This window comes from Micromonospora sp. NPDC023966, assembly GCF_040639095.1.
Lineage (GTDB): Bacteria > Actinomycetota > Actinomycetes > Mycobacteriales > Micromonosporaceae > Micromonospora.
In genome coordinates this window covers 168,824-280,074 of sequence record NZ_JBEZZJ010000004.1, presented here as the reverse complement: position 1 = coordinate 280,074, position 111,251 = coordinate 168,824, and the positions used below count along the sequence as shown (strand labels likewise).

Here is a 111,251-nt window from a genome sequence, read left to right as displayed (position 1 = left end):
TCGGGTGAGCGGGCCTTCGGGGCGCGGGTCAGGGCGCGTGGGAGGCGACCACCACGGCGTCGGGTGGGGTGTCCGGCACGGTCCGCGCGGCGAGCCGGCGGACCGCGGTGTTGAGCACGGCGATCAGCGGCACCGCGACCAGCGCGCCCGCGATGCCGGCCAGCACCACGCCGGCGGCGATCCCGATGATCACGGCGAGCGGGTGGATGGCCACCGCCCGGCCCATGATCAGTGGCTGGAGCACGTGCCCCTCGACCTGCTGCACGCCGATCACCGCGCCCAGGATGATCAGCGCGGTCACCGCGCCGCTGTCGACCAGCGCCACCAGCACGGCCACCACGCCGGACAGCGCCGCGCCGACGATCGGGATGAACGCGCCCAGGAAGACCAGCGCGGCCAGCGGGAACGCGAACGGGATGTCGAAGATGACCAGGAAGATGCCGATGCCCACGGCGTCGATGAAGGCGACCAGCACGGTGGCCCGGACGTAGGCGCCGAGCGTCGCCCAGGAGGCGCGGCCGGCGTCGTCCACCTTCCAGCGGGCCTTCACCGGCAGCAGCCGGACCAGGAACCGCCAGATCTTGGCGCCGTCCCGGAGGAAGAAGAAGGTCGCGAAGAGCACCAGGACGGTGCCGGTGAGCACCTCGGCCAGGGTGGCCGCGGTGTTGAGCGCCCCGCTGGTGAACTTCTCCGTGTTGCCGTTGATCCAGCTCTGCGCCTCGTCGATATAGCGGTTGAGCTGGCCGTCGGAGAGGTGCAGCGGGCCGGTCTTGAGCCAGTCCTGGATCTGCCGGACGCCCTGGGACGACTTCTCACTCAGCTCCGGCACACCCTGGATGAACTCGTTCACCACCAGGGTCAGCGTGCCGACCACCGCGGCCAGGCCGCCGACCAGCACCACGCCGGTCGCCAGCGACCGGGGCAGGCGGGCCCTGAGCAGCCAGCCGACCGCCGGGGCGAGCAGCGCGGAGAGCAGCAGCGCGACCGCCAGCGGGATGATCACGATGCGGACGGTGCCGACGATCTTGAGCAGCGACCAGGTGACGATGCCGACCACGATGAGCCGCCAGCACCAGGCCGCCGCGATCCGCAGCGCGTGCGGCACCTCCACGTCGTCCAGGCTGGTGGTCGAGGAGTGCACGGGGGGCGGGGGCTCCGCGCCCACCACCGTCGCCGCCGGAGGCGCCGCCGGGCTCGGCGAGGAGGGCGAGGCCACGTCCGGCTCCTCCGCCGACCGGTCCGGCTCGGTCCGCCGGGCCCGCGCCGACTCGCGGCCGGACTCGTACGCGCGACGGAGCCGTCCACGCATCCGCTCGAAGCGGCTCAAGCGCACCTCCCGCAAACTTGGTCCGCCCACGGACACAGGGTGGACAGGATACGTCCGTCCGCCCCACCCTAGGGCGACTCCGCCACACATTGCCCCCTGCCGCTCCGCCCAACCACGCCGGGATCGACCGCCGGGCACGCGGTAGCGTCTTCGCGTGAACGCCGACCAGAACCTCGACGCCGGGCTGCCGATCCGGCTGCTGCATGACCGTGTGCTGGTGCGTACCGAGAACGGCGAGGGGGAACGCCGTTCCACCGCCGGCATCGTCATTCCGGCCACCGCGGCGGTCGGCAAGCGGCTGGCCTGGGCCACCGCCGTCGGCGTCGGGCCGCACGTCCGCTCCATCGTCTCCGGCGACCGGGTGCTCTTCGACCCCGACGACCGCTCCGAGGTCGAGTTGCACGGCCGGGCGTACGTCCTGCTGCGCGAGCGGGACGTGCACGCCGTGGCGGCCGAGCGGGTGGATAAGGAGCCGACCGGCTCGACCGGCCTCTATCTCTAGGCGTCCCCGCCTCGCGGGTGCCGTTTGCGCCGCTGCCCGGCGGGAAGCCCCAGGCACGACAGCGCCCTGGGGAGGGATCATGCCGGTAGTCATCAAGAAGATACTTGCCTGGGGATTCCTCGCGTTCCTGGTCTACTACATGGCGTTCCGGCCCGACGGCGCGGCGCAGCTGTTCAAGGGGATCGGGGCAGCCCTCATGGCCATCGCCCAGGGCCTCGGCGACTTCCTCACCGGCCTGATGACCTGAGCCGCCGGCACCCGGGGCGGTCCGGTCAGGCGTGCGGGTGCCAGGGGGCGGCCGGGCGCGGGCCGGGCCAGCCCTGCGGGCCGTAGCCGGCCGGGAAGGCCGGCGGCGGGGCCAGCACCACCGGGATCGGCACCACCGGCTCGTCCGGGGCCTCGACCGCGCGCCGCGACCCGTCCGGGAAGCGCAGGTGGTAGCGCTGCCCGTCCCAGACCCCGACCGGCGCCTGCGGGTCACGGCCCACGAAGAACGCCCGGTACGCCCCGATCGCCTCCAGCAGCTCCCGTTCCTCCCGCGCCGTCCGGTCCCGCTCGGCGGGCTTGCGGTCCAGCCCCCGGCGCATCCCGTCACGCAGCAGCGCCAGCCGGGTGGCCGCGAACTGGTAGCCGCGCATCGCCTTCACCCCACCGTCGCCGGCCACCCGCCGGGCCCAGGTCCGGGCGGCGTGCCGCCGGCCGAGGCTGCCCAGCGCGGCCACCTCGGGCGGGGTGAGCCAGCCGGCCCGGACGTAGTCCGGCAGGGTGCGCTCGGTGAGCCGCCCCTCCCAGGCGCGCAGCCAGATGGCCAGCCCGACCATGCCGAAGAAGATCGGCACCATCACGCCGAGGTAGCCGTAGAGCGCGATCAGCGGCTGCCCGGTGGCGGCGGCGAGCGAGGGCAGCAGGTTCCAGGTGCCGTGCAGCATCATGGCCACCAGCAGGCCGGCGATCGGGGCGAGGAAGCGCACCCGCCGGTCGGCGGTACGCGCCGCGACCCCGAGCCCGACACCGGTCATCGAGGTGAACAGCGGGTGGGCGAACCCGAAGAGCAGGATCCGCACGATGAAGATGGCGATCACCTGGCGCGCGCCGGTGGCCGGGCCGTACTCCTCGACGCCGGTGCGGTAGCCGTATCCGCCCAGGTAGAGGATGTTCTCCACCATGGCGAAGCCGACGGCGGAGAGCCCGCAGTAGACCAGGCCGTCGGTGACCCCGGAGAACTCCCGGCGGCGGAAGATCAGCAGCAGGATCGGGCCGGCGGCCTTGGTCAGCTCCTCGATGAACGGGGCGACCAGCACGGCGGTCAGCGCCGCGGGCAGCCCCAGGTTGTCGAACAGCCGGGCGCCGGTCTCGTTGACCAGCAGCGAGATGGCGGTGGAGACGAACGCGCCCCAGGCGAAGCAGAAGATCAGATACTTCAGCGGCTCGGGCTCGTAGCGGTCGAGCCAGAGGAAGCAGGAGACCAGCACCGGCACCGGCAGGATCGCCGCGATCACGCCGACCAGCAGCGCCTCCGCGCCCAAGCTCTCGCCCAGGGTGAACACCATGAAGACCGCGCCGGCGGCGATCAGCAGCACCACCCCGGCCAGCGCCAGGAACCGCCGCCAGCCGAGCCGGCGCAGCGGCATCCGGGGGGTCGGCGACCCCGGCGGGACGGCGGGCGCGGTCGGCGGCGGCGGCAGGGCTCCGCCGGGCGGGGTGACGGCCATGCCGTCAGCGTAGTCATCCGCGACCCACTGGTCGGGTCGCATCGCGGCCGCTATGCTCCCGGACAGGTCACGAGTGCCAGCGCGAAGCCCCGGCTTGCTGGCCGGCAACCCTCGTCGAGTTCGCGGTGGGGTGCCCCGGGTGATGACCGGGCCCAGCCCGAACCGCGTGCTGGGCAAGCGCGGACCCCGTCCCGGTGGCCACACCCGGGGTCCCCTGGACCCGGGAGGCTCCGGCATGACCGTCACCCTCGCACCCTCGCTGCCCACCCTGCCCATCCCGAGCGCGCCCGACCCGCTCGGCGTGCTCGGCGTACCGGGGGAGATCAACCTGGACCACGCGGCCAGCGCGCCGTGCGCGCGGGCGGCGGCCGACGCGGTGGCCGAGCTCCTGCCCTGGTACGCGAGCGTGCACCGCGGCGCCGGCGCGCTGTCGCGGCGCTGCACGCTGGCCTACGAGCGGGCCCGGCAGACCGTCGCCGACTTCCTGGGCGCCCGCCCCGACGACCACGTGATCTTCACCCGGAACACCACCGACGCGTTGAACCTGCTGGCCCGGGCGCTGCCCGCCGGCACCACGGTGGTCACCTTCGCCGGCGAGCACCACGCCAACCTGCTCCCCTGGCCGCGGGGTTCGGTGCGGCTGCCGGTGCCGGACGGCCCGGGCGGGGCGGTCCGTTCCCTGGACGCCGCGCTCGGCGAGCTGTCCCGCGACGCCCGGCCCGGGCTGCCGGTGCTGGTGGCGGTGACCGGTGCGAGCAACGTGACCGGGGAGCGCTGGCCGGTGGCCGAGCTGGCCCGGGTGGCGCGCCGGCACGGCGCCCGGATCCTGGTCGACGCCGCCCAGCTCGCCCCGCACGCCCCGGTGGACCTGGCCGCGCTGGACGTCGACTACGTGGCCCTCTCCGGCCACAAGCTGTACGCCCCGTTCGGCGCGGGCGTGCTGGTCGGGCGGGCGGACTGGCTGGACGCGGCCCCGCCGTACCTGGCCGGCGGCGGAGCCACCAGCCACGTCGGGGCGGCCACCCACGAGGTGCGCTGGGCCACCGGCCCGGCCCGGCACGAGGGGGGCACCCCGAACCTGCTCGGCGCCGTGGCCCTGGCGGCGGTCTGCGCGGCGCTGGCCGCCGCGGACCGGGACGCGCTGCACGCCCGTGAGCAGGCGCTGCTGGCCCGGCTCCGGACCGGCATCGCCGCCCTGCCGGACGTGGTGGAGCTGCGCACGTTCGGGCCGGACACACCTCGGGTGGGCATCGTCAGCTTCGTGGTCGCCGGCCGCGACTCCGCCGAGGTGGCCGCCCACCTGGCGACCGCGCACCGGATCGGCGTCCGGGACGGCCTGTTCTGCGCCCACCCGCTGGCCCGCCGCCTGCTCACCGAGGCGGCGACCCGCAGCGGCCGCCGCGACCTGCCCGCCACCGCCCTCCGCGCCAGCCTCGGCCTCGGCACCACCCAGGCCGACGTCGACGCCCTCCTGACCGCCCTGGCCACCCTCCCCTGACCCGGCCGTCCACCTCGGCCCTGGGCTCATCCTGGTGATCATGAAGTTAGCGCCCTGGAAGGCGCTTTCCACAGCCGTTAACTTCATGATCACCTGGATCGGGCGGGGGCGGGGTCAGCCCACCGGGGGTGCCGTGGGGGGTTTGGGGGCGGGGCTCTGTTCGGTGGTCTCGCCGGAGCGCTGCTCCCGGTCGCCGAACGCCTGGCGGACCAGGCGGTTCGCCTCCTCCTGCTCGATGCCCGAGGCCACCATGAGGTCGCTCGCCGTGGTCCGCACCTGGGCGATCACCACGCTGCCGGAGAAACCCACCCCCTCGGCGTACGCCCGGCCCGCCTCGCTGACCGCGCGCAGCGACCGCTCCCGGGCCTTCTCCGGCTCCTCCCCGACGGCGAACTCGTGGCGCAGCAGGCGTACCGACTCGGCCAGGTGGGCGACCGAGTCGGGCATCGTATCGGGGATGGGCTCCTCGTCCTCGATGACGGTGACCGAGCGGCGGATCAACGTGCCGCTGTTCCGCATCGCCCGGTCGATCGGGTCCGCCGCCTCGGCGTAGTGGGTCAGCTCGTCGCGCCGGTGCCAGCGGGCCGGCGAGATGGTGATGGTCTCCTTGGCCCCCTCGATCGCCTCGGAGAGCGCCGCCAGCTCCTCCTTGTTCTCCCGGAGCCGGAACAAGGCCCGCTGGGCGGCGCCCCGGTCCCGGTTGCGCAGCGCCTCCGCGCAGCCGTCGAGCTGCCCGGCGAGCAGGTCCAGCGCCGGCCGGGCCGCCCGGTTGATCACGCGGAGCGGGTTGAGCGGCAACAGGATCGCGGTGACCAGCAGCGCGATGCCGCCGCCGATGAAGGCGTCGACGAAGCGGGGTATCTCCAGGTTCTGGGTGGACGGGCTGAGCGTCACGATCAGCACCGCGGTGGCCGCCGCCTGGATGACGATGGCCACGCTCGCCCCGGCGAAGACGGTGAGCAGGATCGCGGCGGTGACCACCAGGCCGAGCTGCCAGGCGCCGGTGCCGAGGAAGTAGATCAGCAGGTCACCGACGAAGACCCCGACCGCCACCCCGATGATCAGCTCGACGGTCCGGCGGAACCGCTGGCCGACCGAGGCGGCCAGGGTGCCGACCGCCGAGATCGGCGCGAACACCGGCTGCGGATTGCCCAGCACCACGTGGGAGACCAGGTAGGCCAGCCCGGCCGCGAGGCCCGCCTGGAGCGCCAGGCCGAGAGCCGTACGCACCCGGTGCAGCCGGTCGTGCAGGGTGGCCTTGCCCCGGTGCCGGAGCTGCTCCATGGCCTCGGAGATCCGCGCCCCGTCGACGTCGACCAGTCCCTCGCGCAGCGCCGTACGCCGGAGGAACGGCGGTCGTCGGTCCCGGGCCACGGCCATGGCCGGGACTACCCGTCCCGCCCTCGGTGAATCCTTCCGACCTGCCGGGGTGGGGCAGACTGCACCGCGTGGACGAGCTGATCGAAAGGTGGCGGGACGCGGCCCGGGCGGCGGGGGCGACCGACCCGGCCGGCGTCGAGCGGGCCGGGGCGCGGCTGCTGGCCGGCTGGCGGGAGCCGCACCGGCACTACCACACGCCGGCCCACCTGCGGGCGGTGCTCGACGTGGTCGACGCGCACGCCGGGTCGGCCTGCCGCCCGGACCTGGTCCGGCTTGCGGCGTGGTGCCACGACGCGGTCTACGACCCCCGGGCCGGCGGCGACGCCAACGAGCGGGCCAGCGCCGAGCTGGCCGGGGACCTGCTCACCGCCGCCGGGCTGCCGGCGGACGCGGTGCGCGCGGTACGCCGCCTGGTGCTGCTCACCGCGGGCCACGCGGTCGGGCCGGACGACCCGGACGGCGCCCTGCTCTGCGACGCCGACCTGGCGATCCTGGCCGCCCCGCCCGTCGACTACGACCGCTACGCGGCCGCCGTGCGCCGCGAGTACGCCCACGTCCCCGACCCGGGGTTCCGCGCCGGCCGCGCCGCGGTCCTGGCGAACCTGCTGGCCCTCCCGGTCCTCTTCCGGCTCCCCGAGCCGCACCGCCGCTGGGAGGCGCGCGCCCGCGCCAACCTCAGCCGAGAACTCGCGACCCTGCGCTGATCCCGGGCTCCCGCGGTGCCGGCCGGGCCGGAGCGCCGGGAGCGGGGACGGTGCGGGGCTTGGGCCGGCGCAGGTCGGCGGCGCGGAGCAGGCGGACGATCTCGCGGGAGGGCACGAGCCGGGCGCCCAGCCAGACGGCCATCGGGACGCGTTCGGCGGGGAGGTCGTAGTGGTCCCGGTCGAAGCCGCGCCGGGGGACGCCCAGCGCCTCGGCGAAGGCGTGCAGCTCGGCGTACGAGACGTCGCTGATCAGGTGCGACCAGAGCCGCCCCCGTGAGGGCACCGTGGGCGGGTCCAGGTAGAGCATGGCGACCAACGGTACGCCCGGTTGGTCAACCCCGCCGGCACGACCTAGCCTTCCGGCATGGCCGCCCACCCCCTCCTCGACGACCTGCGGAGCGCCCTCGGCGACGCCGCCGTGCTGACCGACCCCGACCTGCTGGCGATGCACGAGCGGGACGAGGCCGACCTGTGCGCGGCGGGCACCCCGCTGGTGGTGGTCCGGCCGCGCGACACCGGGCAGGTCGTGGCGGTGGTCCGCGCGGCGGGCCGGCACGGCGTACCCGTGGTGCCGCAGGGGGCGCGGACCGGGCTGGCCGGCGCGGCGAACGCGGTGGACGGCGCGGTGGTGCTGAGCACCGTCGCCATGGACCGGATCGTGGAGGTCGACCCGGTCAGCCGGATCGCCGTGGTGCAGCCCGGCGTGGTCAACGCGACGCTGGCCGGGGCGGTCCGCGAGCACGGCCTCTGGTATCCGCCCGACCCCGGCTCCTGGGAGTCGTCCACCATCGGCGGCAACGTGGCCACCAACGCCGGCGGCATGTGCTGCGTGAAGTACGGCGTGACCACCGAGTACGTGCTGGGGCTGGAGGTGGTGCTCGCCTCCGGCGAGGTGCTGCGCACCGGCCGGCGCACCGCCAAGGGCGTCGCCGGCTACGACCTGACCCGGCTCTTCGTGGGCTCGGAGGGCACCCTCGGCGTGATCACCGAGGTGACCGTGGCGCTGCGCCCGGTGCCCGAGGAGTCGCTGACCCTGGTCGCGGTATTCCCCACCACGGCGGCGGCCGGCACCGCGGTCGCCGGGATCGCCGCGCGCGGGCTCACCCCGAGCCTGCTGGAACTGCTGGACCGGACCCATCTGCGGGCCATCGAGGCGTACCGGCCGATGGGGCTGCGGACCGACGCGCAGGCGCTGCTGCTCGCGGCGGTGGACACCGGCTCCCGGGCGGCCGACGACCTGGCCCGGCTGGCCGAGGTGTGCACGGCGGCCGGGGCCGACGAGGTCTACGCGGCCACCGACGCCGCCGAGGCCGCCGCGCTGCTCCAGGCCCGGCGGCTGGCCCACCCGGCCATGGAGAGGTTCGCCGCGGAGGCCTTCCCCGGCGGCAACGGCGGCCTCGTCATCGACGACGTGGCGGTCCCGCGCGGCGCGCTGGCGGCGCTGCTCGACGGGGTGGCCCGGATCGCTGAGGAGTGCGGGGTGCCGATCGGCGTGGTCGGGCACGCCGGCGACGGCAACATGCACCCGAACATCGTGGTCGACCGGGCCGACCCGGCCAGCCTGGCCCGCGGGCGGCGGGCCTTCGACGAGATCATGCGGCTCGGGCTGGAACTCGGCGGCACCTGCACCGGCGAGCACGGCGTCGGCCTGCTCAAGCGCGACTGGCTGGCCCGGGAGATCGGGCCGGTGGGCGTCCGGGTGCACCAGGCGATCAAGGCCGCGCTGGACCCGGCGGGGCTGTTCAACCCCGGCAAGGTGTGCTGACCCCTCAGCCCTTGTCCTCGGCGGGGCTGGCCTGGGTGATCAGCAGCAGGACCTGGTAGGCCACCGGCGGCTTCGGCTCGCCCGGGCAGTCCTGAATGGTGATGGTCAGGCCCGGCGGGATCAGCAGCGTCGAGGTCAGCGCGTCGATGCAGCCCTGCTTGTAGTGCCGGGCCTCGTCGGTCTCCTTCGCCAGCGCCGGGTCGGCGAGCATCTGCTGCAACCGCTGCGTCTGCTCGGGGGTGAGCGCCCCGGTCGAGTCGACGCCGTCGCCCGCGCAGTCACGGCACTGCCACCGCCCGGCCGGGTCGACCTCCAGCTTGCGGGTCGGGCCGTCCGCGCCGAGTTGCTGCACCAGGGAGACCCGCCGCCCGTCGGGGGTCGGCGAGACGGCGCCGGCTCCGTCCGGTGTGGTGGCACCCTCGGCCCGGCCGAACAGCGAGCAGCCGCTCAGGGCGATCGCCAGCAGGACGCCGACGGACACAGCACGGACGCGCGACCAGGATGGGCGAACCACGCCGGGAAACCTACACTTCCGTAGGTAAGCCCGGTACCCTCCGGAACGACGTTACCCGCCGGTCACCGGGAAGACGGCAGTTCGACGCTGTCGCCGTCGGTGCCCCGGTCCGCCGCGAAGCCGCGCACGTCCGGCGCGCCCAGCCGAGCCGCGTCGGCCGCCACGTCGTCCGCCATCAGCTGCGACTGCCGCTCGGCCTCCACCCGGGCCCGGTAGTGGGCCACCTCGCGGGCGCGGGTCGCCGCGTCCCAGCCCAGCACCGCGCCCATCAACTCCGCGGCGTGCTCCGCCGACTCCAGGCCGCGGTGGCTGGTCTCGATGGAGATCCGGGTACGCCGGGTCAGCACGTCCTCCAGGTGCAGCGCCCCCTCGGCGCGGGCCGCGTACGTCACCTCGGCGGCCAGGTATTCCGGGGCGCCGGCCAGCGGGGAGCCGAGCAGCGGGTCGGCGTCGACCAGGGCGAGCAGGTCGAGGGTGAGCGTGCCGTAGCGCTCCAGCAGGTGCTCGACCACCCCGACCGGCACCCCGTGCCGGCGGGCCAGGTCGGCCCGGTCCCGCCACATGGCCGCGTAGCCGTCGGCGCCGAGCAGCGGCAGGTCGGCGGTGCGCGACGGCCGGGTCCAGCCAAGCCGGTGCACCGCCCGGTCGACCACGTCCGAGGCCATCACCCGGTAGGTCGTGTACTTGCCGCCGGCCACCAGGAGCAGCCCGAGCATCGGCTCGACGACCGCGTGCTCCCGGGAGAGCTTGGAGGTGGAGTCCGCCTCACCGGCCAGCAGCGGGCGCAGCCCGGCGTACACGCCCTCGATGTCGTCGGTCGTGAGCGGGCGGTCCAGCACCATGTTGACCTGCTCCAGCAGGTAGTCGATGTCCTTCGCGGTGGCCGCCGGGTGGGACCGGTCCAGCCGCCAGTCGGTGTCGGTGGTGCCGATGATCCAGTGACCGCCCCACGGGATGACGAAGAGCACGCTGCTGGCGGTACGCAGGATCAGCCCGGTCTCGCCGGTGATCGCCGAGCGGGGCACCACCAGGTGCACGCCCTTGGAGGCCCGGACCCGGAAGCCGGGGCGCAGCCCGACGTCGTTGAGCATCCGGGACATGTCGTCGCTCCACACGCCGGTCGCGGCGATCACGGTGCGGGCGCGTACCTCGAACTCGGCGTCCGGCGAGCCGGCGCGGGCCTCCAGGTCGCGGACCCGGACCCCGGTGACCTCCCGGGCCTGCCGGATCAGGCCGACCGCCCGGGCGCTGGTCACCACCGTCGCGCCGAGGCTGGCCGCGGTGCGGGCGAGGGTGGTCACCAGCCGGGCGTCGTCGACCTGCCCGTCGTAGTAGCGGATCGCGCCGGCCAGCTTGTCCGGGCGCAGGCTCGGGAAGATCCGGCGGGCCCCCTCCCGGCTCAGGTGCCGGTGCAGCGGCATGCCGCGCCCGCCGCCGAACACCCCGGCGAAGGCGTCGTAGGCGGCCACCCCGGCGCCGTAGTAGGAGCGGCGGAAGAACCGGCGGGGCAGGTCGCGCAGCCCGCCCTCGGCGGGGAGCGGGACCAGGATCGGGACCGGGCGCACCAGGTGCGGGGCGAGCCGGGTGGCGAGCAGCCCGCGCTCGGTCAGCGCCTCGTGCACCAGGTGGAACTCCAACTGCTCCAGGTAGCGCAGGCCGCCGTGGATCAGCTTGCTGGACCGGCTCGAGGTGCCGGCGGCGAGGTCGCGCGCCTCCACCAGGGCCACCTTCAGGCCGCGGGACGCGGCGTCGAGCGCGGCGCCCGCTCCGGTCACGCCACCGCCGATGACCAGCACGTCGAACCGCTCGGCGCGGAGTCGGCGCAGGTCGTCGGCGCGGCGCTCGACGGAGAGCTGACCGGCCGCGGATCGGGACACGTTGGGGTCGCGCACCCGTCCACCGTAACCGGCCACGCACTTCGGCGGCAGGTACCCGCCGGGCCGTACGGTGAGGGCCATGCAGGTCGGCCCGCCCACCGCCCCGGTCCCTCCGCCCGCTCCCGCCCACCGCGACACCGGGCCGTGGCCGGTGGTGGCCGCCGCGGTCACCGGTGTCTGGGCCGTGCTGGTCGCGGTGCCGGGCCAGCTCGTCGGCTGGGTGGTCGACCAGCTGGTGCTGGTCGCCGGCCTGGACCGCACGCCGGCGGTCTGGCCGGTGGTCGCCCTGGTGACGGTGCTGCTGGTGGGCGCACCCACGCTGGCGCTCGCCCTGCTCCCCCGCTCCCCCGCGATCCGGGCGACCGGCCGGGCCTGGCTGGTCGGCACGCTCGCGCTCGGCGCGCTGACCCTGCTCCGGGCGCTGCCGCCCGTGCACCACGAGGCGTACCTGGCCGCGCTGGCCGCGACCGCCGCGCTGGGCGCGCTGGCCCTCGACCGGCTCGCCCGCCGCCGATCCGCCTCGCCGGTTGCGTCCGCCCCTCCGGCTCCGGGTGGCGCGCCGGATGCGGGCGGCCCGCGGGCCTCGGGCGGCGCGGCGGCCTCGGGTGGCGCGCGGGGTGGTCGGGGCGAGGTCGGGCCCGACGGCCGGGGGTTCGGGCCGGTGACGCTGCTGGCGATCGCCGCCGGGCTGGCGTCCCTGCTGCCCTGGGCCTGGGTGGGCGCGCTGGGCGGGGCGCTGGAGACCCTGCTCGCCGGGCTCGCCGCCGCCGCGCTCGGGGCGCTCGCCGGGGTGCTCCTCGGCCCCGCGTTCTGGGCGGCGTTCGCGGTCGGCGCGCCACCCCGGCCCGCCCGACTGGTGCTGGTCGGCGGGCTGGTCGCCGGAGTGACCCTGGCGTTGCTGGGCGCCGGGGCCGGTCAGTCCGGGGCACAGCTGCCGGGGCTGCTCCTCCTGCCGCCGCTCGGCTTCGTGCTGGGCGCGCTGGAGGCCGCGGCCCGGCACGACGGCCGGCCGGCCGGGCGTACGCCGGTGCGCTGGCTGATCGGCCTCGCGCTGGTCGGGCCGCTGGCCTTCACCGACCCGGAAGAGGTCACCGTCCTGCTGGCGACCACCCGCGACGTCCCGTTCTGGGTCGCGGTGGCGACCGGCGTCGCGTTCGCCGTCGCGGTCCTGCTCGCCGTCGGGTACGGCGTGCTGCTCGCCCGGCGCCGCGCCCGCCCGCCCCGGCGCGGGCTGGCCGGGCTGACCGCCGCGGCCCTGCTCGCCGCCGTGGTCGTGGTCTACGCGGTCCCCGGCCAGCCCGGCCTCCACGGCGAACGGCTGCTGGTGGTGCTCCGCGAGCAGGCCGACCTGACCGGCATCCCCGCCGGAGCGCCCGGTCGGGCCGGCCGGGACGCGCGGGCGGCCGAGGTCTACCGGCGGCTGGTGGCCACGGCCGAGCGGACCCAGGGGGACCTGCGCCGCGCGCTGACCCGGTTGCGCCTGCACCCGACGCCGTACTACCTGGTCAACGCCATCGAGACGGACGGCGGGCCGGCGGCCCGGGCCTGGCTGGCCGGCCGCCCGGAGGTGGCCCGGGTGCTGGTCAGCCAGCGGCTGCGCCCGCTGCCCGCGGCGGCGCCTCCGACCCGGGGCAGCGTGCCGGCGCCGACCGGCCCGACCTGGAACGTCTCGCTGATCGGCGCGGACCGGGTCTGGTCGGAGCTGGGCGTGACCGGGGCCGGCGTGGTGGTCGGCAGCTCGGACTCCGGGGTGGACGGCCGGCACCCGGCGCTGGCCGCCGGCTTCCGGGGCGGCGACGACTCCTGGTACGACCCCTGGGAGCACCGCCGCACGCCGGCCGACCGGGGCGGCCACGGCACGCACACGGTGGGCAGCGCGGTCGGCCGGAACGGGATCGGGGTGGCCCCCGGCGCGAGCTGGGTCGGCTGCGTCAACCTGGACCGCAACCTGGGCAGCCCGGCGCGCTACCTGGACTGCCTCCAGTTCATGCTGGCCCCGTTCCCGCCCGGCGGGAACCCGCTCACCGACGGACGGCCGCACCGGGCGCCGGACGTGCTGACCAACTCGTGGGGCTGCCCGCCGGTGGAGGGCTGCGACCGGGGCGCGCTGCGTCCGGCGACCGCCGCGCTGGCCGCGGCCGGCATCCTGGTGGTGGCCGCCGCCGGCAACACCGGCCCGTACTGCGGCTCCATCGCCGACCCACCGGCACCGTACCCGGACGTGCTCACGGTGGGGGCGGTCGACCGGGCGCGCCAGCTCACCCGGTTCTCCAGCCGGGGTCCGGCGGCCGGGGGCGCCGGCAAGCCGGACCTGGTCGCGCCCGGCGCCGGGGTGCCGTCGGCCTTCCCGGGCGGCGGCTACGCCACCCTGGACGGCACCTCGATGGCGACCCCGCAGGTGGCCGGGGTGGTGGCGCTGATGTGGTCGGCCAACCCCGCGCTGGTCGGCGACCTGGACCGGACCCGGCGCATCCTCACGGAGACGGCCACCCCGGCCGGGGTGCCGGCCGGCTCGCCCTGCGGCGGCGCCCGGAACCTGGTCGGCGCCGGCCTGGTCGACGCGTACGCGGCGGTCCGCGCCGCCCGGGCCGCGGACCTCGGTTAACAACCCTGTCCATTGGCCGACGGATGGCCTAGGGTCGGCGTCCATGGACGTGGAGATCATCGAGCTGGGTCCGGACCGCCTGCCCGAGGTCGTCGACCTCTGCCGGCGCGCCCTCGACCTGCCGGAGGACGCCGCCGAGGCGCCGGCGATCGTGGCCACCCTCGCCGACCGCGCGGCGGCCGACCGGACCGTGCTGCGGCTCGGCGCGGTCCGCGGCGGCGCGCTGGTCGGGGTACTGGTCGGCTCGCTGTCCGCCGGGGACCCGCGGCTCGGTCACGTCGACCTGCTGGCGGTGGCGCCGGAGGAGCGCCGCCAGGGGATCGGCGGAGGGCTGCTGACCGAGGCGGAGACCCGGCTCGCCGGGCTCGGCGCGGCCGAGCTGCTGCTGGCCGGCAATCCCCCGCACTACGCCTGGCCGGGCATTGACGTGCGCTACACCCCGGCGGTCTGCGCCGCGCTGCGGCTCGGCTACCGCCAGGACCGGACGGGGTGGAACATGACCGCCGACCTGAGCGCGGGCTCGGCGGCCCTGCGCTCCACCGAGGCCGCCGAGGAACGGCTGGCCGCGCGGGGCGTGACGGTACGCCGGGCCGAGCCGGCGGACCTGCCGGCCCTGGCCGGGTTCGCCCGGGCCACCTTCGGCGGCGCCTGGGACGGTGAGCTGGCCGGCTCGGTGGGGCGACCGGACGCCGGCGCGCACCTGGCCGAGCGGGACGGCGAGATCCTCGGCTTCGCCGCGTACGGGTCGTCGCGGCCGAGCTGGTTCGGGCCGATGGGCACCGCCCCGGCCGCCGAGGGATCGGGCATCGGTGGGGTGCTGCTCCGCCGCTGCCTGCGCGACCAGGCGGCGGCCGGAATCGAGTCGGCGCAGATCGGCTGGGCGGGCCCGGTGCCGTTCTACTCGGGGGCGGCCGGCGCGCGGATCGAGCGGGTGTTCTTCCTGTACCGGAAGGCACTGAACGGACAGAAGTAATTAAAGTTACATAGACGGTAATAACGTCATTCGGCCTCCTCGGCATCGACCGCCCCCTACGGTCGGGAATTAGAGGAGGCGGGCATGACCACGGACGACGAACGGACCGACGACCAGCCGGTGAGCTGGCGCCCGGTCGGCGAGCTTCCCGGCCAGCTGCCGTTCGACCGGCTCGACTTCGGCGACGCCGAGCAGCTCGCGGAGATGACCGGGGCCGACGGAGCGTCCACCGACGAACCGCTGCAACTGGTGGACGAGCCGATCCGGAGCACACCGCCGTACGACCGGGCGCACAAGCGACGCAACCAGCGTCGACTGCCGACCTGAGACAGACGGAAAGGGGGCGGACCGCTGACGCGGCCCGCCCCCTTTCGGCGTACTGGTGGAGCTGGACTCAGAAGTCCATCTCCCCGCCACCCGGGCCAGCCGGGGCGGCCGGGGTCTTCTCCGGCTTGTCCGCCACGACGGCCTCGGTGGTGAGGAACAGCGCGGCGATCGAGGCGGCGTTCTGCAGCGCGGAACGCGTCACCTTGGCCGGGTCGATGATGCCCGCGGCCAGCAGGTCCACGTACTCGCCGGTCGCGGCGTTGAGGCCGTGACCCGGGTCGAGGTTGCGGACCCGCTCGACGACGACGCCACCCTCGAGGCCGGCGTTGACGGCGATCTGCCGCAGCGGGGCGTCCAGCGCGATCTTGACGATCTGCGCGCCGGTCGCCTCGTCGCCGGCCAGGTCCAGCTTGTCGAAGGCGGTCTTGCCGGCCTGCACCAGCGCGACGCCACCACCCGGGACGATGCCCTCCTCGACGGCGGCCTTCGCGTTGCGGACGGCGTCCTCGATGCGGTGCTTGCGCTCCTTCAGCTCGACCTCGGTGGCCGCGCCGACCTTGATCACCGCAACACCGCCGGCCAGCTTGGCCAGGCGCTCCTGCAGCTTCTCGCGGTCGTAGTCGGAGTCGCTCTTCTCGATCTCGGCCCGGATCTGGTTGACCCGGCCCTGGATCTGGTCGGCGTCGCCGGCACCGTCGACGATGGTGGTCTCGTCCTTGGTCACCACGACCTTGCGGGCGCGGCCCAGCATGTCGAGGCTGACGGCGTCCAGCTTGAGGCCGACCTCCTCGCTGATGACCTGACCACCGGTGAGGATGGCGATGTCGGCCAGCATGGCCTTGCGGCGGTCACCGAAGCCCGGCGCCTTGACGGCGACCGACTTGAAGGTGCCGCGGACCTTGTTGACCACCAGGGTGGCCAGGGCCTCGCCCTCGATGTCCTCGGAGATGATCAGCAGCGGCTTGCCCGACTGCATGACCTTCTCCAGGATCGGGAGCAGGTCCTTCACCGACGAGATCTTGCTGTTGACGATCAGGAGGTACGGGTCGTCGAAGACGGCCTCCATACGCTCCGGGTCGGTCATGAAGTAGGCGGAGATGTAGCCCTTGTCGAAGCGCATGCCCTCGGTGAGCTCGAGCTCGAGGCCGAAGGTGTTGCTCTCCTCGACGGTGATGACGCCTTCCTTGCCGACCTTGTCCATCGCCTCGGCGATGATCTCACCGACGCTGGGGTCAGCGGCGGAGATGGAGGCGGTGGAGGCGATCTGCTCCTTGGTCTCCACGTCCTTGGCGAGCTTCAGCAGCTCCTCCGAGACGTTGGCCACGGCGGCCTCGATGCCCCGCTTCAGGGCCATCGGGTTGGCGCCGGCGGCCACGTTGCGCAGACCCTCACGAACCAGGGCCTGAGCCAGGACGGTCGCCGTCGTCGTGCCGTCACCGGCCACGTCGTCGGTCTTCTTCGCGACCTCCTTGACCAGCTCGGCGCCGATCTTCTCGTAGGGGTCCTCGAGCTCGATCTCCTTGGCGATGCTCACACCATCGTTGGTGATGGTGGGGGCACCCCACTTCTTCTCGAGCACGACGTTGCGGCCCTTGGGGCCGAGCGTCACCTTCACGGCGTCGGCGAGCTGGTTCATGCCCCGCTCGAGGCCGCGGCGCGCCTCTTCGTCGAACGCGATCATCTTGGCCATACGGCGTTGTCCTCCTGGACACTCACGGGCCACCCGAGGGTTCCCCGGATGGGCCGTCTGGTGTACGCACCTTGGGGACGTCGCCACCTGGCGACGACGACGTCTCCTCGGTCGGGCCGGACAGCCCGCGACGACCGGCCCCGTGCCGCCCCGGCGCCATTTCGGCGCCGGCACGACCGTGGCCCTACCGCCCCGACCATTGGCACTCACCGTACGCGAGTGCCAATGACCTGTTTAGCACTCTCCCTTGCCGAGTGCAAGCACGACGTCCCCGCTCAGCCGAGTTCCGCGGTCAGTCGGGCGGCGTTCACCGGGCCTTCGTGGGCCCGCTGTTCGGCGTACGCGGCGACCAGCCCGACGAGCTGCGCCAGGTAGGCCGGGGTGGCCAGCACGGCGCCCACCACGGCGACAGCCACAGCGCCGGCGGCGGTGCCCGGAGCGGCCAGCGGGTCCATCCCGAAGACGAGCTGGTTGACCACCCCCAGCACGCCGTCCAGCACCGCCGCGGCGATCAGCGCGCACCCGACCAGCGCCACCCGGCCCAGCACCATGCCGAACCGCTGGTGGAACATCCGCCAGGCGCGGCCGACCGGCTCCTGCCGCTCGAACAGGTAGATCGGGCCGAACAGGGCGAACGCGCAGGCCGCGTAGAGGCCGGGCAGCAGGCAGAAGCAGGCGCCGACCGTGATCAACAGCGAGACCACGAGGGTCCAGCCCCAGAGGCCGAGGGCGCGGCGCAGCCCGTAGCGGAGGGCCGCACCGACGCCGACCGGCTCGCCGGCCGCCTGCCGGGCGACCACCCAGGTGCCGGCGGCCCAGCCGGTGCTCTGCAGCGGGCCGAAGATCAGGGCGGCGAGGAGCACCACGCCGTAGAAGGCGAAAATGTGCTCGAAGTAGCCGTCCGGCAGCACCGGGGCGCCGTCCGGGCCGGTGACCGGCTGGTCGGTCGGAGCGAAGGCGAGCGAGAGGACCGCGATCACCGCAGCCGGGACCGTCTGGGTGAGCAGCATGATCGGAAGGAGCTGTCGCCAGCCGCGCCGCAGCGCGCCCCCGCACCGGCTGAACCAGGCGCCGACGCCCGCGTGGGGCGGGGTCACCAGCGGGTCCTGCGGGTCGAGGCCCGGGTGCCAGCCGTACGGCTGCCCCGGCAGCGGGTAGCCCGGGTGGGCCGCGCCGGGCAGCGGAGCGCCACCGGCCGGCCAGGACCAGCCCTGCGGCGGCCCGGCCGGCGCCGCCGGATCCCAGGGCTGCGGCCCGCCGGAGCCGGGCTGGCCAGGGGCGGCGAACCCACCGGTGCCGGGCGGCGGGCCGGGCTGGGCGAACCCGCCGGGGTTGGCCGGCCAGCCGGGCTGGGTGGGCGCGGCCGGGTTGGCCGGCCAGGCGGGCTGGGCCGGCGCGACCGGGTTGGGTTGCGCCGGCACGGCGGGGTAGGCGGATGGCGCGGACGAGCCGGGTTGCTCCGGCACGGCTGGCCGAACCGCCGCGCCGGGTTGTGCCGGCACGGTCGGGTCGGCCTGGGCGGGGGGCCGGCCCGGGTCGGTCGGGGTGGACGGCCCGGGCGCGGTGGAACCCGACGGGGGCAGGTCGGACATGAGCCCTCCTCAGCAGCGACGGCTGGAACGGCTCATGATCTTCCACGGCGCGGGCCGGCACCGCAGCCCCCTCGTCGGGGTGGAGCGGCCGCCGATCGGGCGGCGGCCACGAAAGATCAGGCGATGACGCGGACCCGCTCGGCCTGTGGGCCCTTCTGGCCCTGGGCGATCTCGAACTCGACCCGCTGGCCGTCGTCCAACGCCTTGTAGCCGTCCATCTCGATCGCGGAGAAGTGGACGAAGACGTCCTGCCCGCCGTCGACGGCGATGAAGCCGTAGCCCTTTTCGGAGTTGAACCACTTGACGGTGCCCTGTGCCACGGTGCACTTCCTCACTCTGCGCGGCGTTCCACAACCCCGGAGACCGGCGGACCGGCACCGGTGAGCCACCCATTCAGCGATCGGCGCCGCTGAATTGAGTGACCGAAATCGCACGCTACACGAGGCGTGACGACCGCGCACGACCACAAATCGGGCATATTCCGGTCACTCTCCGAGCCCGGCCGGGCGCGGGTACGGGCCCTTCCGGTATGCATGCCACATGACCAGCGCGCCCACCACGACCACCACCGTCCGCCGGGTCCGCCCGGCGGACGCCGCCCGGATGCGGGCGCTCCGCCTGGAGATGCTGGCCGACTCCCCGCTGGCGTTCCTGGAGACCGTGGCCGAGGCCGCCGCCCGGCCGCACGCCGACTACGCGGCCCGGATCGCCGCCGTCTCGCAGGGCGATCACAACGCTCAGTTCGTCGCCGACCCGGGCGGCCGTCTGGTCGGCCACGCCGGCGGCACGGTCGCCCCGGACGAGCCGGGGCTGACCGTGATCTACGCGGTCTACATCACGCCGCTCTGGCGGGGCAGGGGGCTGCTCGGCGCACTGGTGGACGAGGTGGCCGCCTGGTCCCGGGCGTGCGGCCGGCCGGAGCTCATGCTGGAGGTGGTGGTCGGCAACGACCGGGCCTGCCGGGCGTACGAGAAGCTGGGCTTCGCGGACACCGGCGTGCGCGTACCGCACCCCAGGATCCCCGCCCTCACCGAACTCCAGATGCGCCGCCCAGCCTGACCCCACTCCGCTGACCGGGAACCCGACCCCGGGCAGCACGCCCAAGATCACCCCATCCAAGGCCGAGAGCCGAGAGCCGAGAGCCGAGACCACAACGACCAGGTCGGGTTTCCGGGGCAGGCCGCCTCGCGGAGGGATCAAGCCTGACCGAACGGAGCGAGGTGGTCTGCCCCGGAAACCCCCACAGCACGATCAGACGTGCCGGCGGCTCTGCACGATCCGGAACCGGTTCGCCACGTACGCCCCGTCCGTCAGCGCCGAGTTCGCCGCCGGGTTCGCCCCCGAGCCGTGGAAGTCGGAGAACGCCGCCGACTGGTTGACGAACACCCCGCCGGTCAGGTTGCAGGACAGGTGCACCCCGGCGTCGATCGCCGCCGCCTCGGCCGCGTCCAGCACCGCCTCGTCGGTGGAGTAGACGCCGGCGGTCAGGGCACCCTTCTCCCCGACCGTCGAGCGGAGGATCTCCAGGCTGTGCGCGGTCGAGTCGGTCGCGATGGCGAACGAGATCGGGCCGAACCACTCGCGGGAGTAGGTCGCGGTGTCGGTCGCGTCCAGCTTGACCACGGTGGGCGTCCGCACCGCCGCGTCCGGGAAGGACGGGTGCGCCACGGTCCGCGACTCCAGCACCGGCTCGCCGACCTTGGTGACCTCCTCCAGCCGCTCCAGCACGCCGTCGTTGACGATCGCGCCGGTCAGCTCGACGCCCCGGGCCGGGTCGGCGGTGAGCTTGGCGACCGCTCCGGCGATGCCGGCGGCGACCTCGTCGAAGCTCTTGTGCCCCTGGTCGGTCTCGATGCCGTCGCGGGGGATGAGCAGGTTCTGCGAGGTGGTGCACATCTGGCCGCTGTAGAGGGTCAGCGTGAAGCCCAGGTTGCGGCACATCCCGGCGAAGTCGTCGGTGGAGTCGATCACCACCGTGTTCAGGCCGGCCTTCTCGGTGTAGACGGCGGCCTGCCGGGCGTTCGCCTCCAGCCAGTCGCCGTACTCGGTGGAGCCGGTGAAGTCGACGATCCGGACGGCCGGGTGCAGGGCCAGGGTCGAGGCGAGCTTCTCGCCGTCGGCCTCGGGGGCGAGCTGCACCAGGTTGGGGTCGAAGCCGGCCTCGGCGAGCACCTGGCGGGCGTACTTCACCGTGATGGCGAGCGGCAGCACGGCGCGCGGGTGCGGCTTGACGACCACCGGATTGCCGGTGGCCAGCGAGGCGAAGAGCCCGGGGTACGAGTTCCAGGTCGGGAAGGTGTTGCAGCCGATCACCAGCGCCACGCCGCGCGGCACCACGTGGAACGTCTTGCTCATCCGCAGCGGGTCGCCCTTGCCGGCGGCCTTCTCCCAGCCGGCCGTGCCCGGGTGCCGGGTCATCTCGGCGTACGCGTAGGCGACCGCCTCCAGCGCCCGGTCCAGCGCGTGCGCGCCGCCGGCCTGGAAGGCCATCACGAAGGCCTGGCCGCTGGTGAACTGCACCGCGTTGGCCAGCTCGAACACGTTCTTGTGCAGCCGGTCGAGGATCTCCAGGCAGACCCCGACCCGGGCCTGCGGGCCGGCGTCACGCCAGGCCGGCAGGGCGGCGGTCGCGGCGGCCACGAGCTGGTCGGCGGTGGCGTGCGGGTAGCGCACGTCGAGCGCCACGCCGAACGGGCTGGTCTCGGTGGCGACCGTGCCGCCGTCGCCGGCCTGGTCGAGCGGGAACTCGCCGCCCAGGTACGCCTCGAAGGCGGCCTTGCCGTCGGCGGCGGCGGTCTCGCCGTAGACCCGGGGGCTGGGCGACTCGGGATAGGCGGACCAGTACCCGCGCTGCGTGATCGCGGTCAGCGCCCGGTTGAGGGTCTCGGCGTGCCTGTCGTACAGGGGGTGCGGGGTCTCCGTCATGCCCGCCATCATGCAACAGGTAGCCACCAGATCAGTAGGGGCGTGTCACAAGTCAGATCGTCAGCTGCCAGTCGGTGGAGCCGGCCGCCGGCCGGTAGCCGAGCTGCTCGTTGATCGCGATCATGTGGGTGTTCGCCGCCGCGTTGTAGGTGTCGATCACGCGCAGCTCCGGCTCGTGCGCCAGGGCGTGCTCCAGATTCTCGATCTTGGTGAGCAGCCCGAGCCGGTGGCCGCGGTGTGCCGGGTCGACGATGGTGATCTGCTGCCAGGCGTGCCAGGTGGTGTTGGCGGCCAGGCTGACCATGCTCCACGCGACCAGCCGGCCGGACGCCTCGTGCACCGCCCCGACGCTGTACCGGCGGACCCCGCGCGCGTCGAGCGCCCGCTCCGTGCCGCGGATCCGCTCGGCGTCGACCTTCTCCTGCTCCCATTCGAGGTCCCCGAGGGGCGCGTCCACCAGCAGCCGCCCCTCCAGGTAGGCGATGTCGGCGACGTACTCCTCCGGCGTGTTGTTCGACCAGCGGACCGTGCGGTAGCCGGCGGCGGCCGTGCGGGCCCCGGCGAGCAGGCCGGCCAGCCGCGGCCGGTCGAGCGCGGTGACGTCCAGCCGGCGGCGCACGTCGGTGAGCGCCGGCTTCGCACCGACGGCGGCGGCGAAGGCGGCACCGGGCAGCTCACGGCCCTCCTCCCCCGGCAACGGGCTGACCGTCGAACCGACCAGCCGCTTGCCCCCGTGCTCCCGCAGCACCCGCAGGCCCTGCTCGTGCAGGGCGCGCCCCACCCCGCGTCGCCGGTACGCGGGGTCCACCACCAGTTCGACGCTGGCGTTCTCGGTGTTGTCGAGCGTGTGCAGGTAGAGGCGGAGCCAACCGACGGGCACCCCGTCGAGGCGCGCCACGCACCAGCGGGTGTCGACGCCCGGCATCGGGTGCCGCAGCGGCGCCTCGAACCGCCGCCGGCACAGCGGTGGGAGGTCCGGCTCGTCCACGACCTGGGCCGCGACCGCGGTCCGATAGACGGCGTCGAGGGTCGCCTGGTCGGCGGGGTCGAGGGGGGAGACGGAGATGCCCATGCCCGTGAGCCTGGCCCAGCCGACAGCGAAGGGGCCAGCGGTTTTCCGCCGGCCCCTTCGGACGTTGGTCGGGAGGGACGTCCGCACAACGCCTTCGGCGTTGGGTCGCAAGAACTTGAAAAGTCTCCGGCGGATGCCCTCCCGCACGGAGCATCTTGCGCCGTCCAATTCCTGCCGTCAAGTCCTTGTCGGCGCGTTTTCCACACTCACAGCGAAAAGCCAGTTACCCAACGGATCACCCCAATCCCCCGCCCGGGCGATCCGCCCTCCCCCGCACGGATGAGCCGAGGCGGGGTCAGGAGAGGAGGCCGGCGTCGCGGGCGGCGCGGAGGCTGGGCCGGATGCGGTGGGTGGGCCCGACCTCGGGGGCGACCGCGTCGAGGGTCTTGAGACCCTCGCCGGTGTTGAAGACGACGGTCTCCGCCGCCGGGTCGAGCCGGCCGGACTCGACCAGCTTGCGCAGCACGGCCACGGTGACGCCGCCGGCCGTCTCGGCGAAGACGCCGGTGGTCCGGGCGAGCAGCCGGATGCCGGCGCGGATCTCGTCGTCGTCGGCGTACTCCATCCAGCCACCGGTGCGGCGGACCGCCTCCAGCGCGTAGAGGCCGGCGGCCGGGTCGCCGATGTTCAGCGACTTGGCGATGCCGGTCGGCTTGACCGGCACGATGGTGTCGGTGTCGGCGTGCAGCGCGGTGGCGATCGGGTTGCAGCCGGCCGACTGCGCGCCGAACACCTTCCAGCCGCCGGCCGGCGCCTCGACCAGCCCGATCTCGACCAGCTCGGCGAACGCCTTGTCGATCTTGGTGAGCAGCTCACCGCTGGCCATCGGGATGACCACCTGGGCCGGGATCCGCCAGCCGAGCTGCTCGGCGACCTCGTAGCCGAGGGTCTTCGAGCCCTCCGCGTAGTAGGGCCGCACGTTCACGTTGACGAACGCGGTGTCCTCGAACTCGTCGGTCTCCACCAGCTCGCCGCAGAGCCGGTTCACGTCGTCGTACGAGCCGTCGATGGCGACCAGGTCGCCGCCGTAGACGGCGGTGGTCACCACCTTGCCCTGCTCCAGGTCGCTGGGGATGAAGACCACCGAGGGCACCCCGGCCCGGGCCGCGTGGGCGGCCACCGAGTTGGCCAGGTTGCCGGTCGAGGCGCAGGCGTAGCGGGAGAAGCCGAGCGCCCGGGCCGCGGTCAGCGCCACCGAGACCACCCGGTCCTTGAACGAGTGGGTGGGGTTGCCGCTGTCGTCCTTGACCCAGAGCGGGGCGGTGATGCCCAGTTCGGCGGCGAGGTGCGGGGCGGCGACCAGCCGGGTCAGCCCCGGGTCGAGCGTGACCCGGGTGGCCGGGTCCTGGCCGGCGGGGAGGAGGGCGGCGTACCGCCAGAGGTTCTTCGGGCCGGCCTCGATCTGCTCGCGGGTGACGGCGGCCAGGGCGGCGGTGTCGTAGTCGACCTCCAGCGGGCCGAAGCACTCGTAGCAGGCGTGCTGGGCGGCCAGCGGGTAGCGCGCGGAACAGGCGCGACAGACCAGGGCGCGGGCCGGGCTGAGGCTGGTGTCGATGCCGGAGGCGGCGGGAAGCGTCGACGTCATGTCGAGGGTTTCCTCTCATCTTTCCCCGCATCGCCGGGTGCGGCGGGGACGGAATTGGCACCTGCCCGCGGTCGCTCGTCGTCGAGCACGCGGGTGGTTGCCGGGGCGTCATCGGGCCGTATCCCTCAGCCCCTCTGGATGAGGTATTCAGTTGTACCGCCGAGTCTATGCGGGCGCCGGGGCGGTGCCGAGCCGGGTTCCCACGGTGTGAGCCACCGGCCCGGCATCCGGGTCAGCGCGCGACGACCGCGACCGGCTCGATCACCGCGGGGTGGTCGGTCACCGCGACCGCCGCCGGGGCCGCGGGCGCCTTCCGGGTACGGGTCGCCAGGTTCGCCGCCACCAGGGCGGCGATGGTCAGCGCCGCGCCAGCCACTTCCACCGCGCCGGGCCGGTAGCCGCGCAGGATCTGCACCGCGAACGTGGTCACCGGAACGAGGTTCATGAACAGCGCCGCGTCGGCCACGCCGAGCCGGCGGATCCCGGTGTTCCAGGCCAGCACCGCGAGGACCGCGGCGACCACCACGGCGTACGCCAGTTGCGGGACGACCGCGACGAGGTCGGCGGCGGCCGGCGCGTGCTGGAGGCCGGTGAGGTCGGCGACGGCGCTGGCGGCGAGCATGGCGAGCAGGCCGGCGACGGAGGTCAGCGTGGTGTAGCGCAGCGGCGACCACTCGGGGAAGCGGCTCGCGCCATGGGTGTAGACGGCCCAGCCGAGCACCGCGCCGATCATGAGCAGCCCTCCGACGCCGAACTGGTCCAGCCCGTCGAGCCGGCCGCGGGTGATCACCAGCCCGACGCCGAGCAGGGCGACCAGGGAGAGGCCGAGCAGCGCCGGCCGGGGGCGTACCCCGTCCCGCACCCAGCGGACGAGCTGCGTGACCAGCGGGGTGCTGGACGCGAAGAGGGCGATCTGCTGCGGGGTGGCGTGGCCGAGGGCGAGGTTGGTCAGCACGTTGAAGCCGGCGAACCCGAGCACCCCGAGCAGCACCACCTCGGTCGCGCGCCGCCGCGCCCGCAGGGCGCCCCACCCCTCACGAGCCAGCAGCAGGACGAGCAGCACGGCGGTGGCGAGCAGGTAGCGGGCGGTGGTCAGGTTGAGCGCGTCCACCCGGGTGAGCGCGCTGGCCAGCACGGGGAACATGACGCCCCAGCTCACCACGGCGAAGAGTGGGAAGGCGGCGTGACGGGAACGCATCGCAGCTCCAATGTTCGAGTACCATCGAACCAACGACGCCGACTCTAGGAGGTTGTTCGACGAATGTCGAACATGGGTTACGCTGGTCACATGGAGCTGCACGAACCCGAACTGCGCGACGTGCCGATCACCGCCGTGCTGGCCGCGCTGGCCGACGACGTCCGGCTGCAGATCGTGCGCGCCCTCGCCCAGGGCGGCGAGTACGCCTGCGGCACCTTCGAGTTCGGCGTCTCCAAGGCGACCCGCAGCCACCACCTCAAGGTGCTGCGAGAGGCCGGCCTGACCCGGACCCGGGTCGCCGGCACCAGCCGCTACGTGCGGCTGCGCCGCGAGGAGCTGGAACGCCTCTACCCCGGGCTGCTCGACGCGGTCCTCGCCGCGCCCGCCCACGCCTGACCCCGGTGTTCGAACAGCGCACGGCGGCCACCGGCGGGAATGATCGCCGGATGCGGACGGCGGCGGCACGGATCGGGCCCCTGGCGGGCGCGGTGCTGCTCGCCGCCTGCGCCCCCACGCCGACGCCCGACCGCGCATCGAGCGAATCGGCCCGGCCGGCGGGGGCCGCCGGCACCGCACCGCCCGCGCCGGCCTGCTCGCCCGAGGGGATCCGCATCACCGAGCTCGGGGTGGACGCCGCCATGGGCCTGCGGGCGATGGGCCTGGAGCTGGACGGGCCGATCGACCTCGGCAACACCGGCCGGCTCGGGGTGGGCGCCTGGAAGCGGGACGACCGCCCGTCCTCGACGCAGCCACCCGCACCGAGCGGCCCACCCTCCTCGTCACCCACCCCCGACAGCCGCCTCTGAGGTCGCCCCCACCTTGGCAGGAAGCGACCCGGGGGGTGGCCTCCCACAAGGTGGCTGGACGGGTGGGGTCAGGCCGGGACCGAGGGGCGCGCGGCGGGGCCGGCCTCGGTGGCCATTCCGCGGCGGCGGGAGAGCAGCGCGTCCAGCGCCCAGTTGCCCGGGCCGAGCACTGCGACGAGCAGGAACGACCAGGAGAAGAGCGCGGCAAGCTCGCCGCCGTTCTGCAGCGGCAGCGGGTGTTCCGGCTGGTGCACCACGAAGTACGCGTACGCCATCGAGCCGGAGGCGAGCAGCGCGGCGGGCCGGGTGAGCAGGCCGACGAGCACCAGTGCGCCGCAGACGAGCTGGATCAGCGCGGCCCACCAGCCTGGCCACTCGGCGAACGGGACCGCCTTGCCGGTCATGGTGTTGCCACCGAGGACGCCGAAGAGCGACGCCGCTCCGTGGCAGAGGAAGAGCACCCCGGTGACCATGCGGAACAGGGCGAGTACGGGGCCGTTCAGCTGTTCCGGAACCATCGTTGACCTCCAGGGACGGATGTGGACGTGGTCCCAGGATGGCCGACGATTTAATCGAAGTTCATAAATTCCTTATTGCCGGGATGAGAACGTGGGAACGCTCCCATGATACGGGCGCCCGTCCATCCGTGGGGGTCGCTCGACTCAGCTCGTGACGTCCTTGCGGGTGAACCGCCAGAAGGCCAGGCCCCAGAACAGCGTGGCGTAGGCGATCGCCGAGATGGCCCCGCGTACCACGTCGTCGGTCTGCACCGGCGTGGAGAGCAGGCCCAGCCAGGCGCTGCTGAAGTGGGTGGGCAGGAACGCGCGCAGCCCGCCCAGCGCGGTGATCTGGTCGAGGATGCTGGACAGGATCCAGAGCAGCACCGCCCCGCCGACCGCGCCGAGTGCGGCGTCCGTGGTCACCGAGAGCAGAAACGCCAACCCGGCCACCACCAGCAGCACGATCGCCAGGTAGCCGAGCACGCCGAGCAGGCGGACCAGCCCGTCGGCCGGGGCCAGCTCGGCGGAGACCTGGCTGCGCAGCGGGGACCAGCCGTACCGCAGGGTGCCGGCGAGCAGCGCGGTCCCGGCGAGCAGCACCAGCGCCAGCGCCGAGTACGCGAGCGCGATCAGCAGCTTCACCGTGAGCAGCCGGGCCCGGGGCACCGGGATCGCCAGCAGGTAACGCAGGCTGCCCCAGCTCGCCTCGCTGGCCACCGTGTCCCCGCAGAACAGGGCCACCACGACGACCAGCAGGAAGGACGACGACACGAAGATCGAGAAGAGGGTGAAGTTCAGCCCGCCCGAGGTGGCCAGGTCGACCATGCTGCTGAACTCGTTCCGGCCGTTCCGGTCGTCGTCGCCGGAGTCGAACTGGAACGCGATCAGGATGATCAGCGGGAGCAGCACCATGAAACCCAGCGCCAGTTGAGTACGCCGCCGCGACGCCTGCCGCCGGAACTCCGCCAGGAACGGCAGGGTGGCCGACGGCCGGTAACCGGTTGCCGCCCCGACCGGTCCCACAGAAGACGACTGAGCCATCACCGGTCCCCGCTTCCCCGAGAGTTCTCGCCGACCAGGGCGAGGAACGCGTCCTCCAGGCGCCGCCGGGGCACCACCCGGTCCACCCCGATGCCGGCCCGGACCAGCTCGGCCACCACCTCGCTGCGGGCGGTGCCGTTGGTGTCCACCACCAGGCCGCCGTCGCCGTCGGGCAGCACCCGTACGCCGGCCAGCCGGTCGAGCACGGTCCGGGCCGCGTCCGGGTCGCTCACCTCGAACAGCACGCTCGGCGACTCGCCGACGATCTCCTCGACCGGGCCGGACGCCACGATCCGCCCCTTGTTCACCACCACGGCGTGGGTGCAGGTCTGCTCCACCTCGGCCAGCAGGTGGCTGGAGACCAGCACCGCCCGGCCGTCGGTGGCGTAGCGCTGGAGCACCCGGCGCATCTCGGCGATCTGCGGCGGGTCCAGCCCGTCCGTCGGCTCGTCGAGCACCAGCAGTTGCGGCAGGCCCAGCATGGCCTGCGCGATGGCCAGCCGCTGGCGCATGCCGTGGCTGTAGTTCTTCGTCCGCCGGTGCACCGAGTCGCCCAGCCCGGCGATCTCCAGCGCCTCGTCGAAGTGCGCGTCCGCCCACGGCCGGCCGGTCGCCCGCCAGTAGGCCCGCAGATTCTCCAGGCCGGACAGGTGCGGCAGGAAGCCCGGCCCCTCGACCAGCGCGCCGATCCGGGAGAGCACCGGCGAGCCGGGCACCAGCCGGTGGCCGAAGACGTAGATCTCGCCGGCGGTGGGCTGGGTCAGCCCCATGAGCACCCGCAGCGTGGTGGTCTTGCCGGCGCCGTTCGGCCCGAGCAGGCCGACCACCTGGCCGGGGTGCACCTCGAAGTCCACGTCGGAGACGGCGACGAAGCCGTCCGCGTACTCCTTGCGCAGGTTGCGGACGGCGAGCGGGACGCCCGCGTACGCCGGGTGGACCGAGCTGTCCTGGCGGCGGTGCCGGCGGCGGGCGACCAGGACGACCACGACGAGCCCGAGCGCGATCGCGGCGAGCAGGCCGGCCAGCACCCAGCGCCAGATCGTGGCGGTGGTGGGGATGGGCGTGGCCTCGACCGTGGGCAGCACCAGCGGGCCGTCGCCGAGCGCCACCGTGTGCACGGTCGGCTCGGCCGGGGTGGCGTACGCCTGGTCGGAGGTGGCCACCACGATCCGCAGCCGGTGCCCGGCCTCGACCCGGCGGACGATCGCCGGCAGGGTGACCGAGACCGGGCGGGCCGCCTCGACGGTGCGCGGCAGGCCGGTCAGCCGGACCGGCGCGACCAGGCCGTCCGGCAGCGTGGCCGCGCCCTGCGGGTCGACGTCGTAGAGCTTGACGAAGAGCACCGCCTCGCCGGTCGCGGAGGCGACCCGGATCCGCACGGTCGGCGCGCCGACCACGTCGACCGGGTCGGCCAGCGGCGCGGACTCGAACCGGGCGTGCTGGCCGGGGATGTCACCGGCCACCCCGTCCAGCAGCGAGCCGAGCGCACCGGCGAACGGCACCGACGAGATCGCCGCCGGGTTGCCGTTGGGCGGGTTGGCGACCGGCTGGGCCGGCCCGGCCAGCGCCACCTCGCGGCGGCCCTGCCCGGTCACGCCCGGGTAGTCGGCGGTGCGGTAGCCGGTGGCCACCAGCCCCCGGTCGAGCGCGTCGAACCCGGCGATCCGGGAGAAGGTGAAGCTGTCGCCGGGTACCTCTCCCTCGCCCTTGACGTAGTGGTCGAGCCACTGCGCGGTCAGGAACTTCACCCGGTCGGAGTCGGAGGTCGGGCCGGTGCCGCCGTCGTGGCCGCCGGTGAACCAGGCGACCCGCACCGGGGTGCCGGCGGCGGCGATGCCTCGGGCGTTGGTGTCCGCCTCGGTGAGCGGGAAGAGGGTGTCCGCCTCGCCCTGGACCAGCAGGGTGGGTGCCTTGATCCGGTCGAGCACCCCGGCCGGCGACGAGCGGCGCAGCAACTCGACCGCCTGGGCGTCGGCCCGCCCGGTGGTGGCGATCCGGAGGTACGCGGCGCAGACGTCGGCGGCGAACCGGCCGCAGGACGGGTCGGCGGCGCCGGCCGGGGCGTGACCGGGGCCGGTACCCGGACCGGCCCCGGGCTGCGGGCTGGGCGCGCCGGCCGACGCCGGGGCGCCCTCCGGCTGGGTCGCAGTGGCACCGGAGAGCCCGGCCGGGCCGGAGCCGGCGTTGCCGCCGCCGCCGAAGAAGATGCCGGCCCAGCCCTTCTTGAACACGCCCTCGCTGGGGGCCTTGCCGGTGCTCTCCGGCAGGAAGGCCCGGGACAGGTCGTTCCAGGTGATCATCGGGACGATCGCGTCGACCCGGCGGTCCTGCGCGGCCAGCAGCAGGGCCAGGCCGCCGCCGTACGAGCCGCCGACCACGCCGACCCGGGGGTCGCCGGCCCCGTCGAGGCGGATGTCCGGCCGGGCCGCGAGCCGGTCGAGCAGGCGCTGGGCGTCCCGCACCTCGTGGTCCGGGCTGTCCAGGTGGATCTCGCCGCCGCTGCGGCCGAACCCGCGGGCGGTCCAGGTGAGCACCGCGTACCCCCGGGCGACCAGGTCCTCCGCGTCGGAGCGGACCGACTCCTTGGTGCCGCCGAAGCCGTGCGCCAGCAGCACCGCCGGGACCCGGTGCCGGGCCGAGGCGTCGCCGGGTAGGAAGAGCGTGGTGTCCAGGTCGATCGGCTGGTCGCCGGCCGGTCCGGAACGGACGGTCACCAGGGCCGACTCGGTCCGGAAGTCGGGGCGCTGCGGGCGGACCGCCCAGACCAGGGCGGCGGCCACCAGGACGACCACCACCGCCGCGGCGACGACCCGGCGAGGGCGGCTGGCCAGGGCGCGCCGGATCCGCGCGACGGGCAGCGGTGATCTCATGCGGGACACGGTACGGGCCGCCGGCTGAGCGTTCCCTGAGATCCGCCGTACGTCCGTCCGGTTGCACCGTTCGTTGCCCGGGTCCGGTCGACCGCGCAAGGTCCAGAGCGGCGCAGCGAGATGAATTCGGATCCCGTGAATTCACATCTACGCTTGCAAATCGCCGCCGATGCCACCTTCTCTCCGGCCATATCGGACGCTCCGTAGATACCAGGTCACCCGGACGTGACGCGACTGGAAATGACGCGAAGCTGACTCGGCGAGCACGCTCCCACCCCCGCCCGCCTCGATTACTTTCCGGTCCGGTGCATGGGACTGCGTACGGCGACCTCCCGGCTCCGGACCGTCCCCCGCCGTCGCCGGAGGAGACAGACCATGACCGTCCCCGCGCCGCGGGTCCGTCGACGGCCCGCCGTGCCGGGCCGTGCCCTGCCCCTGCTGCTGGTGATGGCGCTGCTCGCTCCGCTGGGGCTGCTCTTCGCCCAGACCGACCGGCACGCCGGCGACGACCGGGACCTGGCGGCCCGGGAACGCCTCGGCGTCCGCTACCTGCGCGCGCTCGGGCCGGTCACCGACGCGCTGATCGACGCGCAGACCGCGGCGGTGGCCGGCCGGCCGGTCTCCCGGGCGACGCTCACCGCCGCCGTCGAGCAGGCGGCGCAGGTGGACAGCGCGGTCGGCGACCAGCTCCGCACCCGGGAACGCTGGGCCGGGGTGCGGGCCAGGCTGGAGGCGCTGCCGGAGCGCGGGCTCGCCGACCCGGAGGCGGCCTTCCAGGCGTACGGCGAGGTCAGCGACCTGCTGCTGGCCCTGCATCGGAAAGTCCGGGAGGCCTCCGGGCTGGTCCGCGATCCGCGGTCCGACTCGTTCTTCGTCCAGGACGCCATCGGCGCGGACCTGCCCGCGGCCCTGGTCGCCGCGGGCCGCCTCGCCGACCTGGCCACCCTCGCCCCGAAGCGGCCCGCCGCGACCCGCCCGAGGACCGTCGCCGAGCTGGCCGAGTTCCGGGTCGCCGCGCTCGGTCCGGCCACCGACCTGGTGGACGACCTGCGGACGGCCGTGGACAGTTCGGAGAGCACCGACCTCGGCCCCACCGTGCTCACCCCGCTGGACACCTACCAGCGCTCGGTCGAGGCGCTCGCCGCGTTCTCGGCACCGGCCGGGGCGGCCGGGCCCGACCCGGTCCAGCTCGGCGCGGCGCGGCGCGGCACGCAGTCGGCCGCGGCCAAGCTCCGGCAGGTCATCCTCGACCAGCTCGACGTGCTGCTGGCGGAGCGGCTGGACCGGCTCGACCGGGACCGCTGGCTGGACCGGGGCGCCATCGCGGTGGCCGTCGTGCTCCTCACCGTGCTGGCCCGGGTGCTGCTCGCCGCGCCGCGGCGGGCCCGGCGCGGCGCCGCCGGGACCGACGGCGAGCCCGCCGAGGCCGGCCCGCCGCCGGTGGCCCACCATCCGGGCCCGCCGGCGTCCAGCGGGGCGGGCGAACTCCAGCCGGTCGCCGCCGGACGGGTCGGCGAACCCGAGCGGTGGAGGCCGTTCGATGCTGCTCGGTAGGCTCCGGATCCGGGGCCGGCTCGCCCTGCTGGTGATCATCCCGCTGCTCAGCATGGTCGGGCTGGCCGTGCCGGTGGTCCTCGACCGGGTGTCGGCCGCCCAGCGGGCCGCCGACACCGCCGACACCGTCCGGGTGGCCAGCCGGATCGGCAGCCTGGTGCAGGATCTACAGCAGGAACGGCTGCTCTCGGTGGGATCGCTGCTCGGCCGGGTGACCCGTAGCGAGCTGATCCAGAAGTCCGCCACGGTCGACGACCGGGTCGCCGACCTGCGGGCCGAGTCGCTGCCGGCGCCGGTCCGGGCGGCCCTCGACGGCGTACGCGCGCTGGCCGACCTGCGTATCGCCGTGCTCGCCGGGAAGGCCACGCCGGACGAGATCATGACCGCGTTCCGCGCCGTCGACATGGCGCTGATCGAGGCGCTGCGGCTGCCGTTCCGGGTGGACGTCGGCACCTCGGCGGGGCGGCAGGTGCTGGCGCTGGACGCGCTGCTCCGCGCCGACGAGGGGCTGGGCGCCTGCGCCACGCTGATCGTGCTGGTCAAGGCGACGAGCGACCCGAAGGTGGCGGGCTCCTACATCGCCTGCATGGCCGCCCTCCAGGTGGACAACCAGCGCTTCCGAGCGCTGATCACGCCGGAGCAGTACCGGCTGGCCATGCTGGACGACGCGGCGGTGGCCGCCCGCACGAGCCCCACCTTCCTGGTCGACAGCGTGCAGGACCCGGTGGCGGCGATCGCGGCGGTGCCGCTGGACGCGCTCTTCCCCTCGGTCCGCTCGATGATCACCCTCGGCCAGTTCGTGGAGAAGAAGATCGTCGCGGACGTCATCGCCGAGACCCGGAGCGAGCAGGGCGACGCCCTCGCCGCCGCCTGGGTGGTGGGGTCGGCGGCCGCCCTGATCCTGCTGAGCGTGGTGCTGCTCAGCATGGCGGTGGCCCGGACCGTGGCCCGGCCGCTGACCCGGCTCACCCGCTCCGCCGACCGGGTCGCCCGGGTCGCCGAGGCCGAGCTGACCCGGGTGGTCGACGACGAGGCCGAGGCCGTCCCGCCGGTGCGCCTCGACCCGGTGGACGTCGGGGCCCGGGACGAGATCGGCGACCTGGCCCGGGCGTTCGAGCGGGTGCAGCGCACCGCCGCCCGGCTGGTCGAGCGGCAGGTGGCCGGCCGGCGCAACGTGGCGCAGATGTTCGGCCACGTCGGCCGGCGTACGCAGAACCTGGTCGGCCGGCAGATCGCACTGATCGACCGGCTGGAACGGCAGGAGACCGACCCGGGGCGGCTGGAGCACCTGTACCGCCTGGACCACATCTCCAGCCGGCTGCGCCGCAACGCCGGCAGCCTGGTGGTGCTCTCCGGCGCCACCGGCTCGGACGGATACGTCGCGCCGGTCCCGCTGGCCGACCTGGTCCGGCTCGCGCTCGGCGAGATCGAGGACTACACCCGGGTGGATGTGCGGGTCCCGCCCGGGGTCTCGGCGGCGCCCGCGACGGCCGGCGACCTGGTGCTCGCGCTGGCCGAACTGATGGAGAACGCGACCGCCTTCTCCCCGCCGCACACCCGGGTGGTGGTGGCCGGCGAGCAGACCGACGGCGGCGCCCGGCTCACCGTGGTGGACCGCGGCATCGGCATGACCGAGGAGCGCCTCGCCGCGGAGAACGCCCGGCTCACCCGCCGGGAGCGGCTCGACCTGGCCCCGACCGAGGTGCTCGGGCTCTTCGTGGTGGGCCGGCTGGCCCGCCGGCACGGCTGGACGGTCCGGCTGGCCCCGACCGCCGGAGGCGGGGTGACCGCCCACCTGCAGATCCCGGCCGCCCTGCTGGTGGTCCGCCGTCCGGAGCGCGCCGGCGCAACCGTGGCGCGGGCGGCCGTGCCGTCCCGCGAGCGGCGGGCGCTGCCCGAGCCCGCCCGGACCCCGGTCGACGACGAGCCGACCGGCTTCGACGCGGCGCTGCTGAGCCGGGCCACCCGCAGCATCGAGTCCGGGGCGTCCTGGAACGCCTTCGGCATCCCGAGCGCCGACTCCGGTCCCGGAACGCCCGCCGACCCCGCCGGCGGGCCGCCGCCCGCCTGGCCGCCCACCACCCCGGCACCGGCCACCCCCCGTCCCGCCAGCCCCGCCCCGCCGACACCGGTCGTCGGCCCGGCACCGGCCGCTCCCCCGGCCGCCGGGCCGACGACCGGCCTCCCACCGACCGTCCCGGTCCTCGCGCCGCCGCCGGCCGGGCTACCACCGCTGATCCGGCAGCGGGTGCCCGGCGCGAGCCTGCCGCCCGCGGGACCGGTGGCCGGGCCGGTGGCCGGCGCGCCCGCCGACCCGGCCGTGGTCCGGCTCCTGGTCGAGGCGTTCCAGGACGGCGTACGCCGGGCCGAGGACGACGCCGCCCCGGCCGTGCCCACGCCCGGCCGGCCCCCGCTCAGCCGGCGGGTGCCCGGGGCGAACCTGGCCGTCTCCCCGGTGCGGACGGCCCCGCCGCCCAGCCCCCACCCAGGGGACCCGGCCGAGGTCCGCGACCTCATCACCGAGTTCGAGGCGGGCGTCGCCCGTGCTCTGCGCGAAGTCAGTCCAGACCGCCGCTACGAAGAGGACCCATCACGGTGACCAGCCCGTTCCTGCACGACGACGCCGACCGGACCACCACCGCCGGCGGCCTCAGCCCCGAGGCGCGCACCTTCAACTGGCTGCTCGACTCGTTCACCTCCAGCACCGCCGGGGTGCTGGAGGCGATCGCGGTCTCCTCGGACGGGCTGCTGATGGCCATGTCCGCCATCAAGGACCGGTCCAACGCGGAGCGACTCGCCGCCGTCGTGTCCGGCATGACCAGCCTCGCCGGGGGCGCCGCGAGCTGGTACGCGCTCGGTGGGTTGAACCGGGTGATCGTCGACATGGCCGAGGGCTACCTGCTGATCAGCGCGATCAGCAGCGGCTCGGTGCTCGGCGTGGTCGCCGACCGCTCGGCCAACCTGGGCACCGTGGCGTACGAGATGACGCTCTTCGCCGGCCGGGCCGGCGGCGCGCTGACCCCGCGATTGATCGCCGAACTGAAGAACGCCGTCCAGCAATGACCCCGGAGGCCGCCGGCGAGGACCCGGCGCCGGAACCCGGCACCCGGATCCGCCCGTTCCTGCGCGCGCCCTCCCCCGGGCCGGACGCGGGCGACGGGGACCCGGCCGGCCCGCGTCCCTTCGTGCTGACCGCCGGCCGGGTGGACGGCGATCCGGCGATCGGCCTGGAGACCCAGGTGACCGTCCGGCCGGAGAGCGGCTCGTGGGCGGTGATCGCCCGGCTGGCCCCGGAGCTGGCGACGATCGTGGCGCTCTGCGGCGAACCGATCTCGGTCGCGGAGATCTCCGCCCGGACGCGGATGCACTTCGGCGTGACCCGGGTGCTGGTCGGCGACCTCCGCGCCGCCGGACACCTCGACGTGCACCTCGGCGCCGCCGACGACGCCCTCGACCCCGACCTCATCCTGCGAGTGATTGATGGACTTCGTGCGATCTCCTGAATGGCCGGCCGCCGCCGCGGGCGGGCCGGCCGCGAACAGCGCCGCCATCCGGTACGCCGCCCCGGCCGCCCCGTGCCCGCCGGCCGGGCGGGCGGCCGCGCCGGCCGCGCCACCGGTCCCGCCGCCGCCGTACCGGCCGCCCGAGGCGGCCGCCCCGACGGTCGTCCGGGTGCCCACGCCCGGTGCCCCGATCCCCGTGAAGATCCTCGTCGCCGGCGGCTTCGGGGTGGGCAAGACCACCACGGTGGGCGCGATCTCCGAGATCGCCCCGCTGACCACCGAGGCGGAGATGACCAGCGCCGGGATCGGCGTCGACGACCCGGGCCCGGTCTCCGAGAAGACCTGCACCACGGTGGCCATGGACTTCGGCTGCGTCACCATCGACCGCAGCCTCAAGCTCTACCTCTTCGGCACACCCGGCCAGGCCCGCTTCGGATTCATGTGGGACGACCTGGCCCGGGGCGCGCTCGGCGCGCTGGTGGTGGTGGACAGCGGCCGGCTCGACGACTGCTACCCGGCGATCGACTTCTTCGAGCGGGCCGGGCTGCCGTTCGCGGTGGGGGTGAACGCCTTCGACGGCCGGCTGGCCCTCGACCTGCCCTCGATCCGCTGGGCGCTGGCGATCGGCGAGCACGTGCCGCTGGTGCAGTTCGACGCCCGGGACCGGCTCTCCGTCCGGGACGCGCTGCTGGTCGTCCTCGACCGGGCGCTGGACCGGGCGACCCGGGAGAATGGGGCCTGAACCGTCCCGTCGGTTCGACCCGTGGTCACGGAAGGGGTGGACGTGATGAGAGGTGATCTGGACGAGACCCTGGCCCGGCTCGCGCGGCGCGAGGAGGCGCTGCGCCGCCGGGCGCCACTCCCCGGCGAGCAGGCCGAGGAGACCGGGCCGGGCGACGTGCCGGCGCCGCCGGGCGAGCCGGTGGACGGGCGGGCGGGGCACGGCGCGTACCGGCTGCGTGGCGGCGACCCGCCCGAGCCGCGCGACCCGGTCGAGGAGGTGGCCGAGGCGGTCCGCCGGGTGGTGGCCGAGCACCCCGGACTGGCCGTCACCCTGCGGGTGGAGCTGGGCGGGCGGGCGTACCCGTTGCGGGTCTCCTGGTCCGGCCCCGAGGTGACGGTCGGCGCGGCGCCCGCGCCGGCGCCGCCGCCGGCCTGGCCGATGTCGGTGAAGACGGTGCCGGCCCCCGGGCAGGACGGGGTGGCCACCGACCCGGCGGCCCGGCTGGCCGAGATGATCCGGCGCGATCCCTCCCTGCTGGAGGACACCGGCCCGCTCTGACGCGGCCGGCCGGGCCGGGGGCACGACGTGGTGCCGACGGCTACTGTCGGGCGGGTGGCGGAACCCGACCTGACCCTGACCGCGAGCCTGCGGCCGGCGGCGCTGGACGCCCGGCGCGGCGTCGTCCGCCTGCACCCCGAGGTGCTGACCGCGCTGGCGCTGCGCCCCGGCGACCCGGTGCGGCTGGCCGGCCGCCGGGTGACCGCCGGCATCGCCGCCCCGGCCGAGCCGACCGCGAGCAGCGCGCTGCTCTACGCCGACGACTTGCTGCTGGGCAACCTGGGCCTGCGCGACGGCGGGCAGGTCACGGTGAGCCCGCTGCCGGCCGCCCCGGCCCGCCGGGTCACCCTGGCCGGCCCGGTCGGCGTCGTCGCCGCGGTGTCTCCGGAGATGCTCCGGCTCGCGCTGCTCGGCAAGGTGGTCACCGCGGGGGACGACGTCTCGCTGCTGCCCCAGGACGTGCTCCCCGACGCCGCGCTCCGCGGCCTGGTCGAGGCCGCCCGGCGCAGCCTCGCCAGCACCGTCGGGTACGCCTGGACCAGCACCCTGCTCACCGTGGTGGCGGCCGAGCCGGCGACCGGCGCGCTGGTCACCATGGACACCGTGGTCGGCTGGGAGCACGGCGCGGCCACCCGCGGCTCGGGCCCGGCCGGCGAGGCGACCCCGGCCGCACCGGCCGGGGTCGCCTCGCCGGCCGACGGCCTGCTCGGCCCCGAGGACGCCCCGGACGTGGACGAGCTGCCCGGGCTGCGGGCCCAGGCCGAGGAGCTGACCGAACTTCTCGACCTGGGGTTCCACCACGCGGAGGTGCTGGGCCGGCTCGGCACCACGGTCTCGCTCGGCGTGCTCATCGGCGGCCCGGCCGGCTCCGGCAAGTCGGCGCTGGTCCGCGCGGTCGCCGCCCGGGTCCGCGCCCGGGTCCGCCCGCTCTGGGCGCCGGAGCTGGCCGCGCTGAGCAACGACGCGGCGGCCCGCCGGCTGCGCGAGGCCGCCTCGGCGGTCCTCGCCAACGGCCCGGCCGTGCTGCTGGTCACCGACGTGGAGGCGATCGCCCCGGCCGACGAGCCCGGCCCGCTGGCCACCGTGTTCCGGCAGGTGGTCGGCGAGACGGTCCGGGCCGGCGCGGCGGTGGTCTGCACCACCGGGCGCCCCGAGGCGGTGGACCCGGCGCTGCGCGCCCCGGACCTGCTCTCGCTGCGGATCACCGTGCCGCTGCCCGACCCGGCGCTGCGCCGGGAACAGCTGACCGTGCTCACCCGGCAGGTGCCGCTGGCCGACGACGTCCGGCTGGACGAGGTGGCCGCCCGTACGCCGGGGTTCGTGGCCGCCGACCTGGCCGCGCTGGTCCGGGAGGCCGGGGTGCGGGCGGCGCTGCGGCAGAAGGCGGCGGAGACGCCGACCGTGGCGATGGCCGACTTCACCGCCGCCCTGGAGGTGGTCCGGCCCACCACGATGGCCGCGTCCACCCTGGAACTGGCGTCGGTGACCCTGGACGACGTCGGCGGCCTGCACGAGGTCAAGCAGACGTTGACCGAGTCGGTGCTCTGGCCGCTGACCTACCCGGACACCTTCGCCCGGCTGGGCGTGACGCCGCCGCGCGGGGTGTTGCTCTACGGGCCGCCCGGCTGCGGCAAGACCTACCTGGTCACCGCCCTGGCCGGCTCGGGCCGGGCCAACGTGCTGTCGGTGAAGGGCGCGGAGCTGCTCTCCAAGTGGGTCGGGGAGAGCGAACGCGCGGTCCGCGAGCTGTTCCGCCGGGCCCGCGAGGCGGCACCCACCCTGGTCTTCCTCGACGAGGTGGACGCCCTCGCGCCGGTCCGCGGCCAGGCCACCGACGGCGGTACCACCGACCGGGTGGTCGCCGCGCTGCTCACCGAGCTGGACGGGGTGGAGGCGCTGCGCAACGTGGTGGTGGTCGGCGCGACCAACCGGCCGGAGCTGGTCGACCCGGCACTGCTCCGCCCCGGCCGGCTGGAACGCCTGGTGTACGTGCCGCCGCCGGACGGGCCGGCCCGCGGGGAGATCCTCCGGGCGGCCGCCCGGAACGTCCCGCTCGCGCCCGACGTGGACCTCACCGCGCTCGGCGCGGAGCTGGACGGGTTCTCCGCGGCCGACTGCGCCGCCCTGATCCGCGAGGCGGCCCTCGCCGCGATGCGTGAGTCGCTGGCGGCCAGCACGGTCACCGCGGCGCACGTCGAGGCGGCCCGCACCCGCGTCCGCCCGTCCCTCGACCCGGTCCAGCTCGCCCGGCTCGCGGCGTACGCGGCCACCCGTTGAGCCGGGGCCGACTCAGTCGGTGGGCAGCAGCGGGCCGAGCGGGCCGAGATCGAGGTTGAGGTCCTCTGGGGCCAGGCCGAAGTACTCACGGAGCTGGGTCATCTGCTCCTCCAGCGCCATCAGCGTGGCGCCGATCCGCTCGACCTGCTCGTCGGTCAGGTCGCCCAGGTCGACCCGGCGCAGCGCCTGTCGTTCCATCAGTTGCCGGAGCAGCTCGATCACGGTCAGCACCAGGCTTGCCAGCCCCCGCTCGACCGAGTCCTGGTCCACGGCGAGCCGGCGGTCCAGCGGCCGGACCCGGGGCGCCGTCCACCCCGGCTCGCCCAGCGCCGCGGCCAGCTCGGCCGCCTCGTCCCGCCCGGTCACGGGGCGGCCTCCGGCTCGGGCGGAGCGAGCGCGCCGACCGAGGCGATCAGCGCACGCAGGGAGATGCGGACCAGGTCGATGTCCGCGATGGCCAGGGTGATGTCCCCGCTGATCACCACGCCGGTGGCGAGCACCCGGTCGAGCAGGTCGACCAGGGCCACCGGTCGGTAGGTCAGCGGGTCGTCGGCGCTGCTGGGCGCAAGCGTGGTCACGCCCATGCCGGCTCCGCCTCCGGTTCCGCCACGAAGGAGTACGGCGGCCACGGGCCGGTCAGTTCCAGCCGCAGCTCGGGGTGGCCCTCCGCCAGCTCGCGGGCCAGCGCGGCGAAGCCGTCCCACCGGTCCGTGTCGACCAGGTAGGCCCCGTTGAGCACCATGGCGGTGGGCGCGCCGGACAGCCGCCGGTCCTGCGGGGCGTGCCGGCGGGCGGCGACCGCGTGCCCGGCCAGGGCGGCGTGCACGGCGGCGGCCCCGTCGGCGGCGACCCGCTGCCCCTCCTCCCGGGCGGTGAGCTGGGCCTTGCGCCGCCGCAGGTACGCCACGCCGGCCCCGACCTCACCGGCGGGCTCCTCGACCCGTGGGGCCGCGCCGGGCACCACGTACCCCTTGACGCCCCACTCCGCGCGGCCGGCGAGCCGGGCCAGCGTGCCGGCCAGCTCGTCGCGCCGCTCGACCAGCACCCGGGCCACCCGGTCGTCGTCGCGGTGGACGGTGGCGAGCCGGGCCGGCACCACCGCGCCGGACCGGGACAGCGCGTCCACCACGGCGTGGTGGGAGCGGGCCGCCCGCTCCAGCCAGGCCAGGTCCTCCAGGTTGCGGCGCAGCGCGGCCTCGCCGTACTCGCTGAGCGGCGCGTCGCTGACCACGGCGACCAGGCCGGCGGCGGCCACGGCCCGGACCGGCGTGCCGGCGATGCCGGGGAGCCCGGCCGGCGTGGCCGTCCCGGTCACCACCCCGTGCAGCCAGACCGCGGTTCCGGTTTCCGGGATGGGGTCAGAGGTCGTGGTCATGCCAGCCCTTCCTCGCGTCCCGCTCGGCCCGGGCGGCTCGGGCGGCCACCCGCGGCCGGCGGGACGCCTCGACCTCCTCAGGGTCGCGGGGACCGGGCTCGACCGGCGGGCGGGCCCGGGAGCTGAGCCACGGGTCGTGCTCCCACCAGTCGATGCCGATCTGCCGGGCGGTGTCCACCGAGGCGATGACCAGCCGCAGCTTCAACGTCAGCAGCTCGATGTCGAGCAGGCTGACCCGGATGTCACCGGCGATCACGATGCCCCGGTCCAGCACCCGCTCCAGGATGTCGCCGAGGTTCGCCGGCTCGTGGCCGGCCGGCAGCACCTGACCGGAGTTCTGCACGACCGACGGCGCCCGCCCAATGGTCATCTCAGTCTCCCTTGCCGCGCTGGTAGCGGCGCGTCCGCCGGTAGCCGAGCAGGCTGCCGGTCATGTCCAGCTCGACCTCGTAGAGGCCGAGCAGGTCGGTCGACGCCGGAATGCGGTGGTCCTCGACCACCTCCACGCCGACCAGCCAGCCGTCGTCGGTGGGCTGGATCGAGGTGGTCCCGAGCGGATCCCGGCCGGTCAGGGCGACGATCTGGCGCAGCCCCTCCCGGGCCGCCTCGGCCGCGCTGATGGCCTCCTCGTCGCTCTCGTCGATGTACCGCTCCTCGGCCCGACCGCCCCGGTCGCGCCACCGCTCCCGGTCGCCGTCGCCCCGGATCCGTGCTGTCATCGTCGTCCCCCTCGTCCGCGACGCGGCTCGTCCCGGCGGTCGGTGGTCCCCCGCCGGGCGGACGCCGGCCGCCGGGGCGCGCCGTTGCGCCGCGCCGGGGCACGTCCGGCGTCGGCGGCCGGCGTGGTGAGCCGGTCCAGCACCTGCTGCTGCCCGCGGTCCCGCTCCTCCGGCGTGATGTCGCCGGCCGCCGCCGCCTCGTCCAGCTCCTCCAGCTCGCGCCGGATGTTGACCGGGTTGTGCTGCTGGGACTCGGCCTCCCGCGCGACCACCTTGACCAGCGCGGTGAGCCCGCGAACCGGCGCGTACGGCAGGGTCAGCAGCGTCCACAGGATGTCCACCGCTCACTCCACCAGCTGGTGCGCGCTGACGAAGTCGTACGGGGCCAGCGGGCCGATGAGCCGCATCCGGATCAGGTCCCGCCGCCGCTCGGCGAAGTCCTCCACCGCCCGGACGAAGTCGTCCTCGTCGTCGCCCGCGATCAGGAAGGAGACGCGCAGCGCGTCCAGCTCGTGGCTGGGCGGGAGCGCCTCGTTCGCCACCGCGTACCCGCCGACCGCGTCGATCAGGTCGCGGTTCTCCGCCTCCCGGCGCAGCTCGACCGCCTGGCTGATCATCTCGCCGAGCCGGATCCGCTGCTCGCGGCTCTCCACCTCCGGCCGGCCGCGCACCTCGTCGGCGAGAGCCGCGGCGGAGGCGTTCTCCGCCAGGAAGCCGGCGATGAACTCCTGCTCCTCGAAGCGCCCGTGCACGGTGTACTGGAGCCGGTCCTCGAACTCGTCGAGGGCGGCGGCGAACCGGTCGTGGTGCGCGGCGAGCAGGTCCTCGACCGCGTCCTCGCCGGTCACCACCGTGCCGAACCGCACCGGCAGCACCGGCGCGACCACCGCGGTCCCGTCCAGCAGCCGCTCGTACGCGGTCAGGTCGGCCGGCCGGCCCAGCGGCTCCTCCAGCCCGACCTGGCTGACCAGCGCGGCCAGCTCGCCGTGCCGGACGGCGGTCACCTCGCCGGGCGGGGAGCCGACCCCCTCCGCCTCGGGGGTCGGCTCCACGTCGGACGGCACGATGCCGTAGATGAACAGTCCGTTCTCCTGGGCCATGTCAGCGCTCCTCGTCCCGCCGCCGGCGCGGCCGCTCCCGCTCCCGCTCCCGCTCCCGCTCCGGCTCGGAGCCGCGGTCCCGGAGCGAATCCGCCACCGCGCCGCTGATCTCCTGAGCCGCCTTGCCGAGCCCGGAGACCGCCTTGCCCTTGGTGGCCGCGCCGGCCGCGTCACCCACGAGGTCCGGCAGGCCCTTCTGGTCCTTCGGCACGATGCTCAGCCGGTCGACCGCCTCGGCGAACCGCAGGTACGTCTCGACGCTGGCGATCACCACCCGGGCGTTGATCTCCAGAAGCTGGATGCCGACCACGGCGACGGACACCTGGGCGTCGATCACCACGCCCTTGTCCAGCACGGTCTCCACGACGTCGGCGAGGGTGCCCCCGCCGCCGCCGCTGGTGCGCTCCAGTGCGCTGCCCGGTTGACCTGTCGTGGTGGCGACGGTCATTCCTCACGCTCCTCCCGCCGGCGGCGCACCACCGGCCGTCGTGGTGTCTCGGGAGCCCGGCGGACCGGGCGCGGGCGCTCGGGGCGCGCCTCCCGCTCCTCGCGGGGCTGGGGGCGGCGGGCCCGCTCGGGCTCGCGGCGGCGCGGGCGCGCCTCCTCCTCGGGCTCCTCGGCGTACTCGTCGTCGTCGAAGTCGTCGCCCTCGTCGTAGTCCGCGTACTCCTCCTCGTCGGGGGTGGGACGGCGGCGCGGCGGCGGCGGCCGGCGGCGACCGCGTCCGGCGGGCCGGCGCTCCTCCTCCGGCTCCTCCTCGGGTTCCTCCTCCGGCTCCTCCTCGGGCTCCTCGGGGCGGCCCCGCCGCTGTGCGCGGGACTCCTCCTCGTGGGCCTCCTGCTCCTCGCGGAGCGCGGCCTCGTGGTCCTTGACCACCTGGGAGTCCTCGATCTCGCCGCGCCAGCCCTCGACCGAGTCGGGATCGAGCACGGTCTGGGTCATCACGTGCCGGACGAAGTGCTTCAGCTCCAGCCGGACGCGGCGGCCCTGGGCGCGCCACAGGTTGCCGGTGTGCTCGAAGAGGCCCTGCGGGTGGTACTCCAGCACGACCAGGATCTTCGTCAGCTCGGGGCCGACCTCGTGGAAGCTGACCGTGCCGTCGACGGAGCCCTTCTCGCCCTTGGACCGCCAGTGGATGAGCCGGTCCGGGATCTGCCGGACGATGGTCGACTCCCAGGTCCGGTGCGACCAGAAGACCTGCGCCTTCCAGGTCATCTTCTCGTCCGAGTCGCAGTCCGCCTGCTCGACCTTCTTCATGAAGCTCGGGAAGTCGCCGAACTGGGTCCACTGGTTGTACGCGACCCGGACCGGCACGCCGACCTCGATCGTCTCGACGATGTTGGTGACCTTGAGCTTCTTGCCGCCGCCCTTGCCACCCTTGCCACCGCCGAACGCCGACATCAACTTCTCCTTACCGCCGGCCAGGCCGGCTTGGAACATGGCCTTGACCGGGGAGTGGCCCTCGGCGAGCTTCTGCGCGCCGGTGGCGGCGGCGACCAGGCCGGGTCCGCCGCCCTGCTTGGCGTACTCGCTGAGCCGCCCGGTGGCGCCGGTGATCCGCTCGGTGACCACGTGCATCGCCCGCTCACCGATGGCCGAGGCGAGGTTGCGCAGCTCGCCGCCGAGCTGGTCCCGGGCCTTGTCCGTGAGGTTGCTGGTCGGCATGGTCACCGCCCCCGCTGCCGTCGCGCGGCGACCGGGCGGTCGCCCCGGTCCTGCTCGTCCCGCGCCGCGGGCTGCTCGTCGAGCTCCTGCTCCTCGTCGGGGGCGGAGCGCTCGTCGCCGGCGGGCTCCTCGTCCGGGCGGTCACCGCCGGACTGGTCACCGCCGGACCGGCCGCCGCCGGACTTCCGGCGCAGCGCGTCGGCGCTGCCGCGCAGCTTGCCGCTGAGCGCGTCGATGCCGCTGCCCGCGGCGGCGGACGCCGCGGCCTTGCCTGCGGTGGCCAGCGGGGCGCCCAGCTTGCCGAGGTTGCCGAGGTGGGGGTGCACGTTCATCAGGTTCGCGCCGAGTTGCTTCAGGCCGCCCGGTCGCTGGCTGGCCCGCCCGGCCGCCACCGCCGCAGCCAGGGTGAGGGCGGTACGCATCTTCTTCCGGCGCCCGAGGAGGTAGCCGAAGCCCACCGCCAGCGCCACCCGTGCTCCGCTCTTCATCAGTTCTCCTTCGCTCCCCGGTGGAAGCGGACACCTCTTGCGTGGAGCAGGCCCGGGAATGCAGCTACCGGGGATCAGCGGGAATAGGGCCTGCGACCGGCGTCCCGTATCAGCGGACCCGGCGGGCAGTACCCGTCCCCCCACCCGCAAAACATTCCGATGTAATTGCGGAGACGCCTGTCACCAGCGAATTGGATAGGCGGTTCGTCGGGGGCAGAGAGCACGCAAAACGGTCAGAAGAGCCCAGCCGGGCAGGGCAATCCCAAAAAAAAGCCCGGAGGCAAGCAAAGAACTCAATGCGTCGGCAGGGCGGAATCCAGACACATTTCCGCGCGCAGCTTTCCATTCTTCTCGCGCAATTCCGCGCCGCATTTACGAAGAACCGAGACAGCGCCGTGGTTGTCCGGTGTCGTCTCAGCCACGACCATGTGCATGCCGGCCGCCGCGGCGGCGTGGAGCAGCTCGCGCAGGGCCGCCGCGCCGAGCCCCTGGCCCCGCGCCGAGCGGCCGAGCCACATCCCGGTCTCCACCGTCCCCGGCTCGTCGCAGCGGGTCATCCGGACCATGCCGACCACCTCGCCGCCGGCCACGATCGCGTACATCCGGGTGCGGGTCGGGCCGTCCAGCCCGCCGAAGCTCGCCCGGTGGAACTCACGGAAGGCCTCCCGGCGGGCCAGCGACCAACCGGCCGGGGCCTCCACCGGGGGCATGACGTCCTCCGGCTCCGCCTCGGCAGCCGCTACGGAGAGCAACGGCTCCAGGTTCCGCTCGTCCACCGGCTCCAGTCGTACCGCACCCGTCACGAGCCGCAGTCTGCCGGTCGTACCGGCCCAAGTCCACCCCTTTGGGCTCGGACTGCCGGTCCGGCGGAGGGGGTCGACCGGTCGTACCCCCGGGGAGTTCCGCCTCACGCTCCGTTGTCAGCCGACCGGTCCGTTCTGGCGGTGAGGGTGCTCACTCCGCCGGACCGAACTCGCAGAGCACCACCGAGGCGTCATCCGTGCGCTTGCGCCGACGCAACCGGTCCGGGTGGTCCCGCTCGGCCGCCCGGACCCGGTCGATCAGCCCCGCCGGGCCCTCGGCCGCCGTCACGTCGAGCAGGCCGGTCCAGTCGAGGAGGCCGAACTGGTCGACCGCGCAGGAGGCGCCGTCGCTGAGCAGCGCGGCCCGCCGCAGCGCCCCCGCACCGCGCAGCGGCAGCGTCCCGGTCACCGCGTGATACGCCGCGTCCGGGTCGGTGGCGGCCGCCCAGTAGCCGTGGGTCCGGTTCATCCGGGTCCGCTGCACCGTCACCGCCCGGCTGAACCGGGTCGCCGGGTCGACGTCACCGTCCGGCAGCGCGGCGGCGGTCCGGCGCAGGTCCGCGAGCGCCGTGTCCAGCCGGTCGTCGGAGACCACGTCGACCCGGTCCCCCGTGTCGAGCACCAGCGGGCTGTCGCAGAGCACCAGGTAGTCGACCTGATCGCCGCCCTCGCGCAGGAGGCAGACCGTGGAGGACGGGGTGCCCGGGTGGTCCAGGTCGCACTCGCCACCGTGGTCCGCCCGCACCGCCAGGATCGCCGCCGCCAGGCTGCTCATCAGCGTCGCCGCCGGGCGGGCCGCGACGGCCAGGCCGATCCGGGCGGCCAGGTGCCGGACGTACCAGGCCGGCCCGTGCACGCAGCCGGTGTCGAAGCCCTCCGGCACGGTCGCCCCGTCGAGGACGCCGACCAGCGGGCCGAACCGGAAGACCACGTCCTCGTTCTCCAGCCGCCCGGGGGCCGGATCGGAGGCGGAACGGACCCGCATCATCGGCGCCGTCCCCACCGGCCGGGCCGGCCGGCTGCCGATCGGGTACCGGCGATCTGGTGCCCCCATCCGTCTGCTCCCCTCCGTCGCCGTCCGCCGCCTACCCGGAGCGCCGGAGCCCATGCCGGGGCGGGCGGACTCGCGGGAGGCGCGGCCGGTCAGCGGCGCCGGTTCCGGGCCCGGGACGAGCGCAGCCGGCGCAGCCGGCCGACCAGCACCGGCTCGGCGGCGAGCGCGGCGGGCTGGTCGAGCAGCGCGTTGAGCAGTTGGTAGTAGCGGGTCGCGGAAAGCCCGAAGGTGTCCCGGATGGCCTGTTCCTTGGCGCCCGCGTGCTTCCACCACTGCTGCTCGAAGGTGAGGATCCGCCGCTCCCGCTCGGTCAGCCCGTCGGTCTCCTCGGCGGGTTCCGCCGGCGGAGCGGCCACCGCCGCGTCGTCGTCCGGGGGCGCGGCCTCGACCGCGGGGGCGGAGCGGGGCGGCGGGACCGTGACGCCGGCCTCCCGGCGAGCGACCTCGGCGGTCCCGGACGACTCGGGCCGGTCGATGGCGGCCCGCTCCGTGGCGTCGGCGGGCATGGCGCTCCTCCGGAGGACGGGGACCGGCGTGACGGCGCCGGCCGGGGGGACCCCAGCCTAACCAGGGTCCGCCCGGCCCGCATCGGACGCGAGGTGCGCGCCGGTCAGGCGATGTCCCGCCGACGCATCGACCAGAACGCGCCGATCAGCACCGCGGCGGCGCCCACCCCGAGCACCAGCGCGGACTGCTGCCAGGTGACCACCAGCTTGGCCGGTTCGCACGCGCCCTTGGCGAACTGGCAGGTGTCGTAGTCGAAGAGCTCCACCTGCTTCATGAACCACGACTGGGCGTAGGTGGAGAGGACGTACCGGTCGCCGAACGGGACGGAGAGCACGTTCACCGCGATCCGGATGCCGATCTCGCTGATCGCGAAGACCGCCACGGCCGCGCCGAGCGCCATCGCCGTGTGCCGCCCGAGCGAGGCGAGCGCGAAGGCCACCGCGCCGACGAGCAGGATGAGCCCGACCGCCCGCAACCCGTCCAGGCCGATGGAACGCCACACCCCGGCGGTCACCTCGGCGGTGGTCCCCCGGTAGCGGCCGATGAGCCAGAAGGCGAGGGTCCAGAAGGCGCCGAGCAGCACGCTCACCCCGAGCACGGTGGTGAGCAGCGCGGCCAGCTTGGTGCCCAGCACGGCGAGCCGTTTGGGCCGCCAGAGCAGCAGGTTCATCATCCCGCCGGTGCTCCACTCGGCGCCCACGTAGGAGGCGCCGACGATGAACGCGAAGAGCGCCACCGCCCCGGCGAAGACCGCGATGAACATGGGGAACTCGGCCCGGAAGTCGAACTGGTAGGGCAGGTTCCACTTCGGGTCGAACATGTCCGGCTGCGGCTGCCAGTCCCGGCCGCAGTTCGGGCCGTACCGGTCCTCGGTGTTCTGGTCGCCGCGAGCCTTGGCGGCTTCGCAGTCCGCGACGCTCCTCTTCCAGTCCTCCAGCGCCCGATGGTATTGGGCGTCGGACTCGACCTGCGCGGCCGCGACCGTCTCCTTGGAGAGCTGGTGGCTGGAGAAGCTGAACGCGGTGGCCACCGTGGCCAGCCCGAGCAGCAGCAGGACCAGCAGCAGCCGGGTGACCCGGCGCTTGGTGAGGCGGCGCAGTTCGGTGACGTACAGGCTCATGCGCCCCAACCTCCTCCGGTGGCGCCGCTGCCCGGCTCACCGACCTTCATGGACTGGTCGACCTGCCGGTGCTGGCCGGGAACCGGCGCGGTGGCGGTCAGTTCGAGGAAGACGCTCTCCAGGTCGACCGCGACCGGGGTCAGCTCGCTGACGTAGAGGCCCTGCTCGGCGAGGACCCGGCTGACCGCCGCCGGCTTGTCGACGCCCGAGAGCATCAGGTGGTCGGGCTCGGTGGCGACCCGGACCCCGGCCCGGGTCAGCGCCTCGGCGGCCTGCGGCAGGTCGGTGACCGCCTCCAGCCGGACCCGCACGGCGCCCTGCGAGTGCGCGGCGAGCACCTCGTCGACCGGGCCGTACGCGACCCGCCGGCCCAGCGAGATGATGGTGACCGAGTCGCAGATGAGCTGGATCTCGCCGAGGATGTGGCTGGAGAGCACGACGGTCATTCCGGCGGCGGCCAGGTCCCGCGTCAGGGTGCGCATCTCCCGGATGCCGCCCGGGTCGAGACCGTTGGCCGGCTCGTCCAGGATCAGCAGCTTCGGGTTCTTCAGCAGCGCGGAGGCGACCGCGAGCCGTTGCTTCATGCCGAGCGAGTAGGTCTTCACCCGCTCCCCGGCTCGGTCGCGCAGCCCGACCAGCTCCAGCACCTCGTCGACCCGCTGCCGCGGCAGCTCACCGGTCTGGGCCAGCAGCCCGAGGGTGTCCCGGGCGGAGAAGTGCGGGAAGAACTGCGGGCTCTCCACGATGGCCCCGACCTGCCCGGCGACCGCGGGAAGCGCCTGCGGCAGCTCCTGGCCGAGGATGGCCATCCGGCCGCCGTTGGGCCGGATGAGCCCGAGCAGCGTCCGCAGCGTGGTGGTCTTGCCCGAGCCGTTCGGGCCGAGGAAGCCGTGCACCTGGCCGGCCTCGACCCGCATGTCGAAGCCGTCGAGCGCGTGGCGGACCCCGCGTTTCCGGCTCCGGTACGTCTTGCGGAGACCCTCGATCTCCAGGACAGCCGACAAGCTGACCTCCCCCGATAAGTAGGTGACAGCTCGACACCATACGCGGTATGCAGCCGGAGACAATACCCGGTATGCATCGGGGTTTTCCCGGATTCGGAGTCAGGCGCGCCGGCGAGCCGGGTCAGGCGCAGACGACGTGCACGCCGGCGTCGCGGAACGCCTGCACCACGGCGGGGGACGCCCCGGAATCGGTCACCAGCGTCTCCACCCGGTCCACCGGGCAGATCCGGGCGAAGGCGTGTCCGCCCAGCTTGGACGAGTCGGCGATGACCACCACCCGCTTGGCCCGGGCCACCATGAGGCTGTTCATGGCCGCCTCGCCCTCGTGGTGGGCGGCGGCGCCGAGCTGCGGGTCGATGGCGTCCACGCCGAGCAGCGCCACGTCCAGCGTCACCTCGCGCAGCAGCGCCCCGCCCAGCGGGCCGACCAGCTCGAACGACTTGGGCCGGACCACGCCGCCGGCCACCACCACCTTCATCCGCGAGCGCACCAGCAGCTCGTTGGCGATGTTCAGGGCGTTGGTGACCACGGTGAGCTGGGCGCCCTCGGCGCTGGTGTTCAGATCGGGGCGGACGGCGAGCGCCCGGGCCACCTCGGTGCTGGTGGTGCCGCCGTTCAGGCCGACCACGGTGCCCGGGGAGACCAGCGCGGCGGCGGCAGCGCCGATCCGCTGCTTCTCGGCCGAGTGCTTGGCCGTCTTGTAGCGCAGCGGCAGGTCGTAGGAGACGCCGTTGGCGACCGCGCCGCCCCGGGTCCGCGTGATCATCTGCTGCTGGGCGAGCTGGTCGAAGTCACGCCGGATGGTGGCCTGGGAGACGTCCAGGCGCTCGGCCGCATCCTCGACGCTGACCCGGCCGCTGTCCGTCAGCATCTCGAGGAGCGCGTTCCATCGGGCGTAGCGGTCCACCGCGGGGCCTCCACTGACTCTGCACGAACGGTGATTGATTGCGTGCACAGTAGTGCGCGAAACTACCGAGGCGCAAAACCCTGTCCTGCGCGATCTGGGAGCCGGTTGCCACGGCCGCCCCGAATCGCGCAGAATGGCGCGCGAAAGGCGGCCATATCGCGCCGTATTGCGCAAGGTCTCCCCTGGCGAGGAGTTGTCATGGCGTACGTGCACGCGGAGATCGCGAGCCAGCCCGACTGCTGGCGGGAGGCGGCGCGGCTCGCCCCGACCGTCGCCGACCGCCTGCCGAGCCCCGGCGAGCGGGTCGCCGTCGTCGGCTGCGGCACGTCGTGGTTCATGGCCGCCGCGTACGCCGGGCTGCGCGAGCGCGCCGGCCAGGGCGAGACCGACGCCTTCCAGGCCAGCGAGTTCCCCACCGGCCGCCGCTACGACCGGCTCATCGCGATCACCCGCTCCGGCACCACCACCGAGGTGCTGGACCTGCTCACCGCACTGCGCGGGCAGATCCCCACGACGGTCCTGGTCGGCGACCCGGCCTCGCCGGCCGTCGAGCTGGCCGACGCGGCGGTGAACCTGCCCTTCGCCGACGAGCGCTCGGTGGTGCAGACCCGCTTCGCCACCACCGCGCTCGCGCTGCTCCGCGCCCACCTCGGCGAGGACCTGGGCCGGCTGGCCGCCGACGCCGAGGTGGCCGTCCGGGCCCCGCTGCCGATCGACCCCGCCACCATCGAGCAGGTCACCTTCCTCGGCCGCGGCTGGACCGTCGGGCTGGCCCAGGAGGCCGCGCTGAAGTGCCGCGAGGCGGCCACCTTCTGGGCCGAGGCGTACCCGGCCATGGACTACCGGCACGGCCCCATCTCGATCGCCGCCCCGGGGCGGCTGGTCTGGGCGTTCGGCGGGATCCCGGAGGGGCTGCCGGAGGACGTGGCCGCCACCGGCGCCGCCTTCGTGCACAGCCGCACGCACGGCTGCCACACCGTCCTGACCAGCTGGGCCGCCGGCCGCAACCCGGTCGACCCGATGGCCGACCTGATCCTCGCCCAGCGCTTCGCCGTTGCGCTGGCCACCAGCCGGGGTCTCGACCCCGACGCGCCCCGGCACCTGACCCGGTCCGTGGTGCTGGCGTGATCGCGAGGAGTGAGCCGGGGTTGCGAGCACCGCAGTCGCGAACACAGGGGGCACCGTGACCCCAGGCGACGAGGTCGTCGTCGCGCTGGACGTGGGCGGCACCGGGATGAAGTGCGCCCTGGTCCGGCCGGACGGCGCCACCGTGCACGCCGAACGGCACGCCACCGATGCGGCGCGCGGCCCGGAGGCGGTGGTCGACACGATCCTCGACGTGGCCGAGGGGCTGGCCGGCAAGGCCCGCGCCGACGGACTCACCCCGGTGGCCTGCGGCATCGCCGTGCCCGGGGTGGTCGACGAGGCCCGCGGGATCGCCGTCTGGTCGGCGAACGTGGGCTTCCGGGACGTACCCCTGCGGGAGCTGGCCGGGACGCGGCTCGGCCTGCCGACGGCGCTCGGCCACGACGTGCGGGCGGGCGGCCTGGCCGAGGCGCGGCTCGGCGCCGGGCGGGACGCCGGCCACGTGCTCTTCGTCGCGATCGGCACCGGCATCGCCGCCGCCCATGTGGTCGACGGGTCGGCCGCCGTCGGCGCGCACGGCGCCGCCGGGGAGATCGGCCACATCCTGGTACGCCCCGACGGCCCGCGCTGCGGCTGCGGCCGCCCCGGCTGCCTGGAGGCGGTCGCCTCGGCCTCGGCGATCGGCCGCCGCTACGCCGAGCTGTCCGGCGCCCCGGCCACCGCCGCCGAGGTGGCCGACCGGGCGGCGGCCGGTGAGCCGCTGGCCCGCCGGGTCTGGCGGGAGGCGGTCGAGGCGCTCGCCGACGGCCTGGCCACCGGGCAGGCGCTCTTCGACGTGGCGACCATCGTGATCGGCGGCGGGCTGGCCCAGGCCGGGCCCCGGCTGTTCGACCCGCTGCGCGCCGCGCTGCGCGAGCGCCTGACCTTCCACCGGGAGCCGCGCCTGGTCGCGGCCGCCCTCGGCGACGAGGCCGGCTGCCTCGGCGCCGCCCTGCTGGCCCTGGACACCCTGGCAAAGGAGAGCCGATGACCCTGCGCGTGACCGGCAAGGTGGTGACCCCGGCCGGCGTGATCCGGCAGGGTTGCGTGGAGATCACGAAGGACCGGATCAGTGCGGTCGCCGAGTACCCGACGGTGCGCGACGGGCACTGGATCGTGCCGGGCTTCGTGGACATGCACACCCACGGCGGGGGCGGGCACACCTTCACCACCGGTGACGCGGAGTCGGCCCGGCAGGCGGCCGACTTCCACCTCGGGCACGGCACCACCACCCTGCTGGCCAGCCTGGTCAGCTCCCCGCTCGCGCTGATGCGCGAGGCCACCGCCGCCTTCCGGCCGCTGGTCGAGTCCGGGGTGCTGGCCGGCATCCACTTCGAGGGGCCCTACCTCTCGGCGGACCGCTGCGGCGCGCAGAACCCGGAGTTCCTCCGCGACCCGTCGATGGAAGAACTGACCGAGCTGATCGAGCTGGGCGGCGGCGCGGTCCGGATGGTCACCCTGGCGCCCGAGCGGGACGGCGCGCTGGAGGCGATCAAGCTGCTCGTCGGGCAGCGCGTGGTGGCGGCGGTCGGGCACACGGACGCCACCTGGGAGCAGACCCGGGCCGCCGTGGCGGCCGGCGCGAGCGTCGGCACCCACCTGTTCAACGGCATGCGCCCGGTGCACCACCGCGAGCCGGGGCCGGTGGTCGCCCTGCTGGACGCCCCGAACGTGGTCTGCGAGCTGGTCGCCGACGGGGTGCACCTGCACGACGGCATGCTCGGCTTCGCCACCTCGGTGGCCGGCCCGGAGCGGGCCGCCCTGATCACCGACGCGATGGCCGCCGCGGGCATGCCCGACGGGGAGTACGAGCTGGGCGGCCAGGCCGTCACGGTGGCCGACGGGGTGGCCCGGCTCAGCCGGGACGGCGCGATCGCCGGCAGCACGCTCACCATGGACGCCGCGCTGCGGCACGCCGTCGCCGCGGGGATCGCCCTCCCGGACGCCTGCCGGATGGTCGCCACCACCCCGGCCCGGGCCATCGGCCTCGGCGACCGGGTGGGCGCGTTGCAGACCGGCCTGCGGGCCGACCTGGTGGTCCTGGACGACGACCTCAACGTGGTCCGGGTGATGCGCGCCGGCGCCTGGGTGGAGTGACGCTCACCGGGTCGCGGCGCGGCCCGGGCTCAACCGGCGGTGGGCACCTCGACGCCGAGCACCGCCTGCTCGTCCGGGCGGTGCACCAGCACGTCGGCCAGGTACGACTGCACCGCCTGACGCATCCCGACGTCCCGGCCGGCCCGCTCGGAGAGCAGCCACTTGTGCTCGATGATCTGGGCGAACAGCTCCTGCGGCTCCAGCTTGCGGCGCAGGTGCGCCGGCACCGCCCGGACCACCGGCTCGAACACCTCGGTCAGCCAGCGGTGCGCCGCCTGCTGCTCGTCGGTCAGGTCGCTCTCCACCCGGTACGCGTCCAGGTCGTTGAGGAGCTTGCGGGCCTGGTTCTCCTCGGCGTCCAGGCCGGTGAGCCGGAGCAGCCGCCGGGTGTGGTAGCCGGCGTCGACCACCTTGGGCCGCACCAGGTACCGCCCGTTGTCGACGGTCGACATGGCCACCTCGGCGACGTCGAAGCCCAGCTCGTTGAGGCGGCGGATGCGGCCCTCGATGTCGTGCCGGGCCGCCCGCTCGATCTGCTGCTCGTAGGTGATCTCGTGCCAGAGCCGCTCGTAGCGCTGCACGACCTGCTCGCAGACCACCTCGGGGTCGATCGACTCGTGGAGCAGGCCCGCGGCCTGGAGGTCCAGCGCCTCGCCGAAGATGTTGACCCGGGCGATCTCCAGGTCCTCACCCCGCTGGCCGTTGGAGAGGGTGGGGTGCAGCGCGCCGGTCTCGGCGTCGACCAGGTAGGCGGCGAAGGCGCCGGCGTCCCGCCGGAACAGGGTGTTGGACAGCGAGCAGTCGCCCCAGAAGAAGCCGGTCAGGTGCATCCGGACCAGCAGCACCGCCAGCGCGTCGAGCAGCCGGTTCATGGTCTCCGGGCGCAGCGTCCGGGAGAACAGCGCCCGGTAGGGCAGCGAGAACTGGAGGTGCCGGGTGATCAGCACCGGGTCGAGCGGCTCGCCCTCGTCGGTCTGCCGGTCGGCCACGATCGCGATCGCCTCGACCGACGGGAAGTCGATCCGCTCCAGCGCCCGGAGCAGGTCGTACTCCCGCTCGGCGACCCGCTCGCCGGTCTCCTTGACCGCGTAGACGTAGCCACCGAGCCGGACGAAGCGCACGATGTGCCGCGAGATGCCCTGGGGCAGCGCGACCAGGTGTTCGGCAGGCCACTCCTCCAGCGGGGTCGACCAGGGAAGGTCGAGCAGCGCCGGGTCGACGAGGGCCGAGGTGATCCGCACGGGGACCAGTGTGACCGCTCACCCCCGCGGAGCGCTTCCCTTCGTGGTTGGGCCCACAGCCGCCGCCGCCCGCGCCGGTCCGGCGCCGCGGGCGGCCGGTAGCGTGGTCGCGTGCGGGAGACCACAGGGGTACGCCGGATGCCGCGGCTCCGGCCCGTCCGGCCGGCCGGCTGGTGGTTCGACGGGCTGCTGCTCGCCGCGCTGGTCGGGCTGACCGTGGCGCTGGCCAGCGGCCACCTCCTCGGCCTGGACCGGGCCGTCGCCGACTGGGCGGACTCGCACCGGCCGGCCGCCGCGTACTGGGTGGCCCGATTGCTCAACTTCCTGGGGCAGGGCACCCCGCTGACCCTGCTGGCCGCCGGGGTGGGCCTGGTGGTGGGGCTGCGGCTCCGCTCGGTGCGCCCCATCCTGCCGCCGGTCGTCGCCTTCCTGCTCACCAACCTGACCATCGGCCCGCTGAAGCTCTCGACCGACCGGGCGGCGCCGAGCGCCAGCATCAAGCCGCCCTACCTGCCGGAGGCGGACACGGTCCGGATCTTCCACACTGACGGCGTGTACGGAATGTCGTACCCGTCGGGGCACGTGGCCAACGCGATCGTCTGGTACGGCGTGCTCGCCCTGCTGCTGCCGGCGCTGCTGCGCATTGTCGGCCGGACCGTCCCGGCCCGGCTGGTCACCGTGGTCCGGGTCCTGCCGCCGCTGATCGTGCTGAGCACCACCACGTACCTGGGCTGGCACTGGCTGACCGACTCGGTCGCCGGGCTGCTGCTCGGCCTGCTGCTGGACCGGCTGCTGCACCGGGTGCCCTGGGACGACCTGCCGTTGCCCCGCCCGCTGGGCAATCGGGACCGGCCGTTCACCTCCGTCGCCTAGCCTGCGCTGGTGGCACAACTCGCGCGCCGGCTGGGCGTACCCGACGCGGTCGTCATCGGGCTGGGGTCGATGCTCGGCGCGGGCGTCTTCGTGGTCTTCGCCCCCGCCACGGCGGCGGCCGGCGGCGCCGGCCTGCTGGTCGCGCTGGCCCTCGCCGGCTTCATCGCCTTCTGCAACGCGACGAGCTCGGCCCGGCTCGCGGCCCGCTACCCGGAGTCCGGCGGCACCTACGTCTACGGCCGGGAACGGCTGCACCCGTTCGCCGGATTCGTGGCCGGCTGGGGCTTTGTGATCGGCAAGACGGCGAGCTGCGCCGCCATGGCGCTGACCGTCGGGGCCTACCTCTGGCCGGGGCGGGCGCGGCTCGTCGCGGTCCTCGCGGTGGTGGCGGTGACCGCCGTGAACCTGCGCGGGGTCGGGAAGACCGCCGCCGCCACCCGGGTGCTGGTCGTCGTGGTGCTCACCGTGCTCGCCGCGGTGGCGGTGACCGGCGTGCCGCACGTCGCGCCCGACCGGCTGGCCGGCTTCGCCGACACCGGGATCCGGGGCGTGCTGACCGCCGCCGGCCTGCTCTTCTTCGCCTTCGCCGGTTACGCCCGGATCGCCACCCTCGGCGAGGAGGTGCGCGACCCGGAACGCACCATCCCGCGGGCGGTTCCGCTGGCGCTCGGCGTGGTGCTGGCGATCTACCTCGGGCTGGCCGTGGTCGCGGTCGGGGTGCTGGGCGAGCAGCGGTTGGCCGCCTCGACCGCGCCGCTGGCCACGGTGGTGACCGCGGCCGGGCTGCCCGGCCTGGCCTGGCTGGTCCGGGCCGGGGCGACCGTGGCGGTGACCGGGGTGCTGCTCTCCCTGCTGGCCGGGGTCGGCCGGACCACGCTGGCGATGGCCCGCCGCCGGGACCTGCCGGGCGCGCTGGCCGCCGTGCACCCGCGCTACCGGGTGCCGCACCGCGCCGAGCTGGCCGTGGCCGCCGTGGTGATCGTCGTGGTGTCCCTGGCCGACGTCCGCGGCGCGATCGGCTTCTCCAGCTGCACGGTGCTGGTCTACTACGCGATCGCCAACGCCTCGGCGCTCACCCTGGGCCGGGACCCGGCCCGGAAGCTGCCGGTGCAGCTGCTCGCCGCGCTGGGGCTGGTCGGCTGCCTGCTGCTCGCGGTCAACCTGCCGCCGGCCAGCGTGCTCAGCGGCTTCGGCGTGCTCGCCCTCGGCGCCGGCTGGTACGCGCTCCGCCACACCGCCCGCGCTGCCTGACCCGGGTCACTCGGTCGCCCGTGGGTGGCCGGCACCGGCATAGGTCAGCCACACCGTGCGCCGGTCGTCGTCTATGAGGTACCAGATCCGGCCGCCGCCGGCCACCTCGTACTGCCAGCGTTCGAGGGCCTGGCCCTTCCACTGGACGGTGGCCAGCGAACCCTTGAGCCGGTGATGCCGTTCGGGGTTGGCCTTCGACCGTGGGTCCGCCCGCAGCGCGTCGTACGCCCGGCGCAGGTTCGTCGGCACCTGCCGGGCGAGCTGCTCCCAGCCGTCGGCGGCCGCCGACTCGGCGAAGCGCAGCTCGTACTCGCCGGCGACGGCGGGCGGTGCCGCCCGGTCGCCCCGCTTGGGGCTCACCGCTGGGCGTCCGGCGCGGGCACCGGGCCGAAGTCTCCGCTGGGCTCCCGGCCGACCAGCTCCAGCAGAGTGGGATCGGCGTGGATCTCGGCGGTGTGCCGCCACTGGGTGAGCAGGACCGCGACGGGCGACAGGTTCTCCAGCGAGGCCGCGCCCTGAGCGACCGTGGTCAGCTCGCCGAGCAACTGGTCGACGTCCTCGTCGGGCAGGAAGGCCACCCAGGGCAGCGCCTCGCCGAGCACCCGACGGACGGCTGCCAACGGCTCGGTGCGCACCATGCCGGCCAGTAGCCGGGCGGTGAAATCGACGACGACGGCGTCCCGTTCCAACTGGTCGGCGCGGGTCAGCGCGAGGTCACCGGCGTCCCGGCGGCGCAGCCGCAGGGCGCGTACGTTCTCCAGCCGGTCGGCCGTGGCGGCCGGATGGTGGAGGAATTCGCTGAATGGAAGCTCTTCATAGACCGCGCCCACAACCTCCACACTACCGTGGAAGTCGGCTCACCGGGTCATTCGTCCGCCTGGCGAGGAACCGGCGCGCCGGCCGGGGCGGGCGGCGGCGCCGGCGTGGTCTCCCGGAGCAGGGCGGTCAGCCCGGCCCGCCGGGCCACCACGGTCAGCCGGTCCCCGGCGTGGATCACCATCCGCGGGTCGGTCGACCAGTCCGTCTTCTGCCCGGCCCGGGTGTACGCCAGCAGGCGCACCTCGCCGGGGCGGGCCACCGCGGCGAGCGGCCGGCCGTCGAGCGGGGAGCCGGCCACCACCGGCACCTCGGTGACCAGCAGCGCGTGCCGGTCGACCGGGATGGTGGCGATCACCGCGCGGTCCAGCATGGCGGCCGCGAACGCCGGAGCGGCCAGGTACGACACGCTGCGGGAGATGCCGATGCCGAACGCCTGCTGGATCCGCTCGGCGAAATCGCCGTCGAAGAGGCGCAGCACCACCCGCAGGTCGGCGTCGAGCGAGCGGGCGTTGAGCGCGGCGCGGAGGTTCGCCCCGTCGTCGGTGGAGACCACCACCAGCGCCTGGCTGGTGTCGACGGAGGCGGCCCGCAGGGTCTCCTCCTGGCCGGCGTCCCCCACGATCAGCGGCACGCCGAGCCGGTGCGCCAGCGGCGCGCCGCGCGCCTCCGGGTTCTTGTCGATGGCCACCACCTCGACCCCGAAGTCGTGAAGCTGCGCCATCACCCGGGTGCCGATGTTGCCCAGCCCGACCACCACCACGTGCCCGGACCGGTCGGGCTGGATCCGGCCGGCGTGCAGGGCGAGCCGGGCGTTGACGATGCCGTCGACCACGGCGGCCGTGATCAGTGGGATCAGCGCCAGCCCGGCCAGGTTGAGCACCACCTGCATGACCTGGGCGGCGGCCGGCTTGCCGAGATCCGGATCCTGCCCGCTCAGCGTGGTGACGAGGGTGAGGTAGAGCGCGTCGGACCAGTTGACGCCCGCGGCCCGGGCGTTGAGCCAGCCGAGCACGGCGATCACCGCCAGCAGCACCAGCACGGCCACGCCGATCTTGCGGGTGGCGAAGCTGCGGACGGCGCGGAGCAGCACCGCCACCGGCTGCCGACGACGGCGGGCCCGGACCAGCCGGCGGGCGGCCAGCTCGGTGCCGGGCGGCCGTCCGGTCGCCTCGGCCAGCACCACGTCGGCGGAGGCCTCGTCGGCCGGCAGCACCCGGACCAGCTCCGGGTCTTCCGTGACGGCCAGCCCGCTGACCACGTCCTGCGGGCGTACGTCGGCGCGGCGGGCCACGTAGAGGGTGCGCCCGGCGTGCCGGAAGTGGGTGGGGGCCAGCTCGCCGAGGGCGGCGGCGACGAAGGCCGGGGCGGAGATCGAGGCGTCGGAGAGCACCGCCGAGTCGGGGAAGAGCTGCCGCACGCCGTTGGCCAGGCTGGTGTTGAACATCCGGACCACCAGGCGCAGCCGGGGCTCGACCTCCTGGGCGCAGAGGGCCGCGTGCATGTTGCCCACGTCGTCCTGGTGCAGCAGGGCCAGCCCGTCGGCCCCGGCCAGCCCGGCCCGGCGGAAGGTGGCCTCGTCGAGCCGGTCCGCCCGGACGACCTGGACGCCCGGGATGTCCCGCCCGTCCGGCCCCTCGGAGCGGCGGCGTTCGGGCACCACCAGGGTCACCCGGACCCGCTCGGTGGGCCGGTCGGTGGCGAGCAGCGCCCGCACCACCCAGTAGGCCAGCGGGTCCGAGCCGCAGACCACGTAGTGCGGGCGGACGTCGCCGTTCATCTTCAGCCGCCACCCGGTCGCGCGGCGCGCGCGGTCGCGGAGGGGCTCGGCCATGCCCGGATCGTAGTCAGTCGCTCGCAGCGCGCGCAGCCCCACGATCATGAACGCATGGTGCCCGCCAGTACGGGTAGAGCACCGGCATGCAGACGTTCCTGCCGTATCCGGACTTCCTGGCCAGCGCCCGGACGCTGGACCAGAAGCGGCTGGGCAAGCAGCGGGTGGAGACCATCCAGGTGCTGCGCGGGCTGACCCGGCCGGACTACGGCTGGCGCAACCACCCGGCGGTGAAGATGTGGGCCGGATACGAGGAGGCGCTGACCCGGTACGGCCTGGACATGTGCGCGGTGTGGTGCGAGCCGGGCCGGGCGGACACCTGCGCGGCGACCATGGCCACCGACCTCGCGACCGCCTGCGGCATCGCCGTCATCCGCACCCAGCCGGAGCTGGCCGAGGCCGGCGAGCTGCCGCCCTGGCTGGGGCGGGAGGACCTGCACCGCAGCCACCGATCGTCGCTGCTGCGGAAGGACCCGGCGCACTACGGCCCGCAGTTCGGCGACGTCCCCCTCGATCTGGAGTACGTCTGGCCGGCCTCGGACCGGCCGCGGCGCTGCCTGCTGCCGTCGGAGGCGTGAACCGGCAGACTGGGGGCTCCCATCGGGCGGAGGCGCAGGTGGCACTGTCGCAAGTGGTCGGCCGGCTCATCGGCGTACGCGAGCATCTGGTGGACCCCGGCGGCGGTGGCGCCCCGCGCGTGCCGCGCCCGGTGCGGGCGGTGGTGGTCGGCGGCGGCATCGCCGGCATGTCGGCGGCGGTGGTACTGGCCGAACGCGGCGTCGAGGTGACCGTGCTGGAGGCGGCGCCGCACCTGGGCGGCCGGCTCGGCGCCTGGCCGGAGGAGCTGCCGGACGGCGCCCAGCACAACGAGCACGGCTTCCACGCCTTCTTCCGGCAGTACTGGAACTGGCGGAGCATCCTCCGCCGGGCCGACCCGGGCCTGGGTTTCCTCAGGCCGGTCCCCGGCTATCCGATCCTCTCCGCGCAGTGGCCGACCGAGGAGTTCGGCCGGCTGCCGCCCGCGCCGCCGGCCAACCTGCTCGCCCTGCTGCTGCGCAGCCCGAGCCTGCGCCTGGCCGACCTGCGGGCGATGGACCGCGACGCGGCGCTGCCGCTGCTCAGCTACGACCCGGTGCGCACCTATGCCGAGTTCGACACCCGGACCGCCGACGAGCTGCTCACCTCGCTGCGGCTGCCGGACCGGGCCCGGGCCATGCTCTTCGAGGTCTTCTCGCACTCGTTCTTCAACCACGAGGCCGAGATGTCGGCCGCCGAGATGATCGCCCAGTTCCACTTCTACCTGCTCGGCAACCCGGAGGGGCTGGCCTTCGACTGCCCGGACCGGGACTACGCCACGGCGATCTGGACGCCGCTCACCCGGCACGTCGAGCGGCACGGCGCCCGGGTACGCACCGGCACGGCCGCCGCCCGGCTGGACCGGACGCCGGACGGCTGGCGGGTGACCACCGTCGACGGCGACGCCCACGAGGCCGGGCACGTGGTGCTCGCCGTCGACCCGCCCGCGCTCGCCGCACTGGTCGCCGCCTCACCGGGCCTGGTCGCGGCGGCGCCGGAGCTGGTGGCGCGGATGCCCGCGTTCGGGCGGCCCGGTCCGCCGTGCGCGGTGGCGCGCTACTGGATGGACGGCGACGTGCGCGCGGACCGGGCGGTATTCAGCGGGGTGTCCCGGCAGCCCACCCTGGACTCGGTGACCCTCTACCACCGGCTGGAGGACGAGCCGCGCCGCTGGGCGGAGCGGACCGGCGGCTCGGTGGTCGAGTTGCACGCGTACGCCTGCGAGCCGGACGTACCGGCCGACGAGCTGGCCGAGCGGATGCGGGTGGAGCTGACCGCGCTCTGGCCGGAGGCCGCCGGCCTGCGGGTACGCGCGCTGCGCGCCCGGGTGGCGGCGCAGGCTCCGGCGTTCACCCCGGGCAGTCACGCCGGGCGTCCGGGGGTGCGCACCGACGCGGCCGGCCTCTATCTGGCCGGCGACGGGATCCGCACCGAGTTCCCCAGCGCCTTGATGGAACGGTCGGCGGCGACCGGGATCGTGGCCGCCAACCACATCCTGCGGGCGGAGGGGGCGGCCGCCGAGCCGGTCCGTTCGGTCCGCCCGCGCGGCCTGCTGGCCGGCCGGCGCTGATCCAAAACCGGTCATAAGCCATCAAAAGCTGCACTAGGCTCGACTGACTCCGTCGGCACGGGAGGTCGGGAGGGTGAGCACGGCGCTGCGGGTGGACGACGACCGGGACGACGCCTACGGGCTGCTCCGGGACGAGCGGGCGTGCGTCGTCACCGCCCTGCGGCTCGGCTGGTCGATGGCGGACACCTACCACCACGCGCAGACCGCCGACCTGGTCGACGGCGCGGACCGGCCCACGGCCGCCCCGCCGAAGCTCTCCAACGTCACCGAGATGCCGGGACGGCTCCGGCTCCGGATGAACCTGGACGGGGTGGAGGTGGCGCTCGCCCAGATCGCCGCGCTCACCGCGCCGGGCCGGCCGCTGCCGTCCACGGCCGCCGCCCGGGCCGCCATCGGCGCGGACCGGGAGCCGCTGCTGCTCGCCCTCGACGAGCTGAACGTGGACGTGCTGCGCTGGACGATGGCCACCAACCACCGGGTGGGGCTGGCGTACCGGCTCGGCCGGTCACTCGCCGACACCGTCCGGCACGGCGACGCCGACCAGCTGGTCGGGCGGTTCGGCGGCCGGCAGGTCCAGCTCAGCCGGTGGCTGGACGAGCTGGCCAGCGTGCTGCCCCCGTATTCGGCCGCGGTGGTACGCCACTCGCTGACCGCCTGGGCGGCGGCGGTCACCCGGGCGGCGGTCGGCGATCCGGGCGAGGCCGGGCTGGCGGAGCTGGCCCGCGAGCTGCGCAACCAGGGCGAGCTGTGGCGGGGCGTGCTGACCGGCGGCCTGCACCCGCGCGACCTGCTGGACGAGGAGAACTGGGCCGTGGTGGCCCGGAATCTGATCATCCGGGACCGGAAGCTGGTGGTGCAGGCGGCCCGGGGGATCTTCTGGCCGGTGCTCGTACCCCTGCTGGTGGTGCTGCTGGCGGTGGTCGGGGTGAGCGCCGCGGCGGCGGCCGGCTCCCCCACCACTCGTGCGGCGGTCGCCCTGGTCGGCCTGGGCGCCGGGCTGACCGCGATCTGGCGGTCCGTCTCCACGCCGGCCCTGTCGGTGGCCGCCGAGGTGAACCGGCCGCTGCTGGAGAGCGAGCTGGTGGTGCAGATGGCCGCCCGGATCGGCCGGCCCCTCGCCGTGGCGCGGGCGGCCGGGCGGGCCGGGCGGCAGCGGCCCCCGTCCGACGGTGGATCGAAATACGTTGCCCGCCTTTCGGGCGTGGATCTACCGTGAGCGCGCAAGGTCAACCGCCGCTCGGGGAGCCGTCGATGTCGCTGTGCCACGCCACCACGAGGCCGTCGTGGCTGCTCAGCGACGGTTGCCGAGCGGAAGGTCGGCATGCCGGAAAGCCCGACTGACGCGCCCGCGCGTCCGCGTCGTCGCCGCCCGGTCCCGTGGACCGGGCGGCTTTTTGCTGCCGTACCACCGATCGTGAAGGGAGAGCCCGGTGGACGCCGTCCTCGTCATCAACGCCGACCTCGGCCCGCTGCACCGGGTCACCGTCCAGCACGCGATCCGGATGCTCTGCCGGCGGGTCGCCGAGATCCACGAGGCCGAGCCGGACCAGGTGATCGGGGTCTTCCCGATGCCGCGGGTGGTCCGCCTCGTCCGGTACGTGGTGACCCGCTGGCGGTTCAGCGCCGGCCCGGCCTGGTCGCGGGGCGGGGTGCTGCGCCGCGACGGCCGGCGGTGCGCCTACTGCGACGGCCCGGCCGGCACGATCGACCACATCCTGCCCCGCTCGCGCGGCGGCCGGAACACCTGGGGGAACACCACCGCCGCCTGCTACGGGTGCAACCAGCGCAAGGGCGACCGGACCCCGGCCGAGGCGGGCATGCCGCTGCGGCGGGAGCCGGTGACGCCGAGCTGGGCCTCCCTGGGGCGGTGACGAACGGCCGGCGGGCACAGGGGGTCGCGTCGGAGGTACGCCTCCGGCGCGGCGCCCGCCGGTCCCACGGGTGACGGGGTGACGATCAGCCGGCGGCCGGCGGGGTCCAGCCGAAGCGCGGTGGCCGGCGCTCGGCGACCGCCGCGATCCCCTCGCGGGCCTCGCCGCTCTCCCGCACCTGCCCGTGCCACCAGGCGATCCGGTCGGAGTCGGCGCGCTCGTCGACGATCTCCTTGGCCGCCGCCACGGTGAGCCGGGAGCGCTCGGCGATGGTGGCGGTCATCGCCGCCACCCGGGCCGCGAGCGCGTCGGCCGGCAGCACCTCGTCGACCAGCCCGATCCGCAGCGCCCGCTCGGCGTCGACCAGTTCGCCGGTGAACAGCAGATGCTTGGCCGCGGACGGCCCGACCAGCCGGGCCAGCCGCCGCGTGGCCGGCGCGGGATAGACCAGCCCCAGCCGCGCCGGGGGTACGCCGAACCGGGCGTCCGCCGCGGCGAGGCGCAGGTCGCAGGCGACGGCGAGCTGGCAGCCGCCGCCCACGCAGGCGCCCTCGATCGCGGCCACGGTGGGCCGGCCGAAGGCGGCCAGCCGCTCCTCGGCGGCCACCGCGATGCTGCCGTCCCCGGCCTCCAGCAGCTCGTCCAGGTCGCCCAGGTCGGCGCCGGCGCAGAAGGTGCCGCCCGCCCCGGTGAGCACCAGCACGCGCACCGCCGGGTCCGCCTCCAGGCCGTCGAGCAGCACCGGGAGCTGCCGCCACATGGCCGGCGTCATCGCGTTGCGGCGCGCCGGGTTGTGGATCACCACGGTCGCCACCGGCCCGGTCACCGTGACGGTCAGCTCCGCGTCCGACATGTCTCCCCCTCGCGCCGCCGGTCCTCCGGCGACCGTAACGGCGGGGCCCGGTGACCACCCGCGTGGGGTGGCCGCCGGGCCCCGCGGTCGGGCGGTCAGGTCAGGTCAGGAGACGTTGACCGCGGTGTCGTCGATCACGAAGGAGGTCTGCAGCGAGGAGTCCTCCGTGCCGGTGAACTTCAGGGTGACGGTCTGGCCGGCGTACGAGGCCAGCGAGAACGACTTCTGGCTGTACCCGGTGGCCTTGTTGAGGTTCGACCAGGTCGCCAGGGTCGCCAGCACGCCGCCGGACGAGTTGAGCACCTGCACGGTCAGCTTGTCGTACTGGACGCTCGTGGTGGTCTCCGACGAGTCGATGTGCAGCCAGAAGGTGAAGTTGTAGGAGGTGCAGCCGCTCGGCAGGCTCACCGACTGGGAGAGCGTGTCGGTGTGGGTGCTGCCGTAGCCGTCCAGCCAGGCGTTCCAGGTGCCGCTACGCGCCGGCTCGCCGCTGGAGCCGTACTGGCCGATGACGCCCGAGGTGGACGCCCAGACCGTGTTGCCGGACTCGAAGCCGGGGTTGCCGAGCTTCTGGCCGGCGCCGGTGCAGCCGCCACCGGTGCCGTTCACGGTCAGCGTGTAGGTCGCCGAGTGGCTCACCGAGCCGGCGCCGGTGACGGTCACCGCGTAGGTGCCGGAGGGGGTGCTCGCCGTGGTGGCGATGGTGAGCGTGGACGAGCCGCCCGAGGTCACCGAGGACGGGCTGAACGACGCGGTGGCGCCGGTCGGCAGGCCGGACGCGGAGAACGTCACGGTCTGCGCGGTACCGCTGGTGGTGGCGGTGGCGACGGTGGTGGAGACCGAACCGCCCGCGGTCACCGAGCCGGAGGTCGGGGAGAGCGAGACGGAGAAGTCGTTGCCGGTGGAGCCGCAGGGCGCGTCGTTGCCGGCCACGTTCACCGCGGTCCACGCCGCCTGGACGGTCCTGTACTCGGTGGAGCAGTTGCCGTACAGGTCGGTCGCCGCCTTGAGCGTGTAGGCCCGGGCGGTGTTCGACGGGGTGGTGTTGTTGACGTACGAGGTGTTCGAGGTGAAGTACACGTCGAGCGCCCGGTACCAGATCTTCTCCGCCTTGGCGCGGCCGATGCCGGTCACCGTCGGCGCCGAGCCGCAGACCGGCGACGTGCCGTACGCGGTGGAGCCGGTGCCCTCGGCGAGGTTGAAGTAGAAGTGGTTGGCCACGCCGGAGGAGTAGTGCACGTCCTTGTTCTTCGTGCTGGTCGACCAGCAGGAGTCGGACGAGCCGTCCAGCGACGGGTTGTACATGTAGCGCAGCGGCGTACCGTTGCCGTTGATGTTGATCTTCTCGCCGACCTGATAGTCGCCCGGGTCGCTCGGCGCGGCGGCGTAGAACTCCACCATGTTGCCGAAGATGTCGCTGGTGGCCTCGTTGAGGCCGCCGGCCTCGCCGGAGTAGACCAGGCCGGAGAGGGCCTCGGTGACGCCGTGGCTCATCTCGTGCCCCGCGACGTCGAGCGAGACCAGCGGGCGGGAGTTGCCCGAGCCGTCGCCGTAGGTCATCTGGGAGCCGTCCCAGAAGGCGTTGACGTAGTTGCTGCCGTAGTGCACCCGGCTCGGCACGCCCGTGCCGTTGCCGAAGATGCCGTTGCGGCCGTGGATGTTCTTGAAGTAGTCGAAGGTCTTCGCGGCGCCGAAGTGGGCGTCGACGCCGGCGGACTGCCGGTTCGAGTTGGTGCCGTTGCCCCAGTTGTTGTCGGGGTCGGTGAAGGTGGTGCAGGTGCCGCCGGTGGTGTTGTTCATGTCGCAGGTACGGCCGTTGCCGTGCGACGGGTCCACCATCTGGTAGGTGCTGCCGGAGAGCGTCGTGTCGATGCTGACCGTGCCGGTGTAGATGCCCTGGCCGCTGCCGACCACCATCTCGATCTCGTCGTAGGAGCCGATCACCGCGCCGGTCGTCGCGTCCGTGATCACGTGCAGCCTGGACGGCGTCTGCTTGTCCGCCCGCCAGCCGCTGGCGACGGTCTCCCAGGCCAGCCGGCCCTTGCCGGAGCTGGCGTCGACGAAGAGCTCCGGGGCGCCCACCGAGGTGAGCGAGCCGGAGAAGGCCTTGCGCGCGCTGGCCTTCGCCGCGGCCGAGCCGACCTTGGCGGTGGTGGTCAGCGTGAGCGGCGCGGCCAGCCCGACCGAGGTCCCGGCCAGCGTGCCGTTCGGGGCGGTGTGGACGACGAAGTCACCGCCGTAGACGCGCAGGCCGTGGTAGGTCCGGGTGTAGCGGGTGTGCGCGGCCCCGGAGGAGTCCACCTTCGTGCGGACGGCCTGGTACGCCTCACCGCCGGCGCCCTGGACGGCACCGGGGTTGACGCGGAGCAGGCTGTCCGCCCGGGTTGCGGCGGCGGACTCGGGGGACGGGGCGCTCGGGGTTGCCGCGTGCGCCGTGGTGGTGACGCAGGTCAGCACGCCGCTGGTGAGCAGTGCTGCGCTGACGGCGGCGAGGGATCTTTTCACGGGCCCTCCTGAAGGGGGGAAGTTGTGACGGGGGTAGTCACTGATGTAGATATAGCGATACATCGAAGAACGTGAAAGGGTGTGAGCGCTTTCCTGCCGGAGACACTGACCGTTCGGATGAGGTGGCGGAGCGTGTCGGAACCGGCTGGCCCCGCCGTGCGTCCGATCGGCATGAGAGCCACCCCCGTCGCGGCGACCCTCCTCGCCGCGCTCCTCACCCCGCTCGCCGGCTGCGCCCAGAACGGTGGCGCACCCGCGTCGGAGGGCCCGGCCACCGCGGCGCCGGGCGTGCCGGTGGTGCTGACGAAGTCCGGCGGCATCGTCGGGCTCCAGGACACCGTCACGGTGCAGCCCGACGGCCGCTGGACCCGGGTCGACCGGGGCGGCGCCTCCCGCACCGGCCAGCTCAGCGGCGCCGACCTCGACCGGCTGCGGCACCTCGCCACCGACCCGCGGCTGGCCGCCGAGGCGACCGCCACCGTCCCGGCGACCATGTGCGCGGACGCGTTCAGCTACCAGCTCACCGTCGGCCCGACCACCACGGGCTACGTGGACTGCCCGCCGCAGGCCACCCCGCCGCCCGCCACCGCCGCCGTGGTCGACCTGCTCACCCGCGCCACCGACTGACCCGGGCCCTCACCACCGGCTCCGGGCCCGGGCGATCATGAGGTTGGCGGTGCGGTATGTCCGCTTCGACGCCGCCAACCTCATGATCGACGGCGGGGGTCCCCGGGAGGGGGTCAGAAGTGGTAGGCCGGGGGGAGGCCGGTGGCGCGGAGGTCCGGGGGGAGGTGGGCCACGTCGTTCTGAGCGATCAGGGTGGGCGGGGCGGCGGGGGTGTAGCGGAGGACGGTCAGGCCGCAGTTCTGGTGGTTCAGGCCGATCCAGCGGCGCTCCGGGGCCTCCAGCGCGTGCCGGACCAGCCAGGCGACCAGGAAGTTGTGGGTGATGATCAGCTCGCGTACGTCACCCTCGGCGGGTGCGGTCGCGAAACGGGCCACGGCCTCCGCCGTCCGGCGCGGCCCGTCGGCCCGCTCGCGCTCGGTGAACCCGGCCAGGAAGTTCGCGTACGCCTCAGGCAGGCCGGCCGGGTCGGTGTCGTGCGGCAGGTGGTCCCCGACGCGGTCGTCCTCGTACACCGGGATGCCCGGCAGCGCGGCCGCGACCAGCTTGGCGGTCTCGGCGGCCCGCCGCGCCGGTCCGTGGTGGACGGCCGCGAACGGGGTCCCGCGCAACCGCTCGCCCAGCAGGGTCGCCTGCCGGCGCCCGCGCTCGGAGAGGCCGGTGTCGGCGCCGTCCTCCGGCCGGTCCTGCTCGCCGTGCCGGACCAGGTAGAGCAGTCGGCTGGGCACTCGGGTCACCTCCAGGGTCGGGAGAGGTGAGACTAGCGGGCCTCTCCCGGCCCCGGGGCGCGCCGATCAGGCGCGCGGGTGCATCTGGCCGATCCGGATCCGGTTGCCGAACGGGTCGCGGATCCCGAAGTCGATCCCGTACGGCCGCTCGGTCGGCTCGTCGGTGACGTCCACGCCCTTGGCCACCAGGTCCTCGTACGCCTTGCGCGCGTCGTCGGTGGTGAGGCAGAGCCAGCCACTCATGGCGCCCTTGGTCAGCAGTTCCCGGACCCGCTCGGCGGTGGCCGGGTCGAGGGCCGGCGGCCCGGGCTTCTCCAGCAGGATCTCGTGCTCCGGGTCGCCCGGCACGTTGACCGTGAGCCAGCGCATGAAGCCGAGGTCCTGGTCGGTGTTCACCTCGAGGCCGAGCTTGCCGACATAGAAGTCGAGCGCCTCGTCCTGATCGAGCACGTAGATCTGGGAGCGGGAAATCGAGGTCATCGTCATGCCTGAACGCTAGAGCAGCCCGCTGACCTGCTGCTTATCCAAAAGTGACGGGTTGGTCGACCGCCGCCGCCGCAGGCGACGCAACAGGTTCCGACCTGGGTCGTTTGTCCGCACGGGACAGCACGCAACGTGATCAACTGTTAACTTGCTGGCCACCCAGCTGCTCCACCGGCGACTCAGAGGGATCGCAGATGCACGTGATGCTTGCCTGGTTCGCCACGGCTCCGCTGCCGGCGCCCCTGCGGGCCTCCCGCCTGGACCGGTTCGAGCGGGCCGCAGCGGAGGTGGTGCCGGAGACCTGGCGACGCCAGGAGTTCGGCGGTGACGACTGGGGCGTCCTGGTTCTGCACCCGGCCGACCCGGGTGCCTACCGGTGGTCGACGGTCGCCAACGAGGGCGCGGTGACCGCCGTCTCGCTGGGGATTCCGGTCGGGCTCGACGCGGCCGCCGGCCCGGCCGCGCTGGCCCGGCGGCTGCTCGCGGGGGAGGACATCCACCGCGAGGTGGTACCGCCGTTCGGTCTGCTGGCGCTGGACCGGGACCGCTTCGCCCTGCAACAGGACTGGCTCGGCATGGCGCGGGTGTTCACCGGCGCCGCCGACGGGGTGACCGCCTGGTGCACCCGCCCCGGCCTGCTCGCCGCGTTCCTGCACGGCCAGGTCCGGCCGGACGTGGCCGGCTGGACCTCGTACACCCTCTGCGGTCACTTCGGCGGCGACCTCTCGCCGATCGACGGCACCCGGCTGCTGCGCCCGGGCGAGCGGGTCACCGGCCGCCGCCGGGCCGACGGCGGCTGGCACCTCGACACCGAGCTGCGCTACGCCACCGACGACGTGGTGTGCGGCGGGTACGCCGACCAGGGACGGCCGCTGGACGAGCGGCTGGACCGGGCGGCCGACGCCCTGACCCGCGCCGCGGCCAGCCTGCATCCGCTGCACGACGCCGAGGTCACCCTCGGCCTCTCCGGTGGCAAGGACTCGCGGCTCATCGCCGCGACGCTGATCGCCGCCGGCCACACGCCCCGGCTGGTCACCAACGACGACACCCGGGCGGAGGGCGAGGTGGCCCGCCGGCTGGTGCAACTCCTCGAGGAGAAGCGGGGAATGCGCCCGGACCACCGGACCGTGCCCGCCGGCGCCCCGGCCAGCGTGCTCGCCACCGGCCTGCGCGAGCGGGCCCGACGCCTCGCCCACCTGCACGATTACCAGTTCCCCTCGACCTACCTGGCCCGCCCGGTGCGCGCCCGGCTGCATGAGGCGACCCGCGCGGCGAGCCTCACCGGCGCGGCCGGCGAACTCGCGGTCGGCTACTGGTACCCGGCGGCCGACGCCGATCCCGCCCCCACCCCCGAGCAGGCGGGCCTGACCAAGCTGCTGGCCGGCGTGCCGCACGCCGCCGCGGCGCCCGAGGCGCTGGCCGCCGAACGGGACCGCGTCACCGCCGTGCTGGCCCACGCCCGCGGCCTCGGCCTGCGCGGGGAGCACCTGGTCGACTACCTCTACCTGGTCGAGCGGATGCGCCGATGGTGCACCTCCGCGTACCTCACCGGGATGGTCACCCCGTTTCTGGCGCCGGGCTTCGTCGCCACCACGTTCGCCCTCAGCGTGGCCCAGAAGCGCGGCCGGCTGCTGCACACCGCGTTGATCGCCCGGCTGGTGCCCGAATGGGCGGAGGTGCCGTTCGTCAGCGCCGCCACCGGTCCGTCCACCGCCACCAGGGTCTGGGAGGGTGACGGTGTGGCCGCCGTCGCCGACCTGCTGGACACCGCGCACGGGCCACTCACCGGACTGATGCGCCGCCCGGTCGTGGAGCAGACACTGCGCAAGGCGGTCCGGGGCGGCCGGCCCGACCCCCGGGTCCTCCAGCAGTTCACCGCGCTGGCGGTGGCCTCGGAGCGGCTCGAACCCGGCACCACCCGCCCGTCGACCGGCGGCACCTACGCCCGCGTCACCGCGCCGCCGCGCCCCCGTACGCCGGAGAAGGGCCGGCTGGACGCGCTGCGCTGGATCCGGCGGACCCGGCTCGGCGACCGGCTCTGGGTCACCGTGCGTCGTCGCGTGCGCGGCCGCTGACCGCCGCGCTCGGCCGCATCCACGCCATGGTGAAGCAGCTCGGCACGGCCGCCACCGTCGCCTTGCGCTGGCGGTAGGCCGACGGTGACTCACCGACGATGTCGCGGAACGTCCGGCTGAACGTGCCGAGGCTGCCGAAACCGACCAGGTGGCAGACCTCGGTGACCGGGTGGTCGGTCTGCACCAGCAGGTACATGGCCCGCTCGACGCGCCGCCGTTGCAGGTAGCGGTGCGGGGTCTCGCCGAACGTGGCCCGGAAGGTGCGGATGAAGTGCGCCGGCGAGACGTGCGCGATCCGGGCCAGCGCCGGCACGTCGAGCGGCTCCGCGTACGCCCGGTCCATGGCGTCCCGGGCGCGCAGCATCGCCCGGTTCGACTCCTCGACGGCCCGGCTCACCCCACCACCAGGTCGAGTTCGCGGAGCTGGTCGGGGTCGGCCACCACCTCGATGGCGATGATCCGGTCGGTGACCGTGAAGCTGAGCGCGAGGCGGGTCCGGCCGTCCACGACGACCACCGCGCCGGGCATCCCGTCCACGAACGCGGGGACGGCGCCCTGGGCCCGGCCGTTGAAGAAGCCGGCCACCACCGAGGAGCCGCGCGACTCCGCGGTACCGCCCAGCCGCACCGCGGCGGCGTCGCTGCGGACCACCACGTACGGGTCGAGGAGGGTGACCAGGTCGTCGAAGCGGCCTTCCCGGGACGCGGCGAGGAACGCCTCGACCACCCGGCGCTGGCGAGCGGGGTCGGTGACCGGATCGGCCGACCGGGTCTGCACCCGGCGCCGTGCCCGGCTGGCGATCTGCCGTACCGCCGGGGTGGTGCGGTCCACCACCGGCGCGATCTCCTCGAAGGAGACGGCGAACATGTCGTGCAGCACGAACACCAGCCGCTCGGTGGGGCCGAGGGTGGTCAGCACCACCTCGAGCGCCTGGCCGACCGACTCGGCGAGCAGCGCCTCCTGCTCCGGGTCCCGCCCGCCGACCGGCTCCCCCGCCGGCCCGTCCCCCGCCTCGTCGGTGGCCTCCTCGTGCCGGGCGCTGGCGGAGCGCAGCCGGTCCAGGCACACCCGGCCGACCGTGGTGGTCAGCCACCCGTGCAGGTTGTCGATGGCGTCGACGTCGGCGCGGCTCAGCCGGAGCCAGGTGTCCTGCACGGCGTCGTCGGCCTCGGCGGCGGAGCCGAGCATCCGGCGGGCCACCGCGCGCAGGCGGGGGCGCTGCTCCTCGAAGCTGCGGACCAACAGGTCGGTGTCGCTCACGGCCTCGCCACCCCCACGGCCTCCGGTGACCGCCGTCACATGTGTCACGCCGCCGGTCCCGTTCTCGACAACCCGGTGACGGACGACGGCAGCGGCCGCGCGGCGAACGCCGGCCAGCCTAACAGGACAGGACGGACGGAAAATGGCTCTCGAGGCTCGCATCCAGAACCCGGCGGCTCTCCTCCCCGACACCGTGAAGGCGGTCAACCTGCTCTACAAGTCGGCGCACTCGGCCGGCGTGCCGGCCAGCACCCTGGAACTGGTCCACCTGCGGGCCAGCCAGATCAACGGGTGCAGCGCCTGCGTCGACTCCGGCGCGCGCGACGCCCGGAAGAACGGCGAGACCGAGGAGCGGCTCTTCGCGGTGGCCGCCTGGCGGGAGACCCCGTACTTCACCGACGCGGAACGGGCCGCGCTCGACCTGGCCGAGCACGCGACCCGGCTCGCCGACCGGAGCGACGCGGTGCCGGACGAGGTGTGGGACGAGGCGGCCAGGCACTTCGGGGAGAAGGAACTGGCGGCTCTGGTGCTGTGGATCGCCACCACCAACTTCTTCAACCGGATGAACGCCACCACCCGGCAGCCGGCCCCGCAGAACTGGGGCTGACCGAGGATCGGCCCGGGGCGGGGGTGCACGCACCTCCGCCCCGGCTGTCACCCGTTGCCGCCCGATCAGGCGAGCTGCGGCGCGCCAGCCTCGTGGCCCGCTTCGAGCGAGATGTGCGCGGACAGCGCACGGAGGAAGTCGGGCGCGTCGAAGATCTCGCCGGCTGAGGCGACGCCGCTCACCCTCGTCCGACCGTCGAGAATGCGCTGGACCGCTTCGACCGCCAGCGGTGCGCTGATGGCGTAGATGTCCTGGCCGGTGGCGACGACGCGGCGCCGCGTGTCGCCGGAGCGCACGATGACGTCGACGGTGAACGTCTGCCCGGACCGGCCACGCTCGTCGACCGCGGTCGGTGCGGCCGCGTCCGGCGCCGTCAGGTCCCGGGCCGCGTCGGTGGTCATGTACGTGCGCACCTCGGGGATGGGCAGGTGGCTGGGGACGGTGACGACGTCGGCCATCGTGAACTCGCCGAGGACGGGCCGGCGGCCCATCGGAGCGGGGAAGTCCCATTCCAAGGTCGGCAGCTCGTTCTGGTCGACGTAGTACTCCAGCCGGCCACCGGTGTAGCGGACCCGCCGGCCGTCGCGCCGTTCCCGGGAGACGGTGCCGGAGGCGACGGTCCCGCCCGTGGGGTGCCAACTACTCAGCCCGTACGCGACGTGCGCCTCGTCGGCCGCCGTCCAGTCGCCCATGGCCGTCGTGACCAGCAGGTCGCCGAGCCCGCCGAAGAAGGCCATCGCCGGGACCACCGCGACGCCCGCGGTCCGAGCGCGCTCGGTGAAGTGCGTGAACGTGTCGAGGTTGGCCTCGATCTCGGCCGCCACGTCCACGTACGGGATCCTGGTGCGCAGGGCCGCCTCGATCAGCGGGGCCGCGGTCGAGGCGAAGGGGCCGGCGCAGTTGACGAGGGCCGCCGCGCCCTTCAACGCCCGGTCCAGCGACGCTGGATCGTCGACCGACGCCACCCGGCGTTCGAGCCCCGGATGTGACGCCGCCAGCGCCTGGAGCCTGCCCGCGTCCCGACCGAGGAGCAGCGGGACGAACCCGCGCTCGCGCAACTCCGTCACCACGAACCGCCCGGTGTGTCCGTACGCACCGAACACCGCCACTGTCTGACCCGAACCCATCTGCGGTTCCTCCTGGCCTCGAAAAGATCGACTGAGTAGATCCTCTCCGCAGCGGCCCGGCCCGGACAGTGTCTGGAACGCCATGCCCCATACAATTTCGGACATGGCCACTGTCGCACTCGCCGCCATCGACGGCATGCTGCACTTCGAGCTCGCCATGGCGTGCGAGGTCTTCGTCCGCGACCCCTCCGGCCTGGCCGACCCGTGGTACGACCTCGTGGTCTGCGGCCCGGGCCCGGTCCGGATCGGCAGATTCCAGCTGAAACCCGACGCCGGGTTGGACCGACTCGCCCGCGCCGACACCGTGATCATCCCGTCCATGGAAGACATCGACGCGGACGTGCCACCCGACCTGCTCGACGCCGTCCGCGCGGCCCACGAAGCGGGCGCCCGGATGGTCTCGCTGTGCACCGGCGCGTTCGTGCTGGCCGCCGCCGGGGTGCTCGACGGGCTGCACGCGACCACCCACTGGGCCCACACCGAGGCGCTGGCCGCCCGCTATCCCCGGGTGAAGGTCGACCCGGACGTGCTCTACGTCGACAACGGCAACGTGCTCGCCTCAGCCGGCAAAGCCGCCGCGATCGACCTGTGCCTGCACCTGATCCGCCGCGACCATGGCTCGACGGTCGCCAACGCCGTCGCCCGCCGGCTGGTCGTGCCGCCGCATCGCGCCGGCGGCCAGGCCCAGTTCGTCACCACCCCGGTGCCCGCCCGCGACGACCATCCCCTCGCCGACCTGTTCCCCTGGGCGATGGAACGGCTGGACCGTCCGCTGACGGTCGAGGACCTGGCCCGCCAGGCGAACATGAGCTCGCGCAACCTGGCCCGCCACTTCAAGTCGGTAACCGGCGCCACCCCGCTGCAGTGGCTGTCGACGCAGCGGATCCGCCGGGCCCAGGAGCTGCTGGAGAACACCGACAACGGCATCGACGCCATCGCGCAGGCGGCCGGCATGGGCACCGCCACGACGCTGCGCCGGCACTTCAACCGCACCGTCGGGGTGCCTCCGGACGCCTACCGCCGCACCTTCCGCAGCGCGGGGCCGTCATCCGAATCGTGAGCACCACCCGGTCGTCGGAACGCCTGGTGGAGTTGGAACCCCCGGCCGGGATCGAACCGGCGACATCTCGCTTACAAGAACTGCGCGCCTCGTCCGCGTGAGTCCGTGGTCGTCGGCGGCCTCGGCCAACTGTCCGTGAGCGGCCTGCCCTGGCCGCCTTCGTCTCGGTCCGTTGCTGTCGCCGCTGCTGTCAGCAGCTACTCACGTCGGTCAGCGATCTGGTGTCCCAAGCATGAGGGTGAGGTCTTCTTCGGCCGCCAGCACAGCGCCGTCGAACTCCACCTGTGCGGCGGCCACTGCGGCTGCCCGGTCATTGCCTGGCCAAAAATGGGTGAGCATCAATCGGCGGGCGCCCGCCCGACGAGCCCAGAGACCGGCCCCGGTGGAGGTCAGTAGATTGCGTGTGGGGCGGCTGGTCTCGCCGTCGCGGTCGGTCGCCTCGACGATGAACAGGTCGGCGTCACGACCCAGTTCGGCCAGCGCGGGGGCCGGGCCGGTGATGTCGTGCAAGGAGCCGCTGCTGACCGCTCCTTCGGGCACGGATCGGGCACCGTCCCCTACCCTCCTGGTGTGCGTAAGCTTGCTGATCAATGCAGACGACTGGTGTTGTCGTCCGGGACTCTGCTGTCCCGTACCAACGGTTGACGGCTGTTGTCGCGCGTCTCGCTGGCTTCCTGCTGACTGACGACCGTCAGCCCCGCGGCCCTCACCTCGGGCCGGCGAGCGGTGCTGGGCTCAGCCCGACGGGCACCCTCGTCCAGCCCCGCTCGCCTCGCCCGGTACGATCGCGAGCTTGTTCTCACTGCGGGGAGCCCATGAGATCCGCGTGCGGCCGGCCCGGCAGTTCCCATGCGGAGAGTAGGTTTCGTCAATGGCATGCCGTATCGGTGAGCTCGTGCTCAAGTGCCGCGACCCCGAGGCGCTGGCGCGGTTCTGGTGCGAGGTCCTGGACTTCGTAGAGCTCGATCGCGAAGAGGAGGTCTACATCGAGATAGGCCCGCGCGAAGGGTTCGGCGGCCCGCAGCCGACGATCTTCCTCATCCGCAACGACGAGCCGAAGAACGGGCATGCCCGGCTGCACATCGACGTCAACCCCACCGACCGCGATCAGGACGCCGAGCTCGAACGCCTCCTGGCCGCCGGGGCCAAGCTCGTCGACATCGGTCAGCCCGCGGATGCGTCCTGGCACGTCCTCGCCGATCCAGAAGGCAACGAGTTCTGCCTGCTCAAGCGCCGCCTCGACCCACTCTGACGACCCTCGCCCAAACGATCGACGCAGCCGCCACCCCGCAGCCGCCGACAAGATCTGGCGACCCCCATCAATAGCTGGGGGGCCGGGTGGACGCTCGACCCGCCCCGTGTCGCATGCGTGTTGGCGAGGCATTGACCCAGCCAGCGGAACCTCGCCATCCCGTCGCCGTCGACCCGCCCTTGTGGGAGCGGGCCGCCGCCGGGGCCGCCACGTCAAGACGGCCTTGACGCACGGACGGACGTGGCGGCCCCGGCTGTGGTCTGCGCGGCCCGCCCCGGGTCTTCGGCGGTGGGATGGCGCTACCGCAACCACCCACGGACCGCGACCCGCCGACGGAGCCCCGGACATCCCGCAGCCGGAGCGCCCCCGCCGGAGGCGCTCTGGCCGCAACCCCGCGACCACCGTCAGCTCGCCGACGCGGCCGGCATGCCCTCCCCTACGCCGCGCGGGCACGTGGCCGCGCGGCCCGGCCGGCTGCCAGCCCGACCCTCACCCGTCAACGGCCTGTCGTTCCGCGGCGGACCCCGGGCTCTCCGCTTTCCGCGCCAGCCGCCGGGCATCAGGCGTGACGGCCGCAGAGCGACAGCGGCAGCGGCCGGCGCGCGCCCAGGCGGCGGCGCGTGCGGCCCACTAAGAGATCGTTTCACTTTGAGTCTGGCTACGACCGGTACTCGTCGGATTTGTCGGAGTAACCGACCGAAATCGGGGAACCCGGGTCCGGCCACGGCCCGAGGAGCTGCTAGCCCAGCGCCGGGCTCGGCGCACCGTAGACGCCATCGAGTGAGGGAGCGCCGTGAGCGGCAACATCGGTACCCCCAAGAGAAACACGCCTGCCCGTAACGTCTTGTACAGCGCGCTCATCGGCCTCACCGCCCTGGCGATTCTGCTACAAGGCCTGTGGGCCGGGATCTTCCTCCAGCACGACGGGCAGCGCGAGAACGCCAGCGAGTGGATCGAGGTACACGCCGCTGGTGGTGAGGTATCGATCGTCATCGCCGCCGCGGCGACTGTCATCGCCTTCCTCAAGCTGCGTAACCGCAGAGACCTGTGGATCGGCAGCGGAGTACTCACCGTGCTGCTGATTCTCCAGGCCTACCTGGGCGGCCTCATCCGCGACGACCGCAAGGACGCGCTCACCATCGTGCACATCCCGTTGGCCACGGCCCTCATGGCGCTCGCCGTCTGGCTGCCCCTGCGGGCCCGTAGCCGCGGTTGAAGCGGCGTTCTCCCTCCCGACGTGCGCCCGCGGCCGGCGCCGAGCGTCCGAAGAAGTGCCGCCAGTACCCGGTTCTTTCGACTTCGGTGTTGGCCCCCGCCCCCGACGACAGGTCGAACGGGGCCGGGCTGGATACCGGGCGGCGGGAGCGCCGGCCCCCGGCACGTCCAGCAGCAGGGCGTCTCGCACGGCGGTGCGGCCAAGATGACCGAGTCGTTCTCGCGGCGGACGCTGCTTAGCCCCGGCAAAGCGCGCGAAGTCGCGCAAGCGTGCCGGGCCGCGGAGGTCGGCGTTGCGGTTTTCGTAAACCCGCTCACGGAACACCAACGGGCTGTCCTCGGCGACATATTCGGGTGCCTCGTGATCAGCGGCGAGGACTCCTCACCCCCGGTCGGTGAGCGCCCGCACATGCTGACCGCGCGCCTCTGAGCGTCCGGCCGAGTGGTAACTAGTAACTCTGTGTCGCAGCGGCAGCCCATCCTGCGGGAACCCGTCACGCGTCAAGTGAAGCCGATGTGTCACGCACCAAGTGGAGCCCGACACGCCGGCAGCCGGCCTGTCGGGTCTCAGGACCTGGGTGACGGATCGGTATCAGGACGTGAGTGACACTCCGCCACCTGTAGCACTGGCCCGACGCCTAAACAAGGTCGACGAGCTGATCAGAGCCGGCGGCGGCAGCTGGAAGGAACAAATCGGCCTCTACCGTCGCCGGCCACAGGCGTGCCGTTCGACCCCAGGCCGCAACAGCACATCCACATCCACCAGCGCTGCCGGGTGGTACGACTGTCTCAGAGGCTGACAGGAGCGGCAGAAACGGGGCGAACCGATGACGGGTGGCGCAACCCGGCTGCTGCGGGAACGGGAGGAGCATGGGGCGACGTTCCTGGACCTGTTCCTCGACCTGGTGTTCGTCTTCGCGCTCTTCCGGCTCTCGCGAGGGCTGCTGGAGCATCTGAACTGGAGCGGCGCCTTCCAGACGCTGCTGCTGCTGCTCGCTGTGTGGCGGGTGTGGTCCGGGACGTCGCAGGTAAGCGACAGGTTCGACCCCCGACGGCCGGCGATACAGCTGCTGATCATCGGGTGCATGTTCGGCAGCATGGTGCTGGCGGCCGCGGTACCTGAGGCATTCGGCGCACATGGCCTGCTCTTCGCCGGCGCGTACGTCGCCGTCCAGATAGGCCGCTCCCTCGTTCTCATGATCATTACGCGGGGCGACGAGCGGCAGCCTACCGAGATGCGGCTGCTGTTCTGGTACGGCGTGTCGGCCGTGCCCTGGCTCACAGGTGCCGTCGTGCAGGGTTGGCCGCGCGGGGTGCTGTGGTCGCTGGCGCTGGCCGTCGACTGGACGGTGCCCAGACTCGGCTGGCCCACGCCGAGGATGGGCCGCGCGAGCGCGGCGGAGTTTGCGATCTCGGGCGAGTTCCTGGCGGAGCGGCAGCGGCAGTTCTTCATCATCGCGCTCGGCGAGCTGATCCTGGTCACGGGGCTGGCGTTCACCAGCGACGGCTTCGAGGCGAACCGCAGCGCGGCGGCCGCGGTGGCGTTCGCGACCACGGCGCTGCTATGGCGAATCTACATCTACCGTGCCGGGGAGGTGCTGGGCACCGCCGTCGCCGCCGCCCCTGATCCGCTTCGCGCTGCCGTGGCGGCGATATCCGCCCACCCGGTCATGGTCGCCGGCATCGTCGCGATCGCCGTCGGCGACGAGCTCGTCATCGACCACCCGTTCGGGCACCCCCCACCGGCGTGGGCCGCCGTCATCCTCGGCGGACCCGCACTGTTCCTCGCCGGACGGGCCATCTTCGAATACACGGTGTTCGGCCGGGTGTCCCGAGACCGCGTGGCCGGGATCCTCGTGCTCGCCGCCATCTCCCCGGCAACGATCTTCCTGCCGCCGCTGCTGGTCGCCGCCGCCGCTGCCATCGTCCTGGCCGGGATCGCCGTAACCGACGCAGCCCGCGCCCGGGGACGCCCACCCGAGCCGCCCTCACCACCCGGCTAGCCAGAAAGTGTCACCCACGTCCCGAGACTGACCTGTCACGCAGGTCCTGAGACGCGACACGCCGGCAGCCGGCCCGGTGATTCGGCGGCCGGAACCTACCGCAGGGCTTCCGCGAGCGCCTCGGCGTTCTTCTTGTCCACCCGGGGGAAGGTGAGAGCGACGCCGTCGCCCGCAGTACCGAACGCGAGGCGCAGCAGGCTCACGACGCCCATCTTGGCCTCGACCAGCGAAACGTGTTCACGGGGCACCTCACCGAGGACCTTCTTTCCGGGGCCCCCGAGGAACGTCTGCGGCAGGAAGATCAGTCGACGGTTGGTGAGCACGACGAACTGCTTACGGGTCGACGCCAGCGCCGCCCCCAACAACGCTCCGCCACCCTCAAGCCTGATCGCCTGACTGACGACCGTCCCGAGTCGCCCGGCCGAGAACTTCCCGACCATGGCCCGCGTCGCCACGACCGGCTGCTCACCGGACTGCAGGATCGGCGTCACCTGCTCGAACGCACGGGTCTGAAGCTTCTGCTGCACTGCGTCTCCGTTCCTTGTCGCGAATCGTGCCGAGGCTAATGACCCGGAGGCCGATCTAGATCCGACGATCGGACGACATCAGGCGGGAGAAGTGGACATTGAGCCTTTGCGGGTAAGGCTACGGTCACGTTGTGTGCCAGGCACGCCGTAGGCGCTACCGGTGCGCCGTGGCCGAGCCTGGATGAGGCGTGGCGGCGGGTACTGGAGATTCAGACCAAGCTGCATCGATGGGCAGGCGAGGGTGGTTCTCGCCGGTTTGATGATCTGTTCAACCTTGTCACCGATCCCGCGTTCCTGATGGTGGCGTGGGATCGGGTGCGGAGCAACACCGGCTCGCGCAGCGCGGGGGTGGACGGCTTGACCGCCCACCACCTCCAGGCGCTTGTCGGTGCGGAACCCTTCATGGGCATGATCCGTGAGGCGGTGCGGTCAGGTGAGTTTCGGCCGCTTCCGGTGCGGGACGGTTGATCCCGAAGCCGGGCAGCCTCAAGAAGCGCCGGTTGGGGATCCCGACCGTCGCGGACCGGGTAGTGCAAGCGTCGTTGAAGCTGGTGCTGGAGCCGATCTTCGAGGCGGACTTCCACCCGTGCTCGTTCGGTTTCCGGCCCCGCCGACGCGCTCAGGACGCTATCGCCGACATCCATCTTCTGACATCCAAGTCATATGAATGGATCTTGGAAGCGGACATCGAGGCGTGCTTCGACTCGATCGACCACGCCGCGCTGATGGCGCGGGTGCGCCGACGCGTTGGAGACAAGCGCGTGCTGAGCCTGGTGAAAGCGTTCCTCAAAGCCGGAATCCTCACGGAGACCGGCTCCGGCGAGGAGACGCACACCGGGACGCCGCAAGGGGGCATCCTGTCTCCGCTGCGAGGCCGCCGTCTGCCCGGTGTCCGCCTGCACGACTTGCGGCACACGGTTGTGTCGCTGCTGATGGAGTTGGGCGTCCCGCCGCACGTCGTCCAGGCCATCGCCCGGCACGCGGACGTGAAGATCACGCTCAAGGTCTACGCTCACGCGAACCTTGACGCGATGCGTCAGGCGCTCGGCAAGCTCGACGGGCGGCTGTCATGAACCGCGTTGCTGTCAGCGTTGCTTTCATCCCGGCCGTCTCACGACGGCTACCGCCGCGAAACGCCTGGTGGAAATGGAGCCCCCGGCCGGGATCGAACCGGCGACATCTCGCTTACAAGGCGAGTGCTCTGGCCAGCTGAGCTACAGGGGCGTGTGGTCCGGGGTCAGCATAGCGACTGAGGCCCGAAAATCCCGTTCAGCAGGGCTCCCGAGCACGGAAAACGTCAATTTCCTGACCTCGACACCAACGGATCCATGCCGGAACGCGGTTGAGGCGGCGGAGATTGATGCCTCACCGTGCCCGCCTGACCGTTATGCGTATGCCTTCCGTCCCACCGTCCGCCCCTCGTCTTGGCAGGCTCGCGAAACCCGTTTACGGTGCAGTGACACGGACGACACTCCGGTTGGCCTCGGCTGCCCGGTCGACCGCCCGTCTGGCCGGCACCTCGGGTGCCGGTCGCTCCTTCCACTCGGATCGTCCGGCACGTTCCTGCCGGTGAAAGGAAGCGCTCCACCATGGCTACGGTCACGTACGCGAAGGCGTCCCGGATCTACCCGGGCACCGAACGCCCCGCGGTCAACCAGCTCGACCTCCAGATCGGCGACGGGGAGTTCCTCGTCCTGGTCGGCCCGTCGGGTTGCGGCAAGTCCACCAGTCTCCGGATGCTCGCCGGTCTGGAGGACGTCGACGACGGCGCGATCTACATCGACGACCGGGACGTCACGCACCTCCCGCCGAAGGCCCGCGACATCGCGATGGTCTTCCAGAACTACGCCCTCTACCCGCACATGACGGTGTACGAGAACATGGCGTTCGCCCTCAAGCTGCGCAAGACCTCGAAGTCGGAGATCGACCGGCGGGTCAAGGAGGCGGCCGGGCTGCTCCAGCTCGAGGAGTTCCTCAGCCGCAAGCCGAAGGCGCTCTCCGGCGGTCAGCGCCAGCGCGTCGCCATGGGCCGCGCGATCGTCCGCGAGCCGCAGGTCTTCCTCATGGACGAGCCGCTGTCGAACCTCGACGCCAAGCTGCGGGTGCAGACCCGTACGCAGATCGCGTCGCTCCAGGCCAAGCTCGGCGTCACCACGGTCTACGTCACCCACGACCAGGTCGAGGCCATGACCATGGGTCACCGGGTCGCGGTCATGCTCGACGGTGTCCTCCAGCAGGTGGACACCCCGCGGGCGCTCTACGACACCCCGTCCAACGTCTTCGTCGCGGGCTTCATGGGCTCCCCCGCCATGAACATCAAGACCGTGCCGCTGACCGAGCACGGCGCCGCGTTCGCCGAGCTGAACGTGCCGCTGACCCGCGAGCAGGTCGAGGCGGCCCGCGCCGAGGGTGGCGACGGCAAGGTGACCGTCGGCTTCCGTCCGGAGGACTGCGACCTGGTCAGCCCGACCGAGGGCGGCATGCCGGTCGTGGTCGAGCTGGTCGAGGACCTGGGCTCCGACGCCAACGTCTACGGCCACGCCGCGCTCGAGGGCCACAACGAGCGGTTCGTGGTCCGGACCGACCGGCGCACGATGCCGAACATGGGCGACACCGTGTTCGTCAAGCCGCGCACCGGCCGCAGCCACGTCTTCCACGCCGCCACCGGCAACCGGATCTGACGTACGCGAAAGAAAGGGGCGGCCCGCCAAGGCGGACCGCCCCCTTTTCGTGCCTGCGTTACGCCTCGGCGGAGCGGCGGCGGGCGACCTCGGCGAGGGTGACCGCCGCGGCGACGCTGGCGTTCAGCGACTCGACGTCGGAGACCATCGGGATGCTGACGGTCAGGTCGCAGGTCTCGCCGACCAGGCGGGACAGGCCCCGCCCCTCCGAGCCGACCACCACGACCAGCGGGCCGACCGCGGCCTCCAGGTCGTAGAGGTCGGTCTGCCCGTCGGCGTCCAGGCCGATCACGATGAAGCCGGCGTCCTTGCACGCCTTCAGCGACCGGGTCAGGTTGGTGACCTGGGCGACCGGCACCCGCGCGGCCGCGCCGGCGCTGGTCCGCCAGGCGGTCGCGGTGATCCCGGCGGCCCGCCGCTCGGGTACGAAGACGCCCTGCGCGCCGAACGCGGCGGCCGACCGGATGACCGCGCCGAGGTTGCGCGGGTCGGTGACCCCGTCGAGCGCGACGAGCAGCGGGGCGGCCTGCTCCAGCGACGCGGCCATCAGGTCCTCGAACGGCTCGTAGGCGAACGGCGGCACCTGGAGGCCGACGCCCTGGTGCAGCACGCCGCCGGTCATCCGGTCCAGCTCGGCCCGGCTGATCTCGAGGATCGCGATGCCCCGGTCGGCGGCGGTGCGGATGATCTCGTTGACCCGGTCGTCGATGTCGATGCCCTGGGCGGTGTAGAGGGCGGTCGCCGGCACCTGGGTGCGCAGCGACTCCAGCACCGGGTTGCGCCCGACCAGCAGCTCCGGGCTGTCCTTGGCCGGGTTCGCCTTGCGGCCGGGCGCGACCCGGGGCCCGGACCGGCCCGCGGGCTTGCCGCCGCGGCCCTTCGCCGCGGGGACGCCCCGGCCCCCGCCGCGGCCCCAGGTGGTGTCCTTGCTGCCCGGCTGGCCGATCTTGGGGGCGCGCCCCTCCTCAGCCGCCGCGCGGCGCTCCTTGTCCTGCTTCCAGGCGGTGCGCTGGGGCAGCTTCTCGGTGCCCGAGTACGCCTTGTGCCACGGCCGCTCGTCGGCCGGAAGGGTGCGGCCCCGGCCGGTGAGGGAGTCCTTGTTCTTACCGCCCGAGCCCTTCGGGGCGCCCGCCTTCGGCGTCAGTCGCCGGCCACGGCGCTGCGAGTTGCCGGCCATCAGTCCTGCTCTCCAATAGTCCAACGGGGGCCCTGGGGGGTGTCCTCGACGACCACGCCGGCCTGCTTGAGCTGGTCGCGTACGGCGTCCGCGGCGGCCCAGTCCTTGCGGCTGCGGGCCTGTGCGCGCTGCTCCAGGGCCAGCGCGATCAGGGAGTCCACCACGCCGCGCAGGTCGTCCGCACGGCCACCGCCGGTCCAGACCGGGTCCAGGGGGTCGACCCCGAGGATATCCAGCATCGCCCGGGTGGCGGCGAGCGTCGTGCGGACGGTCACATCGTCGCCCGCGGTCAGCGCGGTGTTGCCGTCCCGCACCACCTCGTGCAGCACGGCCAGGGCGGCCGAGGTGTTGAGATCGTCGTCCATCGCCGCGACGAAGCCGGCCGGCAACTCGCCGAGCTGCCCGGCGCCGACCCGCTCGGCGGCCCGCTGCACGAAGCCCTCGATCCGCCGGTAGGCGACCGCCGCCTCGCGCAGCGCGTCCTCCGAGTAGTCGATGCGGGACCGGTAGTGGGCGGCGACGTAGTAGTAGCGCAGCTCCACCGGGCGCACCCCGAGGGACGCCACGTAGTCGAGGTCGAGGGTGTTCCCCAGCGACTTGCCCATCTTGGTGCCGCCGATGCCGAGCAGGCCGTGGTGCACCCAGTAGCGGGCGAACGGCAGGTCGGCGGCCTGCGACTGGGCGATCTCGTTCTCGTGGTGCGGGAAGGTCAGGTCGAGCCCGCCGCCGTGGATGTCGAACTCCGGCCCCAGGTAGCGCCAGCACATCGCCGAGCACTCGATGTGCCAGCCGGGGCGGCCCCGGCCCCACGGTGACGGCCAGTAGGCGTCGGCCGGCTCCTCCGGCTTGGCGCCCTTCCAGAGCGCGAAGTCGCGCGGGTCGCGCTTGCCCCGCTCCGGGGCGTCCCCGGCGGACTGCATGTCCTCCGGCGACTGGCCCGACAGCGACCCGTACGCCGGCCAGGAGGTCACGTCGAAATAGACGTCGCCGGAGCCGTCGGTGGCCGGGTACGCGTGGCCGGTCTCGATCAGCCGGGTGATCAGCTCGTGCATCTCCGGGATGTGCCCGGTGGCCCGCGGCTCGTAGGTCGGCGGCAGCACGTTGAGCGCCCGGTAGGAGTCGGCCAGGATCTGCTCGTTGGCGTACGCGATCGACCAGAACGGCAGCCCGCGCTCCGTCGCCTTGACCAGGATCTTGTCGTCGATGTCGGTCAGGTTACGGATGAAGGTGACCTCGAAACCGGAGGCGACGAGCCAGCGGCGCAGCACGTCGTAGTTGACACCGGAACGAAGGTGGCCGATGTGCGGCGGGGCCTGGAGGGTGAGACCACACAGGTAGACCCCCACCTTGCCGGCTTCCCGCGGGACGAAGTCCCGCACCGAACGGGTGGCGGTGTCATACAGGCGTAGCGTCACCGTACAAGGGTAGCCGTCCGCGCATTTCGAGGTACCCCGGAGCCGGGTCGTACGCTGCGTGCTGTGGACACGGCGGCACGGGCGGGAGAGACGGCGCAGACCCTGGACCGGGGGCTGCGTCTGCTGCACCTGGTCGCCGACGCGCCGGGCGGGTTGACCGTCACCGAGGCGGCGAACCGGCTGGGCATCGGCCGGGCGGCGGTCTACCGGCTGGTCGGCGCGCTGACCGACCACGGCATGCTGCGCCGCGACGGCGCCGGCCGGCTCCGGCTCGGCGCCGGCGTGCTGCACCTGGCCCGGCGGGCCCAGCCACTGCTCGCCGAGGGGGCGCTGCCCGCGCTGCGCCGGCTCGCCGAGCAGGCCGGGGCGACCGCCCACCTGACCGTGGTCGAGGGCGGCGAGGGGGTCGCCCTCGCGGTGGTCGAGCCGAGCTGGACCTCGTTCCACGTGGCGTACCGGACCGGATCGCGGCACCCGCTGGAGCGGGGCGCCGCCGGACGGGCCATCCTGGCCGGCCGCGCCGGCGCCGCCGGCCCGGTGAGCACCAGCGGCGAGCTGCAGTCCGGGGCGTACGGGGTGGCCGCGCCGGTGCTCGGGGTGCCGGGGCTGGAGGCGAGCGTCGGAGTGGTCTCGCTGACCCCGCTCGACGTCACCGAGGTCGGCACCCAGGTGACCGCCGCGGCCCAGTCGATCGCCGCGGCCCTGTCCTGACGGAGTCCTGAATTCCGCCGCCGGCGGCGAGGTGGGCGGCCCGGTGGCCGGCGGGCCGGGAGCCGTGCGCCGCTAGCACACCGGTCGGGCGCGGTGGTGGTTGTCCACAGGGCCCTGCGTCGTGGCCCGCCGCGGTTGTCCACAGGGGTGTCAGGCGGCGGTCCGTCGCCGCCAGGCTGGTCGGCATGCCACCTCATCCCTATCGACCCTCCGAGTTGGCCTGGCAGGTCTTCCGCGGCTCGGACGTGGTCCGGCGCGGGCTGCTGACCCGGCACCAGCTCCGGGGCGCCTCCTGGGTCCGGCTCCGGCAGGACGTCTACGCCGACGCCCGCCTCGACCGCGACCACGCGCTCGCCTGCCGCGCCGCGCTGCTCCGCCTGCCGCCGGGCACCCTGCTCGCCGGGCCTTCGGCGGCGTATCTGCACGGGGTCGAGCACGCCGCCGGCTTCCGGGACGACGTGCACGTCCTGCTACCGGCGACGATCCGGGCCGATGCCCAGCCCGGCGTCCGAGTGCACCAGGCCCCGTCGTCGCCCGAACGAGTCGGTCTCCTCGTCCCCGCCGCCACAGCCAGCTCGGCGAGCACCAGCCTGGGCCGGGACGCCCCTGCCACCTCGGCCAACACGATCCCCGGCCCGAACAGCCCCGCCACCGGCTCAGCCAGCACCCTCCCCGGCCGGAACGGCCCCGCCCACCCGGCCAACACCATGCCCGGCTGGAACAGCCCCGCCGACGACTCGGCGAACCTCACCCCCCGCCGAGACGGTCCCGCGATCGGCCGGTGGAGCATCACGTGCGGCCGAGACGGCAAGGCCGTCGGGGCAGGCAAGGCAGTCCCCGCGACGGCGGTCGGTGGTCCTGGGCCGGTGGGTGGCGAACCGAGCCTGCCGAGCGGACCCGGCCGGCTGCCCCGCACGGCACCGGCTGCCTGCGCCTGGGAGACGGCGGTCTGGTCCGACCCGGTCCGGGCCGTCGGGATCATCGACGCCTTGCTGCGGATGGGCGTGGTCAGCCGGTCGGATCTGGCCGACGTGGCGGATCGGAGCACCGGACGACCGGGTGGCCGGCGGGCGCGCTGGGTGTTCGGCCTGGCGGACCCCGGGGCGCAGTCCCCGCCCGAGTCGCACCTGCGGGTCCGGCTGGTGCTGGCCGGACTGCCCCGTCCGGTCGCGCAGCACCCGGTGCGCGGGCCGTCGGGCCTCGTCCTGCACCCCGACCTGGCCTGGCCGCAGTTCCGCGTCGCCGTCGAGTACGACGGCCAGTGGCACGTCGACCCGGATCAGCTGCACCGGGACCGCCACCGGCTCAACCAGCTCGTCGCGGCCGGCTGGTTGGTGCTGCACGTCACCAGTCGCCGCCTTCACCGGGAATTCCCCGCACTGGTCCGCGAGGTCCGCGCCGCGCTGGTGGCCAAGGGCTGGCGACCGTGAGGCGTCAGGTCAGGCGAGGGCCAGGACGGAACGCCGAGGTGGCGGTATCCGCCACCCCGACGCCGCCACCTCGGGAAGGAGTCCGACACCCGAGCAGGCCCGGACTCAGGCCCGCGCGGATCAAAAGGACGGACGGCCGCCGAGAAATGCGGTACGCCGGAACCCGAGGCGGTCGCGTCCGGAGCGTCGAGATACGGCCACCTCCCGGGGACGCCCCGGTCGGAGGTCGGTCGGGATCAGGCCCGGGCGGGTTGCAGGCGGCCGAGCACGTCCGGCAGTTCGGCCAGGGTGGACACCTCGGCGTCCGGGGTGAGCCCCGACGGGCGGGGCAGCCGGCCACGGTTCAGCCAGACCGCCCGCAGCCCGGCGCGCTGGGGCGCGGCGACGTCGTGCTCCGGCGAGTCTCCCACGTAGACGACGTGCTCGGCGGAGAGCCCGGTGGCCGCGACCACGGCCGCGTAGAACTCGGGCGCGGGCTTCTTCGGCAGGCCGTTCTCGTACGCGTAGAGCTCGAAGGCGAACTCTCCGGCGAGTCCGCAGCGCTCGGCCCGACTGTTGCCGTTGGTGGCGAAGCCCAGCAGGTGGCGGTGGCGCAGCGCGGCCAGCGCGGGCAGCGCGTCCGGGAACGGCCGGGTCAGCGCGAACCGGCGGGCGAAGAAGAGCGCGGCGAACTCGTCCAGGTGGGCGTCCAGCCGGGCGCGGGCCAGCGACCGGGCCAGCGCCGCCCGCCGGATCTCCTGCACCGGCGCGGCGCTGAGCGCCCCGAAGACCGCACCCCAGTCCGCCTCCAGGTCGGCGAGCGACACCTCGGCCGCCGCCGGAGAGCGCCGGCGCATCTCCTCGAGCACGGCCGCCAGCGCGCCGGTGACCGCGGGGCGCAGGTCGAGCAGGGTCTCGTCGGCGTCGAAGACGACGGCGCTGCGGGGTCCGGTCATCGGTCGGCGGCCAGGGCCGGCTCGGCCGGGGCCGGCGGAGCGGCTTCCGGCGCCGAGCGCAACTCGTCCACCCGGACCAGGGCGACACCGGCCACGATGAGCGCGCCGCCGAGCAGTTGCACGGCGCTCGGCAGCTCGCCCAGCACCAGCCAGGCGATCAGCACCGCGAACATCACCTCGGTCAGCCCGACGAAGGAGGAGAGCCGCGCGCCGAGCAGCCGGGCCCCGGCGACGCCGGTCAGGTAGGCGACCACCGCGGCGATCAGCGACAGGCCGGCGATCGGCACCAGCCAGCTCATCTCGTGCCCGGCGAAGCTGACGTCGGCGGTGCCGGCACGCAGTGGAAGCGCCCCGAGCAGACCGAGCACGAGTAGCACCAGCGCGCCGACGGCCATGCCGACGCTGGCCAGGACCACCGACGGCAGCGCGGGGTCGACCCGGCCGGCGATGACGAAGTAACCGGCCAGCCCGACCCCGGCGCCGAGCCCCCAGAGGACGCCGACCGGGTCGAGGCGACCGGCGCCGGTCAGGTCCAGCACGAACACCAGCCCGCACAGGGCGGTCAGCGAACCGGCCACGGTGAGCAACCGGGGCCGCTGGCCGTGGACCAGCCACATCCAGCCGACCACCAGCACGATGCCCAGGTACTCCAGCAGCAGCGCGACGCCGACCGGCAGGTAGCGGACCGCGTTGAAGAAGCACGCCTGGGCCAGGGCCACCCCGAGCAGCCCGAACACCACCAGCGTGCCGCCGTTACGGCGCAGCACCGGCCACCGGCCGCGCAGCGCCAGCAGGGCGGGCACGGCCAGCACCAGCGCGGCGATGCCGACCCGGGCGAGGACCACGGCCTCGGCGGACCAGTCGCCGGTGATCAGCGGTCGGGCGAAGGTGCCCGAGGTGGCGAAGGTGAGCGCGGAGAGCAGGGCCAGGCCGAGGCCGACGCCGGGCCGTTCACGCATCGACAGCTCCTCAGGTCGACCGGTCAGGAGTCAAGCAGAGTTATGCTGATGACACTAGGCCGGCGTCCCGACAGGAGTCAAGTTGCTATTTGCTCATGACACCGAGTGTGGCCTGGTCGCGGCCGCGGCGCTGGTCAACACGGCCGGCCCGGATCGGGAAGGGCTGCCCGATGTGGCCGCCCTCGACGAGTTCTTCGCCGCGTACGGGTGGACCGGGCGGCACGAGCACACCGAGGCGGAGCTGCGCGAGGTCCGCGCCCTGCGCCCCCGGCTCCGCCGGATCTGGTACGCCGACACCGACGAGGTGGTGGCCGTGGTCAACGGGCTGCTCCAGGAGTCGCACGCGCTACCCCAGCTCGTCCGGCACGACGACGAGCCGTACCACCTGCACGCCGTGCCGCGGGACGCGCCGCTGGCCACCCGGATGGCGGTCGAGGCCGCCATGGCGCTGGCCGACCTGGTCCGCATGGACGAGCTGAGCCGGCTGCGCCTCTGCGACCACCCCGACTGCGAGAACGTGCTGGTGGACCTCTCCAAGAACCGGTCCCGCCGGTTCTGCGACGCCGGCTGCGGCAACCGGGCCGCGGTCAGCGCCTACCGGGCCCGCAAGGCGGCGTCCCACTCCTGACGAACCCCGGGCCGGCCGGTCACGGGTGGGTCATCCGGAGCAGGTCCAGCGCCTCGTCGAGCTGGGTCTCGCTGAGCTTGCCCGAGTCGACGTGGCCACGGGAGATCACCACCTCGCGGATCGAGACCTGCTTGGCCAGCGCCTCCTTGGCAATCGAGGCAGCCTCGTCGTATCCGAGGTGGCGGTTGAGCGGGGTGACGATCGACGGGGAGCCCTCGGCGTACGCCAGGCAGACCTCGGCGTCCGCGACCAGGCCGACCACCAGGCGGTCGGCGAAGAGCCGGCTCGCCGCGGCGATCAGCCGGATCGATTCCAGCAGGTTGCGGCCCATCACCGGGAGCATCACGTTCAGCTCGAAGTCGCCCTGCGAGCCGGCGAACGCCACGGTGGCGTCGTTGCCGATCACCTGCGCGCACACCTGCCGCATCGCCTCGGCGACCACCGGGTTCACCTTGCCCGGCATGATCGACGAGCCGGGCTGGAGGTCGGGGATGCGCAGTTCCCGCAGGCCGGCGCGGGGGCCGGAGCCCATCCAGCGGATGTCGTTGGCCATTTTGTAGAGGCCGACCGCGACGGTGCGGAGCTGGCCGGAGGTCTCCACCAGCGCGTCCCGGGCACCCTGCGCCTCGAAGTGGTTGCGTGCCTCGGTCAGCGGCAGGCCGGTCGAGGCGCGCAGCTTCTCGATCACCTTGCCGGCGAAGCCGAACGGGGTGTTGATGCCGGTGCCCACGGCGGTGCCGCCGAGCGGCAGCTCGGCGAGCCGGGGCAGCGCCCCCTCCAGCCGCTCGACGCCGTAGCGGACCTGGGCGGCGTAGCCGCCGAACTCCTGGCCGAGGGTGACCGGCGTGGCGTCCATGAGGTGGGTACGCCCGGCCTTGACCACGGTCTCGAACTCGGCCGCCTTCTCCTCCAACGCGCCGGCCAGGTGCTTCAGCGCGGGCAGCAGGTCCTCCACCACGGCCTGGGTGGCGGCCAGGTGGATCGAGGACGGGAAGACGTCGTTGCTGGACTGGGAAGCGTTGACGTCGTCGTTCGGGTGCACGTTGCGGCCCAGCTCCCGGCCGGCCAGCGTGGCGATCACCTCGTTGGTGTTCATGTTGGACGACGTGCCGGAACCGGTCTGGAAGACGTCGACCGGGAACTGGTCGTCGTATCCGCCGTCGGCGACGTGGGCGGCCGCGGTGGCGATGGCCTCGGCCACGTCCGCGCCGATCACCCCCAGCTCGCCGTTGACCTGGGCCGCCGCTCCCTTGATCTGCGCCAGTGCCTTGATCTGCGCCGGTTCGATGCCACGCCCGGAGATCGGGAAGTTCTGCACCGCACGCTGGGTCTGCGCCCGCCACAGCGCCTCGGCGGGGACCTCGACCTCACCCATCGAGTCGCGTTCGATCCGGTAACCGGTCGCCTCTGGAGTCGTCACGCGTACCATCCTGCCGCGCTGGTCGCCGGTCCGCACATGATCGCTCAGTCCAGCTCGGCGAGCAGCGCCGCCACCTCGTCCCGCTCCGGGGCGTCGAGCTGCCGGAGGAGGTCGAGGGCCCGGGTCGCGTGCGTGCGGGCGGCCGCCGGGTCGGTCGGGCGCAGGCAGCGGGCGATGCCGGCCAGCGCGCCGGCCTCCTCGTGCCGGGCCCGCAGCCGGACCGCGTCCTGGAGCACCCGGCGGTAGAGGTCGAGCGCGCTCCGCACGTCGCCCTGGTCGAGCAGGGCCCGCGCCAGCAGGTTGCGGGAGAGGCAGCCGAGGACCCGGTCCCCGGAGGCGGTCACCGCGATCAACGCCTCGCGGTGCAGGGCCGCGGCGGCCTCCGGCCGCCCCAGCTTCCGCTCGATCACGCCCAGCTCGTTGAGCACCTCGCCCTCGCCGAAGCGGTTGCCCTCGCGGCGCTTGAGCCGGAGCGCCAGCCGCAGGAACCGCAGGGCGCCGGGAAGATCGCCGAGCCGGGCCCGGGCGGTGCCGAGGTGGCCGACCGCGTTGCGCACGCTGTTCAGGTCACCCGCCTCCCGGCCGAGGGCGAGCTGGCGGCGGGACACCGCCTGCGCCTCGGCGTACCGGCCCCAGGCCAGCAGCACCACGGTCTGGTTGTTCAGCAGCGCCGACACGGCGGCCGGTTGCCCGGTGGACCGGGCCAGTCCGAGCGCCGCGTCCAGGTGCCCCATGGCCGGCGCCAGCTGCCAGTTCGCCCCGTACGCGATGGCGAGGTTACGCCGGACGGTGGCCTCGCCCTCGCGGTCGCCCAGCCGCCGGCGGATCTGGAGGGCGCCCTCCATCAGCTCGATCGCCTCGGGGAAGCGGCCGAGCCGGAACAGCCCGGAGGCCAGGTAGTTGCGGGTGGTGGCGACAGCGGCGTCGTCGTCGCACCGCTCCGCGGCGCGCAGGGCGACGGTGTGCGTGTCGATCAGCTCGTCCAGGTGGCCCCGGCTGAAGAGGTGATACCAGCTCACCCGGGCGAGCTGCCAGCAGAGCCGGAGCAGGCCCTCGTCGGCCGCCAGCCGGACCAGTGCCGGCAGCGTGGACCGGTTGCGGTCGAACCACGCCGGACCCTCGGCCGCGCAGGCAGCCACCAGGTCCGGCCTCGGTGGCTCGGGCAGCACCAGGGCGGCAAGGCTGGCCGCCGGCTCCATCCGCCGGGAGATCGCGTACGCCGCGTGCAGGTGATGATCGAGCAGTCGCCGCACCGCCTCGGCCCGCTCCCCGGGCTGTCCCACCCCAATGAGCTGCCGGGCGAAGTCCCGCACCAGGTCGTGGAAGCGGAACCGGCCGGGCTCGGGCTCCTCCAGCAGATGGGCGTCGACCAAGCCGTCCAACAGGTCCTGCGCGTCGGCCGGCGGCAGGTCGGTGACGGCGGCCGCCACCTGATGGTCGAAGGACGCCCCGGGATGCACCCCGAGGAGCCGGAACAGCCGCTGCGCGGCCGGGTCGAGCTGCGCGTACGACAGGTCGAAGGCCTGCCCCACCGAGCGTTCCCCGACGGACAGCTCGATCAGCGCGTTCCGCCCGGCGGCCAGCCGGTCCGCCAGGTCCCGGACCCGCCACCGGGGCCGGTGCACCAGCCGCGCCCCGGCCAGCCGGATGGCGAGCGGCAGGTGTCCGCAGCGGCGGGCCACCTCGGCGGCCGCCTCCGGCTCGGCGCCGACCCGGTCCGCACCGACCACCCGGGCGAGCAGCTCGACCGCCTCGTCCGGGTCGAGCACGGCCAGCGAGGACGGCCGGCCGCCGTCGAGGCCGGTGAGCCGGCGTCGGCTGGTGATCAGCGTGACGCAGTCCGGGCCGTTGGGCAGCAACGGCGCCACCTGGACCGCGGTGGCCGCGTTGTCGAGCACCACGACCGCCCGCCGCCCGGACAGCTCGCTGCGCCACAGGGCCGCCCGCTCGTCGACGTCGGCGGGGATCCGCGCGGCGGGTACCCCGAGCTGACGCAGCAGCGCGGCCAGGGCCGCCGCCGGGGTGACCGGTTCACGCTCGCTGTGCCCGTGCAGATCGATGAAGAGGTGGGCGTCCGGGTAGCGCGCGGCGAGAACGGCCGCCAGGTGCACGGCCAGGGCGGTCTTCCCGGTGCCGGCCATCCCGTCGATCAGGTGGATCCGGGCGTCACGCTCCTCGATCTCCTTGACCAGCCGGGCCAGCGTGTCCTGCCGGCCGGTGAAATCGCTGATCGCCCGGGGCAGTGCCCGGACCGGGCTCGGGGCCGGTTGCTGCGGCCCGGTCAGGGCCAGGTCGCCGGCGAGCACGCGCTGGTGCAGCTCCTGCAACGCCGTGCCCGGTTCGATACCCAGTTCCTCGGCGAAGATCCGTCGTCCCTCGCGGTAGACGGTGAGCGCGTCCGCCTGGCGGCCGACCGCGGAGAGGGCCAACATCAGCTGGCCGCGCAGCCGCTCCCGCAGCGGGTTCCGCTCCACGGCCTCGCTGAGCTCGTCGATCAGGTCGGCCGCCCGGCGCAGCCGCAGCTCGACCTCGACGCACTCCTCCAGCACGGTGAGTCGCTGCTCGTCGAGCACCTGCGCCCGCCGGCGTACGCTCCGGCTCGCAATGCCGCTCAGCGCCGGTCCGCGCCAGAGCGCCAGCGCGGCCCGGTAGTGGCGGCTCGCCTCGGCCGGCTGCCCCGCGTCGACCGCCGCCCGGCCGGCCTCGACGGTCTGGGCGAAGACCTCGGCGTCCAGGTCGGCCAGAGCAACCCGGATGCCGTATCCGACCGGGTCGGTGACGATCGTCTCCGGCGGCAGGCCGAGCGCGACGAAGCGCTGCCGCAGCCGCGACACGCAGATCTGCAGCTGGGTCCGGGTGGTGGCCGGCGGACGCTCCTCCCAGATCGCGTCGACGAGTTCCTCGACGGGCACCACCCGGCCGGCCCGCAGCAACAGCATGGCCAGCAACGTCCGATCGCGACCCGCCGTGATGGTGGCCTCGCCACCGCCGACCCGCAGCGGCCCCAGGATCCCGAACCGCATCCGCGCCCCCGCACGCTCCTCGTGGAACTTCCGGCAGCGTAACCCGCCGGTCACCGCGCGCGGCGGGCGGGTGATAGCGAGGTGATAGCGGATCGACAGCAGCACGCCGGAGACTCGTGCCGGGTTGCCGGGCACGGCATCCGACGGGGGCGGTGCGCCCGCCCGGGCCCGCGCCCGGGCGGGCGCACCGATGTCGAACAGGGCTGACGGACGGCACGACGAAGGGGCGCCGGGTGCGATCCCACCCGGCGCCCCTTTCCGCGTACGTCGGAGGTCAGCGCCGCCCGACGGTGAGCACCGGCTTGGTGACCTCGGCGAAGAAGTCGTTGCCCTTGTCGTCGACCACGATGAAGGCCGGGAAGTCCTCCACCTCGATCTTCCAGACCGCCTCCATGCCCAGCTCGGGGTATTCGAGCACCTCGACGTGCTTGATGCAGTCCTGGGCGAGGCGGGCGGCCGGGCCGCCGATCGAGCCGAGGTAGAAGCCCCCGTACGCCTGGCAGGAGCGGGTGACCTGGGCGGAGCGGTTGCCCTTGGCCAGCATCACCATCGAGCCACCGGCCGCCTGGAACTTCTCCACATAGGCGTCCATCCGCCCGGCGGTGGTGGGGCCGAACGAGCCGGAGGCGTAGCCCTCGGGGGTCTTGGCCGGGCCGGCGTAGTAGACGGCGTGGTCCCGCAGGTACTGCGGCATCGGCTCACCGGCGTCCAGCCGCTCGGCGATCTTGGCATGCGCGATGTCCCGGGCCACCACCAGCGGGCCGGTCAGCGACAGCCGCGTCTTCACCGGATATTTCGCCAACTCGGCGCGGATCTCGTCCATCGGTCGGTTGAGGTCGACCCGGACCACCTCGGAGGTGTCCAGGTGGGCGTCGGTGACGTCGGGCAGGTAGCGCGCCGGGTCGGTCTCCAGGCGCTCCAGCCAGACGCCCGACGGAGTGATCTTGGCAACCGCCTGGCGGTCGGCCGAGCAGGAGACCGCGATGGCCACCGGGCAGGAGGCGCCGTGCCGGGGCAGCCGGACCACCCGGACGTCGTGGCAGAAGTAGCGCCCGCCGAACTGTGCGCCGATGCCGAAGTTGCGGGTCAGCTCCAGCACCTCGGCCTCCAGTTCGAGGTCGCGGAAGCCGTGCGCGCTCATCGAACCCTGGGTCGGGAGGGCGTCCAGGTACTTGGCGGAGGCGTACTTGGCGGTCTTCAGCGCGTACTCGGCGGAGGTGCCGCCGATGACGATGGCCAGGTGGTAGGGCGGGCAGGCCGCGGTGCCGATGAGCCGCAGCTTCTCCTCCAGGAACTGCATCATCCGCGTCGGGTTCAGCAGCGCCTTGGTCTCCTGGTAGAGGTAGGACTTGTTGGCCGAGCCACCGCCCTTGGCCATGAAGAGGAACTTGTACGCGTCGGGGTGCCCGTCCGGGTCCTCGGCGTAGAGCTCGACCTGGGCGGGCAGGTTGCTGCCGGTGTTCCGCTCCTCCCACATGGTCAACGGGGCGAGCTGGGAGTAGCGCAGGTTGAGCCGGGTGTAGGCCTGGTAGACGCCGCGCGAGATCGCCTCGGCGTCGGTGCCGTCGGTGAGCACGTGCCGGCCGCGCTTGCCCATCACGATCGCGGTGCCGGTGTCCTGGCACATCGGCAGCACCCCGCCGGCGGCGATGTTGGCGTTGCGCAGCAGGTCCCGCGCCACGAACCGGTCGTTCGGCGAGGCCGCCGGGTCGTCGATGATCGACCGCAGCTGGGCCAGGTGGGCCGGGCGCAGGAAGTGGGCGATGTCGTGCATCGCCTCGGCGGTCAGCGCGGTCAGCGCGGAGGGCTCCACGGTGAGGAACCGACGGCCACCCGGGCCGTTGACGACGTCGACGCCCTCGTCGGTGACCAGGCGGTATTCCGTCTGGTCCGGTCCGGTCGGCAGCAGGGGGGCGTACGAGAAGGCGGCGGCACTGCTCATGAGCGGAAAGCCTAGGGCAGAGCCGTCGATCGGTGGCACCCGCCGGGTGCGTCCTGGGACGCCGCTCTCACCCGGCCTCACTTGCCGTCGGCGCAGAGTTCGTTCTTCGGGCCGCAACTGCCCTGGTCCGTCGGGGGTCGCCAGGTGTCGCCCGGGTCCGGCACGGGCACCGTCCCCTCGTCCGGCTGGGGCACCCCGGCCGCGCCGGCGCCCCAGCGGACGTACCCGATCTCCCGGCCCTCTCCGATGATCATGCCGTTCGGGCCGACCGCCAGGGCGTTCGCCGAGGTCCGCAGCAGGACCAGTTCCCGCCCGCTCAGCGGCTCGACCGCGATCAGCCGGGACGGCTTCTCCTCGGCGATCAGCGCCGCGTACGGGGTGAGCGCCGCGCCGCTCTTCCCACCGGCCGGCCGCGTCCACCGGGTGCGGTCGGCCGACAGCTCCCGGCCGAGCAGCGAGCGCTTGTCGGCGCTGCGCACCAGCGCGTAGCGGTCGTCGACGGCGAGGAGCTTCTCGCCCTCCGCGCCGACCTGCAGCAGCCGGCCGTCGTATCCGTCGATCACCGCCTCGCGCCCGTCCGGGGCGACCCCGATCAGCACGTTGCGGGCGCCCTGCGGGTCCTCCCGCTGCACGCAGCCGGCGTAGTCGGCGGTCCGCAGGTTCACCCCGTTGCGCCGCCACACCTGCTGGCCGGTGGCCGGGTCGACGGCGGTGAGGACGAAGTAGCAGGTCCCGTCCTTGGAGGTGGCGGCGATCCGGAGCAGCCGCCCGCCGACCACCGCGAGCCGCTCCTCGCGACCGGGCTCGACGTTCTGGAGCACCCGGCCGGTGGCGGTGTCCACCACGTGCACCCGGCCGTCGACCGGGAAGCCGAGCAGCGGCGGGACCGACTCCGGCCCGGCCACCCCGCCGTCGATCCGCGGCGCGCCGAGCCGCCGGGTGCCCAGCAGGTCCGGGTTGTCGGCGAGCACCCCGCTGTGCACGCCGGGCAGGAACGCGCTCCACCGCGGCGTGGTGCCGCGGGGCTCCCAGGCGCGCAGGGTGCAGTCGGTGGGCTCCACGCAGTAGGCGTCGAGCAGCAGGTTGCGGTAGGTCCAGACGGCCACCGCCCGCTCGTCGCGGCGGCGCACCACGCCGGTGGCGGGGTCGAGCACCTCGTACCCCTTGTCCAGGAGCTTGCCCACGGCGACGACCGGGTCCCGGTCGCTGCCGGCCACCGCCGCCCAGTCGGCCTTGCGCTCCCAGAGCTGCGCGCCGTTGGCCAGGCTGCGCGCCTCGACCCGGGTGCGCTGCTCGACGATCACCGTGTCGCCGGCGATCGTGACGCTCCTCGGAGTGCCGCCGACCCGCTGCTGCCAGACCACGTCCGGCTCGGAGATCGGCTTGCTCCGGTCGACCCAGTCCCACAGGCCCGGGAACGGGTTCCACACCCCGGTGGCGGCGAGCACGATCACGGTGATGAGCCCCAGCAGCAACCAGCCGCGTACGCCAAGGCCCTTCACACCGCACACGGTAGCGACGATCACCGCTGGGCCCGCCCCCCGAGCGGCCGTGTCGCGCCGCTTTCTCGGCCGACCGAGGTGTTATGAGCCGCGGGCGGCGGAGCGGACCAGGGGCAGGGTGCGGTAGGGGATCTGCTCGGCCAGCGCGATGATCGTGGAGGCGCGACGGATCCCCTCCGAGGCGACGATCTGGTCGATGACCCGCTGGAGGTCGGTGTTCGACCGGGCCACGATGCGGCAGAGCAGGTCGCTGGAGCCGGTGATGGTGTGCGCCTCCAGCACCTCGGGGATGGCGGCCAGGTGCGCGGTCACCGGGTCGTGGCCGTGCCGCTGGCTGATCTCCAGGGTCACGAAGCTGGTCACCCCGAAGCCGATCGCGGCCGGCGAGATGTCCGGCCCGAACCCGGCGATCACCCCCCGCTCGACCAGCTTGTCGAGCCGGGCCTGGACGGTGCCCCGGGCCACGCCGAGGCGCCGCGAGCACTCCAGCACCCCGATCCGGGGCTCCTCGGCGAGCAGATCGATCAAGCGGGCATCGAGCGCATCGAGCTGTACATCCTGACCAGTGTTCATGGGGTTTCACATTACCGAATGCACAAGCTGACCAGCATTTTCGACAACTGTTGCCCAACTGGCGGCGACGCAGCGATCCTCGCCACAACAGCAGATCAACGGCGGCCCACGAGGCCGGCCGGTGCGCAAGGGAGGCCACCATGACCCAGGCGATCGACCGACCCCAGTCGACCGAGGAGGTCGACGTCGACGCCCTCGTCGGCGCCGTCGACCACGACATCACCCGCGACCCGTTCCCGGTCAAGGGCCTCGACCACGTGCACTTCCTGGTGGGCAACGCCAAGCAGGCCGCGCACTACTACTCCACCGCCTTCGGCATGACCTGTGTGGCGTACCGGGGGCCGGAGCAGGGCTACCGGGACCACGCCCAGTACGTGCTGACCAGCGGCTCCGCCCGGTTCGTGCTGACCGGCGCGGTCCGCCCGGACGCCGAGGGCGCCGAGCACGTGGCCCGGCACAGCGACGGCGTCTCCGACATCGCGCTGGAGGTGCCGGACGTGGACGCCGCGTACGCGCACGCCACCGCCCAGGGCGCGACCGGCCTGGTGGAGCCGCACGACGTCAGCGACGAGCACGGCACCGTCCGGATGGCGGCCATCGCCGCGTACGGCGACACCCGGCACACCCTGGTCGACCGGTCCCGCTACACCGGCCCGTTCCTGCCCGGCTTCGTGGCCCGCGCCCCGATCGTGGACCGGCAGCCGATGATCGACGCCGGCCTCCAGCCGAAGCGCTTCTTCCAGGCCGTCGACCACGTGGTCGGCAACGTGGAGCTGGGCCGGATGGACGAGTGGGTCGAGTTCTACAAGCGGGTCATGGGCTTCAGCAACATGGCCGAGTTCATCGGCGACGACATCGCCACCGACTACTCGGCGCTGATGAGCAAGGTGGTCGCGAACGGCACCCGCAAGGTGAAGTTCCCGCTCAACGAGCCGGCCGTCGCCCGGAAGAAGTCGCAGATCGACGAGTACCTGGAGTTCTACCAGGGCCCGGGCGCCCAGCACATCGCCGTGGCCACCAACGACATCCTGGCCAGCGTCGACGCCATGCGGGCGGCCGGCGTCGAGTTCCTGGACACCCCGGACTCCTACTACCAGGACCCGGAGCTGCGCGCCCGGATCGGCCAGGTGCGGGTGCCCATCGAGGAGCTGAAGTCCCGCAAGATCCTGGTCGACCGGGACGAGGACGGCTACCTCCTCCAGATCTTCACCAAGCCGGTGCAGGACCGCCCGACCGTCTTCTTCGAGCTGATCGAGCGGCACGGCTCGCTGGGCTTCGGCAAGGGCAACTTCAAGGCCCTGTTCGAGGCCATCGAGCGGGAGCAGGAGAAGCGCGGCAACCTGTAACACTGTCCGCGTGACCCAGCCTCCCCCCATGTCGACGCCGCCGCCCGCCGGGCCCCCGCCCGCGGGCGGCGGCTTCGCACCGCCGTCCGGGCCGTACCTGCCGCCGCAGCAGCACACCCCGCCCACGTACGCCGGGCTGCCGAGCTACCCCTCGCCACCCCCGGGGTACGCCCCGCACGCCGGCTTCACGCCACCCACGCCGGCCCCCAACGGGCAGCCGCTGGCCGGCTTCGGCGAGCGGCTGGTGGCCTGGCTGATCGACACCGCGGTGGCGACCGCGGTGGCGATGGTGCTCTTCGCGCCGGTCTTCTTCTGGATGGTCGTCAAGATGGTCGACGACATGCCGCCGCCCGGGCCGGACGGGACGGTGGCCGGTCCCGACTTCGCCACGGCCATGACCGACTTCTTCCTGCCGGTGCTCCTCGCCGAGTTCGGCGTCCTCGCGCTCCTACTGGTCTTCTACTGGCTCTACCACGTCGAGTACGCCCGCCGGACCGGGCAGACGCTCGGCAAGAAGGCGATGAAGCTGCGCATCGTGCCGCTCGACCCGAACACCCCGCTCACCCGGGGCATGCTCGGCAAGCGGTACCTGGTGGAATTCGTCGCCGGCTCGCTGGTGCCCTTCGCCAACTACGTCGACGGCTTCTGGCAGCTCTGGGACAAGCCCTGGCAGCAGTGCCTGCACGACAAGTTCGCCGGCACCGTCGTCGTTAAGGTTGCACCGTGAGCGTGAGGAGTGAGCCGGGTCTGCGAGCCCCGCAATCGCGAACTGAGCTGGCACCGTGAGTGTTCAGCCCGGCTGGTACGTCGACCCCGCCGATCCCGAGACCCGCCGGTACTGGGACGGCGAGGGGTGGATCGGTGCGCCGATCCCGGTCGACGCCACCCCGCCCGACGGGCCACCGCCGCCCGAGCCGGCCCCCGCCGCCGCACCGGCCGCCGCCCCCGCCGCGCCGCACCCCGGCCGGCCGGCTCCCGGAACGCATCCGGGTGCCGCGGCTCCCGGGCCCCACCCGGGCCCGCCGGCCGGTGGGCCGGGACAGCCGTGGCCGGGCCAGCAGTGGCCGGGCCAGCAGTGGCCGGGCCAGCCAGGACAGCCGGGACCGTGGGCGGGACAGCCGGGGCGGCCGGGCCAGCCGGGGCCGCCGCCGGGCTGGCCGTACCCGGGCTGGCCGGGGCGGCCGCCAGCGCCGCGCCCGCACGGGCTGCCGCTCGCCTCGTACGGCGCCCGGCTGGTCGCCCGCCTGATCGACTTCGGCGTGGTGTTCCTGCTCAACGCCGCGGTCAACGGCTGGTTCGTCTGGCGTCTCCTCGGTGAGTGGGCCGCCCCGTGGCAGGAGTTCCTGCGGCGGGTCGACGTGGGTGACACCACCAACGAGCCGCTGCCGCCTCCCGGCGAGCAGTTCGCCGGCCTCCTGGTCGCCATCCTGCTGATCGCCACCGCGCTCTGGTTCGCCTACGAGGTGCCCTCGATGGCGGCCCGCGGGCAGACCTTCGGCAAGCGGCTGATGGGCGTTCGCGCGGTGCCTGTCGAGACGGACCAGCCGCTCGGCTTCGGCCGGGCCACCCGGCGCTGGAGCACCCTCGGCCTGCCCACCCTGCTCTGGTACTGCTTCGGCTTCGGCCTGCTGCTCCAGTTCGTCGACGCGGTCTCCCCGCTCTTCGACCAGCCGCTGCGCCAGGCCCTCCACGACAAGCGGGCGCAGACCGTGGTGGTCCAGCTCCCCCGCACCCGGCCCGACACCCGCACCGCCCCGCGCGACCGCGCCAACCCCCCGGGAGACACCCCATGACCGACACCGGACGTCACCAGCCTCCGCTGCGGCTCACCCGCGCCGACCTGGACGCGCTGCCCAACTACGTGCCCGGGCGCAGCCCGGCCGACCTGGCCCGCGAGCTGGGCCTGCCCGAGGCGATCAAGCTGGCCAGCAACGAGGTGCCGTACGGCCCGCTGCCCGGGGTCGTGGAGGCGGTCACCGCGGCGGTGGCCGGCTCGCACCGCTACCCGGACATGGGCGTGGTGGCGCTGCGCCAAGCCCTCGCCGAGCGGTACGGCGTGGACGCCGACCGGATCGCCACCGGCTGCGGTTCGGTGGCGCTGGCCGAGCACCTGGTCCGGGCCACCTGCCTCCCCGGCGACGAGCTGCTCTACTCGTGGCGGTCCTTCGAGGCGTACCCGATCATCGCGGCGACCAGCGGCGCGACCAGCGTGCGGGTGCCGAACGACGCCGGCCACGGCCACGACCTGGCCTCGATGGCGGCCGCGGTGACCGACCGGACCCGGATGATCCTGGTCTGCAACCCGAACAACCCGACCGGCACGGCCGTCCGCAGGGCGGAGCTGGACCGCTTCCTCGACGCGGTGCCGGACGACGTGCTCGTGGTGATCGACGAGGCGTACCGGGAGTTCGTCACCGACCCCGAGGTGCCGGACGGCCTGAGCTACCTGGACCGGCCGAACGTGGCGGTGCTGCGCACCCTGTCCAAGGCGTGGGGCCTGGCCGGCCTGCGGATCGGCTGGCTGGTCGCCGAGCCGACCGTGGCCGCCGCGGTGCGCAAGGTGGTCACCCCCTTCTCCACGAGCATGGCCGCCCAGGCCGGCGCGCTGGCCGCGCTGGCCCAGGCCGACGAGGTCGAGCGGCGCTGCGCGCTGGTCGTCGCCGAGCGGGACCGGGTCACCGAGGCGCTGCGCAAGTTCGTCCCGGACGTGCCGGAGAGCCAGGCCAACTTCGTCTGGCTGCCGCTGGGCGAGCGGGCCGTCGGGTTCGGCAAGGCGTGCGAGGCGCGTGGTGTGATCGTCCGGCCGTTCCCGGGCGACGGGGTGCGGGTCACCATCGGCACGCCGGCCGAGAACGACGCCTTCCTGGCCGCCGCCGAGGCCGCGCTGGCCTGACGGCGCAGGTCCGGGGCCGGTCCGTCAACCCCCTACGGACCGGCCCCGGACACTTCGGGCCGCTCGGCAGACCATCGGACGCCGGAGCCTCGCGACGAATCATACCATTTGTCCGTTTCTTCCGGTCAGGTTGCGGCGAGCAGCACCGGCTCGGCCATCAGGAAGTACCCCTGGTCGTCGTCGTCCGGGCGGGCCCGCTCCCGGGCCCGCTCCACGGCCACGTAACCGTCCGCCGCGTGTGCCCGGCCGGGCACCCAGCCGATCCCGTCCCGGCCGATGTCCATGGCGAACCGGGACCGCTCCGCCCCGGTCACCGGGTCGAGGGTGACCAGGTCCCGCCGCTCGGTCAGCAGGTGCACCCGGCCCGGCTCGACCGCGAGGATCCGGACCGGCCCCAGGTCGCCCCGGCGCCACAGCTCCTCGCCGGTGCGGGCGGACCGCCCGGTGACCACGCCGCCCGTGGTCCCCACCGCGCGCTCGCCGTCCAGCTCGGTGTCCGGGCCGTCCAGGGCGGGGGCGGCCAGCGGCTCACCCCCCGCGACCAGCCAGCCCCGGCCGGTCTCGTCGTCGCGCCCCCCCGTGCGCAGCCCCCGGCAGGCCGAGTGCCCGTCCCGGCAACCGACCGGGGTCACCACGAGCCGCTCCGGAGCATCCGGGGGCCGCCAGCGGCTGCGCACCGCACCGGTCGCGGCGTCCCGGAACTCGACCGTGGCCGGCCCGGCGCAGGCGTCCAACCCGAGCACCTCCCCGGCGGCCGTGGTGCCCACGTCCGTGCGGCAGCCCCACGCCGCCTCGGCCCGCCAGAGCCGGCGGCCGTCCGCCAGGGCGTACCCGCCGACCGCGCCGGGGCCCGCGGCGACCAGCACGGCACGGCCGTCGGCGGCCCGGGCGACGTGCAGGCCCGCCGGGTTCCAGACCGTGGCGGCGTAGGTGCGGCGCGGCTCGGGCAGCGCGCCCGGCTCTGGCCCGTCGGCCCGCCAGGCGACCCGCCCGGTACGCGCGTCCAGCGCCACCAGCTTCCCGTCGGACCAGCGACTCACCACCGTGGTGCCCTCGGCCAGCACCCCGACCAACTTCGCCGGCCAGCGGCGGTACGACCAGAACGGGGTGACCCGGTGCTTCCGGGAGACGGGCTGGTCGGCGTACACCTGGCGGGCGCCCGCGTAGACGCGGAGCCGGCCGTCCACGACCAGCGGCGCCACCGGCAGCCGGCCGATCACCCCGATCGGCGGGGTGGGCACGGCCGGGTAGGCGCCCCGGGCGACCGTCTCCACCTCGGCGGGGGCGAGGACCCGGAGGACCACGGCGGCCGCCGCCGCGACGGCCAGCACCGCCACCAGCGTCACCGCGATCCGCCGCCCCGAGGGCTTCCCCATGCCGCACCTCCGCCCGGCACCCTACCCAGCGGCGGCTCCCGGACGCCGCGCGGCGTCAGCGGCGCGGAACGGTTGCCGCCGGCCCCGGTCGGGTGCGGGACCGGTCGGCTCAGGCGGCCTCGGCGGACCGGGCGGGACCGACGGCCAGCGCCAGGTCGGCCAGGTCACGCCGGAGAGCGCCCTCCACCGCCCGGGCGGCCAGCCCTCCGAGGATCAGGGCCAGCACCCGGCCGTACGCGCGGGTCGGCACCGCCTCGTGCTCGACGGTGACCTCGGTGCAGCCGCGCCGCCGACGCTCGACGGTGCGCAGCGTCCAGGTGATCCGGTAGTCCGCGCCCGCGCCCCGCGAGCTGAGCACCAGCCGGGCCGGGGCGACCGCCTCGACCACCAGGAACTCCTCCGGCTCGGCGCCGCCGTCCGGCCGGACCCGGGTCTCCCGCCAGGCGGTGCCGGGCCCGAGGTCGCCGGAGCTGAGGTCGCCGGTGCTGAGGATGTCGACCGCGCCGACCGCGGAGAGCCAGTCGGCCCGCGCCGGGAGGTCGGTGAGGAGCCGCCAGACGTCGACGTCCTGCGCTTCGATGAATGCGGAAACCGTCACCGTCGACATGGCACCTCCCGTGTCGTCCACGGTACGGGCCGTCACCGGGTAACGGGAGCCTTGCGTGACATTTCCACCACCGGTGCCCCGATCGGGGCACCGGGCCACGGCGAGGGTCAGCGACGGAAGACGTCCCCCCGGATCGCGGCGACGAACGCTGTCCAGCCCGGTGGGCTGACCGCGAGCGCCGGACCCTGGGGGTCCTTCGAGTCGCGTACGCCCACCACGCCGTGCGCGGCGACCGCGTTGGTCGCCACTTCGACGCAGAGGCCCTGATCGTTGGAACGGCTGCTGGTGCGCCAGATGGCGCCGGTCAGCTCGGTCATCGTCTCGGTCCTTCCGGTTCCACTCGGGGTGCGCCCCGGCCCGCACCGCCGGGGCGTACGCAATCCGCGACGATCAACGGCGAAGGAAACGTCCCCGGTCGCACAGCGGGTGCGACCGGGGACGGAGAGTGAACAGGGGGCGGTTCAGCGGGCCGGCAGGATGCTCCCGGTGACCTCGCCGAGGGCGATGGTGGTGCCGTCCGGGCCGGGCGCGGTGGCGGTGATCGTCACCGTGTCGCCGTCCTCCAGGAAGGTCCGCGCGGCGCCGTCGGCGAACTTGACCGGCTCGGTCCCGCCCCAGGTCAGCTCCAGGAACGAGCCGACCTGCCCGCGCTCCGGCCCGGAGACGGTGCCGGAGGCGTAGAGGTCGCCGGTCCGCAGCGACGCGCCGTTCACGGTGAGGTGGGCGAGCTGCTGGGCCGGGGTCCAGTACATGGTGGCGAAGGGCGGCTCGGCGACCCGCTCGCCGTTCCACTCGACCGACAGGGTCAGGTCCAGCCCGAGGTGCGGGGTGTCGCGCAGGTAGTCCTGCACCGGCGGGTCCTGGTCGGGGGCCGGTACGAAGGCGGCGGCCAGCGCGTCCAGCGGGGTGACCCAGGCCGAGACCGAGGTGGCGAAGGACTTGCCCAGGAACGGCCCGAGCGGCTGGTACTCCCAGGCCTGGATGTCCCGGGCGGACCAGTCGTTCACCAGCACCACGCCGAAGACGTGGTCGGCGAAGTCCGCGACCGCGACCCGGTCGCCGAGCCGGCTCGGCACCCCGACCACGAAGCCGACCTCGGCCTCGATGTCCAGCCGGACGGAGGCGCCGGTGGTCGGGCCCTGCGCGCTGGCCCGCTGCCCGGTCGGGCGGACCACCGGGGTGCCCGAGACCACCACCGTGCCCGCCCGGCCGTGGTAGCCGATCGGCACGTGCTTCCAGTTCGGCAGCAGCGCCGGCTGCCCGGGCCGGAAGATCTGCCCGACGTTCGACGCGTGGTGCTCGGACGAGTAGAAGTCGACGTAGTCGGCCACCTCGAACGGCAGCAGCAGCTCCGCCTCGCGCAGCGGCACCAGCAGCGGCTCCACGGCCGGCCGGTGCGCGGGGTCGGTGAGCAGCTCAGTGACCCGCTGCCGGACCGCGGTCCACCGCGGACGGCCGAGCGCCATGAAGTCGTTGAGGGTGGGCCGGCCGAGCGCGCCGGCGGCCGGCACCAGCCCGGCGGCCTCCGCGCCGGCCAGGTCCAGCACGAAGTCGCCGATGCGTACGCCGATCCGCCGCTCGCGGTCGCCCCGCCGGAACACCCCGTACGGCAGGTTGCTCACCCCGTACGGCGATCCCGCCGCACCCGTCACCCAGCTCATGCCGCCACTCCGCTTCGCTCCGTGCCGCCATGAGGCACCAGCGCACTGAACCTGCTGATTCGCTCGCTGCGCTCGCTCATTCCTCGAAGCCCCCGTTCACCAGCCCCAGCCGGATCAGATCGGTCAGTGGTTCGGAGATGCTGCACGAGCCGTAGCCGACCCAGAGCGGACGCTCGGCCTCCCGCTGGGACCGGGTGAGCTCGACCACCCGGAGCGGGTCGGTGGCGGCGAGCAGGTCGGCCACGCCGTCCACCTCGGCGCCCCCGGTGGCGGCCAGGGTGGCCGCCAGCACGTTGACGAAGCCGTGGTGGCTGAAGCCGGTCTCCGGGTCCCGGTGCCGGACCGCGTGGTGCAGCCCGGCGGTCAGCTTGAACGGCAGTTCCCGGTCCCGGCAGGCGCAGATCACCGCGGCCAGTTCGACCGGGGTCGGGAAGAGTTCGGCGGCCAGCCCGCCGGTGCGGAACTTGGCGGCCACCGGCAGCCCGCCGGCCCGCGCCTCGGCGAGCGCGTCCAGCGCGCCCATCAGGCCGAAGGTCAGCGGGATCTCCGCGTAGACGGTGGTGCCGCCGAGGCGCTCGGCGAGCTTGACCAGGTCGGTGAGGCCCGGCTGCGGGTCCTCGCCCCGCTTGGCGACGGGGGCCTCGACCTGGCAGGCGGTGACCCCGTCCGGTGGCAGGAAGGACATGGCGAAGGGCAGGCCCTCGACGCCGGTGTCGCCGATCAGGCCGATCACGAAGCCCTCAGCCGGGTCGACCAGGCCGCTGAGCTCGCCGGCCGCAATCGACGAGGCGGGCAGCAGCAGCGGGCCGACCAGGTCGGCGTACCAGCCGGCCCGGTGCTGGCGATGCGCGGCCACCGCGTCCGGCAGCGCGGCGCTGCCGGGCGGGAAGACCGCCGCGTCGTCCACCAGGCCGGCGAAGAGGCGGGGCACCTGCGTTGACACGAGACAAGAATCTACGGGACGCTACGAGTAACGGACAACCGCGTCCGATTATCGGACGTCACCGGCCGGAGAACGGGACATATCGGGAGGCGAGATGCCGTACTACCGCAGCGTCGGCGAGGTGCCCCGCAAGCGCCACACCCAGTTCCGCCAGCCCGACGGCACCCTCTACGCCGAGGAGCTGGTCGGTCAGGAGGGCTTCTCCTCCGACTCCTCGCTGCTCTACCACCGGCACGCGCCCACCGCGATCGTGGCCGCCGAGGAGTTCACCCCGCCCGCCTTCGCCCGGGTGCCCAACCTCCCGCTCAAGCCGCGGCACCTGCGCACCCACAAGCTCGACGGGGCCGGCGCCGACCCGGTGCTCGGCCGGCAGTACCTGCTCGCCAACGACGACGTGCGGATCGCGTACGTGCTGGCCGACCGGCCGTCGCCGCTGTTCCGCGACGCCACCGGCGACCACTGCCTCTACGTCGAGGCCGGGACCCTGCGGGTGGAGTCGCCGTTCGGCGTGCTGGAGGCGGTGGCCGGCGACTACGTCATCATCCCCACCTCGACCATCCACCGCCTCGTGCCCACCGGCGACGAGCCCACCCGACTGCTCGCCATCGAGGCCGCCGGCCACATCGGCCCGCCCAAGCGCTACCTCTCGGTACGCGGGCAGTTCCTGGAGCACTCGCCCTACTGTGAGCGGGACGTCCGCGGGCCGGACTCACCGCTGCTGGTCGACGAGACCGACGCCGAGGTGCTGGTTCGGCACCGGCGCGGTTGGACCAGGTACGTCTACGCCCACCACCCGTTCGACGTGGTCGGCTGGGACGGGCACATGTACCCGTGGGCGTTCTCCATCCACGACTTCGAGCCGATCACCGGCCGGATCCACCAGCCGCCGCCGGTGCACCAGACCTTCCAGGGCCCGAACTTCGTCATCTGCTCGTTCGTGCCGCGCAAGGTGGACTACCACCCGGACGCCATCCCGGTGCCCTACAACCACCACAACGTCGACTCCGACGAGATGCTCTTCTACACCGGCGGCAACTACGAGGCCCGGCGCGGCTCCGGCATCGAGCAGGGCTCGATCTCGCTGCACCCGTCCGGCTTCACCCACGGCCCGCAGCCGGGCGCCGCCGAGCGGTCGATCGGGGCGGACTTCTTCGACGAGCTGGCGGTCATGGTCGACACCTTCCGCCCGCTGGACCTCTGCGACGCCGGGACCGCCTGCGAGGACGACGCGTACGCCTGGACCTGGGCGCGCCGGGCCTAGCGCACTGCGCGCCGGCCGGTGCGGGCGAGCACGACGAACTCGGCCAGCAACGTCACGGTGATCCCGGCGACCAGCGGCCACGGGCCGCCGACCAGCGCGTAGAGCACCAGCAGCGCCGGGGCGGCGGCCACCGCGTACACCGCCAGGGCGAGGTTGCGGTCGGCGCGGAGCAGCCCGGGCAGGACCGTGTCCAGCAGGCCGGGCAGCCGGGTCGCGTGCCGCCAGACCAGCAGCGCCCCGCCGAGCGCGGCCAGCAGCGCGAGGACCCGGGACGGGCCCGGCGCGACCGGGGCCAGGAAGGCGACCAGCACGGTGGCGACCAGCGACCAGCCGGCGCCGTGGAGCACCAGCCGGCGCAGCCCGTCGGCGACGGTCGGGCCGGTGTCGACGCCCGCCGGGTCCAGGGCCGCCGCCTCGGCCAGGTGCTCCAGCGCCTCGGCGTAGCGGCGCTGCTCCAGCCGGATCACACCCATGTCCTGCCGTGCCGCGGCCAGCTCCGGGTCCAGCCGCAACGCCTCCCGGTAGGCCCGCTCGGCCAGGTCGTACAGCTCCAGCCGGGCGGCCACCAGGCCGAGCACCAGGTGCGCCTGCGCCGCGTCCGGGGCCAGCTCCACACCCCGCCAGGCGGCGTTGAGCGCCGGCTGCCCGTTGCGCGCGCCGGCCAGGATCGCGGCGGCGCTGCGCTGGGCGTACGCGTCGTCCGGGCCGAGCGCCAGGATCTCGTCCCCGGTGCTCGCCGCGGCCTTCCACCGGCCCAGGTCGACCAGGGCGAAGCCGCGCGCCACCAGCGGCGACAGGGCCCCCGGGGCGGCGGCCACGGCCGCCTCGGCGACCCGCAGCGCCTCCGCCGACCGGTCCGCGGCGAGGTGCACCCGGGCCAGCATGCCCAACGCCTCGGCGTGTCCCGGGTGGCTGGCGAGGGCGTCGCCGAGTTCCTCGGCGGCCTCGTCGTACCGGCCCAGTTCGGCGAGGAGCTGCGCCCGCTGGAGGTAGCCGTCGGCGGCGGACTGGTCGGGGGCGGCGTCGTTCGGCATCCCGGCGAGCGTAGCCGTCCGCCCGGTCCCCCGCCCGCCGGCGGACAGGCGGGACGCCGGTCAGGCGCTGTGGCAGCGGGACCGGTCCAGTGAGCGCCCGCAGGTGCCCAGGCTGCACCAGCGCCGCAGCCCGCTCTCGTCCAGGAAGAGCCACCCGCACCGCTCGTCCGGGCAGGTCCGGAGGGTGAGCCGGCGCGGGTCGGCGAGCATCTGGGCGGCGCTCCAGGCGACCGCGTGCAGGGGCATCCGGAGCCCGGCCCCGAGTTCCGGCCACCAGCGGCCGCCGCCGTCGGTCTCGCGCCGGAACACCAACTCCTTCGCGGCGGCCTCCGCGTACCGGGCGACCACCTCGAACGCGTGCCGGTCGTCCGGTTCGGTCAGGCACCCGTACAGGGCGTGCCGCAGGCCCCGGGCCTCGGCGAGCACCGCCTCGGCCCGGTCGGGGTCGCGCCGACCCAGGTGCACCAGCCGGCTCACCGACACGTCGTCGACGAGCCCCACGTGCCCGGCCCACACGGCCAGGGTGCGGTAGCCGCGCAGCCACTCGGCGCCGGGCAGCGGCGGCTCGTGCCCCCACCCGGCGAAGGTGTTGCAGAAATCCAGGGCGGGGTGCCCGCCGACGCTCCACGGCAGGCTCTCGTCACGGACCCGCACCTCGTACACCGGCCGCCCGGGCCGGTCCAACCGGTCGTCGCCGCGCAGGATCCGGCGGTGCACCTCCCGCAGGCGCGCCCCCGGTTCGACGCCCAACTCGTCGGCGAGCACCTGCCGGGTGGTGCCGTACAGCCGCAACGCGTCGGCCTGGCGGGCGCCCCGGTACAGCGCCGTCATGAGGACGGCGACGAGCTGTTCCCGGGTCGGGTGCCGGGCGGCCAGGGGCATCAGCTCGGCGATCGCCCGGGCGTGCTGGCCCAGCGCGAGCTGCGCCTCGGCGCGCAACTCCACGGCGACCAGCCGGAGCTCCTCGACGGTGCCGTGCAGCCGGTCCCGCAGTTCCCCGTCCGCCGCGTCGGCGAGCAGCGGCCCCCGCCAGAGGGCCAGCCCCCGGTCGAGCAGTCGCACGCGCTCCGCCGGGTCGGCGGCGGCTCCGGCCGCCCGGACCAGCTCGCCGAACTCGTCGACGTCGACGCGGTGCCCGTCCGCCTCGACGAGGTAACCCTCGCCCGCGGTGCTGATCCGCACCCCGTACGGCGTGAGTGCCCCCCGCAACCGGCCGATGTACGTCTGCACCGCGCCCCGGGCGGAGACCGGCGGCCGGCCGTTCCAGAGCAGGTCGATGAGGCGGTCGGTCGGCACCATCCGTCCCGTGTCGAGCAGCAGCACACCGAGCAGGCAGCGTTCCTGGCGGCGGCTGCCGACCTCGACGGGCCGGCCCTGGTGGCGGGCCTCGAAGGGTCCGAGCAGGTGGAACTCCATACCGAACAGGACGGGCTGGCCCGCGCCGCCGGTTGTCATCCGGCGGTGAGCGAACGGTGGGCGCCCCGGCGGCCGGCCCGACATCCGGGTGGCTGCGGCCCGGCTCCGGCTCGACGCGCGGTGAGCCCGTGGTGAGCGGGCCCCGTGATCCTGGTCCGGTCCTGACCGGAAGCACGAATGGAGTGACCATGCGTTTCAAGATGAGCGTCGCGGTGGCGTCGGTCGTGGCCGCGCTCGTCGCGGCCCTGCCGGGCTCGGCGTCCGCCGCCGGCGGCGACGTCGCCCCCGGCGCCTGGGAGCCGGCGCCGCAGGAGGCGTTCGAGATGCCGGCCGGCGCCCGGTGCGACTTCGCGGTGCGGGTCGAACCGATCGTCGACGAGGTCCGGAAGCTGACCCTGGCGACGTACCCGGACGGCTCGCCGAAGCGGGAGCTGTTCACCGGCGCCCTGATCGATCGGGTGACCAATCTGGAGACCGGGGCCACGTCCACGGCGGACGCCAGCGGCACCTCGCTGGTCGTCTACGGCACGGACGGGTCGATGACCTGGTACGTGACCGGCCCGGTGCTGCTCGGTTTCCGGGAGAACGCGGGTTCGCTGCCGAAGGGGCTGTGGATCGTCGACGGCCAGTTCACCGTGGAGTTCACCCCCACCTTCGAGAAGACCATCACGATGCTCCACGGCACGACGCACAACGTCTGCACGGACGTCGACTGATCCGGCGCGGCGACCGGGTGCCACCCGGTCGCCGCGTCACGCCGTCGGGGCCTCGTACACCAGCGCCACCGCGATGCCGGTGAGCCCTTCGCCGCGTCCGGTGAAGCCCAGGCCGTCGGTGGTGGCGGCGGAGACTGTGACCGGCGCGTTCACGGCGGCCGAGAGCACCCGCTGCGCCTCCCCGCGACGCGGACCGATCTTGGGCCGG

108 protein-coding genes, 1 tRNA gene, 1 pseudogene and 2 riboswitches (1 of these 112 cut by a window edge) are annotated in these 111,251 nt (G+C 74.2%); of the genes and pseudogenes, 47 read left to right on the top strand and 63 right to left on the bottom strand.

The window, feature by feature from the left end; translation table 11 throughout:
- Positions 1–28 precede the first annotated feature (28 nt).
- Entirely contained in the window at positions 29–1,309 is a 1,281-nt protein-coding gene (locus AB0F68_RS09610; protein WP_357334753.1) for an AI-2E family transporter, read from the bottom strand.
- Positions 1,310–1,481: 172 nt separating this feature from the next.
- On the opposite strand from AB0F68_RS09610, the gene AB0F68_RS09605 reads away from it, so the two are divergent.
- The gene (locus AB0F68_RS09605; RefSeq protein ID WP_357334398.1) at positions 1,482–1,829 is read left to right on the top strand and encodes a co-chaperone GroES; all 348 of its coding nucleotides are present in this window, start codon (positions 1,482–1,484) and stop codon (positions 1,827–1,829) included.
- A 79-nt stretch (positions 1,830–1,908) separates the two neighbouring features.
- Positions 1,909–2,076 (top strand): hypothetical protein, encoded by a 168-nt coding sequence (locus tag AB0F68_RS09600; RefSeq protein WP_357334396.1) that lies wholly within the window; start codon positions 1,909–1,911, stop codon positions 2,074–2,076.
- A gap of 25 nt (positions 2,077–2,101) precedes the next feature.
- Here AB0F68_RS09600 and AB0F68_RS09595 read toward each other — a convergent pair whose 3' ends face one another.
- A complete protein-coding gene (locus AB0F68_RS09595; protein ID WP_357334393.1) occupies positions 2,102–3,583 on the bottom strand; it encodes a PrsW family intramembrane metalloprotease in 1,482 nt (493 codons plus the stop codon).
- Positions 3,584–3,606: 23 nt separating this feature from the next.
- A riboswitch (SAM riboswitch) is annotated at positions 3,607–3,727 on the top strand.
- A 49-nt stretch (positions 3,728–3,776) separates the two neighbouring features.
- Here AB0F68_RS09595 and AB0F68_RS09590 point away from each other — a divergent pair.
- The gene (locus AB0F68_RS09590) at positions 3,777–5,039 is read left to right on the top strand and encodes an aminotransferase class V-fold PLP-dependent enzyme (protein WP_357334390.1); all 1,263 of its coding nucleotides are present in this window, start codon (positions 3,777–3,779) and stop codon (positions 5,037–5,039) included.
- Positions 5,040–5,153: 114 nt separating this feature from the next.
- On the opposite strand, the gene AB0F68_RS09585 is transcribed toward AB0F68_RS09590, so the two are convergent.
- A complete protein-coding gene (locus AB0F68_RS09585) occupies positions 5,154–6,413 on the bottom strand; it encodes an FUSC family protein (RefSeq protein ID WP_357334747.1) in 1,260 nt (419 codons plus the stop codon).
- Between the two features lie 74 nt (positions 6,414–6,487).
- Here AB0F68_RS09585 and AB0F68_RS09580 point away from each other — a divergent pair, with 74 nt between their 5' ends.
- Complete coding sequence (locus AB0F68_RS09580; RefSeq protein WP_357334388.1) at positions 6,488–7,123, top strand: metal-dependent phosphohydrolase; 636 nt, start codon at positions 6,488–6,490, stop codon at positions 7,121–7,123.
- Here AB0F68_RS09580 and AB0F68_RS09575 read toward each other — a convergent pair.
- On the bottom strand, positions 7,095–7,430 hold the full coding sequence (locus AB0F68_RS09575; RefSeq protein ID WP_357334385.1) for a DUF4031 domain-containing protein: 336 nt from the start codon (positions 7,428–7,430) through the stop codon (positions 7,095–7,097). The two genes, AB0F68_RS09580 and AB0F68_RS09575, sit on opposite strands and share 29 nt — an antisense overlap.
- Before the next feature lie 57 nt (positions 7,431–7,487).
- Between AB0F68_RS09575 and AB0F68_RS09570 the strand changes: the two genes are divergently transcribed.
- Positions 7,488–8,888, top strand: coding sequence for an FAD-linked oxidase C-terminal domain-containing protein (locus AB0F68_RS09570; RefSeq protein ID WP_357334383.1), 1,401 nt, complete (start codon positions 7,488–7,490; stop codon positions 8,886–8,888).
- A gap of 4 nt (positions 8,889–8,892) precedes the next feature.
- On the opposite strand, the gene AB0F68_RS09565 is transcribed toward AB0F68_RS09570, so the two are convergent.
- Both AB0F68_RS09565 and AB0F68_RS09560 read right to left on the bottom strand, forming a co-directional pair.
- A complete protein-coding gene (locus AB0F68_RS09565) occupies positions 8,893–9,369 on the bottom strand; it encodes a hypothetical protein (protein WP_357334380.1) in 477 nt (158 codons plus the stop codon).
- A gap of 95 nt (positions 9,370–9,464) precedes the next feature.
- Positions 9,465–11,360, bottom strand: coding sequence for a glycerol-3-phosphate dehydrogenase/oxidase (locus AB0F68_RS09560; RefSeq protein ID WP_357334378.1), 1,896 nt, complete (start codon positions 11,358–11,360; stop codon positions 9,465–9,467).
- On the opposite strand from AB0F68_RS09560, the gene AB0F68_RS09555 reads away from it, so the two are divergent.
- The 3 genes from AB0F68_RS09555 to AB0F68_RS09545 all read left to right on the top strand — a co-directional run bounded on the left by AB0F68_RS09555 (position 11,359) and on the right by AB0F68_RS09545 (position 15,184).
- Positions 11,359–13,884, top strand: coding sequence for a S8 family serine peptidase (locus tag AB0F68_RS09555; protein ID WP_357334375.1), 2,526 nt, complete (start codon positions 11,359–11,361; stop codon positions 13,882–13,884). The two genes, AB0F68_RS09560 and AB0F68_RS09555, sit on opposite strands and share 2 nt — an antisense overlap.
- 43 nt (positions 13,885–13,927) lie before the next feature.
- Entirely contained in the window at positions 13,928–14,857 is a 930-nt protein-coding gene (locus AB0F68_RS09550) for a GNAT family N-acetyltransferase (RefSeq protein ID WP_357334373.1), read from the top strand.
- Positions 14,858–14,941: 84 nt separating this feature from the next.
- On the top strand, positions 14,942–15,184 hold the full coding sequence (locus tag AB0F68_RS09545) for a hypothetical protein (protein ID WP_357334370.1): 243 nt from the start codon (positions 14,942–14,944) through the stop codon (positions 15,182–15,184).
- A 67-nt stretch (positions 15,185–15,251) separates the two neighbouring features.
- On the opposite strand, the gene groL is transcribed toward AB0F68_RS09545, so the two are convergent.
- The 3 genes from groL to AB0F68_RS09530 all read right to left on the bottom strand — a co-directional run bounded on the left by groL (position 15,252) and on the right by AB0F68_RS09530 (position 18,786).
- Complete coding sequence (groL, locus tag AB0F68_RS09540) at positions 15,252–16,874, bottom strand: chaperonin GroEL (RefSeq protein WP_091317388.1); 1,623 nt, start codon at positions 16,872–16,874, stop codon at positions 15,252–15,254.
- A gap of 275 nt (positions 16,875–17,149) precedes the next feature.
- Positions 17,150–18,466, bottom strand: coding sequence for a hypothetical protein (locus AB0F68_RS09535; RefSeq protein ID WP_357334367.1), 1,317 nt, complete (start codon positions 18,464–18,466; stop codon positions 17,150–17,152).
- Positions 18,467–18,582: 116 nt separating this feature from the next.
- A complete protein-coding gene (locus AB0F68_RS09530; protein ID WP_067305333.1) occupies positions 18,583–18,786 on the bottom strand; it encodes a cold-shock protein in 204 nt (67 codons plus the stop codon).
- Positions 18,787–19,006: 220 nt separating this feature from the next.
- Here AB0F68_RS09530 and AB0F68_RS09525 point away from each other — a divergent pair, with 220 nt between their 5' ends.
- Positions 19,007–19,525, top strand: a complete 519-nt coding sequence (locus tag AB0F68_RS09525; protein WP_357334363.1) for a GNAT family N-acetyltransferase — start codon at positions 19,007–19,009, stop codon at positions 19,523–19,525.
- Between the two features lie 192 nt (positions 19,526–19,717).
- Here the strand turns inward: AB0F68_RS09525 and paaN are convergent, their stop codons facing one another.
- From paaN to AB0F68_RS09505, 4 genes are all read right to left on the bottom strand, one after another.
- Positions 19,718–21,391 carry a phenylacetic acid degradation protein PaaN gene (paaN, locus tag AB0F68_RS09520; RefSeq protein WP_357334361.1) on the bottom strand — a complete coding sequence of 558 codons (1,674 nt, stop codon included), beginning with the start codon at positions 21,389–21,391 and terminating at the stop codon, positions 19,718–19,720.
- Positions 21,392–21,443: 52 nt separating this feature from the next.
- Positions 21,444–22,463 carry a GNAT family N-acetyltransferase gene (locus tag AB0F68_RS09515; protein WP_357334358.1) on the bottom strand — a complete coding sequence of 340 codons (1,020 nt, stop codon included), beginning with the start codon at positions 22,461–22,463 and terminating at the stop codon, positions 21,444–21,446.
- A gap of 295 nt (positions 22,464–22,758) precedes the next feature.
- Positions 22,759–24,048, bottom strand: a complete 1,290-nt coding sequence (gene thrC, locus AB0F68_RS09510; RefSeq protein WP_357334356.1) for a threonine synthase — start codon at positions 24,046–24,048, stop codon at positions 22,759–22,761.
- 12 nt (positions 24,049–24,060) lie between these two features.
- Positions 24,061–24,193, bottom strand: a riboswitch (SAM riboswitch).
- Between the two features lie 87 nt (positions 24,194–24,280).
- Complete coding sequence (locus AB0F68_RS09505; protein ID WP_357334354.1) at positions 24,281–25,246, bottom strand: DMT family transporter; 966 nt, start codon at positions 25,244–25,246, stop codon at positions 24,281–24,283.
- 90 nt (positions 25,247–25,336) lie between these two features.
- On the opposite strand from AB0F68_RS09505, the gene AB0F68_RS09500 reads away from it, so the two are divergent.
- Positions 25,337–25,642 (top strand): metalloregulator ArsR/SmtB family transcription factor, encoded by a 306-nt coding sequence (locus tag AB0F68_RS09500; protein WP_357334352.1) that lies wholly within the window; start codon positions 25,337–25,339, stop codon positions 25,640–25,642.
- A 50-nt stretch (positions 25,643–25,692) separates the two neighbouring features.
- Complete coding sequence (locus AB0F68_RS09495) at positions 25,693–26,052, top strand: hypothetical protein (RefSeq protein WP_357334350.1); 360 nt, start codon at positions 25,693–25,695, stop codon at positions 26,050–26,052.
- 68 nt (positions 26,053–26,120) lie between these two features.
- On the opposite strand, the gene AB0F68_RS09490 is transcribed toward AB0F68_RS09495, so the two are convergent.
- The 3 genes from AB0F68_RS09490 to AB0F68_RS09480 form a co-directional block, all read right to left on the bottom strand.
- The gene (locus AB0F68_RS09490; RefSeq protein WP_357334348.1) at positions 26,121–26,570 is read right to left on the bottom strand and encodes a DoxX family protein; all 450 of its coding nucleotides are present in this window, start codon (positions 26,568–26,570) and stop codon (positions 26,121–26,123) included.
- A gap of 144 nt (positions 26,571–26,714) precedes the next feature.
- Positions 26,715–27,593, bottom strand: coding sequence for an ABC transporter permease subunit (locus AB0F68_RS09485; protein ID WP_357334345.1), 879 nt, complete (start codon positions 27,591–27,593; stop codon positions 26,715–26,717).
- Positions 27,593–30,463 carry an alpha/beta fold hydrolase gene (locus tag AB0F68_RS09480; protein WP_357334343.1) on the bottom strand — a complete coding sequence of 957 codons (2,871 nt, stop codon included), beginning with the start codon at positions 30,461–30,463 and terminating at the stop codon, positions 27,593–27,595. The genes AB0F68_RS09485 and AB0F68_RS09480 overlap by 1 nt, the downstream gene beginning before the upstream one ends.
- Positions 30,464–30,838: 375 nt before the next feature.
- Between AB0F68_RS09480 and AB0F68_RS09475 the strand changes: the two genes are divergently transcribed.
- The 7 genes from AB0F68_RS09475 to AB0F68_RS09445 are packed head-to-tail and all read left to right on the top strand — an operon-like array spanning position 30,839 to position 39,079.
- Entirely contained in the window at positions 30,839–32,017 is a 1,179-nt protein-coding gene (locus AB0F68_RS09475; protein WP_357334341.1) for a hypothetical protein, read from the top strand.
- Positions 32,004–34,616, top strand: coding sequence for an ATP-binding protein (locus tag AB0F68_RS09470; protein WP_357334339.1), 2,613 nt, complete (start codon positions 32,004–32,006; stop codon positions 34,614–34,616). The genes AB0F68_RS09475 and AB0F68_RS09470 overlap by 14 nt, the downstream gene beginning before the upstream one ends.
- A complete protein-coding gene (locus AB0F68_RS09465; RefSeq protein WP_357334336.1) occupies positions 34,613–35,080 on the top strand; it encodes a roadblock/LC7 domain-containing protein in 468 nt (155 codons plus the stop codon). The genes AB0F68_RS09470 and AB0F68_RS09465 overlap by 4 nt, the downstream gene beginning before the upstream one ends.
- Positions 35,077–35,520: a DUF742 domain-containing protein gene (locus tag AB0F68_RS09460; RefSeq protein ID WP_357334333.1), complete on the top strand. Its 444-nt coding sequence runs from the start codon at positions 35,077–35,079 to the stop codon at positions 35,518–35,520. The genes AB0F68_RS09465 and AB0F68_RS09460 overlap by 4 nt, the downstream gene beginning before the upstream one ends.
- Positions 35,498–36,262, top strand: coding sequence for an ATP/GTP-binding protein (locus tag AB0F68_RS09455; protein ID WP_357334331.1), 765 nt, complete (start codon positions 35,498–35,500; stop codon positions 36,260–36,262). The genes AB0F68_RS09460 and AB0F68_RS09455 overlap by 23 nt, the downstream gene beginning before the upstream one ends.
- A gap of 45 nt (positions 36,263–36,307) precedes the next feature.
- Entirely contained in the window at positions 36,308–36,802 is a 495-nt protein-coding gene (locus AB0F68_RS09450; RefSeq protein ID WP_357334329.1) for a hypothetical protein, read from the top strand.
- 54 nt (positions 36,803–36,856) lie between these two features.
- Entirely contained in the window at positions 36,857–39,079 is a 2,223-nt protein-coding gene (locus AB0F68_RS09445; RefSeq protein WP_357334327.1) for an AAA family ATPase, read from the top strand.
- A 12-nt stretch (positions 39,080–39,091) separates the two neighbouring features.
- Here AB0F68_RS09445 and AB0F68_RS09440 read toward each other — a convergent pair whose 3' ends face one another.
- The 16 genes and pseudogenes from AB0F68_RS09440 to AB0F68_RS09365 form a co-directional block, all read right to left on the bottom strand.
- Positions 39,092–39,445, bottom strand: coding sequence for a gas vesicle protein K (locus AB0F68_RS09440; RefSeq protein WP_357334325.1), 354 nt, complete (start codon positions 39,443–39,445; stop codon positions 39,092–39,094).
- Entirely contained in the window at positions 39,442–39,663 is a 222-nt protein-coding gene (locus AB0F68_RS09435; RefSeq protein WP_357334322.1) for a gas vesicle protein, read from the bottom strand. Before AB0F68_RS09435 ends, AB0F68_RS09440 begins: the two co-directional genes overlap by 4 nt.
- Positions 39,654–40,454: a GvpL/GvpF family gas vesicle protein gene (locus AB0F68_RS09430; protein ID WP_357334320.1), complete on the bottom strand. Its 801-nt coding sequence runs from the start codon at positions 40,452–40,454 to the stop codon at positions 39,654–39,656. The genes AB0F68_RS09435 and AB0F68_RS09430 overlap by 10 nt, the downstream gene beginning before the upstream one ends.
- Positions 40,438–40,824, bottom strand: coding sequence for a gas vesicle protein GvpJ (gvpJ, locus tag AB0F68_RS09425; RefSeq protein WP_357334318.1), 387 nt, complete (start codon positions 40,822–40,824; stop codon positions 40,438–40,440). Before gvpJ (AB0F68_RS09425) ends, AB0F68_RS09430 begins: the two co-directional genes overlap by 17 nt.
- Before the next feature lies 1 nt (position 40,825).
- Positions 40,826–41,173, bottom strand: coding sequence for a gas vesicle protein GvpO (gene gvpO / locus AB0F68_RS09420; RefSeq protein WP_357334315.1), 348 nt, complete (start codon positions 41,171–41,173; stop codon positions 40,826–40,828).
- Positions 41,170–41,514 carry a gas vesicle protein GvpG gene (locus AB0F68_RS09415; protein ID WP_357334313.1) on the bottom strand — a complete coding sequence of 115 codons (345 nt, stop codon included), beginning with the start codon at positions 41,512–41,514 and terminating at the stop codon, positions 41,170–41,172. The genes gvpO and AB0F68_RS09415 overlap by 4 nt, the downstream gene beginning before the upstream one ends.
- A 3-nt stretch (positions 41,515–41,517) precedes the next feature.
- Complete coding sequence (locus AB0F68_RS09410; RefSeq protein ID WP_357334311.1) at positions 41,518–42,273, bottom strand: GvpL/GvpF family gas vesicle protein; 756 nt, start codon at positions 42,271–42,273, stop codon at positions 41,518–41,520.
- Between the two features lie 226 nt (positions 42,274–42,499).
- Positions 42,500–42,721: pseudogene (gene gvpJ / locus AB0F68_RS09405) on the bottom strand (gas vesicle protein GvpJ); the annotation flags it as partial.
- Complete coding sequence (locus tag AB0F68_RS09400; protein ID WP_357334308.1) at positions 42,718–43,938, bottom strand: SRPBCC family protein; 1,221 nt, start codon at positions 43,936–43,938, stop codon at positions 42,718–42,720. The pseudogene gvpJ (AB0F68_RS09405) and the gene AB0F68_RS09400, both read right to left, overlap by 4 nt.
- A 2-nt stretch (positions 43,939–43,940) precedes the next feature.
- The gene (locus tag AB0F68_RS09395; protein WP_357334306.1) at positions 43,941–44,426 is read right to left on the bottom strand and encodes a hypothetical protein; all 486 of its coding nucleotides are present in this window, start codon (positions 44,424–44,426) and stop codon (positions 43,941–43,943) included.
- Between the two features lie 293 nt (positions 44,427–44,719).
- Positions 44,720–45,229: a GNAT family N-acetyltransferase gene (locus tag AB0F68_RS09390; RefSeq protein WP_357334304.1), complete on the bottom strand. Its 510-nt coding sequence runs from the start codon at positions 45,227–45,229 to the stop codon at positions 44,720–44,722.
- Positions 45,230–45,380: 151 nt separating this feature from the next.
- Positions 45,381–46,283: a hypothetical protein gene (locus AB0F68_RS09385; RefSeq protein ID WP_357334302.1), complete on the bottom strand. Its 903-nt coding sequence runs from the start codon at positions 46,281–46,283 to the stop codon at positions 45,381–45,383.
- An 89-nt stretch (positions 46,284–46,372) separates the two neighbouring features.
- A complete protein-coding gene (locus AB0F68_RS09380; protein ID WP_357334300.1) occupies positions 46,373–46,789 on the bottom strand; it encodes a DUF3263 domain-containing protein in 417 nt (138 codons plus the stop codon).
- 104 nt (positions 46,790–46,893) lie between these two features.
- Positions 46,894–47,910 carry an ABC transporter permease subunit gene (locus tag AB0F68_RS09375; protein WP_357334298.1) on the bottom strand — a complete coding sequence of 339 codons (1,017 nt, stop codon included), beginning with the start codon at positions 47,908–47,910 and terminating at the stop codon, positions 46,894–46,896.
- Positions 47,907–48,914: an ATP-binding cassette domain-containing protein gene (locus tag AB0F68_RS09370; RefSeq protein ID WP_357334296.1), complete on the bottom strand. Its 1,008-nt coding sequence runs from the start codon at positions 48,912–48,914 to the stop codon at positions 47,907–47,909. The genes AB0F68_RS09375 and AB0F68_RS09370 overlap by 4 nt, the downstream gene beginning before the upstream one ends.
- Positions 48,915–49,035: 121 nt before the next feature.
- Positions 49,036–49,821 carry a DeoR/GlpR family DNA-binding transcription regulator gene (locus AB0F68_RS09365; RefSeq protein WP_357334294.1) on the bottom strand — a complete coding sequence of 262 codons (786 nt, stop codon included), beginning with the start codon at positions 49,819–49,821 and terminating at the stop codon, positions 49,036–49,038.
- 198 nt (positions 49,822–50,019) lie between these two features.
- Here AB0F68_RS09365 and AB0F68_RS09360 point away from each other — a divergent pair, with 198 nt between their 5' ends.
- The 3 genes from AB0F68_RS09360 (at position 50,020) to nagA (ending at position 53,043) form a co-directional block, all read left to right on the top strand.
- On the top strand, positions 50,020–50,949 hold the full coding sequence (locus AB0F68_RS09360) for a sugar isomerase (protein ID WP_357334292.1): 930 nt from the start codon (positions 50,020–50,022) through the stop codon (positions 50,947–50,949).
- 106 nt (positions 50,950–51,055) lie between these two features.
- A complete protein-coding gene (locus tag AB0F68_RS09355) occupies positions 51,056–51,937 on the top strand; it encodes an ROK family protein (RefSeq protein ID WP_357334740.1) in 882 nt (293 codons plus the stop codon).
- Entirely contained in the window at positions 51,934–53,043 is a 1,110-nt protein-coding gene (gene nagA, locus AB0F68_RS09350; RefSeq protein ID WP_357334290.1) for an N-acetylglucosamine-6-phosphate deacetylase, read from the top strand. Before AB0F68_RS09355 ends, nagA begins: the two co-directional genes overlap by 4 nt.
- 29 nt (positions 53,044–53,072) lie before the next feature.
- On the opposite strand, the gene AB0F68_RS09345 is transcribed toward nagA, so the two are convergent.
- A complete protein-coding gene (locus AB0F68_RS09345; protein WP_357334287.1) occupies positions 53,073–54,284 on the bottom strand; it encodes a DUF4032 domain-containing protein in 1,212 nt (403 codons plus the stop codon).
- 138 nt (positions 54,285–54,422) lie between these two features.
- Between AB0F68_RS09345 and AB0F68_RS09340 the strand changes: the two genes are divergently transcribed.
- Complete coding sequence (locus tag AB0F68_RS09340; RefSeq protein WP_357334737.1) at positions 54,423–55,157, top strand: phosphatase PAP2 family protein; 735 nt, start codon at positions 54,423–54,425, stop codon at positions 55,155–55,157.
- Positions 55,158–55,166: 9 nt separating this feature from the next.
- A complete protein-coding gene (locus tag AB0F68_RS09335; protein WP_357334285.1) occupies positions 55,167–56,408 on the top strand; it encodes an APC family permease in 1,242 nt (413 codons plus the stop codon).
- A gap of 6 nt (positions 56,409–56,414) precedes the next feature.
- Here the strand turns inward: AB0F68_RS09335 and AB0F68_RS09330 are convergent, their stop codons facing one another.
- Genes AB0F68_RS09330 through AB0F68_RS09320 form a run of 3 tightly spaced genes read right to left on the bottom strand, consistent with a single transcriptional unit; the run spans position 56,415 to position 59,004 of the window.
- The gene (locus tag AB0F68_RS09330) at positions 56,415–56,768 is read right to left on the bottom strand and encodes a hypothetical protein (protein WP_357334283.1); all 354 of its coding nucleotides are present in this window, start codon (positions 56,766–56,768) and stop codon (positions 56,415–56,417) included.
- Entirely contained in the window at positions 56,765–57,238 is a 474-nt protein-coding gene (locus tag AB0F68_RS09325; RefSeq protein ID WP_357334281.1) for a hypothetical protein, read from the bottom strand. The genes AB0F68_RS09330 and AB0F68_RS09325 overlap by 4 nt, the downstream gene beginning before the upstream one ends.
- A 35-nt stretch (positions 57,239–57,273) precedes the next feature.
- Positions 57,274–59,004 (bottom strand): NAD-binding protein, encoded by a 1,731-nt coding sequence (locus tag AB0F68_RS09320; RefSeq protein ID WP_357334733.1) that lies wholly within the window; start codon positions 59,002–59,004, stop codon positions 57,274–57,276.
- 140 nt (positions 59,005–59,144) lie between these two features.
- On the opposite strand from AB0F68_RS09320, the gene AB0F68_RS09315 reads away from it, so the two are divergent.
- From AB0F68_RS09315 to AB0F68_RS09300, 4 genes are all read left to right on the top strand, one after another.
- Positions 59,145–59,636: an MSMEG_6728 family protein gene (locus tag AB0F68_RS09315; RefSeq protein WP_357334279.1), complete on the top strand. Its 492-nt coding sequence runs from the start codon at positions 59,145–59,147 to the stop codon at positions 59,634–59,636.
- A 38-nt stretch (positions 59,637–59,674) separates the two neighbouring features.
- Positions 59,675–61,204 (top strand): FAD-dependent oxidoreductase, encoded by a 1,530-nt coding sequence (locus tag AB0F68_RS09310; protein WP_357334276.1) that lies wholly within the window; start codon positions 59,675–59,677, stop codon positions 61,202–61,204.
- A gap of 73 nt (positions 61,205–61,277) precedes the next feature.
- Positions 61,278–62,420, top strand: a complete 1,143-nt coding sequence (locus AB0F68_RS09305) for a hypothetical protein (RefSeq protein ID WP_357334273.1) — start codon at positions 61,278–61,280, stop codon at positions 62,418–62,420.
- Between the two features lie 214 nt (positions 62,421–62,634).
- Complete coding sequence (locus AB0F68_RS09300; protein ID WP_357334270.1) at positions 62,635–63,075, top strand: HNH endonuclease; 441 nt, start codon at positions 62,635–62,637, stop codon at positions 63,073–63,075.
- Positions 63,076–63,160: 85 nt separating this feature from the next.
- On the opposite strand, the gene AB0F68_RS09295 is transcribed toward AB0F68_RS09300, so the two are convergent.
- Complete coding sequence (locus AB0F68_RS09295) at positions 63,161–63,928, bottom strand: enoyl-CoA hydratase/isomerase family protein (RefSeq protein ID WP_357334268.1); 768 nt, start codon at positions 63,926–63,928, stop codon at positions 63,161–63,163.
- Positions 63,929–64,033: 105 nt separating this feature from the next.
- The gene (locus tag AB0F68_RS09290; protein ID WP_357334266.1) at positions 64,034–66,433 is read right to left on the bottom strand and encodes a M4 family metallopeptidase; all 2,400 of its coding nucleotides are present in this window, start codon (positions 66,431–66,433) and stop codon (positions 64,034–64,036) included.
- A gap of 171 nt (positions 66,434–66,604) precedes the next feature.
- Between AB0F68_RS09290 and AB0F68_RS09285 the strand changes: the two genes are divergently transcribed.
- Complete coding sequence (locus tag AB0F68_RS09285) at positions 66,605–67,060, top strand: hypothetical protein (RefSeq protein ID WP_357334263.1); 456 nt, start codon at positions 66,605–66,607, stop codon at positions 67,058–67,060.
- Positions 67,061–67,173: 113 nt separating this feature from the next.
- Here the strand turns inward: AB0F68_RS09285 and AB0F68_RS09280 are convergent, their stop codons facing one another.
- Complete coding sequence (locus AB0F68_RS09280; RefSeq protein WP_357334261.1) at positions 67,174–67,785, bottom strand: histidine phosphatase family protein; 612 nt, start codon at positions 67,783–67,785, stop codon at positions 67,174–67,176.
- Positions 67,786–67,851: 66 nt separating this feature from the next.
- Positions 67,852–68,271 carry a VOC family protein gene (locus AB0F68_RS09275; protein ID WP_357334259.1) on the bottom strand — a complete coding sequence of 140 codons (420 nt, stop codon included), beginning with the start codon at positions 68,269–68,271 and terminating at the stop codon, positions 67,852–67,854.
- 191 nt (positions 68,272–68,462) lie between these two features.
- Here AB0F68_RS09275 and AB0F68_RS09270 point away from each other — a divergent pair, with 191 nt between their 5' ends.
- A complete protein-coding gene (locus AB0F68_RS09270; RefSeq protein WP_357334257.1) occupies positions 68,463–70,343 on the top strand; it encodes a hypothetical protein in 1,881 nt (626 codons plus the stop codon).
- On the opposite strand, the gene AB0F68_RS09265 is transcribed toward AB0F68_RS09270, so the two are convergent.
- Positions 70,312–70,740 carry a helix-turn-helix transcriptional regulator gene (locus AB0F68_RS09265; protein WP_357334255.1) on the bottom strand — a complete coding sequence of 143 codons (429 nt, stop codon included), beginning with the start codon at positions 70,738–70,740 and terminating at the stop codon, positions 70,312–70,314. The genes AB0F68_RS09270 and AB0F68_RS09265 overlap by 32 nt on opposite strands.
- Entirely contained in the window at positions 70,737–71,603 is an 867-nt protein-coding gene (locus tag AB0F68_RS09260) for a sigma-70 family RNA polymerase sigma factor (protein WP_357334253.1), read from the bottom strand. The genes AB0F68_RS09265 and AB0F68_RS09260 overlap by 4 nt, the downstream gene beginning before the upstream one ends.
- 142 nt (positions 71,604–71,745) lie before the next feature.
- Here AB0F68_RS09260 and AB0F68_RS09255 point away from each other — a divergent pair, with 142 nt between their 5' ends.
- Positions 71,746–72,210, top strand: a complete 465-nt coding sequence (locus AB0F68_RS09255; RefSeq protein ID WP_357334251.1) for a carboxymuconolactone decarboxylase family protein — start codon at positions 71,746–71,748, stop codon at positions 72,208–72,210.
- Between the two features lie 65 nt (positions 72,211–72,275).
- On the opposite strand, the gene AB0F68_RS09250 is transcribed toward AB0F68_RS09255, so the two are convergent.
- On the bottom strand, positions 72,276–73,337 hold the full coding sequence (locus AB0F68_RS09250; RefSeq protein ID WP_357334249.1) for a saccharopine dehydrogenase NADP-binding domain-containing protein: 1,062 nt from the start codon (positions 73,335–73,337) through the stop codon (positions 72,276–72,278).
- Positions 73,338–73,440: 103 nt separating this feature from the next.
- Between AB0F68_RS09250 and AB0F68_RS09245 the strand changes: the two genes are divergently transcribed.
- Positions 73,441–74,397 carry a helix-turn-helix domain-containing protein gene (locus AB0F68_RS09245; protein WP_357334246.1) on the top strand — a complete coding sequence of 319 codons (957 nt, stop codon included), beginning with the start codon at positions 73,441–73,443 and terminating at the stop codon, positions 74,395–74,397.
- Between the two features lie 210 nt (positions 74,398–74,607).
- On the opposite strand, the gene AB0F68_RS09240 is transcribed toward AB0F68_RS09245, so the two are convergent.
- Entirely contained in the window at positions 74,608–74,907 is a 300-nt protein-coding gene (locus AB0F68_RS09240) for a hypothetical protein (protein WP_357334243.1), read from the bottom strand.
- Positions 74,908–75,268: 361 nt separating this feature from the next.
- On the opposite strand from AB0F68_RS09240, the gene AB0F68_RS09235 reads away from it, so the two are divergent.
- The 4 genes from AB0F68_RS09235 (at position 75,269) to AB0F68_RS09220 (ending at position 78,867) form a co-directional block, all read left to right on the top strand.
- Complete coding sequence (locus AB0F68_RS09235; RefSeq protein WP_238448202.1) at positions 75,269–75,649, top strand: VOC family protein; 381 nt, start codon at positions 75,269–75,271, stop codon at positions 75,647–75,649.
- A gap of 793 nt (positions 75,650–76,442) precedes the next feature.
- Entirely contained in the window at positions 76,443–76,865 is a 423-nt protein-coding gene (locus tag AB0F68_RS09230; RefSeq protein WP_357334240.1) for a hypothetical protein, read from the top strand.
- A gap of 204 nt (positions 76,866–77,069) precedes the next feature.
- On the top strand, positions 77,070–77,294 hold the full coding sequence (locus tag AB0F68_RS09225; protein WP_357334238.1) for a hypothetical protein: 225 nt from the start codon (positions 77,070–77,072) through the stop codon (positions 77,292–77,294).
- Between the two features lie 397 nt (positions 77,295–77,691).
- On the top strand, positions 77,692–78,867 hold the full coding sequence (locus AB0F68_RS09220) for a low temperature requirement protein A (protein WP_357334236.1): 1,176 nt from the start codon (positions 77,692–77,694) through the stop codon (positions 78,865–78,867).
- 95 nt (positions 78,868–78,962) lie between these two features.
- Here the strand turns inward: AB0F68_RS09220 and AB0F68_RS09215 are convergent, their stop codons facing one another.
- Positions 78,963–79,394, bottom strand: a complete 432-nt coding sequence (locus tag AB0F68_RS09215) for a hypothetical protein (protein ID WP_357334234.1) — start codon at positions 79,392–79,394, stop codon at positions 78,963–78,965.
- Positions 79,395–79,523: 129 nt separating this feature from the next.
- Between AB0F68_RS09215 and AB0F68_RS09210 the strand changes: the two genes are divergently transcribed.
- Together AB0F68_RS09210 and AB0F68_RS09205 are read left to right on the top strand one after the other, a co-directional pair.
- Positions 79,524–79,862 (top strand): hypothetical protein, encoded by a 339-nt coding sequence (locus tag AB0F68_RS09210; RefSeq protein WP_357334231.1) that lies wholly within the window; start codon positions 79,524–79,526, stop codon positions 79,860–79,862.
- On the top strand, positions 79,859–80,467 hold the full coding sequence (locus AB0F68_RS09205; RefSeq protein ID WP_357334229.1) for a reverse transcriptase domain-containing protein: 609 nt from the start codon (positions 79,859–79,861) through the stop codon (positions 80,465–80,467). Before AB0F68_RS09210 ends, AB0F68_RS09205 begins: the two co-directional genes overlap by 4 nt.
- A gap of 74 nt (positions 80,468–80,541) precedes the next feature.
- On the opposite strand, the gene AB0F68_RS09200 is transcribed toward AB0F68_RS09205, so the two are convergent.
- Positions 80,542–80,618 (bottom strand) — tRNA-Thr (locus tag AB0F68_RS09200).
- Between the two features lie 365 nt (positions 80,619–80,983).
- Between AB0F68_RS09200 and ugpC the strand changes: the two genes are divergently transcribed.
- On the top strand, positions 80,984–82,075 hold the full coding sequence (ugpC, locus tag AB0F68_RS09195) for a sn-glycerol-3-phosphate ABC transporter ATP-binding protein UgpC (RefSeq protein WP_357334227.1): 1,092 nt from the start codon (positions 80,984–80,986) through the stop codon (positions 82,073–82,075).
- A gap of 58 nt (positions 82,076–82,133) precedes the next feature.
- Here ugpC and rlmB read toward each other — a convergent pair whose 3' ends face one another.
- Together rlmB and cysS are read right to left on the bottom strand one after the other, a co-directional pair.
- Entirely contained in the window at positions 82,134–83,252 is a 1,119-nt protein-coding gene (rlmB, locus tag AB0F68_RS09190; RefSeq protein ID WP_357334225.1) for a 23S rRNA (guanosine(2251)-2'-O)-methyltransferase RlmB, read from the bottom strand.
- Positions 83,252–84,667: a cysteine--tRNA ligase gene (gene cysS / locus AB0F68_RS09185; RefSeq protein ID WP_357334222.1), complete on the bottom strand. Its 1,416-nt coding sequence runs from the start codon at positions 84,665–84,667 to the stop codon at positions 83,252–83,254. Before cysS ends, rlmB begins: the two co-directional genes overlap by 1 nt.
- Positions 84,668–84,730: 63 nt before the next feature.
- Here cysS and AB0F68_RS09180 point away from each other — a divergent pair, with 63 nt between their 5' ends.
- Positions 84,731–85,378, top strand: a complete 648-nt coding sequence (locus tag AB0F68_RS09180; RefSeq protein WP_357334220.1) for a helix-turn-helix domain-containing protein — start codon at positions 84,731–84,733, stop codon at positions 85,376–85,378.
- Between the two features lie 185 nt (positions 85,379–85,563).
- The gene (locus tag AB0F68_RS09175; protein ID WP_357334218.1) at positions 85,564–86,808 is read left to right on the top strand and encodes a hypothetical protein; all 1,245 of its coding nucleotides are present in this window, start codon (positions 85,564–85,566) and stop codon (positions 86,806–86,808) included.
- A 236-nt stretch (positions 86,809–87,044) separates the two neighbouring features.
- Here AB0F68_RS09175 and AB0F68_RS09170 read toward each other — a convergent pair whose 3' ends face one another.
- Together AB0F68_RS09170 and AB0F68_RS09165 are read right to left on the bottom strand one after the other, a co-directional pair.
- A complete protein-coding gene (locus tag AB0F68_RS09170; protein ID WP_357334215.1) occupies positions 87,045–87,743 on the bottom strand; it encodes an HAD family hydrolase in 699 nt (232 codons plus the stop codon).
- Positions 87,740–88,702 (bottom strand): EamA family transporter, encoded by a 963-nt coding sequence (locus AB0F68_RS09165; protein WP_357334213.1) that lies wholly within the window; start codon positions 88,700–88,702, stop codon positions 87,740–87,742. The genes AB0F68_RS09170 and AB0F68_RS09165 overlap by 4 nt, the downstream gene beginning before the upstream one ends.
- An 82-nt stretch (positions 88,703–88,784) precedes the next feature.
- Between AB0F68_RS09165 and AB0F68_RS09160 the strand changes: the two genes are divergently transcribed.
- Positions 88,785–89,330: a CGNR zinc finger domain-containing protein gene (locus AB0F68_RS09160; RefSeq protein ID WP_357334210.1), complete on the top strand. Its 546-nt coding sequence runs from the start codon at positions 88,785–88,787 to the stop codon at positions 89,328–89,330.
- Positions 89,331–89,349: 19 nt separating this feature from the next.
- Here the strand turns inward: AB0F68_RS09160 and AB0F68_RS09155 are convergent, their stop codons facing one another.
- The 5 genes from AB0F68_RS09155 to AB0F68_RS09135 form a co-directional block, all read right to left on the bottom strand.
- On the bottom strand, positions 89,350–90,759 hold the full coding sequence (locus AB0F68_RS09155) for a class II fumarate hydratase (RefSeq protein WP_357334208.1): 1,410 nt from the start codon (positions 90,757–90,759) through the stop codon (positions 89,350–89,352).
- Between the two features lie 35 nt (positions 90,760–90,794).
- On the bottom strand, positions 90,795–93,773 hold the full coding sequence (locus tag AB0F68_RS09150) for a BTAD domain-containing putative transcriptional regulator (protein ID WP_357334730.1): 2,979 nt from the start codon (positions 93,771–93,773) through the stop codon (positions 90,795–90,797).
- A gap of 274 nt (positions 93,774–94,047) precedes the next feature.
- Positions 94,048–95,715, bottom strand: a complete 1,668-nt coding sequence (locus AB0F68_RS09145) for a fumarate hydratase (RefSeq protein ID WP_357334205.1) — start codon at positions 95,713–95,715, stop codon at positions 94,048–94,050.
- A 77-nt stretch (positions 95,716–95,792) separates the two neighbouring features.
- Entirely contained in the window at positions 95,793–97,226 is a 1,434-nt protein-coding gene (locus AB0F68_RS09140; RefSeq protein ID WP_357334200.1) for a PQQ-binding-like beta-propeller repeat protein, read from the bottom strand.
- A 72-nt stretch (positions 97,227–97,298) separates the two neighbouring features.
- Positions 97,299–97,790: an Lrp/AsnC family transcriptional regulator gene (locus tag AB0F68_RS09135; RefSeq protein WP_357334195.1), complete on the bottom strand. Its 492-nt coding sequence runs from the start codon at positions 97,788–97,790 to the stop codon at positions 97,299–97,301.
- A gap of 140 nt (positions 97,791–97,930) precedes the next feature.
- Between AB0F68_RS09135 and hppD the strand changes: the two genes are divergently transcribed.
- Genes hppD through hisC form a run of 4 tightly spaced genes read left to right on the top strand, consistent with a single transcriptional unit; the run spans position 97,931 to position 102,029 of the window.
- Positions 97,931–99,136, top strand: coding sequence for a 4-hydroxyphenylpyruvate dioxygenase (gene hppD / locus AB0F68_RS09130; RefSeq protein WP_357334192.1), 1,206 nt, complete (start codon positions 97,931–97,933; stop codon positions 99,134–99,136).
- Positions 99,137–99,146: 10 nt separating this feature from the next.
- The gene (locus tag AB0F68_RS09125) at positions 99,147–99,863 is read left to right on the top strand and encodes an RDD family protein (RefSeq protein ID WP_357334189.1); all 717 of its coding nucleotides are present in this window, start codon (positions 99,147–99,149) and stop codon (positions 99,861–99,863) included.
- Positions 99,864–99,918: 55 nt separating this feature from the next.
- Positions 99,919–100,929 carry an RDD family protein gene (locus tag AB0F68_RS09120; RefSeq protein WP_357334187.1) on the top strand — a complete coding sequence of 337 codons (1,011 nt, stop codon included), beginning with the start codon at positions 99,919–99,921 and terminating at the stop codon, positions 100,927–100,929.
- Positions 100,926–102,029: a histidinol-phosphate transaminase gene (hisC, locus tag AB0F68_RS09115; protein WP_357334185.1), complete on the top strand. Its 1,104-nt coding sequence runs from the start codon at positions 100,926–100,928 to the stop codon at positions 102,027–102,029. The genes AB0F68_RS09120 and hisC overlap by 4 nt, the downstream gene beginning before the upstream one ends.
- A 125-nt stretch (positions 102,030–102,154) precedes the next feature.
- On the opposite strand, the gene AB0F68_RS09110 is transcribed toward hisC, so the two are convergent.
- From AB0F68_RS09110 to AB0F68_RS09090, 5 genes are all read right to left on the bottom strand, one after another.
- Complete coding sequence (locus tag AB0F68_RS09110) at positions 102,155–103,405, bottom strand: PQQ-binding-like beta-propeller repeat protein (protein ID WP_357334182.1); 1,251 nt, start codon at positions 103,403–103,405, stop codon at positions 102,155–102,157.
- 109 nt (positions 103,406–103,514) lie between these two features.
- Positions 103,515–104,012 carry an SRPBCC family protein gene (locus AB0F68_RS09105; protein WP_357334727.1) on the bottom strand — a complete coding sequence of 166 codons (498 nt, stop codon included), beginning with the start codon at positions 104,010–104,012 and terminating at the stop codon, positions 103,515–103,517.
- A gap of 107 nt (positions 104,013–104,119) precedes the next feature.
- Positions 104,120–104,329 carry a DUF397 domain-containing protein gene (locus AB0F68_RS09100; RefSeq protein ID WP_357334180.1) on the bottom strand — a complete coding sequence of 70 codons (210 nt, stop codon included), beginning with the start codon at positions 104,327–104,329 and terminating at the stop codon, positions 104,120–104,122.
- Positions 104,330–104,473: 144 nt separating this feature from the next.
- Positions 104,474–105,673: a fumarylacetoacetase gene (fahA, locus tag AB0F68_RS09095; RefSeq protein ID WP_357334178.1), complete on the bottom strand. Its 1,200-nt coding sequence runs from the start codon at positions 105,671–105,673 to the stop codon at positions 104,474–104,476.
- 76 nt (positions 105,674–105,749) lie between these two features.
- Positions 105,750–106,616, bottom strand: a complete 867-nt coding sequence (locus AB0F68_RS09090) for a hypothetical protein (RefSeq protein ID WP_357334176.1) — start codon at positions 106,614–106,616, stop codon at positions 105,750–105,752.
- A gap of 94 nt (positions 106,617–106,710) precedes the next feature.
- Here AB0F68_RS09090 and AB0F68_RS09085 point away from each other — a divergent pair, with 94 nt between their 5' ends.
- Complete coding sequence (locus AB0F68_RS09085; RefSeq protein WP_357334173.1) at positions 106,711–107,877, top strand: homogentisate 1,2-dioxygenase domain-containing protein; 1,167 nt, start codon at positions 106,711–106,713, stop codon at positions 107,875–107,877.
- On the opposite strand, the gene AB0F68_RS09080 is transcribed toward AB0F68_RS09085, so the two are convergent.
- Positions 107,874–108,911: a tetratricopeptide repeat protein gene (locus AB0F68_RS09080; protein WP_357334171.1), complete on the bottom strand. Its 1,038-nt coding sequence runs from the start codon at positions 108,909–108,911 to the stop codon at positions 107,874–107,876. The genes AB0F68_RS09085 and AB0F68_RS09080 overlap by 4 nt on opposite strands.
- Before the next feature lie 60 nt (positions 108,912–108,971).
- A complete protein-coding gene (locus AB0F68_RS09075; protein ID WP_357334169.1) occupies positions 108,972–110,366 on the bottom strand; it encodes a BTAD domain-containing putative transcriptional regulator in 1,395 nt (464 codons plus the stop codon).
- Between the two features lie 149 nt (positions 110,367–110,515).
- Here AB0F68_RS09075 and AB0F68_RS09070 point away from each other — a divergent pair, with 149 nt between their 5' ends.
- Positions 110,516–111,043 (top strand): hypothetical protein, encoded by a 528-nt coding sequence (locus AB0F68_RS09070; RefSeq protein ID WP_357334167.1) that lies wholly within the window; start codon positions 110,516–110,518, stop codon positions 111,041–111,043.
- A gap of 36 nt (positions 111,044–111,079) precedes the next feature.
- Here AB0F68_RS09070 and ispF read toward each other — a convergent pair whose 3' ends face one another.
- Positions 111,080–111,251, bottom strand: partial view of a 2-C-methyl-D-erythritol 2,4-cyclodiphosphate synthase gene (gene ispF / locus AB0F68_RS09065; RefSeq protein ID WP_357334164.1) — the 3' end only. Its footprint extends 311 nt past the window's final position; 172 of the gene's 483 nt are visible here — the last part of the coding sequence; its start codon lies off the right edge, out of view — the gene reads right to left on this strand; the stop codon is at positions 111,080–111,082.

Bases quoted from the DNA above. Each gene is read 5' to 3' on its own strand.
- AB0F68_RS09610 (WP_357334753.1), bottom strand. From the start codon at position 1,309: ATGCGTGGACGGCTCCGTCGCGCGTACGAGTCCGGCCGCGAGTCGGCG.
- AB0F68_RS09600 (WP_357334396.1), top strand. From the start codon at position 1,909: ATGCCGGTAGTCATCAAGAAGATACTTGCCTGGGGATTCCTCGCGTTC.
- AB0F68_RS09595 (WP_357334393.1), bottom strand. From the start codon at position 3,583: ATGCGACCCGACCAGTGGGTCGCGGATGACTACGCTGACGGCATGGCC.
- AB0F68_RS09590 (WP_357334390.1), top strand. From the start codon at position 3,777: ATGACCGTCACCCTCGCACCCTCGCTGCCCACCCTGCCCATCCCGAGC.
- AB0F68_RS09575 (WP_357334385.1), bottom strand. From the start codon at position 7,430: ATGCTCTACCTGGACCCGCCCACGGTGCCCTCACGGGGGCGGCTCTGG.
- AB0F68_RS09570 (WP_357334383.1), top strand. From the start codon at position 7,488: ATGGCCGCCCACCCCCTCCTCGACGACCTGCGGAGCGCCCTCGGCGAC.
- AB0F68_RS09555 (WP_357334375.1), top strand. From the start codon at position 11,359: ATGCAGGTCGGCCCGCCCACCGCCCCGGTCCCTCCGCCCGCTCCCGCC.
- AB0F68_RS09560 (WP_357334378.1), bottom strand. From the start codon at position 11,360: ATGGCCCTCACCGTACGGCCCGGCGGGTACCTGCCGCCGAAGTGCGTG.
- AB0F68_RS09550 (WP_357334373.1), top strand. From the start codon at position 13,928: ATGGACGTGGAGATCATCGAGCTGGGTCCGGACCGCCTGCCCGAGGTC.
- AB0F68_RS09545 (WP_357334370.1), top strand. From the start codon at position 14,942: ATGACCACGGACGACGAACGGACCGACGACCAGCCGGTGAGCTGGCGC.
- groL (WP_091317388.1), bottom strand. From the start codon at position 16,874: ATGGCCAAGATGATCGCGTTCGACGAAGAGGCGCGCCGCGGCCTCGAG.
- AB0F68_RS09535 (WP_357334367.1), bottom strand. From the start codon at position 18,466: ATGTCCGACCTGCCCCCGTCGGGTTCCACCGCGCCCGGGCCGTCCACC.
- AB0F68_RS09525 (WP_357334363.1), top strand. From the start codon at position 19,007: ATGACCAGCGCGCCCACCACGACCACCACCGTCCGCCGGGTCCGCCCG.
- paaN (WP_357334361.1), bottom strand. From the start codon at position 21,391: ATGACGGAGACCCCGCACCCCCTGTACGACAGGCACGCCGAGACCCTC.
- AB0F68_RS09515 (WP_357334358.1), bottom strand. From the start codon at position 22,463: ATGGGCATCTCCGTCTCCCCCCTCGACCCCGCCGACCAGGCGACCCTC.
- thrC (WP_357334356.1), bottom strand. From the start codon at position 24,048: ATGACGTCGACGCTTCCCGCCGCCTCCGGCATCGACACCAGCCTCAGC.
- AB0F68_RS09505 (WP_357334354.1), bottom strand. From the start codon at position 25,246: ATGCGTTCCCGTCACGCCGCCTTCCCACTCTTCGCCGTGGTGAGCTGG.
- AB0F68_RS09500 (WP_357334352.1), top strand. From the start codon at position 25,337: ATGGAGCTGCACGAACCCGAACTGCGCGACGTGCCGATCACCGCCGTG.
- AB0F68_RS09495 (WP_357334350.1), top strand. From the start codon at position 25,693: ATGCGGACGGCGGCGGCACGGATCGGGCCCCTGGCGGGCGCGGTGCTG.
- AB0F68_RS09490 (WP_357334348.1), bottom strand. From the start codon at position 26,570: ATGGTTCCGGAACAGCTGAACGGCCCCGTACTCGCCCTGTTCCGCATG.
- AB0F68_RS09485 (WP_357334345.1), bottom strand. From the start codon at position 27,593: ATGGCTCAGTCGTCTTCTGTGGGACCGGTCGGGGCGGCAACCGGTTAC.
- AB0F68_RS09480 (WP_357334343.1), bottom strand. From the start codon at position 30,463: ATGAGATCACCGCTGCCCGTCGCGCGGATCCGGCGCGCCCTGGCCAGC.
- AB0F68_RS09475 (WP_357334341.1), top strand. From the start codon at position 30,839: ATGACCGTCCCCGCGCCGCGGGTCCGTCGACGGCCCGCCGTGCCGGGC.
- AB0F68_RS09470 (WP_357334339.1), top strand. From the start codon at position 32,004: ATGCTGCTCGGTAGGCTCCGGATCCGGGGCCGGCTCGCCCTGCTGGTG.
- AB0F68_RS09460 (WP_357334333.1), top strand. From the start codon at position 35,077: ATGACCCCGGAGGCCGCCGGCGAGGACCCGGCGCCGGAACCCGGCACC.
- AB0F68_RS09455 (WP_357334331.1), top strand. From the start codon at position 35,498: ATGGACTTCGTGCGATCTCCTGAATGGCCGGCCGCCGCCGCGGGCGGG.
- AB0F68_RS09450 (WP_357334329.1), top strand. From the start codon at position 36,308: ATGAGAGGTGATCTGGACGAGACCCTGGCCCGGCTCGCGCGGCGCGAG.
- AB0F68_RS09435 (WP_357334322.1), bottom strand. From the start codon at position 39,663: ATGGGCGTGACCACGCTTGCGCCCAGCAGCGCCGACGACCCGCTGACC.
- AB0F68_RS09430 (WP_357334320.1), bottom strand. From the start codon at position 40,454: ATGACCACGACCTCTGACCCCATCCCGGAAACCGGAACCGCGGTCTGG.
- gvpJ (WP_357334318.1), bottom strand. From the start codon at position 40,824: ATGACCATTGGGCGGGCGCCGTCGGTCGTGCAGAACTCCGGTCAGGTG.
- gvpO (WP_357334315.1), bottom strand. From the start codon at position 41,173: ATGACAGCACGGATCCGGGGCGACGGCGACCGGGAGCGGTGGCGCGAC.
- AB0F68_RS09410 (WP_357334311.1), bottom strand. From the start codon at position 42,273: ATGGCCCAGGAGAACGGACTGTTCATCTACGGCATCGTGCCGTCCGAC.
- AB0F68_RS09400 (WP_357334308.1), bottom strand. From the start codon at position 43,938: ATGCCGACCAGCAACCTCACGGACAAGGCCCGGGACCAGCTCGGCGGC.
- AB0F68_RS09395 (WP_357334306.1), bottom strand. From the start codon at position 44,426: ATGAAGAGCGGAGCACGGGTGGCGCTGGCGGTGGGCTTCGGCTACCTC.
- AB0F68_RS09385 (WP_357334302.1), bottom strand. From the start codon at position 46,283: ATGGGGGCACCAGATCGCCGGTACCCGATCGGCAGCCGGCCGGCCCGG.
- AB0F68_RS09380 (WP_357334300.1), bottom strand. From the start codon at position 46,789: ATGCCCGCCGACGCCACGGAGCGGGCCGCCATCGACCGGCCCGAGTCG.
- AB0F68_RS09375 (WP_357334298.1), bottom strand. From the start codon at position 47,910: ATGAGCCTGTACGTCACCGAACTGCGCCGCCTCACCAAGCGCCGGGTC.
- AB0F68_RS09360 (WP_357334292.1), top strand. From the start codon at position 50,020: ATGGCGTACGTGCACGCGGAGATCGCGAGCCAGCCCGACTGCTGGCGG.
- AB0F68_RS09355 (WP_357334740.1), top strand. From the start codon at position 51,056: ATGAAGTGCGCCCTGGTCCGGCCGGACGGCGCCACCGTGCACGCCGAA.
- nagA (WP_357334290.1), top strand. From the start codon at position 51,934: ATGACCCTGCGCGTGACCGGCAAGGTGGTGACCCCGGCCGGCGTGATC.
- AB0F68_RS09340 (WP_357334737.1), top strand. From the start codon at position 54,423: ATGCCGCGGCTCCGGCCCGTCCGGCCGGCCGGCTGGTGGTTCGACGGG.
- AB0F68_RS09320 (WP_357334733.1), bottom strand. From the start codon at position 59,004: ATGAACGGCGACGTCCGCCCGCACTACGTGGTCTGCGGCTCGGACCCG.
- AB0F68_RS09315 (WP_357334279.1), top strand. From the start codon at position 59,145: ATGCAGACGTTCCTGCCGTATCCGGACTTCCTGGCCAGCGCCCGGACG.
- AB0F68_RS09295 (WP_357334268.1), bottom strand. From the start codon at position 63,928: ATGTCGGACGCGGAGCTGACCGTCACGGTGACCGGGCCGGTGGCGACC.
- AB0F68_RS09285 (WP_357334263.1), top strand. From the start codon at position 66,605: ATGAGAGCCACCCCCGTCGCGGCGACCCTCCTCGCCGCGCTCCTCACC.
- AB0F68_RS09275 (WP_357334259.1), bottom strand. From the start codon at position 68,271: ATGACGATGACCTCGATTTCCCGCTCCCAGATCTACGTGCTCGATCAG.
- AB0F68_RS09270 (WP_357334257.1), top strand. From the start codon at position 68,463: ATGCACGTGATGCTTGCCTGGTTCGCCACGGCTCCGCTGCCGGCGCCC.
- AB0F68_RS09255 (WP_357334251.1), top strand. From the start codon at position 71,746: ATGGCTCTCGAGGCTCGCATCCAGAACCCGGCGGCTCTCCTCCCCGAC.
- AB0F68_RS09250 (WP_357334249.1), bottom strand. From the start codon at position 73,337: ATGGGTTCGGGTCAGACAGTGGCGGTGTTCGGTGCGTACGGACACACC.
- AB0F68_RS09245 (WP_357334246.1), top strand. From the start codon at position 73,441: ATGGCCACTGTCGCACTCGCCGCCATCGACGGCATGCTGCACTTCGAG.
- AB0F68_RS09235 (WP_238448202.1), top strand. From the start codon at position 75,269: ATGGCATGCCGTATCGGTGAGCTCGTGCTCAAGTGCCGCGACCCCGAG.
- AB0F68_RS09225 (WP_357334238.1), top strand. From the start codon at position 77,070: ATGACCGAGTCGTTCTCGCGGCGGACGCTGCTTAGCCCCGGCAAAGCG.
- AB0F68_RS09220 (WP_357334236.1), top strand. From the start codon at position 77,692: ATGACGGGTGGCGCAACCCGGCTGCTGCGGGAACGGGAGGAGCATGGG.
- ugpC (WP_357334227.1), top strand. From the start codon at position 80,984: ATGGCTACGGTCACGTACGCGAAGGCGTCCCGGATCTACCCGGGCACC.
- rlmB (WP_357334225.1), bottom strand. From the start codon at position 83,252: ATGGCCGGCAACTCGCAGCGCCGTGGCCGGCGACTGACGCCGAAGGCG.
- AB0F68_RS09175 (WP_357334218.1), top strand. From the start codon at position 85,564: ATGCCACCTCATCCCTATCGACCCTCCGAGTTGGCCTGGCAGGTCTTC.
- AB0F68_RS09170 (WP_357334215.1), bottom strand. From the start codon at position 87,743: ATGACCGGACCCCGCAGCGCCGTCGTCTTCGACGCCGACGAGACCCTG.
- AB0F68_RS09165 (WP_357334213.1), bottom strand. From the start codon at position 88,702: ATGCGTGAACGGCCCGGCGTCGGCCTCGGCCTGGCCCTGCTCTCCGCG.
- AB0F68_RS09155 (WP_357334208.1), bottom strand. From the start codon at position 90,759: ATGGTACGCGTGACGACTCCAGAGGCGACCGGTTACCGGATCGAACGC.
- AB0F68_RS09150 (WP_357334730.1), bottom strand. From the start codon at position 93,773: ATGCGGTTCGGGATCCTGGGGCCGCTGCGGGTCGGCGGTGGCGAGGCC.
- AB0F68_RS09145 (WP_357334205.1), bottom strand. From the start codon at position 95,715: ATGAGCAGTGCCGCCGCCTTCTCGTACGCCCCCCTGCTGCCGACCGGA.
- AB0F68_RS09135 (WP_357334195.1), bottom strand. From the start codon at position 97,790: ATGAACACTGGTCAGGATGTACAGCTCGATGCGCTCGATGCCCGCTTG.
- hppD (WP_357334192.1), top strand. From the start codon at position 97,931: ATGACCCAGGCGATCGACCGACCCCAGTCGACCGAGGAGGTCGACGTC.
- hisC (WP_357334185.1), top strand. From the start codon at position 100,926: ATGACCGACACCGGACGTCACCAGCCTCCGCTGCGGCTCACCCGCGCC.
- AB0F68_RS09110 (WP_357334182.1), bottom strand. From the start codon at position 103,405: ATGGGGAAGCCCTCGGGGCGGCGGATCGCGGTGACGCTGGTGGCGGTG.
- AB0F68_RS09105 (WP_357334727.1), bottom strand. From the start codon at position 104,012: ATGTCGACGGTGACGGTTTCCGCATTCATCGAAGCGCAGGACGTCGAC.
- AB0F68_RS09100 (WP_357334180.1), bottom strand. From the start codon at position 104,329: ATGACCGAGCTGACCGGCGCCATCTGGCGCACCAGCAGCCGTTCCAAC.
- fahA (WP_357334178.1), bottom strand. From the start codon at position 105,673: ATGAGCTGGGTGACGGGTGCGGCGGGATCGCCGTACGGGGTGAGCAAC.
- AB0F68_RS09085 (WP_357334173.1), top strand. From the start codon at position 106,711: ATGCCGTACTACCGCAGCGTCGGCGAGGTGCCCCGCAAGCGCCACACC.
- AB0F68_RS09080 (WP_357334171.1), bottom strand. From the start codon at position 108,911: ATGCCGAACGACGCCGCCCCCGACCAGTCCGCCGCCGACGGCTACCTC.
- AB0F68_RS09075 (WP_357334169.1), bottom strand. From the start codon at position 110,366: ATGACAACCGGCGGCGCGGGCCAGCCCGTCCTGTTCGGTATGGAGTTC.
- AB0F68_RS09070 (WP_357334167.1), top strand. From the start codon at position 110,516: ATGCGTTTCAAGATGAGCGTCGCGGTGGCGTCGGTCGTGGCCGCGCTC.